Annotated in this window: 114 protein-coding genes and 1 pseudogene (1 of these 115 running past the window's edge); 55 read left to right on the forward strand and 60 right to left on the reverse strand. The window is 64.0% G+C overall.

Going from position 1 to position 112,457, the window contains the following annotated elements:
• The first annotated feature begins 561 nt into the window (after nt 1–561).
• From J2X38_RS20280 to J2X38_RS20365, 18 genes are all read left to right on the forward strand, one after another.
• The gene (locus J2X38_RS20280) at nt 562–1,749 is read left to right on the forward strand and encodes a hypothetical protein (protein ID WP_310256849.1); all 1,188 of its coding nucleotides are present in this window, start codon (nt 562–564) and stop codon (nt 1,747–1,749) included.
• A gap of 196 nt (nt 1,750–1,945) precedes the next feature.
• The gene (locus J2X38_RS20285) at nt 1,946–2,068 is read left to right on the forward strand and encodes a hypothetical protein (protein ID WP_310256852.1); all 123 of its coding nucleotides are present in this window, start codon (nt 1,946–1,948) and stop codon (nt 2,066–2,068) included.
• The gene (locus J2X38_RS20290) at nt 2,065–2,370 is read left to right on the forward strand and encodes a hypothetical protein (protein ID WP_310256855.1); all 306 of its coding nucleotides are present in this window, start codon (nt 2,065–2,067) and stop codon (nt 2,368–2,370) included. Before J2X38_RS20285 ends, J2X38_RS20290 begins: the two co-directional genes overlap by 4 nt.
• A complete protein-coding gene (locus J2X38_RS20295) occupies nt 2,367–2,738 on the forward strand; it encodes a hypothetical protein (protein ID WP_310256857.1) in 372 nt (123 codons plus the stop codon). Before J2X38_RS20290 ends, J2X38_RS20295 begins: the two co-directional genes overlap by 4 nt.
• Nucleotides 2,735–2,920, forward strand: a complete 186-nt coding sequence (locus J2X38_RS20300; RefSeq protein WP_310256860.1) for a hypothetical protein — start codon at nt 2,735–2,737, stop codon at nt 2,918–2,920. The genes J2X38_RS20295 and J2X38_RS20300 overlap by 4 nt, the downstream gene beginning before the upstream one ends.
• 11 nt (nt 2,921–2,931) lie before the next feature.
• Nucleotides 2,932–3,390 carry a hypothetical protein gene (locus tag J2X38_RS20305; protein ID WP_310256864.1) on the forward strand — a complete coding sequence of 153 codons (459 nt, stop codon included), beginning with the start codon at nt 2,932–2,934 and terminating at the stop codon, nt 3,388–3,390.
• 11 nt (nt 3,391–3,401) lie between these two features.
• Nucleotides 3,402–4,025: a hypothetical protein gene (locus J2X38_RS20310; RefSeq protein WP_310256867.1), complete on the forward strand. Its 624-nt coding sequence runs from the start codon at nt 3,402–3,404 to the stop codon at nt 4,023–4,025.
• Nucleotides 4,026–4,038: 13 nt separating this feature from the next.
• Entirely contained in the window at nt 4,039–4,680 is a 642-nt protein-coding gene (locus J2X38_RS20315) for a hypothetical protein (RefSeq protein WP_310256869.1), read from the forward strand.
• Between the two features lie 33 nt (nt 4,681–4,713).
• Nucleotides 4,714–4,989: a hypothetical protein gene (locus J2X38_RS20320; protein WP_310256870.1), complete on the forward strand. Its 276-nt coding sequence runs from the start codon at nt 4,714–4,716 to the stop codon at nt 4,987–4,989.
• A 27-nt stretch (nt 4,990–5,016) separates the two neighbouring features.
• On the forward strand, nt 5,017–5,328 hold the full coding sequence (locus J2X38_RS20325; RefSeq protein ID WP_310256872.1) for a hypothetical protein: 312 nt from the start codon (nt 5,017–5,019) through the stop codon (nt 5,326–5,328).
• Between the two features lie 44 nt (nt 5,329–5,372).
• Entirely contained in the window at nt 5,373–6,116 is a 744-nt protein-coding gene (locus J2X38_RS20330) for a hypothetical protein (protein WP_310256874.1), read from the forward strand.
• Nucleotides 6,110–6,442 carry a hypothetical protein gene (locus J2X38_RS20335; RefSeq protein WP_310256877.1) on the forward strand — a complete coding sequence of 111 codons (333 nt, stop codon included), beginning with the start codon at nt 6,110–6,112 and terminating at the stop codon, nt 6,440–6,442. Before J2X38_RS20330 ends, J2X38_RS20335 begins: the two co-directional genes overlap by 7 nt.
• Nucleotides 6,439–6,729, forward strand: a complete 291-nt coding sequence (locus J2X38_RS20340; RefSeq protein ID WP_310256880.1) for a hypothetical protein — start codon at nt 6,439–6,441, stop codon at nt 6,727–6,729. Before J2X38_RS20335 ends, J2X38_RS20340 begins: the two co-directional genes overlap by 4 nt.
• Complete coding sequence (locus J2X38_RS20345; RefSeq protein WP_310256882.1) at nt 6,726–7,271, forward strand: hypothetical protein; 546 nt, start codon at nt 6,726–6,728, stop codon at nt 7,269–7,271. The genes J2X38_RS20340 and J2X38_RS20345 overlap by 4 nt, the downstream gene beginning before the upstream one ends.
• Before the next feature lie 65 nt (nt 7,272–7,336).
• Nucleotides 7,337–7,588 (forward strand): DUF2312 domain-containing protein, encoded by a 252-nt coding sequence (locus tag J2X38_RS20350; RefSeq protein ID WP_310256885.1) that lies wholly within the window; start codon nt 7,337–7,339, stop codon nt 7,586–7,588.
• Between the two features lie 71 nt (nt 7,589–7,659).
• Entirely contained in the window at nt 7,660–7,809 is a 150-nt protein-coding gene (locus J2X38_RS20355) for a hypothetical protein (RefSeq protein WP_310256888.1), read from the forward strand.
• A gap of 127 nt (nt 7,810–7,936) precedes the next feature.
• Complete coding sequence (locus tag J2X38_RS20360; RefSeq protein WP_310256891.1) at nt 7,937–8,959, forward strand: site-specific DNA-methyltransferase; 1,023 nt, start codon at nt 7,937–7,939, stop codon at nt 8,957–8,959.
• Between the two features lie 89 nt (nt 8,960–9,048).
• Nucleotides 9,049–9,354, forward strand: a complete 306-nt coding sequence (locus J2X38_RS20365) for a hypothetical protein (RefSeq protein WP_310256894.1) — start codon at nt 9,049–9,051, stop codon at nt 9,352–9,354.
• A gap of 12 nt (nt 9,355–9,366) precedes the next feature.
• Here J2X38_RS20365 and J2X38_RS20370 read toward each other — a convergent pair whose 3' ends face one another.
• The 32 genes from J2X38_RS20370 to J2X38_RS22980 all read right to left on the reverse strand — a co-directional run bounded on the left by J2X38_RS20370 (nt 9,367) and on the right by J2X38_RS22980 (nt 37,839).
• Nucleotides 9,367–10,617 carry a hypothetical protein gene (locus J2X38_RS20370; protein ID WP_310256896.1) on the reverse strand — a complete coding sequence of 417 codons (1,251 nt, stop codon included), beginning with the start codon at nt 10,615–10,617 and terminating at the stop codon, nt 9,367–9,369.
• 9 nt (nt 10,618–10,626) lie between these two features.
• On the reverse strand, nt 10,627–10,839 hold the full coding sequence (locus tag J2X38_RS20375) for a hypothetical protein (RefSeq protein WP_310256898.1): 213 nt from the start codon (nt 10,837–10,839) through the stop codon (nt 10,627–10,629).
• On the reverse strand, nt 10,836–11,126 hold the full coding sequence (locus tag J2X38_RS20380) for a hypothetical protein (RefSeq protein ID WP_310256900.1): 291 nt from the start codon (nt 11,124–11,126) through the stop codon (nt 10,836–10,838). Before J2X38_RS20380 ends, J2X38_RS20375 begins: the two co-directional genes overlap by 4 nt.
• Complete coding sequence (locus J2X38_RS20385; RefSeq protein WP_310256902.1) at nt 11,123–11,542, reverse strand: hypothetical protein; 420 nt, start codon at nt 11,540–11,542, stop codon at nt 11,123–11,125. Before J2X38_RS20385 ends, J2X38_RS20380 begins: the two co-directional genes overlap by 4 nt.
• A 334-nt stretch (nt 11,543–11,876) precedes the next feature.
• Entirely contained in the window at nt 11,877–12,500 is a 624-nt protein-coding gene (locus J2X38_RS20390; RefSeq protein ID WP_310256903.1) for a glycosyl hydrolase 108 family protein, read from the reverse strand.
• Complete coding sequence (locus tag J2X38_RS20395) at nt 12,475–12,735, reverse strand: hypothetical protein (RefSeq protein ID WP_310256907.1); 261 nt, start codon at nt 12,733–12,735, stop codon at nt 12,475–12,477. Before J2X38_RS20395 ends, J2X38_RS20390 begins: the two co-directional genes overlap by 26 nt.
• A gap of 99 nt (nt 12,736–12,834) precedes the next feature.
• Entirely contained in the window at nt 12,835–13,470 is a 636-nt protein-coding gene (locus J2X38_RS20400) for a hypothetical protein (protein WP_310256911.1), read from the reverse strand.
• The gene (locus J2X38_RS20405) at nt 13,467–14,123 is read right to left on the reverse strand and encodes a DUF2793 domain-containing protein (protein ID WP_310256913.1); all 657 of its coding nucleotides are present in this window, start codon (nt 14,121–14,123) and stop codon (nt 13,467–13,469) included. The genes J2X38_RS20400 and J2X38_RS20405 overlap by 4 nt, the downstream gene beginning before the upstream one ends.
• 15 nt (nt 14,124–14,138) lie before the next feature.
• Nucleotides 14,139–16,391, reverse strand: coding sequence for a phage tail protein (locus tag J2X38_RS20410; RefSeq protein ID WP_310256915.1), 2,253 nt, complete (start codon nt 16,389–16,391; stop codon nt 14,139–14,141).
• Nucleotides 16,381–16,590, reverse strand: a complete 210-nt coding sequence (locus J2X38_RS20415; protein ID WP_310256918.1) for a hypothetical protein — start codon at nt 16,588–16,590, stop codon at nt 16,381–16,383. Before J2X38_RS20415 ends, J2X38_RS20410 begins: the two co-directional genes overlap by 11 nt.
• The gene (locus tag J2X38_RS20420) at nt 16,587–16,823 is read right to left on the reverse strand and encodes a hypothetical protein (RefSeq protein ID WP_310256921.1); all 237 of its coding nucleotides are present in this window, start codon (nt 16,821–16,823) and stop codon (nt 16,587–16,589) included. Before J2X38_RS20420 ends, J2X38_RS20415 begins: the two co-directional genes overlap by 4 nt.
• A gap of 10 nt (nt 16,824–16,833) precedes the next feature.
• Nucleotides 16,834–17,646, reverse strand: coding sequence for a phage BR0599 family protein (locus J2X38_RS20425; protein ID WP_310256924.1), 813 nt, complete (start codon nt 17,644–17,646; stop codon nt 16,834–16,836).
• Complete coding sequence (locus tag J2X38_RS20430) at nt 17,643–19,391, reverse strand: hypothetical protein (RefSeq protein WP_310256926.1); 1,749 nt, start codon at nt 19,389–19,391, stop codon at nt 17,643–17,645. Before J2X38_RS20430 ends, J2X38_RS20425 begins: the two co-directional genes overlap by 4 nt.
• The gene (locus tag J2X38_RS20435) at nt 19,391–22,957 is read right to left on the reverse strand and encodes a phage tail length tape measure family protein (protein ID WP_310256929.1); all 3,567 of its coding nucleotides are present in this window, start codon (nt 22,955–22,957) and stop codon (nt 19,391–19,393) included. The genes J2X38_RS20430 and J2X38_RS20435 overlap by 1 nt, the downstream gene beginning before the upstream one ends.
• Before the next feature lie 200 nt (nt 22,958–23,157).
• Nucleotides 23,158–23,628, reverse strand: coding sequence for a hypothetical protein (locus J2X38_RS20440; protein WP_310256932.1), 471 nt, complete (start codon nt 23,626–23,628; stop codon nt 23,158–23,160).
• Between the two features lie 19 nt (nt 23,629–23,647).
• Nucleotides 23,648–24,418, reverse strand: coding sequence for a hypothetical protein (locus tag J2X38_RS20445; protein WP_310256935.1), 771 nt, complete (start codon nt 24,416–24,418; stop codon nt 23,648–23,650).
• A gap of 45 nt (nt 24,419–24,463) precedes the next feature.
• Nucleotides 24,464–25,018, reverse strand: a complete 555-nt coding sequence (locus J2X38_RS20450) for a hypothetical protein (RefSeq protein ID WP_310256937.1) — start codon at nt 25,016–25,018, stop codon at nt 24,464–24,466.
• Nucleotide 25,019: 1 nt separating this feature from the next.
• Nucleotides 25,020–25,562: a hypothetical protein gene (locus tag J2X38_RS20455; RefSeq protein WP_310256940.1), complete on the reverse strand. Its 543-nt coding sequence runs from the start codon at nt 25,560–25,562 to the stop codon at nt 25,020–25,022.
• Nucleotides 25,563–25,627: 65 nt separating this feature from the next.
• On the reverse strand, nt 25,628–26,011 hold the full coding sequence (locus tag J2X38_RS20460) for a hypothetical protein (RefSeq protein WP_310256942.1): 384 nt from the start codon (nt 26,009–26,011) through the stop codon (nt 25,628–25,630).
• Nucleotides 26,012–26,518 carry a hypothetical protein gene (locus tag J2X38_RS20465; protein ID WP_310256944.1) on the reverse strand — a complete coding sequence of 169 codons (507 nt, stop codon included), beginning with the start codon at nt 26,516–26,518 and terminating at the stop codon, nt 26,012–26,014.
• 73 nt (nt 26,519–26,591) lie between these two features.
• Nucleotides 26,592–27,632: a major capsid protein gene (locus J2X38_RS20470; RefSeq protein ID WP_310256946.1), complete on the reverse strand. Its 1,041-nt coding sequence runs from the start codon at nt 27,630–27,632 to the stop codon at nt 26,592–26,594.
• Nucleotides 27,633–27,692: 60 nt separating this feature from the next.
• The gene (locus J2X38_RS20475; protein WP_310256949.1) at nt 27,693–28,091 is read right to left on the reverse strand and encodes a head decoration protein; all 399 of its coding nucleotides are present in this window, start codon (nt 28,089–28,091) and stop codon (nt 27,693–27,695) included.
• A 69-nt stretch (nt 28,092–28,160) separates the two neighbouring features.
• Nucleotides 28,161–29,501 (reverse strand): S49 family peptidase, encoded by a 1,341-nt coding sequence (locus J2X38_RS20480; protein WP_310256952.1) that lies wholly within the window; start codon nt 29,499–29,501, stop codon nt 28,161–28,163.
• Complete coding sequence (locus tag J2X38_RS20485; RefSeq protein ID WP_310256954.1) at nt 29,491–31,179, reverse strand: phage portal protein; 1,689 nt, start codon at nt 31,177–31,179, stop codon at nt 29,491–29,493. The genes J2X38_RS20480 and J2X38_RS20485 overlap by 11 nt, the downstream gene beginning before the upstream one ends.
• 8 nt (nt 31,180–31,187) lie before the next feature.
• Entirely contained in the window at nt 31,188–31,400 is a 213-nt protein-coding gene (gene gpW, locus J2X38_RS20490; protein ID WP_310256957.1) for a gpW family head-tail joining protein, read from the reverse strand.
• A gap of 287 nt (nt 31,401–31,687) precedes the next feature.
• Nucleotides 31,688–32,014, reverse strand: a complete 327-nt coding sequence (locus tag J2X38_RS20495) for a hypothetical protein (RefSeq protein WP_310256960.1) — start codon at nt 32,012–32,014, stop codon at nt 31,688–31,690.
• A 35-nt stretch (nt 32,015–32,049) separates the two neighbouring features.
• Nucleotides 32,050–34,083 (reverse strand): terminase gpA endonuclease subunit, encoded by a 2,034-nt coding sequence (locus J2X38_RS20500; RefSeq protein ID WP_310256963.1) that lies wholly within the window; start codon nt 34,081–34,083, stop codon nt 32,050–32,052.
• A gap of 83 nt (nt 34,084–34,166) precedes the next feature.
• Nucleotides 34,167–34,649, reverse strand: a complete 483-nt coding sequence (locus J2X38_RS20505) for a hypothetical protein (RefSeq protein ID WP_310256966.1) — start codon at nt 34,647–34,649, stop codon at nt 34,167–34,169.
• Nucleotides 34,633–35,355 carry a hypothetical protein gene (locus J2X38_RS20510; RefSeq protein ID WP_310256968.1) on the reverse strand — a complete coding sequence of 241 codons (723 nt, stop codon included), beginning with the start codon at nt 35,353–35,355 and terminating at the stop codon, nt 34,633–34,635. The genes J2X38_RS20505 and J2X38_RS20510 overlap by 17 nt, the downstream gene beginning before the upstream one ends.
• Entirely contained in the window at nt 35,352–36,056 is a 705-nt protein-coding gene (locus J2X38_RS20515) for a DUF2786 domain-containing protein (protein WP_310256971.1), read from the reverse strand. The genes J2X38_RS20510 and J2X38_RS20515 overlap by 4 nt, the downstream gene beginning before the upstream one ends.
• Entirely contained in the window at nt 36,053–37,522 is a 1,470-nt protein-coding gene (locus tag J2X38_RS20520) for a DNA cytosine methyltransferase (protein WP_405053481.1), read from the reverse strand. The genes J2X38_RS20515 and J2X38_RS20520 overlap by 4 nt, the downstream gene beginning before the upstream one ends.
• 62 nt (nt 37,523–37,584) lie before the next feature.
• Nucleotides 37,585–37,839, reverse strand: a complete 255-nt coding sequence (locus tag J2X38_RS22980; protein WP_405053477.1) for a helix-turn-helix transcriptional regulator — start codon at nt 37,837–37,839, stop codon at nt 37,585–37,587.
• Nucleotides 37,840–37,984: 145 nt separating this feature from the next.
• On the opposite strand from J2X38_RS22980, the gene aspS reads away from it, so the two are divergent.
• Nucleotides 37,985–39,766 carry an aspartate--tRNA ligase gene (gene aspS, locus J2X38_RS20525; protein ID WP_310256975.1) on the forward strand — a complete coding sequence of 594 codons (1,782 nt, stop codon included), beginning with the start codon at nt 37,985–37,987 and terminating at the stop codon, nt 39,764–39,766.
• Here the strand turns inward: aspS and J2X38_RS20530 are convergent.
• Entirely contained in the window at nt 39,763–40,995 is a 1,233-nt protein-coding gene (locus tag J2X38_RS20530; protein ID WP_310256978.1) for a phage integrase central domain-containing protein, read from the reverse strand. The two genes, aspS and J2X38_RS20530, sit on opposite strands and share 4 nt — an antisense overlap.
• 160 nt (nt 40,996–41,155) lie before the next feature.
• Between J2X38_RS20530 and J2X38_RS20535 the strand changes: the two genes are divergently transcribed.
• On the forward strand, nt 41,156–41,452 hold the full coding sequence (locus J2X38_RS20535; RefSeq protein WP_310256982.1) for a hypothetical protein: 297 nt from the start codon (nt 41,156–41,158) through the stop codon (nt 41,450–41,452).
• 15 nt (nt 41,453–41,467) lie between these two features.
• Here the strand turns inward: J2X38_RS20535 and J2X38_RS20540 are convergent, their stop codons facing one another.
• The gene (locus J2X38_RS20540; protein ID WP_310256985.1) at nt 41,468–41,815 is read right to left on the reverse strand and encodes a hypothetical protein; all 348 of its coding nucleotides are present in this window, start codon (nt 41,813–41,815) and stop codon (nt 41,468–41,470) included.
• A gap of 99 nt (nt 41,816–41,914) precedes the next feature.
• On the opposite strand from J2X38_RS20540, the gene J2X38_RS20545 reads away from it, so the two are divergent.
• From J2X38_RS20545 to prfH, 8 genes are all read left to right on the forward strand, one after another.
• The gene (locus J2X38_RS20545; RefSeq protein ID WP_310256987.1) at nt 41,915–42,139 is read left to right on the forward strand and encodes a helix-turn-helix transcriptional regulator; all 225 of its coding nucleotides are present in this window, start codon (nt 41,915–41,917) and stop codon (nt 42,137–42,139) included.
• Between the two features lie 129 nt (nt 42,140–42,268).
• Complete coding sequence (locus J2X38_RS20550) at nt 42,269–42,919, forward strand: RHS repeat-associated core domain-containing protein (protein WP_310256989.1); 651 nt, start codon at nt 42,269–42,271, stop codon at nt 42,917–42,919.
• The gene (locus J2X38_RS20555) at nt 42,916–43,350 is read left to right on the forward strand and encodes a DUF4265 domain-containing protein (protein WP_310256991.1); all 435 of its coding nucleotides are present in this window, start codon (nt 42,916–42,918) and stop codon (nt 43,348–43,350) included. The genes J2X38_RS20550 and J2X38_RS20555 overlap by 4 nt, the downstream gene beginning before the upstream one ends.
• Before the next feature lie 58 nt (nt 43,351–43,408).
• A complete protein-coding gene (locus J2X38_RS20560; protein WP_310256993.1) occupies nt 43,409–44,395 on the forward strand; it encodes a transglutaminase family protein in 987 nt (328 codons plus the stop codon).
• Between the two features lie 573 nt (nt 44,396–44,968).
• The gene (locus J2X38_RS20565; RefSeq protein WP_310256995.1) at nt 44,969–46,999 is read left to right on the forward strand and encodes an elongation factor G; all 2,031 of its coding nucleotides are present in this window, start codon (nt 44,969–44,971) and stop codon (nt 46,997–46,999) included.
• A 238-nt stretch (nt 47,000–47,237) separates the two neighbouring features.
• Entirely contained in the window at nt 47,238–47,801 is a 564-nt protein-coding gene (locus tag J2X38_RS20570) for a hypothetical protein (protein ID WP_310256997.1), read from the forward strand.
• Complete coding sequence (locus J2X38_RS20575; protein WP_310257000.1) at nt 47,798–48,904, forward strand: RNA ligase RtcB family protein; 1,107 nt, start codon at nt 47,798–47,800, stop codon at nt 48,902–48,904. The genes J2X38_RS20570 and J2X38_RS20575 overlap by 4 nt, the downstream gene beginning before the upstream one ends.
• Complete coding sequence (gene prfH, locus J2X38_RS20580) at nt 48,901–49,521, forward strand: peptide chain release factor H (protein ID WP_405053478.1); 621 nt, start codon at nt 48,901–48,903, stop codon at nt 49,519–49,521. The genes J2X38_RS20575 and prfH overlap by 4 nt, the downstream gene beginning before the upstream one ends.
• A 276-nt stretch (nt 49,522–49,797) precedes the next feature.
• On the opposite strand, the gene J2X38_RS20585 is transcribed toward prfH, so the two are convergent.
• The 5 genes from J2X38_RS20585 to J2X38_RS20605 all read right to left on the reverse strand — a co-directional run bounded on the left by J2X38_RS20585 (nt 49,798) and on the right by J2X38_RS20605 (nt 56,867).
• A complete protein-coding gene (locus J2X38_RS20585; protein WP_310257002.1) occupies nt 49,798–51,906 on the reverse strand; it encodes a phosphocholine-specific phospholipase C in 2,109 nt (702 codons plus the stop codon).
• 34 nt (nt 51,907–51,940) lie between these two features.
• Entirely contained in the window at nt 51,941–52,936 is a 996-nt protein-coding gene (gene phnE, locus J2X38_RS20590; protein WP_310257004.1) for a phosphonate ABC transporter, permease protein PhnE, read from the reverse strand.
• The gene (locus tag J2X38_RS20595; RefSeq protein WP_310257006.1) at nt 52,933–53,658 is read right to left on the reverse strand and encodes an ATP-binding cassette domain-containing protein; all 726 of its coding nucleotides are present in this window, start codon (nt 53,656–53,658) and stop codon (nt 52,933–52,935) included. The genes phnE and J2X38_RS20595 overlap by 4 nt, the downstream gene beginning before the upstream one ends.
• Entirely contained in the window at nt 53,655–54,602 is a 948-nt protein-coding gene (locus J2X38_RS20600; RefSeq protein WP_310257009.1) for a phosphate/phosphite/phosphonate ABC transporter substrate-binding protein, read from the reverse strand. Before J2X38_RS20600 ends, J2X38_RS20595 begins: the two co-directional genes overlap by 4 nt.
• An 87-nt stretch (nt 54,603–54,689) precedes the next feature.
• Nucleotides 54,690–56,867, reverse strand: a complete 2,178-nt coding sequence (locus tag J2X38_RS20605) for a TonB-dependent receptor plug domain-containing protein (RefSeq protein WP_310257011.1) — start codon at nt 56,865–56,867, stop codon at nt 54,690–54,692.
• Between the two features lie 251 nt (nt 56,868–57,118).
• Between J2X38_RS20605 and J2X38_RS20610 the strand changes: the two genes are divergently transcribed.
• The 9 genes from J2X38_RS20610 to J2X38_RS20650 all read left to right on the forward strand — a co-directional run bounded on the left by J2X38_RS20610 (nt 57,119) and on the right by J2X38_RS20650 (nt 68,023).
• Nucleotides 57,119–58,012: a MurR/RpiR family transcriptional regulator gene (locus J2X38_RS20610; RefSeq protein ID WP_310257014.1), complete on the forward strand. Its 894-nt coding sequence runs from the start codon at nt 57,119–57,121 to the stop codon at nt 58,010–58,012.
• 638 nt (nt 58,013–58,650) lie between these two features.
• On the forward strand, nt 58,651–61,089 hold the full coding sequence (locus J2X38_RS20615) for a TonB-dependent receptor (RefSeq protein WP_310257016.1): 2,439 nt from the start codon (nt 58,651–58,653) through the stop codon (nt 61,087–61,089).
• 111 nt (nt 61,090–61,200) lie between these two features.
• Nucleotides 61,201–62,154, forward strand: coding sequence for a TauD/TfdA family dioxygenase (locus tag J2X38_RS20620; protein ID WP_310257018.1), 954 nt, complete (start codon nt 61,201–61,203; stop codon nt 62,152–62,154).
• A 130-nt stretch (nt 62,155–62,284) separates the two neighbouring features.
• Nucleotides 62,285–63,958 carry an arylsulfatase gene (locus tag J2X38_RS20625; RefSeq protein WP_310257020.1) on the forward strand — a complete coding sequence of 558 codons (1,674 nt, stop codon included), beginning with the start codon at nt 62,285–62,287 and terminating at the stop codon, nt 63,956–63,958.
• Nucleotides 63,959–64,066: 108 nt separating this feature from the next.
• Complete coding sequence (locus J2X38_RS20630) at nt 64,067–64,960, forward strand: TauD/TfdA family dioxygenase (RefSeq protein WP_310257023.1); 894 nt, start codon at nt 64,067–64,069, stop codon at nt 64,958–64,960.
• Nucleotides 64,957–66,360 carry an FAD/NAD(P)-binding protein gene (locus J2X38_RS20635; protein WP_310257026.1) on the forward strand — a complete coding sequence of 468 codons (1,404 nt, stop codon included), beginning with the start codon at nt 64,957–64,959 and terminating at the stop codon, nt 66,358–66,360. The genes J2X38_RS20630 and J2X38_RS20635 overlap by 4 nt, the downstream gene beginning before the upstream one ends.
• A 202-nt stretch (nt 66,361–66,562) precedes the next feature.
• Entirely contained in the window at nt 66,563–67,171 is a 609-nt protein-coding gene (locus J2X38_RS20640) for a hypothetical protein (protein WP_310257030.1), read from the forward strand.
• Nucleotides 67,098–67,703, forward strand: a complete 606-nt coding sequence (locus tag J2X38_RS20645) for an RNA polymerase sigma factor (protein ID WP_310257033.1) — start codon at nt 67,098–67,100, stop codon at nt 67,701–67,703. The genes J2X38_RS20640 and J2X38_RS20645 overlap by 74 nt, the downstream gene beginning before the upstream one ends.
• Complete coding sequence (locus J2X38_RS20650; RefSeq protein WP_310257035.1) at nt 67,700–68,023, forward strand: hypothetical protein; 324 nt, start codon at nt 67,700–67,702, stop codon at nt 68,021–68,023. Before J2X38_RS20645 ends, J2X38_RS20650 begins: the two co-directional genes overlap by 4 nt.
• Before the next feature lie 11 nt (nt 68,024–68,034).
• Here the strand turns inward: J2X38_RS20650 and J2X38_RS20655 are convergent, their stop codons facing one another.
• The 3 genes from J2X38_RS20655 to J2X38_RS20665 all read right to left on the reverse strand — a co-directional run bounded on the left by J2X38_RS20655 (nt 68,035) and on the right by J2X38_RS20665 (nt 71,013).
• Nucleotides 68,035–68,760, reverse strand: a complete 726-nt coding sequence (locus J2X38_RS20655) for a hypothetical protein (RefSeq protein ID WP_310257038.1) — start codon at nt 68,758–68,760, stop codon at nt 68,035–68,037.
• An 8-nt stretch (nt 68,761–68,768) separates the two neighbouring features.
• Nucleotides 68,769–69,980, reverse strand: a complete 1,212-nt coding sequence (locus J2X38_RS20660) for a toxic anion resistance protein (RefSeq protein WP_310257040.1) — start codon at nt 69,978–69,980, stop codon at nt 68,769–68,771.
• Nucleotides 69,981–70,044: 64 nt separating this feature from the next.
• Complete coding sequence (locus J2X38_RS20665; RefSeq protein WP_310257043.1) at nt 70,045–71,013, reverse strand: bile acid:sodium symporter family protein; 969 nt, start codon at nt 71,011–71,013, stop codon at nt 70,045–70,047.
• A 176-nt stretch (nt 71,014–71,189) separates the two neighbouring features.
• On the opposite strand from J2X38_RS20665, the gene J2X38_RS20670 reads away from it, so the two are divergent.
• The 8 genes from J2X38_RS20670 (at nt 71,190) to J2X38_RS20705 (ending at nt 79,437) form a co-directional block, all read left to right on the forward strand.
• The gene (locus J2X38_RS20670; RefSeq protein WP_310257045.1) at nt 71,190–71,840 is read left to right on the forward strand and encodes a 5'-methylthioadenosine/S-adenosylhomocysteine nucleosidase; all 651 of its coding nucleotides are present in this window, start codon (nt 71,190–71,192) and stop codon (nt 71,838–71,840) included.
• Between the two features lie 75 nt (nt 71,841–71,915).
• Nucleotides 71,916–72,836: a lipopolysaccharide assembly protein LapB gene (locus tag J2X38_RS20675; RefSeq protein ID WP_058537679.1), complete on the forward strand. Its 921-nt coding sequence runs from the start codon at nt 71,916–71,918 to the stop codon at nt 72,834–72,836.
• 101 nt (nt 72,837–72,937) lie between these two features.
• The gene (locus J2X38_RS20680) at nt 72,938–73,723 is read left to right on the forward strand and encodes a hypothetical protein (RefSeq protein WP_310257048.1); all 786 of its coding nucleotides are present in this window, start codon (nt 72,938–72,940) and stop codon (nt 73,721–73,723) included.
• A gap of 104 nt (nt 73,724–73,827) precedes the next feature.
• A complete protein-coding gene (gene typA, locus J2X38_RS20685) occupies nt 73,828–75,660 on the forward strand; it encodes a translational GTPase TypA (protein ID WP_058537681.1) in 1,833 nt (610 codons plus the stop codon).
• A 97-nt stretch (nt 75,661–75,757) separates the two neighbouring features.
• Nucleotides 75,758–77,371 carry an NAD(P)/FAD-dependent oxidoreductase gene (locus tag J2X38_RS20690; RefSeq protein ID WP_310257054.1) on the forward strand — a complete coding sequence of 538 codons (1,614 nt, stop codon included), beginning with the start codon at nt 75,758–75,760 and terminating at the stop codon, nt 77,369–77,371.
• Nucleotides 77,368–77,922 carry a pseudouridine synthase gene (locus tag J2X38_RS20695; RefSeq protein WP_310257057.1) on the forward strand — a complete coding sequence of 185 codons (555 nt, stop codon included), beginning with the start codon at nt 77,368–77,370 and terminating at the stop codon, nt 77,920–77,922. The genes J2X38_RS20690 and J2X38_RS20695 overlap by 4 nt, the downstream gene beginning before the upstream one ends.
• A gap of 91 nt (nt 77,923–78,013) precedes the next feature.
• Nucleotides 78,014–78,808: a hypothetical protein gene (locus tag J2X38_RS20700; protein ID WP_310257059.1), complete on the forward strand. Its 795-nt coding sequence runs from the start codon at nt 78,014–78,016 to the stop codon at nt 78,806–78,808.
• Nucleotides 78,809–78,939: 131 nt separating this feature from the next.
• The gene (locus J2X38_RS20705; RefSeq protein ID WP_310257062.1) at nt 78,940–79,437 is read left to right on the forward strand and encodes a hypothetical protein; all 498 of its coding nucleotides are present in this window, start codon (nt 78,940–78,942) and stop codon (nt 79,435–79,437) included.
• 116 nt (nt 79,438–79,553) lie between these two features.
• Here the strand turns inward: J2X38_RS20705 and J2X38_RS20710 are convergent, their stop codons facing one another.
• The 3 genes from J2X38_RS20710 to J2X38_RS20720 form a co-directional block, all read right to left on the reverse strand.
• Nucleotides 79,554–82,229: a TonB-dependent receptor gene (locus J2X38_RS20710; protein ID WP_310257064.1), complete on the reverse strand. Its 2,676-nt coding sequence runs from the start codon at nt 82,227–82,229 to the stop codon at nt 79,554–79,556.
• Nucleotides 82,230–82,442: 213 nt separating this feature from the next.
• Nucleotides 82,443–84,950 carry a DNA ligase D gene (ligD, locus tag J2X38_RS20715; RefSeq protein WP_310257065.1) on the reverse strand — a complete coding sequence of 836 codons (2,508 nt, stop codon included), beginning with the start codon at nt 84,948–84,950 and terminating at the stop codon, nt 82,443–82,445.
• 1 nt (nt 84,951) lies between these two features.
• Nucleotides 84,952–85,827, reverse strand: a complete 876-nt coding sequence (locus J2X38_RS20720) for a Ku protein (protein WP_137889859.1) — start codon at nt 85,825–85,827, stop codon at nt 84,952–84,954.
• 124 nt (nt 85,828–85,951) lie between these two features.
• Between J2X38_RS20720 and J2X38_RS20725 the strand changes: the two genes are divergently transcribed.
• Nucleotides 85,952–87,694, forward strand: a complete 1,743-nt coding sequence (locus tag J2X38_RS20725) for a tetratricopeptide repeat protein (protein WP_310257071.1) — start codon at nt 85,952–85,954, stop codon at nt 87,692–87,694.
• Nucleotides 87,648–88,388: a hypothetical protein gene (locus J2X38_RS20730; RefSeq protein ID WP_310257074.1), complete on the forward strand. Its 741-nt coding sequence runs from the start codon at nt 87,648–87,650 to the stop codon at nt 88,386–88,388. The genes J2X38_RS20725 and J2X38_RS20730 overlap by 47 nt, the downstream gene beginning before the upstream one ends.
• Nucleotides 88,389–88,405: 17 nt before the next feature.
• Here the strand turns inward: J2X38_RS20730 and J2X38_RS20735 are convergent, their stop codons facing one another.
• From J2X38_RS20735 to J2X38_RS20745, 3 genes are read right to left on the reverse strand one after another with little or no spacing between them, the layout of a single operon-like run.
• Nucleotides 88,406–90,574, reverse strand: coding sequence for a TonB-dependent receptor (locus J2X38_RS20735; protein WP_310257077.1), 2,169 nt, complete (start codon nt 90,572–90,574; stop codon nt 88,406–88,408).
• Nucleotides 90,575–90,618: 44 nt separating this feature from the next.
• Nucleotides 90,619–90,798 (reverse strand): hypothetical protein, encoded by a 180-nt coding sequence (locus J2X38_RS20740; protein WP_310257079.1) that lies wholly within the window; start codon nt 90,796–90,798, stop codon nt 90,619–90,621.
• Nucleotides 90,795–91,961: a PepSY domain-containing protein gene (locus tag J2X38_RS20745; RefSeq protein ID WP_310257082.1), complete on the reverse strand. Its 1,167-nt coding sequence runs from the start codon at nt 91,959–91,961 to the stop codon at nt 90,795–90,797. The genes J2X38_RS20740 and J2X38_RS20745 overlap by 4 nt, the downstream gene beginning before the upstream one ends.
• A gap of 297 nt (nt 91,962–92,258) precedes the next feature.
• Here J2X38_RS20745 and J2X38_RS20750 point away from each other — a divergent pair, with 297 nt between their 5' ends.
• Entirely contained in the window at nt 92,259–92,729 is a 471-nt protein-coding gene (locus J2X38_RS20750; RefSeq protein ID WP_310257085.1) for a hemerythrin domain-containing protein, read from the forward strand.
• On the opposite strand, the gene J2X38_RS20755 is transcribed toward J2X38_RS20750, so the two are convergent.
• Both J2X38_RS20755 and J2X38_RS20760 read right to left on the reverse strand, forming a co-directional pair.
• Nucleotides 92,701–94,335, reverse strand: a complete 1,635-nt coding sequence (locus J2X38_RS20755) for a ShlB/FhaC/HecB family hemolysin secretion/activation protein (protein ID WP_310257088.1) — start codon at nt 94,333–94,335, stop codon at nt 92,701–92,703. The genes J2X38_RS20750 and J2X38_RS20755 overlap by 29 nt on opposite strands.
• An 11-nt stretch (nt 94,336–94,346) precedes the next feature.
• Nucleotides 94,347–95,285 (reverse strand): hypothetical protein, encoded by a 939-nt coding sequence (locus tag J2X38_RS20760; protein WP_310257091.1) that lies wholly within the window; start codon nt 95,283–95,285, stop codon nt 94,347–94,349.
• A gap of 408 nt (nt 95,286–95,693) precedes the next feature.
• On the opposite strand from J2X38_RS20760, the gene J2X38_RS20765 reads away from it, so the two are divergent.
• Together J2X38_RS20765 and J2X38_RS20770 are read left to right on the forward strand one after the other, a co-directional pair.
• A complete protein-coding gene (locus tag J2X38_RS20765; protein WP_310257094.1) occupies nt 95,694–98,027 on the forward strand; it encodes a TonB-dependent receptor domain-containing protein in 2,334 nt (777 codons plus the stop codon).
• An 81-nt stretch (nt 98,028–98,108) separates the two neighbouring features.
• Nucleotides 98,109–98,375: a DUF3297 family protein gene (locus tag J2X38_RS20770; RefSeq protein ID WP_310257095.1), complete on the forward strand. Its 267-nt coding sequence runs from the start codon at nt 98,109–98,111 to the stop codon at nt 98,373–98,375.
• Between the two features lie 89 nt (nt 98,376–98,464).
• Here the strand turns inward: J2X38_RS20770 and J2X38_RS20775 are convergent, their stop codons facing one another.
• The 3 genes from J2X38_RS20775 to J2X38_RS20785 form a co-directional block, all read right to left on the reverse strand.
• On the reverse strand, nt 98,465–99,007 hold the full coding sequence (locus tag J2X38_RS20775; RefSeq protein WP_310257097.1) for a CHAP domain-containing protein: 543 nt from the start codon (nt 99,005–99,007) through the stop codon (nt 98,465–98,467).
• A gap of 320 nt (nt 99,008–99,327) precedes the next feature.
• Nucleotides 99,328–101,682: a bifunctional diguanylate cyclase/phosphodiesterase gene (locus J2X38_RS20780; RefSeq protein ID WP_058537697.1), complete on the reverse strand. Its 2,355-nt coding sequence runs from the start codon at nt 101,680–101,682 to the stop codon at nt 99,328–99,330.
• Nucleotides 101,683–101,792: 110 nt separating this feature from the next.
• Nucleotides 101,793–103,544: a fatty acyl-AMP ligase gene (locus J2X38_RS20785; protein ID WP_310257101.1), complete on the reverse strand. Its 1,752-nt coding sequence runs from the start codon at nt 103,542–103,544 to the stop codon at nt 101,793–101,795.
• A 179-nt stretch (nt 103,545–103,723) separates the two neighbouring features.
• Here J2X38_RS20785 and J2X38_RS20790 point away from each other — a divergent pair, with 179 nt between their 5' ends.
• From J2X38_RS20790 to J2X38_RS20805, 4 genes and pseudogenes are all read left to right on the forward strand, one after another.
• Nucleotides 103,724–104,296, forward strand: a complete 573-nt coding sequence (locus J2X38_RS20790; protein ID WP_310257104.1) for a RecX family transcriptional regulator — start codon at nt 103,724–103,726, stop codon at nt 104,294–104,296.
• A 32-nt stretch (nt 104,297–104,328) separates the two neighbouring features.
• Nucleotides 104,329–104,790 (forward strand): DUF192 domain-containing protein, encoded by a 462-nt coding sequence (locus J2X38_RS20795; RefSeq protein WP_058537700.1) that lies wholly within the window; start codon nt 104,329–104,331, stop codon nt 104,788–104,790.
• Nucleotides 104,791–104,850: 60 nt separating this feature from the next.
• Nucleotides 104,851–105,237, forward strand: a complete 387-nt coding sequence (locus J2X38_RS20800; protein ID WP_037513557.1) for an NADH:ubiquinone oxidoreductase subunit NDUFA12 — start codon at nt 104,851–104,853, stop codon at nt 105,235–105,237.
• Between the two features lie 242 nt (nt 105,238–105,479).
• Nucleotides 105,480–105,650 (forward strand): annotated as a pseudogene (locus J2X38_RS20805) (DUF2155 domain-containing protein); the annotation flags it as partial.
• A gap of 35 nt (nt 105,651–105,685) precedes the next feature.
• Here the strand turns inward: J2X38_RS20805 and aat are convergent.
• Together aat and J2X38_RS20815 are read right to left on the reverse strand one after the other, a co-directional pair.
• Nucleotides 105,686–106,474: a leucyl/phenylalanyl-tRNA--protein transferase gene (aat, locus tag J2X38_RS20810; RefSeq protein WP_310257393.1), complete on the reverse strand. Its 789-nt coding sequence runs from the start codon at nt 106,472–106,474 to the stop codon at nt 105,686–105,688.
• On the reverse strand, nt 106,471–107,292 hold the full coding sequence (locus tag J2X38_RS20815) for a methyltransferase domain-containing protein (protein WP_310257110.1): 822 nt from the start codon (nt 107,290–107,292) through the stop codon (nt 106,471–106,473). The genes aat and J2X38_RS20815 overlap by 4 nt, the downstream gene beginning before the upstream one ends.
• Nucleotides 107,293–107,344: 52 nt before the next feature.
• On the opposite strand from J2X38_RS20815, the gene J2X38_RS20820 reads away from it, so the two are divergent.
• Nucleotides 107,345–107,533, forward strand: a complete 189-nt coding sequence (locus J2X38_RS20820; protein ID WP_248454961.1) for a hypothetical protein — start codon at nt 107,345–107,347, stop codon at nt 107,531–107,533.
• Between the two features lie 81 nt (nt 107,534–107,614).
• Here J2X38_RS20820 and J2X38_RS20825 read toward each other — a convergent pair whose 3' ends face one another.
• The 5 genes from J2X38_RS20825 to atpA form a co-directional block, all read right to left on the reverse strand.
• Nucleotides 107,615–109,105: a CpaF family protein gene (locus J2X38_RS20825; RefSeq protein WP_058537703.1), complete on the reverse strand. Its 1,491-nt coding sequence runs from the start codon at nt 109,103–109,105 to the stop codon at nt 107,615–107,617.
• 187 nt (nt 109,106–109,292) lie between these two features.
• Nucleotides 109,293–109,550 carry an ATP synthase F1 subunit epsilon gene (locus J2X38_RS20830; RefSeq protein ID WP_037513563.1) on the reverse strand — a complete coding sequence of 86 codons (258 nt, stop codon included), beginning with the start codon at nt 109,548–109,550 and terminating at the stop codon, nt 109,293–109,295.
• 125 nt (nt 109,551–109,675) lie between these two features.
• Complete coding sequence (gene atpD / locus J2X38_RS20835; protein ID WP_310257116.1) at nt 109,676–111,211, reverse strand: F0F1 ATP synthase subunit beta; 1,536 nt, start codon at nt 111,209–111,211, stop codon at nt 109,676–109,678.
• A gap of 57 nt (nt 111,212–111,268) precedes the next feature.
• A complete protein-coding gene (locus J2X38_RS20840) occupies nt 111,269–112,144 on the reverse strand; it encodes a F0F1 ATP synthase subunit gamma (RefSeq protein ID WP_310257118.1) in 876 nt (291 codons plus the stop codon).
• Nucleotides 112,145–112,195: 51 nt separating this feature from the next.
• On the reverse strand, nt 112,196–112,457 hold the final stretch of the coding sequence (atpA, locus tag J2X38_RS20845; protein ID WP_058537705.1) for a F0F1 ATP synthase subunit alpha. 1,268 nt of this gene lie beyond the right edge of the window; the window shows 262 of its 1,530 coding nt (coding positions 1,269–1,530); its start codon lies beyond the right edge, outside the window; its stop codon occupies nt 112,196–112,198.

Consider the following 112,457-nt stretch of genomic DNA (forward strand, 5'->3'; position numbering starts at 1 on the left):
AAGGCCATCTTCAACAAACCAGCATCATATTATCCGAAAAGGGGGTCCCTCTTCGACGCCGATCGGGGGTCCCTTTTGAACGCCGTTTGACATCCCACGATATGCGGACCCGCTGCGGGGCGGGGCTATCGGAGTAAACAAAACCGGTCATCTCAATTCCCTTTCCAGTTGGCGGCGCCGTTCGGGTGCCGTTTCAGTGATTCGCAAGCTAGCCCCCAATCGCTAACAAATCAATAAAAACTTGAGATGATGCGGGGCGCCAGCGTCGCCGAAAACCCGACCCCCTCCGATAAGGAATCCCGCGCGCTCGCGCGTGAGCACGCCCCCGTGCCTGGCCGCTGGCAGGCGCACCCATATACGCCCATGAGAGGGAGTAATCCCGGAGAAACGCTGCCCTGCCGGGGAAATGGACCGAGGAAAATAGCCCGAGGAAATCGACGGCGAATCCTATTCCGGGGAAATGGATACCGAAGAATTTTGGCGAGGAGTTCAAGTTTAAGTTGACATCATCGGAATCGGGCGGGCATACGGAGTGCAAGAAAAAGTTGAGGAGTGAGTCTCATGCGAGCAACGATTACGGTCTACGGGGAGCAGGGCAGCGGGAAGACCCGTTGGCTCGAACAATTGAAGCGGACGCTGCTCGCTACCGCACCGGCCGAAGCGGTCGAAGTCACCGTTCACGAGAGCAACAAGAGCGCGGGCGCGATGATTGCCCGGCAGTTCGACGAGTTCACGATCCCTGCCGCGGACGCTGACGGGACGGCCAGCCCCGCCGGGGATCGTGAAACCTGGTCGGTGTATTGGTCCCCGAACGGGAAATACCACGTCTACGCGGGCGCCACGCTAATTGCGCGCTTTGAACGGCAATCCGACGCCGAACTGTTCAAGAAGATGAAATGCACCACGTCCGGCCAGTGGCAGGCTCTCGGTGCCGTGCTGGATCGCAAGTCGTTCAACTTCAACGGCGAACGCCCCCTGTTCACGGGCGGCCCGCTCTCCGAAAATCGCAAGGGGGGCGGGGGTGAAATTGCAGAGGGGGCAGGGGCGATTCCGCCGGGTGTCTATTGGCACGAAGCCGCGGGAAATTTTATCAGTTGGTGGACCGACGCACCTCTGAAAGCGACTTTCTATCGCGCTTGGGCCTCCCGCAGAGCGGAGTTTCCGCAAAGCCGCCACGAAGCAGGGACGCGGACAATGTTCGCCAATAGCAGCTTCGGCAAGCTGTCGGCCGCCGAGGCGCCGGCCATCCACGACGCGGTCAACCACGGTGTCAGCGCGCGCTTCGCCGACCAGTACATTATGGCCAAGGTCGCTTGCGGATTGCGGCAGGTGGCGACCGACATCACGACCGAAACCCACTCCACCACCTGGCCGACCTATCGGAAGAATCACTATTTCGCATATGCCGACCGGGTGAACGGCTTCGCGGCCGAACTCGAAGCGGACAAGCCGACGATCGCCGAGTGGCCGACCCCGATGGTTCCTCGTGCTGAGCGCGACGCACTCATCGAAAAATATGCTGCCGTCTCCGACAAATACAGCGAAGCCGTCGATAGGATTCAGGAGTTGCTCTCCGCACACCAAGTGTATCGCCGCGACGCCGTCGAACTGCGGCAGGAACGCGACGAGGCCCGGCGCGAGCGGGATAGCCTGAAAGAGAGGTTCGCGAACGTCCGGGCCTTTCTCAACGGCTTCAAGGACCTTTCGGACGCTCTGCGGGACGCTGCCGACATCGCTCGGGCGTCGTAATGTCGGTCCGGCTCCCTAAGCAGGTGCAAGAGGCCCTCGATGCCACCGGCCGCCCCTATGCGGTCGAGCACGGGCGCCGACACCGCAAGATCAAAGTCGATGGCCGCCTCGTGGGGATCCTGCCGTTGAAGCCGTGCCACGCCGACAATGACCGGGCTTCGAAGAACATCGTCGCCCAAATCAGGAGGGCAGGGAAATGCTGAAAACGCTAGGCGAAATTTTCGTGACCGCGGGCGCGGTCTGCACGGGGATCGGTATCCTCTATTGCCTGATTTGGGTGGGGCAGTTCTTCCGCGCGATGATTTGGGGCGGACGATGAGCAGCACGAAGATTCCGCGCTCGGCTCACCACATGGTCCATGTCGAGGAAACCGCTGGCGGTCGCCCTCTCGGGAATATGGAACCCGGTCAGGTGTTCGTTCGTGAAGGCGCTCCGCACATGATGTTGTCGTTGGACAGCAGCACCCGCGCGGCCGTCGAGAAGCACCACAGCATCGGAAACGCCGTTTTCGTCGTCAACCTGCTCACGGGCTCGGCTTGGCCGGTCAGCGCAGGGGAGGTCGTCTACCCGGCCACCGAAACGAAGCTGCTGTTCAAGAGCAACAGGAAGAACGACCAATGACCACAACTACTGACGCCCACCGCGCCATCGCCCGCAAGATTTGGGACCAAGGGCACGACCTTATCCGTGGCGAGGCCATGGACGCCTCTTGGGTCGCGCAGCAGGCCCATATCGAAACCCTGGCAGGCCATATTGCCGAGCACGATCGCCGCGTGACCGAACTGCTCACCGCCAACAACCGCGAGGTCGAGAACCGGCGCGCGCTCGGTAGGGCAATCACCACCTTGGAGCGCGACGCCACCGCCGCCCTTGCTGCCCTCGATGATTACAACGCGACGAACGACACCTCACTCGGCGGGCCTCCGATGTTCCAACTTGGACGAAGCATTGCCGCAGCACGAGAATCGCTCGGGAGCATCGCGCGATGAGAATCACCCTCGAACTCGGCCGCGCGATGGCTCGGGCCGCCTGCCACTGGCAGTTGTTCCCTGCCTATTGGCAACACCGCTGGCTCTGGATCGACCTGCGGCTCGAACGCAGCAGCACGAGCGCGGGATTCGTCCTCATGCTCCTCGGGCTCGAATTTAGCGCGATGGTGCAGACAATCTAGGAGATACGACGATGTTCGCATTTGGTGACAAGGTTTGGCCCGGCATCGCGAAAGTGACCGAGGAGTTCGGCGAGGCGTTGCAGGTTATCGGGCGCATTGTGATGATGGGCGGCAAGACCGTCCATTGGTCGGGTGCCGACCTGCGCAACGATCTGATTGAGGAACTGGCCGACGCCAAAGCGTCCATCGAGTTTATCGAGATGAAGGTCTTCACGGAAGCGGAGCGCACCCGGTTCAATCTCCGCAAGGAAAGCAAAGTTCATCAATTCCTGACCTGGCACCGCGAACAAGCTGTGCCTGAGGAGACCAAAGCTGCCTCCCCGGTCATGCCGTGTCCTGTGGCGGTTGAGCAGGCTTACCGCCCGGCCGCTCAGCAGGAGCATTCCGCAGTCCTGCACGCTGCCGGCATCCCGTCGGACGGCTGCGGGGGCGAGCACAGCGACATCATGCGCGCCATCGGGCACGGCTGAGGGGGCGGACGATGAAGAAATCCAGACTCTACGCCGGACTGGCGCTCTCCGCGCCCCTGTTTGTCGGCTGTTGGGCGCTCGCGACATTCGTCCGCCGCCTGCCCGAGCCCGTCACGAAGTGGCTCCTTGCCGGCCACCGGGAACTAACCCGCTCGCGCGGCTCCGACGTGCGAATTCCCAAGGACTTGCGCACTCCGGCATATATGCGCCGCTGGTGGCGCTTCCGGCAGAAGTGGTTCGGGAGCATCTATTACCACATCATCCACCGCAGTGACGACGACCGCGCACTCCACGATCACCCCTTCTGGTCCTTCTCGATTGTGCTCGAAGGCGGGTATCACGAGCATATCATCCATGAGGGCGGACTTCACGAGCGCCGCTGGTGCCCACCTGGCTCGATGACTTTCCGGTGGACCGGCCGCAAAGCGCACCGGCTCGAACTCAAGCGCGTTCCGGTCTACCATCCACCCGCCGGGGCCACGATGGAACAAGAGGCTCGGACGATCTTCATCACCGGCCCGGCAGTGCGCCGATGGGGATTCCACGATCCGCACCGCGGGTGGGTCGAAGCCCGGAATTGGGAAGCCCACTGCGCAAAGCACGGAATCATGCCCGGAACATCACCTTTTTATTGAAGTGGAGAGGCAAATGCTGATTATCCCTGAAATCGAGACCGTCGTCATCTTGCCGCCCCGCACCGGGACGGGGAGCCTCTATCGGACGGTGCTCGCCGAATATCCGAAAGCCTTCATGCCTTACCGGCACATGGAAGCCGATGGCGTGCCGTTCGGATACGACCGCTGGCGGCGCGTCGGCGTGTTGCGGCACCCGGAATCCCGCATGTGGAGCCTCTACAACTATCTCAAGACCTTCGGCATCGAGCATGCCGTTCGGCCCGAATATGACGAGCACAACCGGATCCAGCGCGCGCAGGTCGAGGGCCGGACGTTCGAGGAATGGCTGGTGGACAACCAGGTGATCTTCACGTCACAGCACGACCAGACCGGGGGAGGCGGCTTCCATCCGCAATATGCCTGCAAGCACCCCTACGCCGAAAACCGAAAGTCGCAGTTTTACTATCTGCGGCCCGACCTCGGAACGGAAATCGTGCCCTACTCACCGGACGCCAGTGCGATCGGCGCGCGCCTCGGTCTCGAAGTGCCGCGATCAACGAACGTCGTTGCGCCCGGCGAGCCGCCGCTGCTCGGCCTCCTCGGCCGCGACCACATGACCAAATTCCATCGCTGGGACTTCGAAGCCTGCGATTCCCTGTCGATTCCGCTTGCCTAGAATATCAACTTAATATTGAACTTGGAGACTATCATGGCTGCTACCATCATTCCCGATTCCCCGATTTTGAGCCGCGTCGGCTTCCCCAAGCGCGCAGATGACAAGTTCATCATTGCCGAGCGCTACGCGGGCAACCCGTGGCCGGACGAAGGCCCCGAGGCAGACGCCATCGCCACGGCCCGCAAGGGCTACGAGGCCGGCGAGGTCGAACTGGCGCAGCGCCGCGAGGGGCGGATGGAATACCAGTACGCCATCCCGCGCAAGAAGCCCGGCACCAAGCGCCCCGGCTACTTCGAAACCAAGCAATAATCGACATCACCAGGAAGGGACGAACCAATGAGCAGTTTCACTCGCCGGATCCAGCGCAAAGTCATTCGCAGCGCGCCCGATTACGAACCCCGCCCGCAGCCGACGAAGGTCTTCGCCGACGGGTCTTATCGCACGCTCGGGCGCCGGGGCTGGACCTTCATCTCGGCTAAACGCCTCGCAGCACAACGCAAGATGGCGGCGATGCTCGACCATGTGCTCCCTGTTCGCATGCGGAAGCCTGCCAAGCTGTGGCGAAAGCCCGCGCCACCCGCCCCGAGCACTGTCACCCGCCAGCAAATTCGGTACGCGCGCCGCAAGGGTTGGCCTGTTCCGGCTTGACCTGAATATCACCTTTTTGTTGAACTTCGCAAAAGGACGGGGCGATGACACTGATTTACCACGGACGAACCGACCAGCTTTGCCCATGCTGCGGCGGCCCGAAGTCGGCGGCCGACTGCTCGGAATGTAACGGGACCGGCTATGAGCATGTCCATGCCGACGTGCTCGGATACGGACACGACCTCATCCAGGGGCTCGATTATCTGGCGGCCGAAATCCACAACGAGAACCGGGTCGCCGGATGGTGGACCGATCTGGCAACGGGCGCGGACCTGCTCGACACGCGCAACCGCGGCGAGATGCTCATGCTCGGCGTCACGGAACTCGACGAGGCCGAAGACGCACGCCGCGACGGTTTGAACGACGACAAGCTGCCCGACCGTCCCGGCTATCATGTCGAACTCGGCGACTGCGCCATTCGGCTGCTCGACCAGTTGGGCGCCGAGCAGCGTGCATCCTCGGACGAATACGCGCTCATCATTGCCCACAACGAACATCGTTCGGCCAGTGTCGCGCGCTCGTATCGGGAAATCACCAATGCCGGGCCGGGCGGCAACCTCATGTGGATCGTCGGTGCGCTCGCGAAGTCCCTCGATGAGGGATACCGCAAGGACAAGGTTCGGGTCGCGCGCTACTGGCTGACCGTCGCCCTGTTCCGCATCATCGCGCTCGCAGCCCACGAGGGCATCCCCCTCTTCGAAATCATCGAGGAGAAACGGGCGTACAACCGGAATCGGGCCGACCACAAAGTCGAAAACCGTCGGGCGGACGGAGGCAAGAAATGCTGAGCCGCCTTCCCGCGCGCTCGGTGCGCCCGATCCAGCATCCGCACGCTCCGGTGAACACGAACGGGCACGTCTACACGCAGGAGGAGTCGATTGACGCCATCTTGGCGCGCCCGCTCGCCTTCGTCGCCCTCAGCGCCGCAGGGCAGGGGACAATCACCAACAATTGCCCCGAGCAGACGTGGTTCACCGCCGACACCCGCATGCTCAGGATCCACGGGCTCCTCAAGCTCGTCGGGCGCCGCATTGATTGCGTCGATCGCCTGAGCATCACCGACGAGGGCCGTGCGGTTCTGGTGGCCCTGAAAGACCGGGTTTGTCTGGATTGAGGGACCTGACCCGGTTGCCGGAGTGGAGCGACTTCTTTCGCGCCGCTCTGCTCTGGAACCGCCTGCACTTCCGTTGGCACGAGGAGGGCCAATGGGTCGCACGCGCCTACGAAATCACCAACCTCCCCGTCGTCCTTTCCGAAGGGCGGGCGCCGGAGAAATTTGAGGCCCTGCGGCTCGCCGTCGAGCGCTGCGGTCGCGAGGTCAACCCGGCGGTGTGGGAGGCTTTCTACGCCTTCCGCTCCGCAGCCACCGGCACCGCCGGCAACATCGAGGACTTGCTATGACGAACACGCTCCAAAAGCCGCGCCTGCTCATTCTTGGCCATGCGCGCCACGGCAAGGACACCGTGGCCGAAATCCTTCGCGACAAGCACGGTTTCGACTTCCGATCGTCCAGCTTCTTCGTCGCCGAACAGGTCGTGCGGCCCGAACTGGCGCGCCGCGGTATCGTCTATGACAGCCTTGAAGATTGCTACGCCGATCGCGTCAACCATCGCGCAACCTGGCGGGACATCATCGCCGACTACAACGAGGCCGACCCGTCGCGCCTGTCGGCCGCGATCCTCGAAGTCGCCGATGTCTATGTCGGGATGCGGACCCATCGCGAGTTCGTCGCATCCTACCACCTCTTCGACGAGGTGGCGTGGGTGGACGCGAGCGGACGTGGCGTGCCGCCCGAGGGCTCTGACTCCATGGACATCGAATACAACCCGGCTCTCATGCTGCGGATCGACAACAACGGCGCGCTCGCCGACCTCGAAGCGGAGGTTGACCGCTTCGTCGGGGTGCTGGCGACCAACTATGTCGGCGTGCTTCCGCGCGATTAACAGTTCACTTTTAAATTGAGGTAATTGCCATGACTGGTATCGGTCACAACTCAGGAGACATCGGAATGGCGGAAGCATCTGACGAGGCACTGCGCCTCTTTATCGAGCGCGTTGAGCGCCTGGAAGAAGAGAAGAAGGGCATCGCGGACGACATTCGCGACACCTACAACGAGGCCAAATCGCAGGGCTACGACCCGAAGATTATGCGCCAGGTCGTCCGGCTCCGCAAACTTCCGGTCGCGGATCGCAAAGAGATGGAAGCCATTCTCGACACCTACATGGCGGCTCTCGGCATGTCGTTCGCGGCCGATCTGTGACAGCGCAGCGCCGACCGTGGACCGAAAACGACGAGACGGGTCCAGAGAACAGCAAGGAGCGCCGCGGTATTTTGTCGTTCATCGACGACCGGATCGCGGCGCTCCACCGCAAGGCCAAGCGCCCGCAATCCGGGGAAAATACCCGCTATGCGGCTCAGGTTTTGGAGGCGCTTCGCGGCGACCTGCGGCAGGAACTCGACCGCGAGGAGTCGACCACGTGAGAACTTTTGTTCCTCGTCTGTTCTCTTTTTGTTTTCCTACAAATGATTCCGTGCCTAGTAGGTATGGCTCAGTGATTCGGAAGGAGTCTGAGCCATGCAAATACTCGTGTCAGATGAGGGTCGGTGGATGACCATAACCCTCCACCACGGCTGCTCATATGAGGTGCTGCGCAGTTTGATCGCCCGCGGCGTCCGCGTGCATTCGGTTATCTGCGATCCGCCATATTTCCTCGAGTCCATCGCCCGGCGCTTCGGTAGCGCCACGGCCGCAGCCGCGCAGTTCGGCGATGATGGGGCATTTACTCGCGCCGGTATGCGCTTCACGGGCAAGACCTGGGACGCGGCCGACGAGCAGGGGCGGCGAATCAGCTTCGACCCCGAGTTCTGGCAGTTGATCTTCGAACTACTGCTGCCCGGTGGCTATGTCGCCGCGTTCGCGAGCCCGCGCACCGGCCATTGGCAGGCCGTGGCGATGGAACTGGCGGGCTTCACGATCCATCCGTTCAAGGGGTGGGCATACGATAGCGGCCTCCCCAAGCCCCACCCGGCCGACAAGGCATTCAAGCGCCTCGGCGGCACGCCCGAGGAAATCGTGCAGTGGGCGGGATGGTCCTACGGCGCGCAGGCCGAAAAGCCAGCGCTCGAACCGATCTACATTGGGCAGCGGCCGTTTGACTGCCGGAACGGGCCGGAGAACCTGCGCGCGCACGGCGTCGGCGCCATCAACATTGCCGCGTCCCGCGTGCCGACCGAAGACGGGAAGGGCTACCACCCGGCCAACCTGGTCCACGACGGCTCGGACCTCGTGCTCGCCGAACTCGGCGACTCGGCGAAGTTCTTCCATGCGTTCGAGCAAGACCCGTCGCTCATCGTCAACGCCAAGGCGTCACGTGACGATCGCGCTGGATCCGAGCATCCGTCGGTCAAGCCTGTCCGTCTGTTGCGTAACCTCGCGCGGATGTACACGCCGCCCGGTGGCACCGTGCTCGACCCCTTCGCCGGCAGCGGCACCACTGCGGAAGCCGCGCGCGCTGAGGGGTTCGACTGCATCCTGGTCGAGCGCGATCCCGAATATGTCAGCGACATTGTGCGCCGATTTGGGATCGTTTCGGAGTCGACCCAATTTGCGACGCTCGACGGCCTCATTTGATCGTCTGAACACGTCAACTTTTTATTGATGTTTCCCCCGGTGTCGTTACGACTCGCAATTCGAGGGAACGTTTGTTGAGGGAAGAATCTATGACAAATAAGGGAATTTTGAACCTGCCGTTCGTCCTGACGGTGGGAACGGTCGTAACCGACTATTGGGCGAGGCCCGCAGAAACGGGCGATTGGGCACAAGACAATTGGACCGGCCGCTCGTATGCGAACGCACTGGTTGCCGCATGCAACGACGGTCAACTCGGCATGGTGCTCAGCCACGTCGCGAGCGCTATCACCGAAAAGGGCCAATATGGCGGCATCGAAGTCGGCTTCTTCAACCGGCTCGGTGAAATCGCATCATTCGCGAGTGCGGGCGTCAGTGAGTTGCGTAAGGCGGCCTAAGCCGCTCCGTCGCTAGACGGTAAATGCCTCTTTCGTCGTGAGCCGCGAAGTGCCAGCCTCCAGGCCAAGCAAGCGGTCGCGAATTTCCTGAATTGGCAACATGCGCCGGCCGATTTCACCGTATTTTCGGCTGCGCAGAACCATCGAAATCGACTTGCGCGCGCGATAGCCAGCGTCGTGCGCCCATTTGTCGCTCGCCGCGAGATGGTTCCAGGATTCGAGTTGGACGCTCGGGTGCTCCTTGAACGACATTCCGTGGTGAATGTGCCCGATGTCGATATAGTGGAACTCAGTCTCGCCGAAGTCGCGCCGGAAGTCGGTAATCAGGACGCCCATGAGGTCCTTCGGGCGGCACTTGTCACTGTGATGGGTCATCACCAGCGTATTGCCCATGCGATAGCCGATGAACACGTTGCCGTTGTTCAGGACGTGGACCCGCCCGGTGTGCCCGTAAGCCACCTCAAGCAGTTCGGCCATCCAAATGTCGTTCGTGCGACTGTGGTTGCCCTGGTTGACGATGACATCGACGTGCCGGGCTTTTGCCAGTGCCATCTCGACGATTGCGCGCATAACGCGGCTGTACACCTTCACCATCTTCGGGAATCGCGTGTCGTAATCGAGCGCGTGGCCACTGGCCTCGGTCGTGCCGCTGAAATTCTCGTAATGGGTGAAGTCGCCGAGGTCGTTGATCACGAGGCGTTCGCACGCCGGCAGGCCCTCGATGAGCATCCCGATCGCGGTGAGCAATTCGCGCTCGGCAATCTTGAGGTCGAAGTTCTCGTTCACCTCGGCCGCATGGCAGAGCAGCCCGAGGTGGGCGTCGCCGATCTGAATCCAGGGGATGATGTCGGTGTCGTAATCGAGCGGCGCCGCGGGCACGTCCAGTTGCGGCGTTTCCTCAAGGAAGGCTGCGATGCCTTCCTTGATCGATTCGGCCCACAGTTGATCGTCGAGCCGCGTCTTGGTCCATTGAAGAACCTGCGTGCGCGCACCCGTGACCTTGTCGATGCGTTCGAGCGTCGAGTGGCCTTTGGCGATGAACGGCTCGGGGACCGGCGAATTGAGCCCGTGGACGGGGCTGTACCCGTGCGCTGCGGCCTTCACCTTGACGGACTGGATGGCCCGGCAGACGGCGGAATTGTTGATACCGAGGAAACGGGCGACCTCACGGGCGCTGCCCATCTGGTTGAGCAGGTCGATATATTCGCTCTGCCGCGGCGACGCCCACTGTTTGAGCGCCGGATCAACGTGATGATTTGCCATGGTTGTCCCTCAGTCTTGCTTATTTCGGCGAAGCTTGCGCCCGATCCAGGCGAGGATGCGCTGCACGGTGGCCGTCTCGTAGAGCCGGACCAGCGACCAGAGCAGTGACGCTCCGGCGGCCATCGACGGCAACCAATTGACGAGCGTGGCGAAGACGACGCCGAAAGACGCGGCATCCAGCCAGTGTCGGGTAGCGTCGGAGAGCGCCTCGCGCAGACTCATTGTGCGGCCTCCCGACATTTCGAGATGACCGGCTCGACCTCATCGGCGCGCGCGGCGCGGAGCAGGCGGCCCGCCCACAACAGCGCGTAACGGGCACTTGCGTCCGCAGCGGCGGCGAGGGCTTCATCGGTGTCCGGGTAAACCGGCGCGACCTTGAGGTTGTCCGGCACGCACGCGATCGGCCGCTCCACGATAACCTCCTGAATCCGAACCTCGGGCTCGGGTGCAGGGCCATGGGCGCAGGCGGCGAGCGCGAGCAGCGGAAGAATTGCGGCGGCGCGCTTCATTTGAGCGACTCCAGAAGCCGGGCGTCCACGTCGAGCACCTTTGCGCACGCGGTATCGCCGGAGGGTTGGGTGTTGAGGATGGCGGTCGCCTTGCGCTGCGCCTCGGCCGTTTTCACCTGCGCGTCGGCGACGCTGCGGGTCGCATCGGCGACGGCGGCAGCACCGCGCGCGGCGTTCGTGGCAATCGAGGCGTTCTGGCGGTCGATGCCCACAGAGAGAATCTGATTGTTCGCCTTGCAGGTTGTCAGCCGCGCGACGTACCCGGTCTTCGGGTCGTTGAGTTGCTTGTCGAACGTGCGAACGGTCGTACGCAGGTCGCGCGCGGTGAAGCCCTGCTTGATATTGCCGCCGACCGAAACGGTGAGCGCGACGGCCAGGCCGCCAGCAATCAGCTTATCTTGAAGTGTTCCGAGCATCTGGATCCTCAGTCGGGGTGCTGCGCGGACCAGCCGCGGACATGAGCAAATTCGTGACAAGCCCGGCGCGCGAAGTCCTCGCCGGCTTCGGCGAAGGGGCAGGGGTCAGGTAGAATCACAGTGCGAAGGGGGCGGGAGTGCTTGGCGCATGCCTGAATTTCCCATCCGGCCGGCGGTGTGACGCCGCAATGCGCCGACACGGCCCAAGCCGGGACGATCTGCACGACTGCTGTCCCGGCGCCCCGGAATCGTTCGGGCGGAAGTGCGTTCGACCAAATGCCCGCCATGGCGCTGCCGGAGCAGCCCAAGAGGACAAGGCCAAGCGCGAGCCGCTTCATGCTGCGCATTCCGTCCGCTCGACGTTCTCGACGCGGGTGCGGGTCCAGCCGACCATGAACGCCTCGAACTTGTTGTCGTTCGCGGCGAGGCGCATGTAGTGCCCTGCCTGCTTCGCATCGAGCAGCCGCAGCACGAGAACGCAGGAAAGTTCTGCGCCACGCTTGGCTTTCAACGAACGGAAAGCAGCGACGGTGCCGGGACCCACTTGGCCGTCCTCGGCGATGTCCGCGTAATCGCGACCGCCGTTGTTTAGGTGATTGAGGGTCTCCTGAAACCAACGCGCGGCACGGCCGGGACCCGCGTTTACACCGGAGTCGACCAGTTCGTGTCCGACGGCCGGCGAAAGATCGATGACAGGGACAAAGCCCGGCTTCTCGATGTACTGCTTGGTGTAAATGTCGCCTGCCTGCACCTTCGTCAGGTCGCGCATCGGGCCGTCGAAACCGTTCGCGCGGGCGACCTGCTTGGTGACACCATGGTTGGTTTCGCCGCCGGGGTCGCGCGGGTCGTTGACGTATCCGCCTTCGACGGAGAAAACGGCGGCCAGAATGAGGGCAATCGCGGTCGCGAGGCCCCCTTTCTTGACGGCGCCGTTATTCGGCTTCGGTTGATTTGTCATCGGTGTTTCCCGTCAGCTTGTCTTGAAGCAGGCGCGTGACCGTCGGCACTCCGAAGACCGCGACCCCGAGCCCGATCGCCGCCAGCAACCGGGCGTAGCCCGACGGCAGAAAGGCGATGATCCCGACAAGGAGGTCCTGATTGGAGGCGATGACCGTGGTGAGAGTTCCGGCGACGGCCGCAAGACGGACGCCCCAATCCTTCGACCAACGGGACAATTGCTCTTTGATGCGCATAGCCAATGTCCCTGCTCAGAAGATCACTATTAAGTTGAAGTTCTAGGCACGGCAACTTTCGGTGCAAGGATAATCAGCATACAAAATTGACCTTGCGCGTTAGCCCCAAGCCGTAAAACCGGAAGGGGGGGCAGAGCCGAACGGGACCTGGCCGAAGTTAACCGTCAACTGGTCGCCGGGATCTGCTTGCACCGAGGCCGAAGCAAAAATCGCGGGGGTGCCAGTCACCATCGCGGCGTTGAGAGCGAAGCCCTCGGTAGCAGTGGCGGGGTTTGCTGTACCCGAGCCGTTCCAGTTGCCGCCATTGCGCCGAAACCACACAAGACTGTTGTCTAGGTCGATGGCCATGGCGATGGTGTCGCCTTCCGACATTCCGCCGATCCCGGAAGCGGTCGCTCCTCCGTTGCGGAAAAGAGAGCCTTCGTTGATGAGACCTAGGCTGACATCCTGCGAACCCGAGTAACTTTCCAGATTCGCCGCTCCCGTCTGAAAACCGGCTCCGATGAACGACCCACTGAACTCATCGGGGGTCCACTCCCAATAGTACTTTCCAGATGTATGCGAAGTGACTGAACGGGCAGACCGCCATCCTATACCGCCGATTGCCTTGCGGGCGGTTCGGTCGCCATTAGAGAGAGCGATTTGTCCCGACTTGTCGGCAGGATTTAGTGCGTAGATAGTCGGCCCCGGCCCCGAACTGGCGAGGGCCTGCTGAGCGATGATGCCAACAATCATGCCGGCACCGTCTGTCCGATGAGATCGAACACGTCGGCCGCCGCGCGTTTCAACGTCACGGTCCCTCCTTGCGGAACAACCAGTGTTCCGCCCGCCGGAACATTAACCGTAACCCCGACATCGGGATCGAATGTTGCGTCTCCTGCTCCCACATTGCGAAAATGCCATTCGCCATTAGCAGGCAGCGCGGTTGTGGCGTTCAAATCGATCGAGATGGTCTTCGCCGCCGCAGCGGTGAGACGCACGAAGTGGTTGTCGTCGCCTGGTGCGACCGTGTAGTCAGCGACCTCAGTCTGCACGACGGAATTGCCGCCGCCGCTTCCACCCGTGACCAGTTCGTTCCAACTGGCGCCGCTGAACTTCTCATAGTACTCGCCCGCCTCGTTGTAGAGCAGCCAGCCCGAGAGCGGTGTCACATAGACCCACGCGCCGTCGTCCCGAATGGCAATCTGATTGGCGTGCGTGGCGTGCGTTTCGTTGAGAATATAGACATCGCCGTTCCCCGCGCCGCCGGGTTCGGCCGCCACTTTGTCAAGCGCGCGACCCTGCGCCAACACGCTCAAACGAAGCATGTTGAGGCTCATTTCGTCGTCCCAGCCGTCCTCGCCAAGCGCGAAGAAGGCAGTCAGCCCGAGATTGGGGAGGGTACGCATAACAGTCTCCGATGTTTAAGCGCCGCCCCAATTGAAGCCCCAGCCGTAGCCCCAGCCTCCTTTGAGGATGACGAGAAAAGAATAGTGTTGCCACGAGACATGGCCGTCGCGTTCGGTTTCGAGTTCGACGCGGACGACCGAGGGCGCGGAATCGGCGGCCTGCATGGCTGCGTCGTAAGTCCAGGTGTCCGTCGTCAGACCCGTCGTATTTCGAATGAGATTGTCATCGAGGTCATAGAGCCGAAGATTGTAGGTCGCCCCCGGCTCGGGGCCGATGGACGGTTCCCCGTGGCCGACGTGCGCGTCCTCCTGCATCACGCGATCCCGGTGCGCCCATGTGATGACGGGCTCTGCGTACTCTCCGATCAAACTGAAAATAGAGGTGCCGTCCACCTTCACATTTCCGGGCGGATAGGGGAGGACTTGGCGTCCGATGAGCGTGAGGCTTCGTTCGGTTGCTTCGCTTTCGTCGAGCACGGCCGAACTCGTCCGCGGAAGACATTTCGCCAGCACCGTTTCGCCGGTCACATAGGTTCGACCATCGGTGACGAGGTCGTCATCAATCGCCCAAACGCTCGACCCGGCCGCATGAGCAGAGGGAATGGTATCGCTGCAACCGCGGACGATTGTCGCATCGCCGGTCGCGGGATCATATGAGGTTAGCCAAACTTCCTCGTCGCCGATGCGGAACATTTGATCGACGCTTTCTGCGTCGAGTTCATACGGCTGTTGGAGAACGATCGCGGTGTCGAGCGGGCCGATGTCTGCGGAAAGCGCGCCGAAGCCTGTATAGGGCTGGTTGAGGCGAATGCTGTAATTGGGTTCTCCGTCGGCCTTGGTGGCGAGGTTGTAGAGGTAAGAGCCACCTGACGACGTTGCCACCATGCCGACCGAGGCGTCAGTCTCGGTCGCGGTCGAAAGGTCTCCCGGCCCGACCGCCCGGTACAGGTCGCGATAGCCCAACTCCAACAGCGCATCGTCGGGCGCGGGCACCGGCTGTTGGGCGGGAGGCGTCCAGTCGGAGTCCGCCGAGCCGGTGAAGGTGGTCGAGGGGAGGGCGAACACGTCCTCTGCGACGCGCGCAGTAATCGCGCCGCGCTGCTCACCAACTTCGCCAAGTCGAACGACCATGTTTTCGATGTTGTGCCGGGGCGAGGAAATGCGAATGACGGATCCGGGCGCAAGTTGCCAGGCGCGCCGGTCAAGGCGCAGGCGGAACCGTTTGAGTCCGCCGCTGAGCGTGCGAAGTTCCTGTTGGGCACGGCGGAGCAGGAGGCTTCGGGTTGGGATGCCCTTCCACTCCATCGGGCGTGAAATCGGGCCGCCCTGCGAATGCCAGCCGGCAATGTTATTTGCCCGGACCTGAATGTCGCCGCGCGTAACCGGACTGAATCCGGTAGCGACGATTTCGTTGACCGCTTCGGCGGAAGCACTGTCGTCCTCTTCGATCGCCAAAAGACCGGTATCCGGCGTGAACAGCGGAATCGTCGCGGGGTCATAGTCATTGCGCAGGAGGCGAATGACCTGCTTACCGGTCGTGCGGTCCTCGTAAATCAGACAGCCAATGTGATCGACCACGACCTGAATGAAGGCGTCAACATCCTCCTGGCGATACCAAGGGAGGCAGAGCCCGAAGCCTTCCGAGCAGAGCAAATTTGCTGCGTAAACGAAGCTGTTCTCGTCGAGGGCGTCGGCATCCTCGCCTTTCCCCCAATCGGGATCGGTGAAGCACTGATAAATGATATGCGCCGGGTTCATTGCGTGGATGGCGCCGTTTTCGAGATAGACGACCGCCTTCTCAGGATACCACGGGTCGTCGTTGTGCCACCCCGCGCGATGACGACGAACCCGGAATTTCCAATCTTTCAGATAGGGGTTCATCGACGTAACGAGCCCGTCGTACACGAAGGACACAAACCCTCGGAACTCGGAGACGAGGCCCCCAAGCGCGCTCTTCACGTTCGGGATCGTGACCGAGCCGACGGGCTTTGAGGATCCGGTGAACACGGTGACGGCCGGCGGAAGAACCTGCGTGGCGCCGCCTTGCAAGAGCCGAAAAGCGCCCTGAATGCCGCCCTCTTTCTCCTCGCCGCCGAACAAATTCGGGGAATTGATAGCGTGCGGCGTGGCGTCGGACGCTGAGCCCGACCAAGCCGTCTTGTCGGCGACCTGAATTTCGACAAGCTCGTCGATCGGCCCACGTCCGAATCCCGCAACGAACGTGAACAGATAGTGGAATCCGACGGTCTGTTTGCCTTTACCGCCCATCGTTGGTCTCCTCGGCCCGCGCCTGTTCGATCGCACGCGCGGCGAGCGGGTCGCCCCATTGACCGAGAACCGTGGCCGGAATGCCGTTCGTCACGAAGTCCGACCAATCGAGGCCGTGCGCGGCGAACCATCGCCGGGCGCCGGGCATGCACAATTGCGCCGACCGCATGTGGCGCGAGAAGACGCGAAGGTCGGTCACTTCTTTCCGCCCTTTTTGATCTTCTTCGTCCGCATATTGCCCCACCACAGAACCTGCCACCCGGCGGTCCAGCAATCACCGAAGAAGACGGCCTGTTCGGTGCCTTCCTCGATTTGCGGGAAATCGAACTCCTCAAGGGAGGCGGGTTTGATGCGCTGGCGAGGAGACAGGAGCGCCGTGATCGCGAAGCTCGCGAACATGAGCGCAAAACTGACGAGAAATGGCAATGGCAACGGGAGCCCCCTAGAAAATGTTCTGCCCGAAAGGCGACTCGCCCGGCTGCTGCGTGATCCCTCCAAAGTTCACTAAATTATTGAACTTTGAATTGCAAGTTGTCGGTAGCCGGTCGCATCCGGGATACATCGCGACTGCCTGCCCGACCACGAGGCCGTCGGTGCGACCGAACATAAGAAAGGTGGTCGTTGAGGTGCCGCGCTCGATGGCGCGCATTTCGAGCGTGCCGAGCCCGTCGGCATCCCACTCGATGATACCGCCGTCGAACCATCCTAGGCTCGCGTGCGGTGCCGCTTCAACGGTGAAGCTGTTGCCGGTGATGCTCCCGATGATTGCGGGTTCTGCGAACAGCGCCCGAACGAGGCGACACTGGCCGTCATAGAGAATATGGGGGCATGTCCGCGACCAGGTGAGGCGGAGACCACCGCGACGCTGCTTACCGCTCGAACAGATGAGAGACGCTTCTGCACCTCCGTTCGGGCGTTTCACATTGTCGATCTTTCCGGTGAAAATCACCTTCGTTTCGGGGTCGTCGATGTGTTTCCGCAGCGCGGTCACGCGCACTTTTTCACTCGGAGGCGTGCCGCGGAACAAGCCGACCACGGGGAGATTGGCGGCGCAGTTGATCTTGAACTCGCCCGGCGAGGCGGCACCACTGGTAATTCCGTCATCGGAAATGGGGACCGGCTGATATTCTTGTGTCCCGAGCATAAGGGGACGATCCGCGGACGTGTAGAACCACTCCGAATTGCCCCAACGGAACTCATAGAAATAGACCGGGCGACCGCCGTAATTGCTGATTTCAAAGTTGTCGAAACTCATGCCGGGGCCTCTCCGTCGATCTGCATGAACTGGCCGTTGTATGGTTGGCTGACGGTGATCGGGTATGCCGGGTCATCATTCGCGACGACGACGGCTCCGATGTTGGCAATTTGGGTGCCACCTTCGGAGTTTGCGGCCAGGGTGACGGTCGCACCCCCGTTGATCGGAATATCGACCTCATAGTCGATCGCCGTCACATATTCGCCGCCGTCCCCATTGTTCAGATAATAACTGGCGGGCGGGTCGCTGACGTGGAGCACATAGACGTTATGGGCACCGGGAGCATGGCCGGTGGCATTCTTGATAACCCGCCCGCTCGAACCGTGCGGAGTGCCCCCGGAATAGGCGGAGGTTTCAACCACGGCCCGCACCCGCAGATTGAGCGTGTAACTGACGCCCTCGATTCCGCCGGCCCCATAAGTCTGCGGCGCGGGATCGGCGCATGCGCAAACCGAACCTCCCGACAAGCAGGGAAGTTGCCAAGACAATCCTGCAAATCCAGGGTTCCCGCACTGGATGCTGTTTTTGGTAGCTTCGGGAATCGGTTGGGCGGCCGTCGTAGCCGAACGGCGATTGGCGAATGCCGTGAAAGCGAGCGTCGATCGGGCGACGCCCTCGGTATCCCCAAGGTGCTCGATTTCGACGGAATCACCCGCCAGTCGGCATGCCTCGATGAAACTGAGCCGAGTGTCGATTGGGAGGGGCGCCGTGGTCGGTGCGGCCAGCGTCAGGCGCTCACGGGCGTTGGCAATCGTCGCCGCGCTGTCAATCAGCACAATCTGGCCGTTCGGCATATGCAAGCGATTCCGCCCATCGGCCGGGCCGCCGACATAGGCGAAGCCCACTTGCTGCACGTCGATCTGCGTCACGCCGGCTGCTTTGGGGACCGCAACGTTGAGGTCATCCCCGCCCGTCGGCACCCAAATTGGTTGCTGCTGGCCACGAAGGCGATAGAGCAATTGGCGGAACTCGAACTGTTCTTGCGCGCCTTGAAGCACGAATGCGTGGCGCTGCTGGCGGAACGCGCGGCCCGCGTCGTCGATGACGTATTTGAGCCCCGTTTCGGAGTCGAACTCTTCGCTGAGCCACGAAAGGTCGAAATCGATCGGTTCGGACCATTCGGATTTCGCGGTGAGGACAGGAATCCCGCCGCTCAAGGTCGCCCAATCTCCTTCCGCCGAGAGGTCGTTGCCTTGGATAATTTCGAAGCGAGCGCGGAGTTCGGCGACGCGGCTCGTCAAGAGCCTGCCGTTCGGGGTCTCGAAACGCCCGCGCCGCAGCGGATGAATTGTCATGCCGGCCGCCCAACCGGCGACGAGCGGCGTCGTGAGGTCAATACCGTTGTCGTCCACCGCTTCGATGCGCACGGCTTCCCCGGAGAAACAATCGGGGCCAACGAGATAGGCCATCCCCCCGGCCGAAAACTCGTGATAGGCCGTGGAGAAGTCGAGGCGCGTTGCACCAAGGGCGGCGTTGACGGCCAGTTTCGCCGCGTCGAAGAACAGTGGCATCATCCACTCGTTGCGCCCGAGACGATGCAAGGCGAGGTCGGCGAAGGTGCGCTCATTCTCGAAGGGGTTGAAGCGCGCTTCGACGAGACGCCGTGGCGCCATCCTATATGCAATGCGCTGCTCGGCCCCCGTGCCCGACGAGAGCACGTCGGTCCGCCATTCGAGCGTTTCGAGAACGGGATCGGCCCAATTCGGGCGAATGCCCCAAACCGGAAGTTCGTAATCCTCCGCCATTAGTTGTTCCCGAGTTCTTGATTGATCGTCGCGCGCTCGGTGCGGATATGGGTCAGCACCATTTCCCGCCCGGCGGCTCCGGCCAATGCCTTCGCGATCTGTTCTTCGCCGATCGCGAGGACTTGCGAGAGACCTCGGCCCCCGCCCTTGCCACTGTTGCGGCGATGGCGGCCGTCGGCCTGTGTCAGCACCTCTTCGCCCCGTTGCAGGATGGCGGGAACCTCGTCGGGCTTGAGCCCGGCAATGCCGCCGCGGTGGTAACGGGCAGCGTTGGCGAACACCGCCGACGCCACGGTGCGCCCGCGCCCACCACTGGCAACCACGCCGCCGCCGTGGAAAAGGCCGCCGAGGAGACCGGACAGGAAACCGCCCCCTCCACCCGCACCGCCCGCAGTACCCCCGGAGATGGCGTTGAAGATCGCCTGTTGTGCGATCATCCGCCCGATTTGGAGGAGAAAGTCGGCAGCAAATCCGAGGAACGCCTTGCCGAGGGAACTGAGTGCGTTTTCGCCATTGGCTAGAGCCTGAGCCCACGACTCCAACGCGGTCGCGCCACCGTTCGCGAGGTCCTGATTCAGGGCGGCCCCGGTCTTGAGAAATTGAGTGCGAAGGCGCTCGGAAGCCGAGATGGTGTTTTCGAGACCGAGGATGATATTATCGACCGCCTCGGGCGTGAGGCCCATGAGCGCCAAATCATCCGGGTTGCCCCGGAGATTCCGCCAGAATTCAATAGCGCGACCGGCACCCTGCGTGAGGCGGTCGTTGACGATAACCAACTGCTCGGCAAGCTGACCTGCGCGGCCCCCTTCGCCTTGAAGCTGTGCGAACTCGATTTGCTCTTGGAGCAAGCCCTGCATCGCGCGGAGGTCGTCGAGCCCGGCCTGTGCGCGCTTGGAAGCTGCGTCCAGCACGTCGCGACGATTGCTGAGCGCCTGGTTGTTGAGCGCGGCGACGATGTTATCGACCTCCTCGCGCGTTTTGCCGAGGGTCGCGAGTTTCGTCGGGTCGCCAGCGATGGCCTGCCAGAAGGCGATGCTGTCCTTCGTCGCCTGTTCGATCTGAACATTCACGCCGAGCACGGCGGTTTGCAGATTCTTGTATGTGTCGCTGCCGGGCGAGGCGAACTCGATGGCGGCCAGCAACTCGCGGCGGCGGCCCATGAGGTCGTTGATCTTCTTCTCGTGTGCCTGCTGTTCGGCTTGGGCGAGCGCTTTGGCGTTCTTCGCATCGAACTCGAGTCCGACGGTGCGCTCAATTTCGGCGCGCTGTGCGGCCGACACGTCGAGTTTCCGCTTGCCGTCCTTCGTGGCCTTGTTCTCGACGGCGCGAACGGCATCGGCAATGGCCTGCCGGCGCTGTTCGAGAATGAGCGCCTGCCCGGTGAGCACGTTGGTCCGCTGCGTCTGCTCGGCCTGAATCTCACGCTCTTTGTTGGCGCGTTCGATTTCGCGGTTGAGGTCGGCCTGATATTCAGCGTCGCTCTTGCCGCCACTGCGACCCTTCTTCGGCTTTTTCTTTTTAGCCTCGTCGTACAGACGATCGCTTTCGAGTTTTTGGGCTCGCGCGCTATTGGCATCATAGGGATCGGCGCTCGCGGAACCGCCCACGGCCCGCATCGCAAGGTTCATGCCTTGGTTGACGACCGAGTTCGATCCGACGGCGTTACGGCCAACGGCATTCAGGCCGGCGGCCTCATGGGTCAGGCCGCGGATGCGCCCGAGCAGATAGGTTGCACCGATCGCAACCTCGTCAATTTCGCGGCGCAAGTTTTGCAGGAACGACGTGTCGGAAATCCAATCGCGGAAGTCCGCCCATGCGAGCGTCATCTGCCGTGTCATGCGATCCCACGACGTGCGGGTTTCCTCGGCGCCCTGTTCGGCCTTCTCGTAGAAACGCTGGAACGCGAGCGCCCGCGCATCGCTGGCCTCGCCGCTGTCGAACATCGCACGAATCTGCTCGCGCTCGCTCAGCGTGAGGAAATTCATCTTGTCGTCGAAATCGGCAATCGCCTCGTATCCGCCCGTGAAGGCTTTGGCGACCGCCTCCGCGGAGTCTGTCAGTTCCTTCCCGGTGATGTCTGAAAGGTTCTGCGCTGATCGACCCATCTCGTCGAGCAGTTCGGGGTTCACCGCCTCCGAGAGGAAGGTCTTGACCGCGGCGGTGGCATCTTCGAGGCTGGCGCCATACTGGTCGAGGGCATCGACGTTTTCGACGAGCGCGTCGGTGCTATAGCGAGCCTTGTCGGCGGATAGTGCGAGGTTGGCCGCAAAGTCGCGCTGCATTGCGGCGACCTCGTTGAGGCGACCCATGCCGATGATCACGGGCGCGAGAGCTACACCGACCAGGGTGAGGCCGCGCCAGTATTTCAGGATGACATCGAGCACTTGCGGGAAGAGTTGGAGAATCTGCCCGCCCTGCTGCGCGAACACCTGGCCAAGGGGGGCGCCGGATCCAAGCTGCGTGATAACGTCGTTGACCTGATAGAGCAGGTTCTGCGTTTCATAGGGCCGGAGCCCCAGCTTGTTCTTGATTTCGTTCGGCGCGTTGCGGTTGCCGTTCGCTCCGCCCTGCGCGGACTGGACGCGCTGCATCTGCGTTTCGAGGCGCTGCAATTCCGCGATGTAGTCGCGGATGGAAATAACACCGGCCTGATACAGGGTCTTGGCCTCGGCCATTTCCTTATTGATGCGGTCCTGCTCGACGGCGGCGGGACGCGCGCGGGCGCGCAAGCGGTCGGCTGCGGCAGCAAGTTCGTCACTCGCCTGCGCGGCGGCGCGCTGCGACCGGGCCTGTTCCTCGAAGACCTCCGCCGAACGTCGCGCATCACCGGAGCCGATGTCCCGGACGCCCAATTGCGAATTGATGCTGCTCTGCGCGTTGCGCGCGGCGACTTCCTGCTTGGCGGCGGCAATCTGATCGCGAACGGCTTCCTGCTGCGCGCGGGCAACTTCGCGGATCGCGGCAACACGCTCGCGCAGGGCAGCTTCCGCGTCGCGGGAGGCGACGGCGGACTCGAGCGCTTCGCGCTTCCCGGCATCGCCGAGGTCCCCGATGGACAACTTGGCCGCAATCGCGGTGGACTCGAGTCCGCGAAGGGCATTGCCCGCCGCCTCGACATCGCCGCGCTGTGCGGAAATCGTTGTGTTGAGACGGCCGGCTTCGGACACGAGGCCGCGATAGGATTGCTGTGCGCCCGCAAGCCGTCCGACCAGTTCGGCGGACCCGTCGCTCTGCATGGCGATGCGGGTGTTGACGATCGCCTGCTCGGCCGAGGCAATCTCGCGGGTCAGCGACGCATAGCGTGCTTCGTTCTCTGCGAGGCTCCGCTGCTGCGCGGAAAAGGAAGCGGACGCCGTGCCGACGGACTGGTCGATCTTTGCGACCGCAGCATCGACGGCCTTGAACGCACCGGAGAGCTTTTCGAGCGTGTTGCTCGTGCGCTCGCCGGAACTCGAAACGTCATCCTGCACGCCCGAGAGCGTGCGAAGCGCCGAGGAAATGGAGTCGATGGCACGATCGGCCTCGGAGCGCGCCCGGATAACAAGTTGGACATCACGCTTCGACATCGACTCTTATTTCCCCAACAGCGCTGAGACCATTTTTCGAAAGATGCCGCCGCCCTCCTTTGGAGAGACCACCGAAACGGCGGCAGCGCGGAACAGGGTGGCTTCGCTAGCCATGCGGTCGTTGACCCGCTTCACGACGAATGCCGTCTCCTGCCAAACCAACCAGAGCGGGTAGTCCCAAGCGTTGGGATGTCCTGCGTCTAGGAGGAGGGAGCACTGCTCGCGGAGGTCTTCGACCCATCCGGCGAGAGTGATTCCTGTTGCGCCATCGTCGCGTTGAGGCTCCCGGCCAGGCGCTCGACCAGAGCCGCCAGATTTCCCAAGCCACCGACCGACGAAACGGTGAGCGCCCCGACCTTTTCGATGGCGTCAAGCTGCGCGCCGAAATCGAGCGTGCGGGCCGTGGTAATCGTGGCTTCGTCGCACTCGTCGCCGTCGGCGGCGCGCGCAATCACTTCGGCCGCGATGTCCGGGAAGGTGGCGATGATGTCGATGATGATGCCGGCCGGATCCTTGCCCGATTTGTAGGCATCGAAAATCGACTGCAAGCCGCCGCGGTGTGCGACATAGATGGCGAGAATGTCGGAGGCCGTGAGCGGGCCGACGGTGAAATCACCGCCGGCCGTCTTCACAGTTTCCCGTTTGACCACAACGTCTTTGAGGCTACCCATTTGTCCCGAGCCCCTTTGGTTACGGCGTGTACGGCTGGCCGTTCGCGTAGATCATCTCGCGATTGGGCAGCTTGAGGATTTCGACGTTCCAGGTGAGCGACATCCAATCGTCGCCCTTGAGGGGAAGGTCGCCGTTGGGCGAAATCTTCACCCACGCCATGCGATAGTCGATGTCCTCGCCCTCGGCGTTGTACGCATCGAAGCGGATCGCGCCCTCGATGATGTCGCTGCCCGAGATGGCGCGATCGTACGTGGTCGCAGCGACGGCATAATCGAGCACGAGATCGGCGGCTTCGATGATGACCGTCGAACCGTCGAGGATCGTGATAACGCCGCGAACCGCATCGAGTTCGTAGTCAACGCCGGCAACGGCCGGGGTTGCACCGACGGTTGCGGTCGTGATCGTGACATTCCGCACACCCATGGGCTGAGCGTCGCTTTCGCCAAGCTGATACGAGTGACCCTGCTTCACGTCCGTCAGCGTTTCGTCCACGCTGGCAACGGCGGCCTGAGTGATCGTCGCTGACGAGCCGAGGAACCACAGCGCAATATTGGGGAGGCTGATATTGGTGCAGGCAAAGGTGCTCGCCATTTCGGTTTGCAGGTCGGCCGACTTGGTCTTGGTCTTCTTGCCGCGTTCCATACTGAAATAGGGCAGGCTTTCGCTCTGCACATTCAGGTTGAACTCGGACGTGTCGCCGAAATACCGGTAACCGGCAGGGGTCTTGGTTCCCGGCTTGAACAGGGAGAAGTGGACCTCACCCCGGCCGAGCGTTTGGTTCTGCTCCATACATTGCTCCTGTGAAAGACATATCACCTTTAAGTTGAACTTACATCAAGCGAAAGGGAAAAGTGGGTCCTCAATCGTCTTGAGCGTGACACCCAGCCAGAAGTAAGCCTTGGCCGAGATTTCGTCGGGCGGCCGGACGATTCCGGCGCCGAAGCTGAGTTCTTCGATGCGGTTCTTCTCGCGCCGTCCGCCGAAGCCAAGCGGATCGGGCAGCTTCCCGCTTTCGTCCTTACGCTCTCGCTCCATGGCGAGGCGGCGGCGAACGTCGGCCAGAAGCGCATAGGCCGGGTCGGTCGGGTTGGCCTTGTCATCCTGCACGTCGCCCTGCACGATGAGGCGCCAGTTGAACGGTGTGGTGCGAGCCAACGCGGGCTGCGCGGCGACCGCTTCCGCGTCCTCCGGCGGTTCGAGCACGGCGACCATCGGACACGGATCGCTAGCTCCGAAGAAACCACGGCCGCGGTAGACGCGCTTCATCGGCTGACCGTCGGGCGCATTGAACTCGCTGAGGTCGGTAATATACCCGTTTCCTGGCGTAATCTCTTCGAGCGCTGCGGTGAGCGCGGTCAGGACGCGCGTGCGGAATGGGATGTCTGCCATCTCAATTCATCCTGTCGATTAGGCGGAGAAATTCGGCTTCGAGGTCGTCGCCAATGTCGGGCGCGAGTTCGTCCGCGACGAAGCGGAAAATCTGATCGACGCTCGGGCCGTACAAAAGGTAGAGGTTGCCCGTGACCGGGACCATGCGATGCTTGTTCTCGACGTGCTCGCCGGGCTTGAGACGGATCGCGAGGCCGAGGTTGGACTTGGTCTCGATGTTCGCGCGGCCGGCGCGCAACCGCATTAGAAATGCTCGGCCCATTCGCTGCGTCGATCCGGGATTGACCTGGACACGAACGCCGCCACGGCCAACCGCGCCGCTGGCAAACCGGGCAAGCGAGGTCGGGCGGAAACGCCCGCTGATACGGGATTCGAGATTCCCGTCTGTGGCCTGTTGCGTGATGCTGAGGCGGCCAGCGGCGTCGGACAAATAGCCCGCAGTGAAATTAACCTGTTCGCGAATCTTGCGCGACGCGGCTGTGCGCGTCTTCTTCGTCGTCGTGTTGATGGCCATGCGGGCGTACCGCTGGATGGCGGCGGGCATTTCTTCGAGTGATGCGATCGTGTCGGAGATGCCCTCGACGGCAACGATATAGGGGCGCGTCACCACTACACCTCTTCGGGCAACGGCAAGCCTTCGGCCTCCGCGGCGGAAAGCGGCGTGACATATGCGGTGCGGGTTTCGTCGTTCGGCGGATCGGTCCGCTCGACGCGATAGGCTTCACCGGGCGCCACCGAGAAGATCGAACCGTATCGGGCGTCTTCCAGGCGGTCGCGGAAAAAGATGATCTTCGGGGTGACTTCGGCCACCTCGGCATAGCCTTTGACGCGCGATCCCATGTCGCCCGTTCCGACGAAACGCGAATGGTCGCGCACGTCCACGGGCACCGGCTCAGCACCTTCAAAGGCGATATAAAGCGCCGGGACCTTCATATGGTCGTGAAGGTCCCGGCGTCCTTTGCGCAGGATTTTTCGGAAACTGCGCAGGGGCATTTACAGAGTTTCTTCCGCGTTGGCCTTGGAAGCGCCTTTACCGGGCTTCTTGGCAGCAGCTTCGGCGGCTTCGGCAGCGGCGGCTTCGGCGGCAGCTTCGGCGGCAGCAGCTTCGGCAGCGGCGGCTTCGGCAGCGGCGGCTTCAGCAGCGGCGGCTTCGGCAGCGGCGGCTTCGGCGGCAGCAGCTTCGGCAGCGGCGGCTTCGGCAGCGGCGGCTTCGGCAGCGGCGGCTTCGGCGGCAGCAGCTTCGGCAGCGGCGGCTTCAGCAGCGGCGGCTTCGGCAGCGGCGGCTTCGGCGGCAGCAGCTTCGGCGGCGAAATCATCCTCGGCCGCCTGTTCGGCTGCAAGGGCGGCGAAATCATCCTTCGGCAGACGAACCGCGGCTTCCGGCAGGTCTGCGCGCTCGTCGTCGGTCAGCGTGATCGGTTCGTTGGGTTCGGTGATTTTCAGCTTGCCGTCGATGCGGCGCTCGATGCGATGCACCGCAATATACGTGGTCTTGCTCATTCTACTGTCCCTTCGTTGGTTTCGGGGAAAAACCTCCGGGGGCACGAAGCCCCCGGAAGGAGATTGGCCGCCGTCAGGCGAGCACGCGGGCCTTGACAGTCGCGTTCGGATTGACCGGGACCATGAGGGGAGCGGACTGCGTCATCACCCATTCGCCGGCCGGATCGTCCTGCATGAAGTGCCGCGGGAACTTCTCGAACGACTGATACTGCGCGTGCGGATCCTGGATCGCGCCGAAGCAGCGGTAGCCGTCGATACCCGGACCGGTGAGGACGACATCCTTCGGATCGAGGAAGGGCGTCACGACGCCATCGACTTCGTAATAATCCGAATAGACATAGACCGCGAGGTCGGGGCCGAGATTGCCGACATATTCGATTTCCGAATTGGCGGCGAGGCCGGTGCGGAGCGTGGCGTCGGTGCCGCGAGTGTTGAGGTCGAGCAGAGCCTTGACCTCATCGCTCTTGCGCATCACGTCCCAAGCGTCGGTGCCGACGGTGAGGCGGTTGGTGCGCCCACCGAACTCGGCACGACGCGCGAGCGTCCGCCACGATTCCACGTTCTCGACGATCGTGGCCGTGCCGGCATCCCAATAGGTGCCTGCGCCGAGTGCGATCGTCTGGTTGGCATTGCGGCGGAAGTCCACCTCACGTTCGGGCATGAGGTCGTCGCCGATCGTCACCTTGGCGTGGATGATGGCCTGCGCCGCCAGCCATTCGAACGTGCGGTCGATCGACTCGTTATGCTGGACCGCGATGTCCGCAAGGATCGCCTGGCGGCGCTGTTCGGGCGACATCGGCGTCCGGCTGAGCATTTCGCCCGGCTTGCGCTTCATCACGCGGTCGGGCGTCACTGCGTCCTTCGGCTTGAGATAGGCAGGCTTGACGCGCGAGATGACCGACTTGCGGCTGTAGATCGGCTTGCCCTGCGAGAGCGGGGTGACGAACGGAGCAAGGCGACGGCCAGCGTGCGGAATCTTCTCGAAGTCGATCGATTCTTCGTCCGAATTGATCTGGTTCGTGAACATGGACAGCCAGTAGAACTCCGGCGCATCCTCTTCGGCCATGACACCGAGCAGTGCCGTGGTGTCGTAGAACTGAGGGGTGATCGGCATGGATCGGTTTTCCTCTTCGTATTTTTGGGTGGGTGCGAGGGGGAGGGCTGAGCGCTAGGCTCAGCCGACCTTCTGCAAGACGATGTTGGTGGGGGTCGGCGCGCCCTCGAACGCTGCGATCTTCTTCGCATCGGTGTCGAACGAGGCGTGCCAGTTCAGAGCATCGAGATTGAAGTTGCCGCCCCGGATGAGGCCGACCTTCTGCACGTCGCCGTTCGCCAGAATCGGCGCCGACGTGATGCCAATTGCGAGCGGCAAGGCGTCCTGTTCCGCGAGGGCAAGATTGCCCGCAGTCACGCCGACCACCGAGAAGGCGGGGAGCGCCACCGAGCCGTCGCCCTGATAACCGGGAACGGCCAGGAACTCGGGAGTGTGGCCCGCGAGGAGTTCGACGTACGAGAACTCCTGAGTATCGACGCCGGACGGAACGCCCTCGCCGCCGTAAGGAATATTAGGCATAATTTGACCTCTTCACCTTAAAGTTGAACTTATTGACGCAATTCGGGCGTCAGTTTCGGATGCGCCTTCTTAGGCGGCGGGCTTGCGCCCGAAGCCGGTGGCCGCGCGGCGAGCGCCAAGGAGAGCAGTCGCACCGGCCTTGCCGGCAGTCGCGCCTTCCTCGTCGTCATCCTCGCCTTCGCCGTCGTCGTTGGCGGTGAGGTTCGGATTGTCCTTATTCATCGCCGCGTCGAAGCGGCTGGCACCTGCGCCCGCGCCGTTGTTGGCACCAGCATCGTCCGCCTTCGTTTCCTCGGGCAGACCGGCGAGGAAGGCTTTGGCCTGCTCGACGCTCATGTCGGTTGCCATAGCAACCTGTTCGGCAGCGGCCGGGCGAGCCTTGGCTTCGTCGAGACCCTTGATCGCGGTGATGCGTTCACGTTCCGACTTGGCGCCTTCGGTACGACCGGCTGCGGTGCCTTCGGTGCGCGCGGCGGCCAGGGCGGTCTCGCTCGCCGCCGAGTTGTCCTGTTCTGTGGACATCGTTTCATTCTCCGTTTCTGTGGACAATTCGGCCTCGAAAGAGGCCACGGCTTCGTCGAGCGGGCCGACGGCATCCGCCAATCCGTTCGACATGGCTTCGGTAGCGGTGAAGGTGAGGGCTTCGGTTTCCCGAACGTCCGACTCCTCGATGCTCCGGTGGCGTGCCACGGTGGACACGAACACTCCGTACAGTTCGTCAATGCGAACCTGAATCCGTTCCCGCACCGCCTCGGGCAACGCCTCGTAGGAGTTGCCATCGACCTTGTGCTTGCCGGCGAAGATGAAGGTGATCTTCGCGCCGATCTGCTCCATGCGCTTGCTGAGGTCGAGGTGCGAGGTGACGACGCCGATGGAGCCGACACCGCCCGTGCGGGAAACCGTGATCTTGCTGGCCGCGCTGGCGAGAGCGTAGGCGGCCGAATATGCGGACTCGTGGGCAAACGCCTCGATGGGCTTCTTGTCGCGCGCGTCGAAAATCTTCTCGGCGCACTCGAAGCAGCCAGCCACTTCGCCGCCGGGCGAGTCGACGAGCAGCGCGATCCGGCGGACGTTGCCGTCTTCGAGACCGCGAGCGAGCGCACGGGAGATATATTCGTAGCCGGTCGCCCAATCACCGAACGAGTAGGGGAAGCTGTGAAGCAGGATGCCCTTGATCGGAATGAACAGCGTGCCGTTGACGACCTTGTAAGGCCGATAGTGGGCCATCCAGTGCCCGGCCTCGGGCCAGAACCCATCGTCCGACTGCGCGGCTGCGGCAATCTTGTCCGCGTGCTGCACGAGAAAGCTGTGAGCTTCGCCTGCGCACGACTCGAAATGGGCCTGTTGCAGCGGGCTCACGAGCGCGGCGGAGGCCGCAGCGAAGCGGGCGAGGATAGCGTTACTGGTCATCGCGGGCTTCCTTGGCTTCCTGGTCCTCATTGGCCGCCGCCTCGACGGCACCCATCATCGCGTCGGCACCCGAGAAATCGAGGTCGAGGGTTTCGGCCAGTTTTTTCTCACGGGAGAGTTGGCGGAAGACCTTGCGATAATCGCGGCCGAAGCGGGCAATTTCGATTTCGCGCGTCGAGAGGCCCGAGTTCACGCGGGCAATGGCGGCCTGCGTTTCCTTGAGTTCGTCAACCTGACCGCGCGAGGCACCGATCCATTCGCAGGCGGTGTACGCCTCCGACATGAGCGGATCGTAGAAGTTCGGCACGCGCGGGCGCTTGAGCGCCTCGATCATGTTCTTGTTGACGGCTTCCTCGAACCACAGCCGGAAGACGCCACTGCCGAAGCGGTCGGCAATGATCTTCTTCTTGGTGGACATATACAGGCCGGTCTCGGCCAGTCCGGCCTTGATCGACGAGTAATTGGTCTTCGAGTAATCGCGCGACAACTGTTCGAGGCTGACGCCCGAGCCTGCCGCCATGTAGCGGAGAATCGAGGTCTCGAACTCTGTGCCGAGGAGACCGCCCTTGCCGACGGGAAGCAAATTCAGCTTCGATCCCGGCGGGAGGTGGGGAATCTTCACCCCATCGAGTTGGGCATATTTCGACTTGCCGACATATTTGGCGACGGTCGAAAGATACGAGGTCATATAATTCGAAATGGCCCCGGTCATGGCCTCTTCGTCGCCGACGTTCCCGCCGCCGAGCATGTTGAAAACCACGTCCGTCGGCAGGTCGCTTTCGATCGCCGCCGCGTAGGACGAGTTCACGATCATGTTTTGCAGCGCCAGCTTGCGCATTGCCTTGCCCTGATAGGCTTCGGCCAGCATTGACGTGATCTGCGCGATGCCGCGAGTCTGGTCCGGGCGCACCTGCTCGAAGATATGGAGCATCTGCTTGCGGCCCCACGGCTTCGCGGCCTCGACATATTTGAACTTGTGAGCGTCGGGATCGCGGAAATCGTAGGGGTGCGCCTGACGGACATAATAGCCCATCGGACGGCCACGGCGATTGCGTCGAACACCGCCGCGCACCGACCGGTCCCAAGAATGTTCGGGCGGGGTGCTCAGGCGTTCGAGGTCGAGCATGAGCAATGCCGTTTTGAACGGACGATCGATTTCATCGCGGAGATATTCGACGCTCGCCAGAGCCTCGCCGCCCATGAAGTTGATGCCCACAGCAAGGCGCACCATCTCGGAGAAGGTATTGCGCCGCGTCGCGTCCACCCAACATTCGCCGCTTTCGGCCCACAGGGTGAACTTCTCTTCGACCTCTTCCTGGAACTCCTGTTCCCAAACATCATCTTCCGCGCCCCAAAGGATGCGCGTCGAAGGTTTGCAATTAAGGAGGAAGAGGGAGCCGACGATATGGTCGCGGTGCAGGTTTGCACTGTTCGCGACATAGGCGTCATTGCGGAGCGTGTCGCGCACGCGCGCATCGGCCATCGCCTTCGCCGGCAAAATCTCTTGGTCCGCAGACATGAGGGGCGGCGCCCACAATGCCATCGAACGGTCGAAGCGGTCGGCCGCGTCGAATGCGCCCCCGGCGACCGCAAGCGTGGAACCGGCCCCGCCCGCCGGGACGGGAGCGGACGGGGACGCGGCCTGCCCGGCACCGCCGAGAAGGTCGTCGATGTTCATGGCGCCGCTCATCCGACGAACCGCATCGGGCCGCTGCCCGAGCAGGGGAGCCCAAATGTCGGGTCCATCGTGCGGATATAGGCGAGCAAGCGGGAAGCGGCCGCAGCCTGATAACGGATGCTTTCGCCCGATTGATCGCGCACCTCGACCACGCTCTCACCGAGCATGAGCCGGTGATAAGCATCCTTGGCCTGTGCGAGGAGTTCTGCGGTGGTCGCCATCTCGTCGAGCACTACAGGCGAGCAACTCAACTTCAATAAAATAGTGAGGATCAATTTTAAGTTGAGATATTTGTGCGACTCGGTTACAGGGGGTTTGTCGCGGAGGCCACTAAGCTAGGGCCGGTATCTTGAACGGCTGGTGCTATGATCCGACAAGACCGGGGAGCATCTAGTTGGCAGATAGTGGCGGGTGTGTCGGTTCGATCCCGTCGCGCGCCTCCGCAATGGGTGGCGGCAAGGCGCGTGTTGCATCCTCGGGTGCAGAGGACGGCGTGCCGTCACCCTTTTCAGTTTATGCTAGAAATCCGGCAGTCCGGCGCGACACCGAACGACGCCGCTCGACCGCTCTTCCCGTTGGCGCGAAAAACCAATCCGACCTCGATGCTGTTGTCACCGTCATTGAAAATGGCGCTGGTGTGTTCATAGTCCGACGGCTCACCGAGCAGCTTGCGGTTCGCGGCATCGGCCGCAGCCAGGGCGTCGGCGCGCGCCGCGCACGTTCGAACCTCCGTCGCGCCTGCATTCCGTTCCTGCCCCACGAGATACACGATCCCGAAGAATGCGGCCGGCACGAGAAGCAGGGTCCAGAACAGATATTTGGCGATACGATCCATGCGGCGACTATGCCGCGGGAAAGTTACCACCTCCTTTACGCCAGCAGCGCGCCGAGGTCGTCGAGGCTCTTTTTGGTCGTCGATCGCGTGAACATCGGTTGCGCTTCCGCATCGAACACGAGGTCGTTCATGTCCCACTCTTCCGCCCATCGGGGAGGCTTCGACCAGTCGATGCGGTCGAGCGAAATACGCGGATCCCGGCAAAGGCCCATGCAGTAATAGAGCAAATCCCACGCTTCGTTGCGCTTGCCGCTCGGCGCTTCCCAGCCTTTGTCCGTCCGAATTTCGGCCGTAAGCTGCATGTAGAGCCAGTTGATGTCTTCCTGTTTCCCCTTCTCGTCGTACCAGATGGGGAAGTTGACCATGCCGCCCGCCGCCTCGGTGCGTCCGAGCATGCCGCTGACCTGGTCCTTGAGAGTGTTCGAATTGAGGAAGACCACGGGCACGTCGCCGCGCGCGCCGCTATGACGATCCTTGCGGCTGGAATCAGGATATTCCCGCCGGTAGGTCGGCGTGCTCGGCTTCGCTTCACCCTTCACAAGCTGGAACCGAAGTTGATGCTGGCGCCCTTGTTCATCGTCGCGCAGTGCGCGCCAGAACTGGTATGCCTTCGTCGTCACACCGGCCTTACCGCCGGAATCGCAACCGATGAGTTTGATCTGCATCCGCCGCCCGCTGCCGTCGCCGAGCGGATAGGTCTTCTCGATGACCTCATCGACGAGCGTCCACCAATCTTCGAGATAGGCGGCCGGGTCGATCGACATCCGTTCCCCGTCCTCGTCGAGGCGGCGGGCGGACTTCCGAATCTTGAACATATCGACGAGCCAAACGTCGTTGTCCTCGCCGATCCCGTGGACCTGCACGACGAACGAACGCGCCTGCACGTCCACGGTCGCAATTAGGAAGCGCACGCCCGCTGGCACCACGGGGTCCTTGCGCGTCCCGCCCCAATGCTGCGCGCGGTTCGAAAGTTCTTCGGGGAGACGGCCGGCTTCCAATGCCTTCGGAGTATATGCCTCCCCTTGGTCCACGTTGACGGTGGTCCGCAGCGCCTCTTCGTCCGCGTTCTTTTCCCACGCTGCATTGGCGTCGAGATATTTTACGACGAGTTCCGGCCAGGTGGTGAAGCTGGCTGCGGGACCCTTCATCCAGAAGGAGCCGATTTCGCTGCGGCGGATTGTCATGCCGTTGCGGGGCACCATAGACCCGTCAGGGAGCCAGATTGCACCGTCCTTTACCCATCGCCCACCGAGGTTGAGTTCGGGTTGCATGTCGGGCTTCATCGGGAAACCGTCGTGCGGGCAGACCATGACAACCTGTTCGGCCGCCTCCATGTGATCGTTCGACGCCGGGAAGCTGAGCAGTCCGAACGACGGCTCGAAGGTCTCGCGGCACTGTGGGCAACGCCAATGCCAGCGGCGCCGATCGCCGCGATTGTATAGGTCGAGAATGCCGGTACTCGGCGGAGCCTCGTGCGGAGAGGTCGCGACCCATTTCGTGCTCGTCACGTCGCGGCCGGGCGACGATTCCGCAACGCACATGGCGCGGCGCTTGAACGTCTGCCCGCGCTTCCGCGTAAGGTCGAAGGCGTTACCCTCGCCGCCGATGGAATCGGGAATGCGGTCGTAGTCCATGATGAACTGCCGCGGGATCGTCTTGCCGGAAAGTTCGGTGATCGAAGGCCATTTGATGAGAAGCCGCATGCCCGAGAGGAACGATTTGTCGTGAACGTTGTCGTTCTGGCGGCCGGGCGTCAGGCGTTTCTTCAACTCCGGGGAATTGCGAACGGCTTTGTCGAGGTCGGCCTGCGACCAGTCGCGCGCGGTCGATTGCGTCATGTGGACCGCGAGAATATCAGCCGGGTCGCAAATGGCCGTATGACAAAGCCAGTTGATGAGCATGGCAGATTTGCCGGTACGCGCCGGGCCGACGAACACGATCGCCTTGAGCGCGAGGCTGGTCATTTCGTCCATGGGCTCGACGAGGTACGGCGCCTTTTCGAGCGAGAAAGGGCCGACGTAGGAACCCGGATTGTTGACAATATGATACTTGGCGGCGGCTTCGGACACGCTCAGCCGTTCCGGGGGACGAACGCCCTCGGCCGACGCGGCGACGATATGCTGCAATGATGGGAACGACGCTTCGGGTAGCTTCACAGCAGGCCCTCAAGCGTCGCGGTCCGAATCCCAATTAGGTCCGCAATGTCCTGTTCAAACTTCGCGACCGTGCCGAGGAGGTCGGATAGGTCGGGCACGGGTAGAAGGTTGATCGTGATTCCGACTTCTTCGGGACGCGAATATTCGGACATCAACCCTTTCGCTGCGTCTTTCACGATCGTCGGGAAGTCGCCGACCAGGTAGCTTGCAGTTCCGCTCGCCAGCGCGTCCCGGTCGATCAAATACTTGTGGTGGTGCTCGACAACATCCCATTGCCGGTCGAGTTCGACGCACAGCCAGTCCCAACCGCCATCCGTCAAGAACGGGTCGCCCAATTCCTCATAGGCGTACGCCGCCATGAGGAAGTACGGCACCAGCATGTTCGGGCGGCCGGGTTCCGCGCGCTCGGGGTCATCGTCATGCCGTCCTTCGACGAGCCGGCGAACGATCGCATCATACGATTCAGGACGAAAGCGCATCGGAAATCACCTCCAGGGCAAATTCGGTTTCAGGGGTGTCGCCGGGCGCTAGGGGGTCTTCCCCGTCGCGGAGGCTGAGGGTTTCGCCGCGGGCGGGTGCGCTGACGAGCGCCTCATAAAGGCTCGACCGTAGCGCATGGGCCATCTGTTCGATCTTCTCGACGTGCTCGTCTGAGATGCCTTTGAGGTCGCGAATGTCTTCGACCCACATGTCGATACGGTCCTTGAAGGTCATGTTCACGCCGCCGAGCAGGGTGAGCACGTCCGACGTGTGCCAAACTTCGCCGGCATCACGCAGAAAGCGCAGCCGCTCGCGTTGGGCTTGCCAAAAAACCTTGTTCACCTCGGGCGGCAACTTGGCGTGGTGCAGCGTTTTGATGAACTCGTCGGCCGTCATCCGTGGCGGCAGAAGAAAGGAGCACGCCGTCTTGAAATCATAGACCGGGCGATTGCCGCCGGCATGACCAAGCTTCGGGCAGCGCACGAGGCGCTTCCGCACGGTCGCCGGGTCCATGTCGAAAACTTCGGCGAGGAAGTTCTGCGACACGGGGCGCTTGAGCACACCTTGGTCAACGAAGGTTCCGCCGCGCCCCGCCGCCTTGATTGCCGTTTCCTTCGCCAAGGCTTCGGCGGCGCGCAGGCGGCGCTCTTCACGATTGGTCGGCTCGGGCGGTGCGCCCAAGAGGTCGTCGATGCTATCGCTCATTGGTGGGCGAGCCTCCCGGCCACGGTGTCACCGCCGCGCAAGCCACGGTTGAGCGCAACGGCATCGGCGGCCACAAGACCGTTCAAATAGTCGGGTAGGAAGTCACGCGAGGCGCGCGCCGATCGCTCGTTGAGATTGATCCCCTCGTTTGCCATTTCAGCGTCGATGAGTTGGTTCTTGAGGACGACAAGGCCGGTGCCCGTGGGCTCGACCGGCTTGAGGTCGCGGATGCGCTGGCGCAAACGGTCTGCCATGCCGTCGAGATAGGGAAGGATGCGACGGCGGCGCGCAGTCTCGCGCAGCAGTCGATGCTCGCGTTCGAGCGCGTCCTGGCGCGAGAGCATGGCGTAGCGGCAAATTTCGAGCAGGTAGGTCGCAATCTCGACCTCGTGCTCGAATCCGAAGAAGGTGACGGACGGCCGGCAACCGGGGCGCGCCGACCAATAACGGACCCCGATCATGTGGGCGATGCCGTCGGCGACTTTCCAAAGCCGTTCGCCCACGGGGTCGTCGAACACCGTCTCCGACCTCGCAAAGCCACTCTCGCGGACCTCGCACTCGTCGAGCGTCATGTTGTATTTCGCCAGCATCGAAGCGACCATCGCTGCGGCTGCGGCGGCCTCTTCCTCGGTGCATCCGTTAGCGACGGTTTTTTCCCGCAGCGCACGGATGCGCGCGGCGATTTTGGCCTTATCGGTCACAGCAGGTCCTCGATTAGATGGAGGCCGCTTCCCGCAGCATGAAAAGCAGCAATCTCGTCGGCTTCGTGTTCGAGGTACGCCGCAATGACGTGCGCCTGCTGTTCGGAGACGATCGCGTTCCCGGCGCCTTCGAGCATCTTCCCTCGGGACTTACCTGCGAAGGGGCCGCCAGAATCCATTCGAAAGGCAGACCCATCAACCAGAGGGAATGTGCCGGATTCAACTGGCCGCCACTTTCCATCCCGGCAGAAGAGCCAATCAGCATTTGCCCATCCGCTGTTAACCGGGCCGGGCCTTCCGGGTTGAACGCCAGCATCGCAAAGTCGTTGAGGTTCGAGCCATGACGGGTCTCTCCCATCGCTCTCTTGGCCTGCCCGCCCCCGCTCGCGTCGCTCGTCGTCGTCGTCGGCCAAGCCGACAAGTTGAATTTCGCTTCCTCGCTCGGCGCCACCGGGCCGCCGACCAAGGCAACCGTCCTCCGGCTCGAGTCCGTGTTCCCCGCCGCGTTGTTCCCGTTCTGCGCTGGCGTCCCGGCCATTGGGGTTGACCAACTGGACAGATGAACCGCCGATCCTAGCGGGAGCGCTGGACCGCGATGAACTCCCGTCGATTCCGAGAGCCGTTGCTTCCGCGCCATCACGGTTTCCGGTTGCTGGTCCGGTTCGGTCGCGCACGCCGTCGGCCAACTCGACAACTTCGCCAAACCGGGCAGTTTGAGAATTTGCGTGTCTCCGCTCTTGCAGTAGTCGCTCCCCTTCGCATCGTTCGCCAAGGGGGCGTTCCAATGTGCCATCTGCGCCTGACGGGGAAGCTGGTCCACGCGCGAACGCCCGTCCTCCCGCGTCGTCGCCATGCCCGCCGAGTCTTTCCAGTCCCGAGCAGCGGCAGTCACCCAACTCGACAACTGTGCTGCTGCTGTGTCCTGCGGCCCACCCTTGCGGGCAATCTCGCGATCCGCACCCTCGGCTGTCCTGACGTTCTTCTCGCCATCCGCAGCGCGCGGCGTAGGATGCCCACGCAATTCGGGCGTCTCGGAAGACGAGGCTGAGGCGCTGGCGGATGTGCGGAGCACCGACGCCCGCAGCGCACAAATCGAACGCCCCGCCGGAGTAATCCTCGGCTTCCATGTCAGCTTGAACAAGGTCGAGCCAACCGAGGCCGTCCTTCGACGCAACTTGCTCTCCAAAGAAGTTAGGAGGGCGTTGGACTCGGATGAGATGGTGGAGGTGGGGGAACAGGTGCCGCTCGTCAGCAACCCCCCCGCCTCTGCCTGCCGCGCTGAAAGGTTGGCAAGGAGGGCTCGCGGTCCAGACAGGACGGTCGTCCGGCCATCCTGCCATGCGGAGGGCGTAGGACCAAACACCGATGCCTGCGAAGAAATGGCATTGGGTGTATCCGGCGAGTTCGCTGGGGAGGATGTCACGAATGTCCCTTTCGTCCACGTCGCCGTCCGCGATCATGCCCATGGCGATGAGATTGCGGAGCCACTGCGCAGCGTGCGGATTGATTTCGTTGTAATAGGCGCGGGTCACAGGAGGTCCCCAAGACCACCTCCGCCTCCGGCTGTTGCAAGCGCGGGAAGACCGAACTCGCCGCGCTTCCAGGCCCGAACCTCATCCTCGAACCAGACCTTCGCCCGAGCGCTGCGGGGAGAGTGGTTGGAGGGAAACGTCCCCGTAGACATGAGCCGATAGATCGTCGCCCGAGACAGGCCGGTTTCGACGATGACGCGCGGGAGGCGCCACCACTCACTATCGACAGGGGAACGAGTCTGAGATTGCATGAGACCTGCATAGCGCAGGCCGGAAAGAGTTCAAGTTAAAATTGATATTCGGATTTTCGGCTCGCGGTCGGATGCCGTTGAACCTTGACAAATGGCAATCGGGACTGCCTTAGGCACCCCTTTCCGAAAGCCGAAAGACCAAACAATGCATGCCTATCGTACCCATACCTGCGGACAGCTTCGGGCCGAGCATGTCGGCCAGGTCGTCCGCGTCTCAGGTTGGGTGCATCGCAAGCGCGACCATGGCGGGCTCCTCTTCGTCGATCTGCGCGACCATTATGGCCTGACGCAGATCGTTGCCGATAGCAGCGATACAGCATTCGCAACGCTCGACGGCCTTCGGGTGGAAAGTGTCGTGACCATCACGGGCGATGTTGTCGCTCGCTCGGCCGAAACGACCAATGCCAACCTGCCGACCGGGGCTATCGAAGTCCGTGCGCGCGAAGTTTCGATCCAGTCGGCCGCGATCGAATTGCCGATGCCGGTGGCTGGCGAGCAGGAATATCCCGAGGATATTCGCTTGAAATATCGCTTCCTCGACCTCCGCCGCGAGCGTCTGCACGCCAATATTTTGCTGCGCTCGAACGTGATCGCGAGCCTGCGCCGCCGAATGGTCGAGCAAGGCTTCACCGAATATCAGACGCCCATCTTGACCGCCTCATCACCCGAAGGCGCGCGCGACTATCTGGTCCCGAGCCGCGTGCATCCCGGCAAATTCTATGCGCTCCCGCAGGCGCCGCAAATGTTCAAGCAACTGTTGATGGTTGCAGGCTTCGACCGCTATTTCCAAATTGCGCCCTGCTTCCGCGATGAGGACGCGCGCGCCGACCGCTCGCCGGGCGAGTTCTATCAGTTGGACTTCGAAATGAGCTTCGTCACGCAGGATGACGTGTTCAATGCGATCGAACCCGTGCTCGCGGGCGTGTTCGAAGAGTTCGCGAACGGTAAGTCGGTCACGCCCGCCGGCTCGTTCCCGCGCATCCCGTACCGCGAGTCGATGCTCAAGTACGGCAACGACAAACCCGACTTGCGCAATCCGCTAATCATCACCGATGTCTCGTCTCACTTCGTGGGCTCGGGCTTTGGGCGCTTCGCGGACATCGTCGCAGCAGGGGATGTCGTGCGCGCGATTCCTGCGCCTGCCACGGCCGAGAAGAGCCGCAAATTCTTCGACGACATGAACAGTTGGGCGCAGGGTGAAGGCTTCGCGGGACTCGGCTATGCGACGCGCAAGGGCGGCGAATGGGGTGGCCCAATTGCCAAGAACCACGGCACCGACAAGATGGACGCGCTCGCGGCCGAACTCGGCATCGGTCCCGACGACGGCCTCTTCTTCGCCGCGGGCAAAGAAGCGACCGCGGCGAAACTCGCGGGCCTCGCACGCACCCGCGTCGCCGAACAACTTGGTCTGATCGACCCAAGCAAGTTCGAAATGTGCTGGATCGTCGATTTCCCGATGTTCGAGGCCGACGAGGACACCGGGAAGATCGACTTTAGCCACAACCCGTTCTCGATGCCGCAGGGCGAACTTGAGGCGCTTGAAACTCAGGACCCGCTCGACATCCTCGCTTGGCAATATGACATCGTCTGCAATGGCGTCGAACTGTCATCTGGCGCTATTCGCAACCACCGGCCTGACATCATGTACAAGGCATTCGAAATCGCGGGCTACAGCCAGGGTGAGGTCGATGCCAACTTCTCGGGAATGATTAATGCGTTCAAGTTCGGCGCCCCGCCGCACGGCGGTTCGGCTCCCGGCGTCGATCGCATCGTCATGCTTCTCGCCGATGAACCGAACATCCGCGAGGTCGTCGTCTTCCCGATGAACCAGAAAGCCGAAGACCTAATGATGGGCGCGCCGGCACCGGTCAGCGACAAGCAACTCAAGGAACTCAGCATCCGATTGGTGGACGGACCAAAGGATTAAAGGAGCAAACCAACGCGCTCTTGGTCGTCGAGATAGTCCGCCCACCATTGCATCATGTCCCGCCGAGGGACGATGTACTTGGCCGCGTTATAGGCGCCTCGCACGTCGCTCTGCCCGTCGTGCGCAAGCTGCATCTCAATCCAGTCCGAATCGAACCGCCGCTTGCCGTCGGCGCTCACCTGCTCGTTGAGGAGGGTTGAGGCGACACCGCGAAAACCGTGAACCGTCGCTTCGCCCCGATAGCCGAGGTCGTACAGGGCGTATAGCATGCAGTTCTCGCTAATCGGCTTCGCGGCGTTGAGCACTTGCGGAAATTGCCACTTGCTGCCGTTCTTGATCCTCAACGCGTCAATCTCGTCGAGGAGCGCGACAGCTTGCCGCGAAAGAGGAACGACGTGCTCGCGATCCATCTTCATCCGGTCGGCCGAAATGCGCCAAAGGGGTTCGGCGGTATCTCGCCCTTCAATCTCGCCGGGCACGAAGAAGCGCGTTTCGTTGGTCCGTACCCACGTCAGCATTGTCCAGCGCAGGGCGAGTTTGGTCACAGGATCGTGGCCGGATGCCGCCAGCCTTCCGAAGAACTCAGGGAGCCGGGCGGCCGGCAGTTTGGCGAAGTGCTTCACCTTCTTTTTCGGCTTCATCGCATCGAGCGCGTCGGGCACCAAGTCGGCCTTCGCCTTTCCCGCTGCCTTGGCGTAACGCATGATGCGCGAGACAAAGCCTAAGGTCTTGCGGCCGATTTCGATCGTGTCGCGCTTTTCGAACCGCCGGATGAGCGTCAAAATGTCGTCGTTGGTCAGGTCGGCCATGGGAGTCGAGCCGAGAACGGGATAGGCGTCTAGCAGAAGTCGATTGTGGATCCAGCTAGCATGCCTCGGCTTCCACAGCCCCTTGTTTTTCTCGAACCACTCCTCCGCGATTTCCTTGAAGGTATCGGCGCGGGTCTGCTGGACAACCTGCCTTTCCACCTTCGCCTCGCGGGCAGGATCGCGCCCGGAGCGAACAGCCGCCTTGACTTCCTCGCGCCATGACCGGGCTAGGGCGAGCGACATCGGCTGCGGATAGCGACCGCCACTGGCCGTCTTCTGCTTCCCGCCGAACCGGTAACTCATCTTCCAGGTGCGAACCCCGGTCGGACTGATTTCGAGGTGCAGCCCGCCGCCGTCCGAAAGCTTGCGCCGCCCGGACGACGGCTTTGCAGCTTTGATGCTGAGGTCAGTTAGCGCCATTCTTCAAATCTCACCTTATAATTGATATACCCAACACTTACCCAACAAAATTGTCAAGTAGGGGTGAGTTGGTGTGAGACAGGGTGAGACACTAAGACCCGCACAAATGCGTGGTATATCGTTGTCGATAAGCGGCTATGATCCGCTCTGAGACGACCGCGTGGATTTTCGCGGGGCATCCAGATTTCCGGTATTTTGGCGCAAACGCACAAAGAGCGCCAGTGGGCTCTTTGTGCGTTTGCGCCAAAATACCGCAGAATTGGCTTTCCAGTCGGAATTTGGAACGGAGAGTCTTCGGCAGGCTTATCGGCGCATCCACTCCTACGTTGAGCGCGAAATGCTTTTGGCCATGGCGTGGAAAAATGCGCTAGTCGGCCGGGGAAAGAAAACGGAATGGCGAAGCGCGGCCGATTTTATCGAGCGTATTTGTATTCATGGGGTGCTCAATTCCGACTGAGCGTAGCGTTCCCGCCTAGCGATAAATGCACTCAACCTGACCCAGCGACCGCTTAGCGATGACGCATTCGGTCGGCGTCATAACCGGGTAGAGATATGCGCTGTAGCGCTGCTCTTCCGCTGGAGCCGCCTTTGCATTGTCAATATAGCGGGCGCAAACGGCCTTGTGACCGTCACGGACCGCAAGGCGCAAGCCTTCCTCGCACTTGTCGCGCGTAATGCTAGCCACTGCGATCACTTGCGACTTTGGCGTGACAAGCATCAAATCCCACGGTCCGCTTTCCTTCGGCGGGGCGGCGAAGACCGGGACTGTCGCTACTGCAATTGCAGCGAGCGGAGTAAGCATGAAACGAATCTTGGTCACGGCTGCATCTCCTTTGTCAGGTAGCAAATAGCGCCCAAAGGTTAACAGAGGGATTCTTACTCCGTGGACTGATACTCCCCTCTGCCGCGACGAGAGGGCGTGGACCCGTATCTCGACATCCTAGGCAAACGCATCCGAGCCCGCCGCAGCGAGCTTGGTCTGTCACAGGAAGGGCTTGCCCATGAAGCGGGGCTAGATCGCAGTTATGTCGGCCGGATCGAACGCGGCGAACACAATCTCACTTTCATTGCTCTCGTTAGGCTTTGCCGGGCGATGAAGTGTGATGTCGCTGCGCTAACCCATGATGTGCCTCTTTTGAGATAGTCGAGAGCAGTCATTGCGCACTAAGCGCGTTTTTTAGAAACGTGGGCGTGGGATGGATTGTTGAAAATTGCCTGTAGATTTCAGAAAAATCTAAGATAAATTGTCCGCGTTATTGTCGGGGGCATTATCATGAGGGCAATTTTTTCGGTGTTGGCGCTGGCTTTGGCTCTCGCCATATCCGGCACAGGGCAGGCCAGATTCCTGCAAGTCGATCCAGTTGGATACGACGATCAGGTCAACCTCTACACATATGTGGAGAACGACCCCCTCAATCGGGTTGATCCCGATGGCAAACAATCCGACACTGTCATGGATAGGCGCAATCAAGCTTTTCTTCAGGCAGTAAATGAGTGTGAAGGCGGTTGCCTACAAACTTACGGTGCAGCGATCGCTGTAGCTGGTACTGCTGTGGCGGTCGTTATAGATGTTTTGAACGGTCCGCAGCCAGACATTGGACCGGTCGCGGTATCGCAAGTTTCGCGCGTACTGCCTAAAGGGGCTGCCGGCGGCGCTCGCGCGGGGAAACCTTTCACGGCGGCTGGAAAGAAGCAAATCGATCAACGCAACGCTCAAGCGAATGGAGGTGTGAATCGTTGTGAGAATTGCAAACGCGAAACGCCGCCTGCTCAGCAAAGTCAGAGCGGAGTAAAGCCACCTACCAATCAAAGAGAACGAGATCACATCGTTCCGCGCTCGAAGGGCGGAGACGGAACTCCAGAAAACGGGCAGGTTTTTTGCCGTGGGTGCAATCAAGAAAAACGTGACAGGATGCCTGAATGAGCCGCAATCATGTTAAGATTAGATTTCCTCTAGAACAAGATGAATCGGGTTATCCGCCAGAATCTTCCGAAACTATGTGGGCCGTCCCTTTGGATAATGGTCTATATATTATCGACAACATACCATTCTATGCGAAACTTATAAGCGACGGGGATATTGTTTCTGCAATTAACCTTGATGGAGACCTAACATTTGACAAAGTTTTAGAATTGTCCCGAAACTGCACCATCCGAATTGTTATGCTTGACGATTCGGATGGATCGGAAGTGCGCATACTTCTCGAAGAAATTGGATGTAAAGTTGAGGGGTCTGGAACATTTGGGTTCTTTTCTGTAAGCTTTGATAAAGACCTATATCAGAGAGTTATTGATTTAATAAGCAGACTTGGTGAAGACGAGATTATAGACTATGAAGAGTCCTCACTAAGGTGATTGGAATATTTATCGTTTTTTTAGGATTTGAATTTAAGTGACTTTAGTCAGGAGATTTTTGGCCTTTTTCTTGCTGCTTGCATCTTGCTTTGCTCCAAATGTGTGCGCCGTCGTCCCCAGAGCGCAGGCCACGCCACCAGTATCTGAAAACGCTCTCACCCCTGCCGAATCCGTCCGGGGCGTGCTTTCTGTTCCCGACACGTCACTCGACTATATGACTGCCAAGTTAGCGTTCGACCGCATCATTCGGCCTTCAATTGATGAGACTGCGATCAGGGCACAGATCGATGCTCTAGCCGCACAAGCGCGAGCTATTGCTGGGCCGAGCGCAAGCGACGTGGACAAGCTCAAGGCTGTCCGGCAGGTGCTTTATGATTCCGGAACATGGAACGGCAATCGGCCATTCTCTTACGACCACGAAGACCCGCTAGGGCTGAATGTCTATAATAAGCTCTTGCCGACCTACCTAGGCTCGCGACGGGGCAATTGTGTTTCGATGCCCGTTTTGCACATTATCTTGGCCGAAAAGCTGGGTCTTAATGTCCATCTCTCGACCGCGCCGTTGCATATGTTCGTGCGCTACACCAATCCTCAAAATCAGCATGACCTGAGCATCGAGCCGACGAGCGGCGGCTATCCGACCCGCGATGTCTGGTATCGCGAAAACCTGCCGATGAGCGATATGGCGGTAGAACAGGGTCTTTATCTCAAGACGCTGACAAAGCGTGAATCCATTGCGCACATGGCGACAACCGTCATGGAGTATCTGATGGTGAAAGGCCGATACCAAGAAGCCATCACAGTCGGGTACGCGATTTTGGATCGTTATCCTCGCGATGGCTACACGATGGTGAAAATGGGAACCGCTGCCGGAGAGATCATGCAACGGGATTTCGTTCAGAAGTACCCGAGGGGTTCTCAATGGCCGCTGGGTGAAGCAGCCAAGTTTCAGCACTGGCAGGAATTGAACGAACTGACATTCCGTAAGGCCACGCGATTGGGATGGGAACAGCCAAGCGAGATAAGGACGAACAAAGCGCCGTGATCTACGCGCTTCTAGGCGCTTTGTGCGTTTGCGCCGAAATACCGCAGATTTCTAGCTATCATATTGTTTTCACTAGAGAATTTTGGAGTGGTAGCACTCTTCCCCATATCCTCCACCAAAATTTGCCGGTGACGTTGGGTCAGCAGCGGCTGTGGGTATGAATTTCGAGCCTTTCCGGAATTGTGAAGCGAAATTCCTTTGGCGCGAGATCCTCAGGCGGTGCCTCACCCTTTCTACGTAGTGGCGACGTGCCATTGACCGCTTTGCACCTCAACCTGGCCATTCGAACGCCGGGTCGGCGACCCCAAAAGCGGTCCTTCATGTTTGCGGCGCCATCGGCGCAGGCCGGAGCGTCCACTGCCTGGGGCAGCCAACCCGTTGACGCCCGTCCGTCGATTTAGCGCTGAAGCTGCCATAGCAGAGGCCGTGTGGATCCCGTTTTTGGGGGCAACGCAAAGACCGGGGCATTTGGATCTCTAATTGATCTTGTGTTCGGGCGCGTTGAGGTCGATCCTCGCAATTCCAGCGGGCCATTTTCCGGCGAGGAAAATAGGCAGGCAGGAGGAGAGCGACATGGATGGGACTATCCACGGCACCAGAGCCATCGCGATCGTCGGACCCGCCGGCACAGGCAAGACGAGCCTCGCCGAGGCCATGCTGTTCGCGGCGGGAGCCAGCGCCCGGCTGGGCGCGGTCGACGGCGGCAGCAGCGTCGGCGACGCCAGCCCGGAAGCGCGCGCGCGATGTGGCTCGACCGAACTGAACCTGATGCGCTTCGAATGGATGAAGGAAGGCTATGCGCTGATCGACGCGCCCGGCTCGGTGGGCTTCGCGGCGGACGCGGAGATGGCGCTGGCGGTGGCCGACCTGGCGCTGGTGGTGATCGATCCCGATCCGGCGCGTGCGCCGCTGGTCGAACCGACATTGCGACGCCTGGAAGCGCTCCGCCTCCCGCACGCACTGTTCGTCAACAAGATCGATCAGGCGCGTGGCAGCATCGAGGATCTGCTTGCAGCGCTCCAGCCGCTGAGTGCGACGGCGCTTGTGGCACGGCAAATCCCGATCCGGGCCGGCGAGCGCGTAGCTGGCTTTGTCGATCTCGCGCTGGAGCGCGCCTATCATTATCAGCCGGGCCGCCGCTCGGAACGGGTGCCGTTGGCCGCCCATCTCCGGAGCGATGAGACCGATGCGCGCTTCCACATGCTCGAACAGCTGGCAGATCATGACGATATACTGCTCGAGCAATTGCTGAACGACGAGAAGCCAAGCTTCGACACAATCTTTGGCGATCTCGCCCGTGAGACTGCGGCGGGGCAGATCGTACCGATCCTGTTTGGCTCGGCGCTCAACGGGTTCGGCATCCGCCGCCTCCTCAAGATGCTGCGCCATGATACACCCCCCGCCGCGCTGACGGCGGATCGGCTTGCTATCGACGGTGCCGCGGCGCAGGTGTTCAAGGTCACGCATGGCAGCGCGGTGGGCCGGCTGGCGCTCGCGCGTGTCTTCGGTGCGCCGCTTGCCGAGGGGGCCGAACTGTTGGGCGCCGATGGGAACCCGATGCGTATCGGATCCTTGTTTGCACTGCAGGGAGCGGCGACCACGAAGATCGCTCGCGCCGAACCGGGCGACATCGTCGGCATCGCCAAGGTGGATGTCGTCCAGGCGGGCGACCGGCTCGGCGCAGCCGGTCGCCCGCATGCTGTCGTGGACGCGGTGCAGCGGCCGGCAAGCAATTATGCGCTGGCCATCGCGGTCACCGACCATAAGGACGAGGTGCGGTTGTCGACAGCGCTCAATCGACTGGTCGAGGAGGACCCCGGACTGCGCTGGAAGCTCGACGAGGCGACGCAGGAGACGCTGCTCCACGGGCTCAATGACGAGCATCTGGCCGTCGTCCAGGCACGGCTGAAACGGCGTTACGGCGTTGCCATATCGGTGCGTCCGCCCGCGATCGCCTACAAGGAAACGATCCGCAAGACCGTGACAAAGCATGGCCGACACAAGAAGCAATCCGGCGGGCACGGCCAGTTCGGCGACGTCATCATCGAACTCCGTCCGCGCGGGCGTGGCGACGGCTTTCAGTTCGAGGACCGGATCACCGGGGGCGCGATCCCTCGGCAATGGATTCCGGCGGTCGAGCAGGGCGTGCGCGATGCGATGGTGCGCGGACCATTCGGCTTTCCGGTCGTCGATGTCGCGGTTGCGCTGGTCGATGGCTCCTTTCACAGCGTCGACAGCTCGGAACTGGCCTTTCGCACCGCCGGCCGGATCGCCATGGCAGAAGCCCTGGCGGCGGCCACGCCCTATCTGCTCGAGCCGCTCGCGCACGTGACGATCCGGGCGCCGGGCAGCGCCGTTTCACGGATCACCTCCGCGGCGACCAGCCGACGCGGCCAGGTGCTGGGAATAACGCCGCTCGAAGGCTGGTCTCGCTGGGACGTGATCGAGTTGCTGCTGCCCGAGGCTGAACTTCCGGGACTAGAGCCCGAACTGCGATCACTGAGCCAGGGCATGGCGCATTACGAGGCGCGCTTCGACCATCTCGCGGAACTCAGCGAGAAGCTCGCCAGCGCGCTGATCCGCCGCACGCCCGAGCCCGCCTGACCCGAAATGGCCGGGCCCGGCGCCACAAGCGCGTCGCCATCTTGCAGTCATCTGCGAAATAGCGTAGCGGGCCCGTCGTCGATCCCGGCGTGTTTCTGAAACTGGAAAGGAGAAAATCATGCGAGCAGCATCCGTCCGCAACGCAACAATTTTCGAATTCCAGACTATTCAGGAACAAATTGCATGGGCAATTTCCTTTCGGGCGAGCCTGCTCGCCTGACCCGGTCGCGCGGTCCGGGTGCCGCTGACCACTTCATATTCCATTTCCAGACCACCCGTTTCCGACGGGCCTTCCTCTATTCCGGGGAGACTCTTCATGCGGTCTGACATGTTCAAAATCATCGTCGAGCGGCCGCGCTGGGGCGCGAGCCATGCGCCGCCCGTCAAACTGAAAAGGAGCCGCGATCCGGACCGCAAATTTATCGGCCTGAAACGGCACGCAAAATGCGAAGCCGCCTATACCAAGTCGCTCAACGAGAATCTGCAACCGCTCGTCCGCTTCTTGCGAAGCAAGCGCGGATGCCGCTGGGACGATGTGTTCAGCGAGATTTGCGTGCAACTCGACACCGGCAGCACGGTGAAGATGCACGTCAGGCTCCATCTGGAGGACATTGTCGCAGCCCGGATTTCCGTCGGCCGGCAGGGCGAATGGATGTTCGAGGGCGAAGTGCTGGGTCGGCCCCACCGCTGGTCCCGCCGCCGCGCGTTCTTCGTCGATCCGCGCGACGGCATCCTCAAGGACTGGTCGGAATTGCCACAGGATATCGCGCCTCGCGATGATGGGAAGGGAGGTGCCGCATGACCGGGGCATCGATCACGATCATTTCGTCGGACATCGGCCGGATGGATCCGCTCGCGCTCGATCAGCTTGCACAGACGGCGCGACTGGAAGGCATCGACCGGGTCGTCGGGTTGCCGGATCTGCATGCCGGGCGCGGGATCGCCGTCGGTGCGGCCTTCTGGTCGCCCGACATGGTTTTCCCGCATCTGGTCGGCAGCGACATCGGCTGCGGGATGGGGCTGTGGGAGACCTATCTGCCGGTCCGCAAGTTCAAGCTCGATGCGGCCGAACGGAAACTCCGGGGGCTGGATGAGCCGTGGGACGGCGATGCGGATGCTGCGCTGTCCGGAGCCGGTCTCGCGCCCGGGCTTGGTGATGCCGCGCTGGGTACGATCGGCGGCGGCAATCATTTTGCCGAGTTCCAGCGCATCGAACAGGTCATCGACGAGGACCTGTTCGAGGGGCTTGGATTTCGCGCCGACGCCCTCTGGCTCATGGTGCACAGCGGCTCGCGCGGGCTCGGCCAGGCGATACTGGATGCATGGACGCGGCGCGACGGCAGCGCCGCGGCCGAGGCGGCGAGCGAGGCCGGAGCAGCCTATCTCGCGGCGCACGATCATGCGGTCGCATGGGCCGTGCTTAACCGCGACGTCATTGCGCGACGCTTCAGCGAAAAGCTCGGACTGACGGCCGAGCGCAAGCTCGACGTCTGCCACAACAGCGTGACGGCGCACGAAGGCGGCTGGCTCCATCGCAAAGGGGCCGCGCCCGCCGACAAGGGGCTGGTGGTGATTCCCGGGTCGCGCGGCGATTTCAGCTATCTGGTTGAACCGGTCGTCGATCGGGGCGGCGAGGCTTTATATTCGCTCGCCCACGGTGCCGGCCGGAAGTGGAGCCGCAACGATGCCCATGGCAGGCTCTCGAAGCGATTCCGGCCGGCCGAGCTGGAAAGAACCGCGCTTGGCGGGCGCGTGATTTGCGAAGACCGCCGGCTGATCTTCGAGGAAGCACCGCAAGCCTATAAGGATATCGGCGTTGTCATTCGCGATCTTGAGGAGGCGGGGCTGATCCGGGTCATCGCAAGCCTGCGCCCGCTGCTGAGCTATAAAACGAGGCGGACATGACCGAAATCATCATGCATCTGTCGTCGGGTCAGGGGCCGGAGGAGTGCCGCTGGGTCGTCGGCCAGCTGGCGCGCGTCTTTTTCAAGGAAGCCGCTGTTGCGGGGCTTGGCACTGAATTGCTCGAATCGGCAGCGGGCAACCCGGCGTCGCTCCTCCTGCGCGTTACCGGCGCCGGGGCCGAGCAATTCGCCAGGCAGAGAGCGGGGACCATCCTGTGGGTCGGCGCCAGTCCATTCCGGCCCAATCACAAGCGGCGTAACTGGTTTGTCGGTGCGGCATTGGTTCCCCCGATCGATGAAATCGCCGAACTCAGGCCGGAAGATATCGTCTATCAGGCGATGCGCGCATCGGGGCCCGGTGGGCAGCACGTGAACAAAACGGACAGCGCGGTTCGGGCGACACATCTTCCGACGGGCTTGATCACGACGGCGCAAGATCAGCGGTCGCAACATGCCAACCGCAAGCTCGCCCGCATAAAGCTTGCCCTGATGTTGATCGAGCGCCGGGACGATGGGGCGCGGAATGCGCGCAAAGAAGAGTGGGACCGCAACAGGCGGCTCGAACGGGGAAATCCGGTCAAGACATACTTGGGTCCGGGCTTCCAGCTCAAGCGATGATGAGGAGGTGGGAGTGGCCGTTCTGAACCATATTCTGGATACAAGCGGTCCTCTCGTCGCGGGCGATTTGCCGGGGCCACGCTGGTTGTCGCAGATGATGTGACGGCGGGCAGACATCCCTTTCCAAACCGGCGCATTGACGAGATAGCTCTGGTCGAAGCCGGGCCCGCGCACGCCGACCTTTGCAGGGCATCCAGAGCTTTCCTTAAATCGCTGAAGTCGAAGCGTCCGCAGAGTGCCGGGCGGCCCGATCGCGCGCCCGGCACCGGTATCCTCCTAAGCCAATGTCAGCGGATCGCTGATGCCGTGCGCGCCGCGTTCGATGCGGCCCGCGAGACGTGCTTCCATGCCCGGCAGCGCGACGGTGACGTCGTACCAGTCATGATCCTTCGGGGTCGGCCACGCCTCGACCGCCTTGCCGCGGCTCGCGATCGTCACCGTCTTGCCGGCCGCGGGGGCATAGGCGTCGCGGAAGATCTTTGCTTCCTGCGCATCGCTGCCTTCATTGGTGAGGGTGAGAGCGAGGGCGCGCTGTTTGACGTTGTAGCGCGCGGTCATTGTGGGTGCGCGCGCGGCGTCGGCGAGCGTGCCGCGGAAGGCGCGGTGGAAGCCGTTGGGGCCGAGAACCCAGAGGTCGAACGCCCCGTCGGTCCCGACGCTCCAGCGATCGTCGATTCGTTTGCCCGCCTCGACCGTATAGCGGCGCGGGATGCTGTCGAGGTTGTGCTTGTCATAGACGTGAAATACCGCGCCCGCCGCACCCTCGTTGATGAAATCGAGCACAACCGCTTGGCCGCCGGCGTCGATTCGCGCGTCGACGTGGAGCACATAGGGCAGCGCGCGCGAGCGGCGGATGCCCTTTTCCTGGAACAGGTCCTGCGGCACGCGCGGCGGCAGCGCCTTCGGCCGCTGGAGGTGCGCACCGAGAATCGTGGCCGATCCGCTGACATCGGGCAGCGCGGGGAAGGCCGCGTCGGCGCCCTTCGAGAAGTCGAAGCACGAGGTCAGGTCGCCGCACACCGAGCGGTGCCAGGGGCTGATCGCGGGGATGGTAACGCCGAAGCGTTGTTCGAGGAACTGACCCACCGAGGTGTGGTCGAATATCTCGCTGCTGACCCAGCCGCCCTTGCTCCACGGCGAGACGACATACATCGGCACGCGCGGGCCGAGGCCAAACGGCCGCGTCGTTCCCGAGATGCTGTCGTCGCGCGACAGATATTTATCCTCATGATCGTCGAAATAATGACCGGGCAGCGCGAGCGTCGCCTTGCCCGCGAGCGTGCCGTCGGCATTGTACGACGGCGGCGCGGCGGGCGGGAAATGGTCGAACAACCCGTCATTCTCGTCGAAGGTCTGGAAGAAGACGGTGCCCGCCCATGTGTCGGGATTGGCGGTCAGCGCGTCGAGCACCGATGCGGTAAATTCGGCGCCCTCGATCGGGGTCGAGGCCGAGGGATGTTCGGACCATTGCTTGGGCGGCAGCACCCACGACACCGCGGGGAGCGTCCCGTTCTTTGCGTCCTCGGCGAGCTTTTCGAGCGAATGATGCGACATGCCGCGTTCGTAGATGGGCGAGCCGGGCTTGGCGTCGCGAAAGCCCTTGAAGGCAAGGCCGCCGTGCATCGCCCCGGTCCAATTGTCGTTGGGGTCCTGATAGATGCGCCAGTCGACCCCGGCGGCTTCGAGTACCTCGGGAATCGTCGCCCATTCGAGCGCGTTTCCGGCGTAGGTATAGCCGGGTTCGGGCAGTGCACCCTTGATCCAGCAGCGGAGGTTATTGGGTTCGGACTTGTCGTCGCGGCAGTTGGTGCCCGTCGCGGCGACCTCGGGGTCGAAATTGGACCCCGACCAGAAGACGATGCGGTTGGGATCGGTGCCGGTGGTGATCGAGCAATGATAGGCGTCGCAGATCGTGAACGCCTCGGCGAGCGCGAACTGGAAGGGGATGTCCTCGCGCTTGTAATAGCCCATCGAATAGTCGGTCTTGAACTTGGGCCACAGGCCGAACTTGCCCTGATTCCACGCCGCCTGCGCGTCGGAGAAGCTGTGCGGGGTGCCCGGCACTTTCAGGCCGTTGGTGCGCGCGGTGTCGAGGTGGAAGGGTGGCAGGTCGCGCGCGCCGTTACTCTGGAACCAGACATTCTTGTCGCCCGCGAGCGGGATCGGATGGCGGTCGCCGAAACCGCGAACCCCCTTCATCGTCCCGAAATAATGGTCGAACGAGCGATTCTCCTGCATCAGGATGACGATGTGGCGCACATCCTTGATCGTGCCCGTGGTCCGCTTCGCCGGGATAGCGAGCGCGCGGCCGATGCTCGCGTGAAAGGCGGCGGCGGAGCCTGCAACGCCTGCGGCCTTCAGGAAATCGCGTCTCGAATTGCTCATCCAAACTACTCCGGGTTCAAGGGGAAATGGGGTGTCATCGCCACGCCTGCCGCGCGCGCGAGGCGACGAGGTCGAGCGTCAGGATGACAAGGAAAATGGCGATCAGGATCGTGCCGACATGGCCATATTCATAGAGGTCGAAGCGGCCCTTGAGTTCCTGCCCGATGCCGCCCGCGCCGACGAGGCCGATCACCGACCCCATGCGGACATTGCGGTCGAAGGTGTAGAGCGTGCAGGCGATATGCTGCGGCAGCACTTGCGGCACGATCGCGCTGCCCCAGATGGTCAGGCGCCCGGCGCCCATCGCCGTTAGTGCCTGCTGCGGGCGCGGATCGGCATCCTCGATATCGTCGGCGTAAAATTTGCCGAGGAACCCGGCCGAATGCAGCCCGAGCGCGAGCACCCCGGCGATCGGCCCGAAGCCGAAGGCGATGACGAGGAACAGTGCTGCGATCAGCTCGGGGATCGCGCGAAGGAAGGCCGAGGCGGCGCGCGAGCCTGTTCGCAACGCGGGGTGCGGCGTGACGTTGCGCGCGCCGAGCAGCGCGAGCGGCATCCCGATCAGTACTGCGATCACGCTACCCCATAATGCGATCTCGAGCGTCTCGAGCATCTTGGCCGCGACATGGAAGGCATAGCCGAACGGTTCGACCAGCCACGCGGTTCGCACCATACGCTCTTCGCGGCGCAGCGTTTCGGGATTGAGTTCGGTGACGCGCGTTTCGATGGTTTCGACGCGCGCGAAGGGCGGCAGGCGATCGGGGTCGAACCCCTCGATGCGGCTGACCTCGCGCCGCGACGACAATTGGATCGGCACCAATTGCGCCAGCGTCGAGCCGAGCCCGTCGGCGACCTGCGACCGGTCGGCCAGGCCCGCCTCTGCCAGCACCGCCTCGCCGCTGAGCGCGAGCATCCGGCCGATCTCGACGCGCTGCCCGGTGTACCAGAGGGTCAGCAGCGCGGCGGCGAGCAACGCGACGGCGCGCGCGTTGAGCAGCGACGGGAAGCGCCAGGGCACGGCCGGGCTCACCGTGCCACCGCCCGGATTCGCGGCAGGGTCCGCTCGCCGTCGAGCATCGCGGGCGGGCCGTCGAAGACCACGCGCCCGGCATCGAGCATGATGATGCGATCGGCGAAGCGGCGCGCGAGTTCGGGCTGGTGCAGGCTGCAGAGCAAGGTCGCGCCGAGGCTGCGCGCTTCGTTGCGGAGCAGCGCGAGTGTGGCCTCGCCCGTCGCCGGGTCGAGGCTGGCAATCGGTTCGTCGGCGAGAATGATCGCGGGACGATGGAGCAGCGCGCGCGCAACCGCGACGCGCTGTTGCTGCCCGCCCGACAGGCTGTCGGCGCGGCGCGTAAGCTGGGCTTCGTCGAGTCCGAGGCCGGCGAGCAAGTGTGCGGCGCGCATGCGGTCGGCGGGCGGGTAAAGGCCGGCGAGCGACCGCGCGATGTCGATATCGGCGACCGCCATGACGTTGCGCGCGACGCTGGCGCGGCCGCTCAGCGCGAAATCCTGCGGGATCAGGCCGATGCGGCGGCGCTGCGCGCGGCTGGCGGGCGCGCCGTCGTAGAGGATGCGCCCGTCGCTTGGCGCGACCAGTCCGGCGATCGCGCGGAGCAGCGTCGATTTTCCTGCGCCCGACGCGCCCAGTACGGCGCAGAACTGGCCGGCGGGAATGAAGAGCGTGGCGTCCGCGAGCGCGTCGGCGCCGCCCGCATGACGGACGCACAGATCGGCGATGCCGATGTCGATCATCGCGCCGCCCTTTCGGCGGCCTTGCGCAGCATTTCGTCCTTCAGCGCCGGGGTGACCTGCGCCATCTTGCGCGCAGCGGGGTCGAAGTGATCGGCGGGAAGATGCCCGACATAGCCGTCGACGCGCGCGCCGCCATAGCCGCGGATCATTTCGGGCGTGACGCCGGGGGTGCGATCGATCCTTTCGAAAGCGCCGCGCAGACGGGCCCGCAGCGCTGGATCGAGGCGCGTATTCGCGATCAGCGGCGGATAGGGGATCGGCTCGCTGCGCGCGACCACGCGAAGGTCGCGCGCGCCGGGGACATTGGCGCGCACCGCCTTGTCATAGCTGTCGAACGAGAGCGCGGCGGCGTCGACCTCGCCGTTGATCAGCGCGGCGAGGCTGTTCGCATGCGTGCCGGTCATGCGTACCGCCGACAGGTCGCGGACAGGGTCGATTCCGGCATCGAGGAACATCGCGACGGGAAAGATGAAGGCCGAGGTCGAGTTGATGTCGCCGAACGCGACGCGCCGGCCGCGGAGGTCGGCGATCGACCGGACGGGCGAGTCGGCGCGGACGAACAGCCCCGAATAATGGACCGAACGGCCCGACTTGACCGCGACGGCGAGCAGTTCGGCGCAGTCGCGCTTTTGCGCCTGCAGATAGGTGACCGATCCGACAAAGGCGATATCGGCGGCATTGTTGCACATCGCCTCAACGACCCCGCCATAGGATTGCGCGACCTTGAGGTCGAAGCTGAGGCCGGTGCTGCGCGCGACCGCGTCGAAGATCGGGCGATAGTCGGCAAGCGTGCCGCTCTCGGTCCCGCCGTCGGCGGGGATCAGCAGCACGCGGAGCGGCGGCTGGGCCGAACGCGGTGACGCTGATCGCGGCGACAGGGTCAGCCAGGCCGTGCCGGCGACGCATAGCGCCGCCAGCACGCCCGCAATCATCCACCGCCGCATACACAATCTCCGTCGACCCGAAAAACGAGCGGCGATTACGACGGGGCTGTGACAGCGGCATGAACCGGGCTCTCCGAACCGGCTCGATCAGAATATCGTCGAGAAGGAGACATAGACCGCGCGCGGCTTGCCCTCGAACTCATAGCCATAGAAATATTCGGGGCTATTGAGCGCAATCTCGCCGCGGATGAACGCCGAGCTGTAGCGCATGTTGCCGTAGCCGTAGCGTTCGGCATATTCCTTGTCGAAGATGTTGACGACGCGCAGCTGGATCTGGTGCTGGCGCTCGTCCCCCAGACGGTATCCGATCGATCCGTTGAGCAGGAAATAATTGCCGAAATTGTGGCGCAGCGAATTGTTGACGCCGCCCGTCGCATATTCGGGACCCTGATAGCGCGGGAACAGCGTGACCGAGAAGCGGTCGTCGGGGCTGGTCCAGCGGACGTTGCCGCCGATCATATATTCGGGGGTCTCGTTGATCTGCAGCTTGCTGCCGTCGAGGCGCGCCTTCTGCTTGGTGTAGTTGACGTTGAACGAAAAGCCCTTGCCGACGCGGACGTCGAGCTCGGCCGTGAGGCCGCGGATCTCGGTGATGCGGTCGTTGTTAAAATAGGTGTTGGGGGTGAGCCCCGACGTCGTCTGGATGCGGTTGGTGACATCGGTGCGGAACGCGCCGACCTCGGCATTCACCTCAACATTGCCGAAGCTCTGCGAAAAGCCGATGCCGCCGTTATAGGTTTCGGTTTCCTCGGTCTTGAGGTCGGGGTTGCCGACCAGAGTCGGGCTCTGGGCGAACAGTTCGTTGGTGCGCGGCAGGCTGTACGACGTGCCGCCGTTGCCGCGGATATAGAAAGCGCCGATCGGCTGGCGGAAACCGAATTTCCAGATCGTGCGCGACCCGAAGCTGTCGGCGAAGTCGGTGCGTAGCGCGAGCGACAATTTGGTGTCGGGGCTGAACGGGATCACCGGGCGGAAATCGGCATAGACGCCGGTGATCGTGTTCGCCTTGTTCGAGATCGGGAAGACGGGGTCGGAGTCATTCTTGTACGACACGACCTGCACGCCCGCGACGACTTCGACGATGTTGGGGAGCGACAGCGTGTTGCGGACGTTGAGCCCCATTTCGCGGAAACCGCCGACCTTCGAATCCTTGCCGAAGCCCTTGTTCGGGAAGGGGATCGACTTGCCCGTCGCATCGCCGAAACGGATCAGCTTGCCCGTCGTCGGATCGGCACAGCCCGCGGGGGTCTTGCAGATTTCGGCGAAGGTCTCGGTGTTGTTGAGCCGCGGGTTGCTCCAGTAGCCCGCGATTTCGGTGTAGAAATTGTCCGACCAGCGGCGGTCGAGCGAGAAATCGACGATCGGATAGCGGACGCGGTTGGGCGAAAAGGTTTCGGCGTCGGGGAAGGGGTCGTGGAATTCGATCTGCGTATATTGGCCGTTCACGCGGAACTCGCTCTTGTCGTCGACCTTCCACAGATATTTGACGCCGATGTTGCTGCGGTTGAGCGGATAGTCCTGGATGCCGCCCGCCTTGGCGACATTGTCGACATAGGATTCGGGGGCGAAGATGCGCGGGCCGTCGGTCTGGATGCTGCCGCCATAGACCATCAGGCTGTGGCGCCCCTCGGGATCGATCGGGAAACGCGCGTTGCCCCAGATTTCGCGCGTGTTGAACGCGCCGTACTGCGCGCCAAGCTCGAACTTGCTGGTGCCGTCGGGGCGCTTGGTGACGAGGCTGATCACGCCGATGCCGCCGTTGCTGCCGAAAAAGAGGCTGTTGCCGCCGCGGAACACCTCGGCGCGCTCGATCATGTGCGGGTCGATCGTCGTCGAGCCCCAGATATCCTCGAGCGCGGGGCCGCGATCGTAGAGCGGTACGCCGTCGAGCACGACGAGCGTGTCGCGGTCGCTGCCGCCGTCGAGGCGGATCGTATATTCGCCCTCGTCGGGCGAATAGCCGATGTTCGCGCCCTTGATCAGGAACTGCGCGATTTCGGCGAAGTTGGTCGCGCCCGTTGCGGCGATTTCTTCGGAGGTCACGATCTGCACGGCGTTGCCATATTCGACCGCCGCGGCGGCGAGCGGCGTCGCCTCGACCGCCGCGGTGCCGTTGACGATGATCTCGTCGCCCGCGTCCGAACCGGCGTCGGCGCTGTCGGCGGTCGCCTCATCGACGGCGGCGAAGGCGACCGACGGCAGCGCGCTCGCCGACAGCATCAGGCCAAAAACCATGGCCGCACGAAATTTGGTAGCCTTGTGCACAATCATGCCCCTTTTGAAGAATCGCGATCACATTCGGTGGGGCAGGGATGGCCGTGTTCACGACTCGATGCTGCGCCGCACCAATGTGCGAGGCATCCGCTAGGGGCGGCGTGTGACAGTTGAATGAAATTTGCTCAATTTTAGATTTATATAAAAATGAGCAAATTGCACTTTCGGAATGTTGCGATCTCGGCTAACCTTCTCTGTCCCGCGGGGGCGGACATTCGGATTCTGACGGAGAATTGCGTAAGATGAATGACACGGGCGGGGCGTCGAAAGCGGCGGGGGACGATCGGGCGCCGATCGAAAATGCGCTCGAACGAATGAGAATGGCTCATGGCACTATGGCGCGGGGTGCGCGGCGCATCGCCGACCATATCCTGGCGCAGCCCGAAGAGATCGTCCGCATGTCGATCACCGAACTCGCCGAAGCCGTCGGGGTGAGCGAGGGCAGCGTCGTCAATTTCTGCCGCGGCATCGGCCTGTCGGGGTTCCAGCATCTGAAGCTCAGCCTCGCGCGCGAAGTGGTCCAGCCGGTGCAGTTCATCCACGAGGATGTCGGTCGCGACGACGATATGGACACGATCTGCCGCAAGGTGTTTCATTCGGGAATCCAGGCGCTGCGCGACTCGCTCTCGGTGCTCGATCCGCAGGCGCTGACGCGCGCGGTGGGTGCGATCCGGACCGCGAAGCGCGTCGAAATCTATGGCATCGGCTCGTCGGCGCCGATCGCCGAGGACACGCATTACCGGATGCTGCGTATCGGGCTCGACGCGCGCGTGGTCACCGACAGCCATATCCAGGCGATCAGCGCCTCACGCTGCGATCCCGACGTCGCGGTGCTGACGATTTCGCACAGCGGCGCGACGCATGAGACGGTGGCGGCGACACGGCTGGCGAAGGAAGCCGGGGCGCGGACGATCGTCATCACCAACTTCGCGCGCTCGCCGATCCAGGCCTATGCCGATGTCGTGCTCTTCACCATGGCGCGCGAAACGCGCTTTCGCACCGAGGCGATGACGAGCCGGATCGCCCAGCTTTGCGTCGTCGATGCGCTGATCGCGGCGCTCGCGCTCGGCGATTATGATCATTCGATCGACACGCTGCGCCAGACTTTCGAGGTGCTCTCGATCAAGCGCTTCTGACCGGCGGGCGCGATCTCCTCACGGAATTTATCATCGGCGGATAAGCCTCGGCTTGTCCGCCGATAGATTTTCTTCGTCGGAAAAAGCGGCCTCCGGCGTTGACGAATCTAAAATCAATCGATTAAGTTGACATTGTCATTCGGGACTGGTCGAGACGAATGACGGGCTCTCCCCCTCGACCCGCGGCTTTTGACCGGGAAGCAGCTTGCTCCGCGTTACCAACGGCTAAAGCGCGTGATGCTCGGGCGACATCGCCAGGCATTGCGTTCCCCCAGAAGGGGTATTGCGATGCGTATGTGTAGTAGCATCAACTAGATCATCGCCGCGCGTTAGTGCGGGGTAGCGGACCGACCGCGCCCTTCGCGCCCAGCGGCCTTCCATCATCTCCAGCCGCGCCTCCTCACGCGAGACGTTTGCGGCTTGACGTCCGGCACCCGAGCGCCGGCGCGGGGAAAAATCATGCCTTTGCTGACCCAATCCGACCTGTCGGATCTGGCTCGCTATCCTGCGTCCCTGCGCAGCGCCGCCCGGGCGCTGTGGGGGGCGGAGCTGGCGGCGTCCCGATCCGACACGGCGCATCGCGCCACCATCCATCACATCAAAAAGGGGGCGGGATCACCGCCCGGGGACCCAATATAATGAACCGTTTCTCTCCCGATCATCGTTTGAAGTTTCTGCTCGGTGCGGCGCTGTTGATGCCTGCCGCACCGGCCTTTGCCGCCGAAACCGAAACAACCTCTGCCGACGGCGCCGAAGTCGACGGAGAAGCCGCCGGCGCTGCGGTGGCGGCCGCGTCTGCCGCCTCGTACGACGGCGCCGAGATCATCGTGTCGGCGCGCCGCCGCGACGAAAGCGCGCAGGATGTGCCGATCGCATTGTCGGTCGTCGGCGCGTCGCAGCTCGAGGCGACGGGCAACTACTCGTTGACGCAGATCCAGCAGATCGTCCCGAGCCTGCAAGTGTTCAGCTTCAACCCGCGCAACACCAATATCAACATCCGCGGGCTCGGCAGCAATGTTGCGCTGACCAACGACGGGCTCGAGAATGGCGTCGGCTTCTATGTTGACAATGTCTATTATGGGCGCGTCGGCCAGTCGCAGTTCGACCTGGTCGATTTGCAGCAGATCGAGGTGCTGCGCGGGCCGCAGGGGACTTTGTTCGGCAAGAACACCACATCGGGCGCGATCAACATCAGCTCGCGCAAGCCGAGCTTCGACCCCGAATTTTCGGGCGAGGCGAGCGTCGGCGATTACGGCTATTACCAGCTGCGCGGGTCGGCATCGGGGGCACTGATCGATGATCTGCTCGCGGTCCGCGTCAGCGGCTCGGTGACCGAGCGGCGCGGCTTCCTTTATAACGACACCCAGAATGAGCGCGCGCAGGATTATTCGAACTGGAGCGTGCGCGGGCAGTTGCTGTTCACGCCCACCGCCGACCTCGAAGTCCGCATCATCGGCGACTTTGCGCGGCAGAAGCAGAACCACGTCCTCAACGTCTTCGCCGATTATTTCGGCACCTATGAAAATGGCGCGGCGATCCCGAATAGCTTTGCCGAGCGTGCGGCGCGCTTCCCGGGGTACAGCTTCCCGACGATCGACCCCTTCGCGCGGCGCGGCGAGGCGAACAGCCATTATCAGTCGAACATGGACGGCTATGGCGTGTCGGGGCAGGTCGACTGGAACATCGGCGCGGCCAAGCTGACCTCGATCACCGCCTATCGCTGGTGGGACTGGAATCCCGCGAACGACGGCGATTCGACCTCGCTCCCCGTCATCGTCAAGGCGCAGCAGGCGAACCGCCAGCGCCAGTTCAGCCAGGAGATAAGGCTCGCGTCGGATACCGAAGGCCCGATCGACTATGTCGTCGGCGCCTATTATTTCTGGCAGGTCATCCGCGGCAAGGGCGCGAGCGCCTACGGCCCCGCCGCCGCGCTGTGGAACCGCCCCGCGACCTCGCCGATCCCGCTCGCCGCATGGGAAGCCGCACTCAACGGCTTCGAGGCGAACTCGACCTCGGACCCCCGCACCAAAAGCTATGCTTTGTTCGGCCAGCTCGACTGGAAATTCACCGACCGGCTGACGCTCACCGCGGGGCTTCGTTACACGCACGAAAAGAAGAGCGGTTCGTTCACGCAGATCCATGTCGCGGGAACCGATCTCGCGACCCTCCCGGCCGGATTGGCGGCGCAGGCGGCGGCGCTCCGTGCGCAATTTAACCCCGTCACCAGCTATTCGACGGGCTTCACCGACAATAGCGTGTCGGGGCTCGCGACGCTGTCGTGGCAGTTCAGCGATGACGCGCTGGCCTATGCGACCTATTCGCGCGGCAACAAGTCGGGCGGCCTCAACCTCACCAACCTGCCCGCCGGGATCGATCCCGATGTCGCGCCCGAAAAGGTCGACAGCTACGAACTCGGGATCAAGTCCGAGTGGTTCGACAAGGCGGTGACACTCAACGTCGCGGGTTATTGGACCGAAATCAGCGATTATCAGACCGCGATCACCGAGCAGGTGCCGAACACGGTCAACGTCCGCCAATATATCGCGAATATTCCGGGGGTCCGCTCGCGCGGGGTCGAAGGCGACCTGAGCTTCGCGCCGAGCGAACGCGCCAGCTTCTATGCGTCGGTCGCTTACGCCGACACGACGTACAGCGATTACCGCACCGCGCCGCAGGCGCCCGAGCGGCTCAATCAGGGGGGCATCCAGGACCTGACGGGCGAGCAGCTGCCGGGCGTTCCCAAGTTCACCTATACGCTCGGCGGCGACGTGTCGGCGCCGCTCGGCAATCTCGGCGGGCGCGACCTGTCGCTATACGGCCACGCCGATTATTCGCACCGCTCGACCTTCAACACCTCGTCGAGTGACAGCCGTTATGCCGATGTTCCGGCCTATGGCATCGCCAATGCCCGCATCGGCATCCGCACCGACGACGGATTGTTCGACCTGTCGATCTGGGCGCGCAACCTGTTCGACAAGGATTATTTCCAGACCTTGTCGGCGCAGAACACCGGCATCGTCACCTCGCTGATCGGCGAACCGCGCACAATCGGCGCGACGCTGCGGACGAAGCTGTGATGGCCGCGCCCGCTCCCTTTGCGCGTCAGCCACGCGCCCACCCCATTCGACGACCGCCCGCAGAGGCTCTTGCCGGATACCCCCGCCGTCCAACCCCCAAAGGAGACTGACATGGCGGACCTTCACAACAGCTATGCCAATGCGCGCGACAAGAATATCCCGCTCGAAATCACACCGGTGACCGGCACGATCGGCGCCATTGTCCACGGTGTCGAGCTGTCGGGCGATCTGCCCGCGCCGGTGGTGCAGGCCATCCAGGCCGCGCTCGTGCGGCACAAGGTACTCTTCTTCCGCGACCAGCAGCATCTGACCGATCAGGAGCATGAGGATTTCGCGGCGCTGCTCGGCGATCCGGTCGCGCATCCGACGGTGCCGGTTGCCGAAGGCTCGCGCTACCTGCTCGAACTCGACAGCAAGGAAGGCTATGCGGCGTCGAGCTGGCACACCGACGTGACCTTTGTCGACGCCTATCCCAAGGCATCGATCCTGCGCGCGCTGACGATCCCCGAAGCGGGCGGCGACACGCAATGGGCGAATGGCGAAACCGCCTATGAGGGCCTGCCCGAAGTGCTGCGCCAGCTCGTGGGCAATCTGTGGGCGACGCACACCAACCTCTATGACTATGCGTCGATCCTGCAATCGGCGCCCGACGGCGAAAGCGCGGCGAAGCGGATCAAGGAGCATCGCAATGTCTTCGCCTCGACGGTGTACGAAACCGAGCATCCGGTCGTGCGCGTCCATCCGGTCAGCGGCCAGCGCAGCCTGTTGCTCGGCCATTTCGTCAAGCAGTTCGTCGGGCTGAACGCGGCCGACAGCGCGCGGCTGTTCCAGACGCTGCAGGACCATATCACCAAGCCCGAAAATGTCGTGCGCTGGCGCTGGCGCGAGGGCGACGTGGCGATCTGGGATAATCAGTCGACGCAGCACCGCGCGACCGCCGACTTCGGCCTGCAGCGCCGGACGCTCCGTCGCGCGACGATTTCGGGCGAGGTTCCGGTCGCGATCGACGGGCGCCGCAGCCGCACCGTCCGCAAGGAAAAGGCGGTAGAATACGAACCGGCGTAACGAAATGGCGAAATCGGCCGGCGCCTGTGGTTCTCCTCTCCCTTCCTGTGACTGCGCCGGCCCTGTCTGCGGCGCGCCCCGGTTCCATTCGCCCGGGCGCGCCGACCTTTTACCTTCGAAAGACCACCCGATGACCCATGGTTCGCGTTTCGCCAGTCTGCTTTTTGCCGCGCTGATCGGTGCTGCCGCGACCGTCGGGTCTGCGCAGGCGAAGGAGCGGCGGCCAAACCTGCTCGTCATCGTCGCCGACGATCTCGGATATTCGGACCTTGGCGCGTTCGGGGGCGAGATCCGCACGCCGAACCTCGACAAGCTCGCGCTGAACGGCATCCGGCTCGCGGGCTTCCACACCGCGCCGACCTGTTCACCGACGCGCTCGATGCTGCTGTCGGGGACAGACAATCATCGCGCCGGGCTCGGCACGATGGCCGAAATGATCCGCCCGAACCAGCAGGGCAAGCCGGGCTATGAAGGCTATTTGCGCGCCGACGTTGCGACGCTCGCCGAGCGGCTTGGCGCGAGCGGCTATCGCACTTTGCTGTCGGGCAAATGGCATCTTGGCCTGACCCCCGAACAGGACCCGCACGCGCGCGGGTTCGAGCGCAGCTTTGCGCTGCTGCAGGGTGGGCACAATCATTATGGCACCGATATTAAACCGGAAGTCAGTCCTGGCACGCGCGGGATCGCGACCTATCGCGAAGATGGCAAGGTCGTTACGCGCTTGCCCACCGATTTCTATTCGAGCGACTATTTCGCGACGCGGCTGATCGATTTTCTCGGCGAGCGCCCGGCGAAGGGGAAAGCCGGGCGGCCCTTCTTTGGCTATCTGGCGTTCACCGCGCCGCATTGGCCACTGCAAGCCCCGGCGGAGGACATTGCGCGCTACAAGGGGCGCTATGACGAAGGCTTCGACGTGCTGCGCGAACGCCGCATTGCACGGCAGCGCGAGCTGGGTATCCTCGCGCCCGACGTTACAGCCCACACCCCGCGAAACCGCGATGGCAGCTGGGATTCGCTGACCGCCGATCAGCAGCGTCTCGCCGCGCGCAACATGGAAATCTATGCCGCGATGGTCGATCGGCTCGACCAGAATGTCGGCCGCGTGATCGAAACGCTGCGCGCCTCGGGCGAGCTCGACAACACCGTGATCGTCTTCCTCGCCGACAATGGCGCCGAGGCGCTCGATGTCGAGACCACCGGCGCGCAGATGCTCGCCGCGCCGCTAAAGGGCGCCGACAATGGCTTCGCCAATCGCGGCACGGCGTCGTCGTACCTGACCTATGGTGCGGGCTGGGCGCAGGCGGCGACCGCGCCGTCGTGGCTGACCAAGGGCTATCAAAGCGAGGGCGGCACGCGCGCGGTCGCCTTCATCAGCGGCGCGGGTATCGTGGCGCGCAAGGGCGCCGAAACGCAATATCTGTCGGTCGCCGATATCGCACCGACCTTGCTCGACCTCGCGGGCGCTGATGCGAAGGCGACGCAGATCGCGGGGCGCAAGGTCGTGCCGATCACCGGCCGGTCGTGGGCCGCGTGGCTGAAAAACGCCGACGCGCGCGTCTATGGCGATGACGACGGCGTGGGGGCCGAGCTGTTCGGATCGCGCGCCTATCGCCGCGGGGACTGGAAGCTCACCGATATCGGTGACGGCATCTGGCGCCTGTTCGACATCGCGCGCGATCCCGGCGAGACGCGCGACCTGTCGCTCGCCGAGCCCGACCGTAAGGCCGAGCTGGCGGCGGCGTGGGATCGTTATGCGCAGGATGTCGGCGTGATTCTGCCCGACGCCATCCCTTATCGGCCGTAGGTCGCGCATATCATGCGCTTCGGCGCGTTATGACTTGTCAATCATATAAGTTGAGTTACTTTCGCTGTTCTGGGAATATTCCGAATCGAACGAGCGAAAGGACCGCATATGGCCACGCAGCTGAACACCCCCGACCTGTTCGAGACCGCGCGATCGCTCGGCGTTTCGATCTCGCCGTCGACCCCGGCGATCGGGGCGGAGATCGGCGGGCTCGATCTCGACCGACCGCTCTCTTCCGAGGAGGCCGATTTACTGCGCGCCGCGTGGCTGCGCTTCAAGGTCGTGTTCTTCCGCGATCAGGACATCAGCCACGAAAGCCATGTCCGGCTGGGCGAGCTGTTCGGCGATCTCGAAGGCCATCCGGTGATCCCGTCGGTCGAGGGCTATCCCGAAATCCTCAAGATCGAAGGCGTCGAGGGCGTCCAGCTCACCGCCGAGACGCTGGCGCCGTTCCAGGCGTATAACAAATGGCACACCGATGTGACCTTCCGCGAGCGGCCGTCGATCGCATCGATCCTGCGCGCGCGGCATCTGCCCCCGCTCGGCGGCGACACGATGTGGGCCGACACCGTCGCGGCCTATGCCGGGCTGCCGCAACCGGTGAAGGACCGCATCGAGGGGCTCGAGGCCGAGCATGACATTGTGCGCAGCTTCGGCGGCCGCGTGACCGAGGAGAAGCGCGCACAGCTCGCGCGCGATTTCCCGCCGGTGCGCCATCCGGTCGTGCGCTCGCACCCCGAAACTGGCGAGAAGATCCTCTACGTCAACTACACCTTCACCAGCCGCATCGTCGGGGTGAGCGAGGAAGAGAGCGACAGCCTGCTCCGCCTGCTGTTCGACCGGATCAAGGTGCCCGAATATCAGGTGCGCTTCCGCTGGACCCCGAACGCGATCGGCATCTGGGACAATCGCTCGACGCAGCATTATGCGGTAGGCGATTACTGGCCCGAGTATCGCGCGCTCGAACGCGTGACGGTGTCGGGCGACGTGGTAACCCGATGAGGATGATCGAAGCGCAGCTTCATTCGCCGCGCCCGCGTTTTCGCACCGCGACGCGCGTCGCGATCGTCGGTGCGGGTTTCTCGGGGACCTTGCTCGCGATCAACCTGCTCGAACAGCCCGATGTCGAGGTGCTGCTGATCGAGCGCGACCGGCATCGGATGGGTGCGGGGGTTGCGTATAGCAGCACCGAAACCTCGCACCTGCTCAACGTCCGCGCGGGCAATATGAGTGCCTTTGCCGACCGGCCCGACCATTTTTGCGACTGGCTAAGCGCGCGCGGGCTCGGCTGCGAGGCGGCATTCGTCACGCGCGCCACCTATGGCCGCTATTTGCGCGAGACGCTGCGCGCGGCGATGGAGAAATATGGGCGGCGGCTGAAGCTTGTCGACGACGAGGTGCTCGATATCGAGGAGAAGCGCGGGCAGGTGACGCTCGGGCTCGTCAACGGCGGGCTGATCGAGGCCGACCGCGCGGTGCTCGCGATCGGCAATCTGCCGCCGCACGACCCGCCGGCGATCGAGGGCGCGCACCTGCCGTCGCATCGCTATATCGGCGATCCGTGGGCGAGTGCGTTCGAGGACGGGCTCGACAAGCAGGCGCCGGTGCTCGTCGTCGGCACCGGGCTGACCGCGGTCGACGTGATCCTGCGGCTCGTCGCGCAAGGCTTCGAAGGACCGATCACCGCGCTCTCGCGCCGCGGCCTGCGCCCGCATCGCCATATCGACGGCCTGCCCCGTCCGAAGCCCGTGCTTGCCAAGCCCGCACCCGACCTGTCCGAACTGGTGCGCTGGGCGCGCGACGAGGCGAAGGAGCGTGACTGGCGGCTGGTCGTCGATTCGATCCGCCCGATCACGCAGATGATGTGGTCGGCCGCCGATGCCGAAAAGCGCGCGCGCTTTCTGCGCCACCTGCGCCCCTTCTGGGACGTCCATCGCCACCGGCTCGCGCCCGAGGTTGCCGACCGGATCGATGCGCTTGTCGCGTCGGGGCAGCTTCATTTTCGCGCCGGAAAGATCGCAAATGTCGCGGTCGAACCCGATGCGCTCGCCGTGTCCTGGTTGCCGCGCGGCGAAGCGGAACTCACGACGACGCACGCCGCGCGGATGATCAACTGCACCGGGCCGCAGGGCGACTTGCTGCGCTCGTCGGACCCGCTGGTGAAACGCCTGCTCGGTGCGCGACGTATCCGCCCCGATGCGCTCCGCCTCGGGCTCGATATCGACCGCGACGGGCATATCGTCGATGCGTCGGGCCGTTCGTCGGAGCATATCCTCGCGATCGGCCCGATGACGCGCGGCGACCTGTGGGAAGTCGTCGCGGTCCCCGATATCCGGGGCCAGGTGAGCGCGCTCGCGCGCCGCCTCGTCAACGCGCACTGGACGGGCGGCGAGGGGCTTTAGGCTCCTCACCCCCAAAAAAACTCTCCCCTTGCATCCATTGGCGCGCGTCGTGCCGTCCAGTCCATGATCGGCCCCCGCGTCAGTCCGGGCGGCGGCGTCGCGCGGTGGTCGATATGTGCTCCCCGGTGCAGATCATCTCCGCCTTGCCGGAGGCCGCCGCCTGTGGTTTCACCATGTCGACGCGGCATGAAGGAGAGTGATAATGGGTTTTCTGATTGCCGCAGCGGCCGCTGCCGCCACGGTTTCCGCCCCGGCCGCGGTGCCCCCCGCCGTCACGACGATCACGGTGCCGGCCGGGGAATCGCTCAGCGCAGAAGATGTCGCCGCCTATATCAGCCCGCGGGAAGTGGCCTCCTATGTGCCGGCGCCCGCGCCGACCACCGAGCTGGTCGCGGTCAGCGACGGTTTCTTCAGCTTGCTCGAAAATATCACGATGGTCGCGCTGTTCGTCGTCGGCTTTTTCCTGCTCGCACGGCTGCTTCACGCCTGGATGTTGCATCGCTCGATCCGCCGCGCGCTCGAGGCCAAGTCGGATGCGGTGAGTCCGCTGATCGACAAGCTTAACAAGCCGTATGAGCATCTCGGCGGACAGGGCGACAAGGAAACGGCCAGTGGAGGCGACGACCGCAATGCGCTGGTGCTGCTTGCAATTGGCCTCGCGATGGCGGGCTTCGGGCTGATCCAGGGGAATGAGCAGCTGATCCGCGTTTCGGCGGGCGCGGCGCTCTTCCCGGCCTTTGTCGGTATCGCGCTGCTCGTTCGCCGCCGCCTCGCGCGCGCCGCGGCTGCCGAGGAGCGCGCCGCTGCGTGATGAGGCAAGCGCCAAAGAAGATTGGGCCCTCAACCAGCGTGTCGCCGGGGGAGATCGCGCCGCTTTCCAGCTCCTCGTGCTCCGGCACGAAGGGCGGTTGCGCGCTTTCCTGTCGCGTGCCGCCGGGTGCGACGCCGACGATCTGGCGCAGGAAGCTTTCGTACGTGCGTGGCAGCGCGCGGGCGAATATCGGGGGCAGGGGAGTTATGCGGCGTGGGTCATGGGGATCGGCTGGCGGCTGTTCCTCGACCAGCGGCGCACCGCGCGGCGGCGCGAGGGACTGGCAGCGGGGGAGGAGGCTGCGGCATCGATCGATCCGCGCCCGGCAAGTGACGCCGCGATCGACGCCGACCGCTTGCTCGGCGCCTTGTCGCCGCAGGAGCGCGCCGCGCTCACCTTATGCTTCGGCCATGGCTGGTCGCATGGCGAGGCGGCCGCGATCATGGGCTTGCCATTGGGCACGCTCAAATCGCTCGTCTTGCGCGGGCGGGCAAAGGCGCAGAAGATGATCGGCGAAGGAGCGGACGCATGACGGCGCCTGACGATCGGGACATCGATGCGATGCTGGCCGCGATGCTGGCGCCGCCCGCGCGGCCGGGCGATCGCGGCTTTGCGGCCGGAGTCGAGCGCGCGATCGATGCGCAGGCGGCCTATGCGCGCGCGCGGTCGCGCTTCTGGCGCAGCTTCGCGTTCGAGGCGCTCGCTGTCGGCGCGCTGCTCGCGGCGCTGTGGCTGCTGTCATCGGCGCCCTTGCTCGCGCCGCTCGCCGGGGCGGGGCATTGGGGGCTTGCGCCGCCGCTGCTGCTTATCCTGCTGCTCTGGTTCGGGACGCAGCGCTGGCGGCAAGCCTAGCGCGTCCGACTTTAGCTGGCGGGCACATCCTCGCCATCGATGCCCTGATATTTGAGCTGGAGATAGCGTTCGCGCGTCGCGAGCTTGTCGAGTTCGCCCGCCGCGAGGCTGCGCGCGGCGTTGCCGATCTCGCTTTCGAGCATCTTCAGCCCGCCGACGAGCGTTTCGTCGGGGGTGCGGCCGGCGTGCGCTTCGGTGCGCAGCCCCGCGGGGATGCGCTGATAGCCCGCGACGAGTTCGGGCAGATCCTCGCCGACGAGCTTGCGGATGTTCGCCGCAGCGGGGCTCGATACGTCGAGCGTCTGTAGCTGCGGCGCGAGCAGGTCGAGCTGGACGCCGATGCCGTCGACGAGCTGGCGCGCGGGGGCGGGGAGCGCGGGGCGCTGTGCCTCGAGCCAGATTTCGGTGCGGCCGGCGAGCTGTTTCAAGTCGGCCTTGGGCAGATCGGCCTGGCGTGGTTCGGGGAAGGGCGAGCGGCCGAACAGCACCGCGACCCCGATGAGCAGGATGAACAGCGCGAGCAGCCCGGTGAAACCGAGCGGCTGGATGAGCGCGCCAAAGACGGCGGCGCCGATCAGTACGATCCCGCCTGCGATCAACACGCGGCCGAGCTTTTTATAGAGATGCTGGCGGCGCAGCGCGACGCTCTTGGTGCCGATCGGGCGGCGGCGCTCGCGCGACCGTTCGATCGCGGAGGCGGCCGTAACCCGAATCTTGTCGACTTCGCTCATTGTCATGATGTGCCTTAGCCTTCGAGCGACGCGAGCGGGCTGTCGGCACCGCCGACGCTCGCCTGCGCCTGGCTCGCACCCTCGGCGCGCGCGATATAGCCTTTCGACTTCGCGACCTCGCCCTCCAGCGTCGTCACCGTCGTCTTCATGCTGTCGAGCGCCTTCAGCTTGAAGGTGTCGATCGCGTCCATCGTGTCATAGATATTCTGGAACGCGCGCTGGAGCGTTTCCATCGGGATCGTGCTCGACGCTGCCTGCTCGTGGATGCGCGCAGTGTTGTCCTTCAGCATCTTCGACGTGCCGTCGATGATGTTCGCGGTCGTGGTGTTGAGCGCGGTGATCTGTTCGAGCACCAGCTTCTGGTTCGTCATCGCCTGTGCGACGGTGATCGCGGTTTTCAGTGCGCCGACGGTAGTGGTCGAGGCGCGGTCGACGCCCTTCACCAGTTCGACATTATTCTTTTTGACGAGATCGAGCGCGAGATAGCCCTGCACCGTCACCGCCATCTGGGTGAGCAGGTCCTGCGTGCGCTGGCGTGCATAGAAGAGTGCGTTCTCGCGCAGCACCTTCGCTTTGGCGGGGTCGATGCCGTCGAGCTCGGTCGCCTTCGCCTCGAGCTTGGCATCGAGCGTGCCCGCGATGTGGACCATCTGCTCAAGCTTGCCCATCGCTTCCCACAGCTTACGGCGCTCGACGTCGATGGCGGCATTGTCCATCAACAGTTCGTCTTTGCCGTTCGACAGCGCGGTGAGCACGCCCGAGATATGCGTCTGCGCGCTGCGGTACTGCGCAAAATAATTGCCCACCTTGTTGCCGAGAATCTTGTCGAAAAAGCCGCGCTTCGAAAGCAGCTTGCCGTTCGCCGACGGGTCGAGCCGTTCGACGGTGTTGCGCAGCTCGATCAGGTTCATCCCGATATCTGTGTCGCGGTCCATCGCCTTGATCGGGCGGTCGAGGAAACGGTTCGACTGGTTTGCCGCCTCGAGCATTTCCTTGCGGCCCATGTTGGTGATCTGGTCGACCTTCTGCCCGAACGCGGGCGAGTTGACGTCCTGCGCGACGAGGTCGTCGATAAAGCCGTCGACGCGTTCCTCGAGCTTCGATTTCTGTTCGGTCGACAGCGGGACGAGGCCGGCGGCCTTTTCGGGGGAAACTGCGGGCACGGGATCGGGCGGGGTCAGCTTCAACTCGTCGGTCGCGGTTGCCGTCGCGGTCAGTTCGCTCATTCGTCTTCCTTCCAGCCACCCAATAGAAAATCTGGCCAATGCCTATATGGCATGCGCATCTGTGTTATTCAAGCACCACACCCTGCCGCGACCGCAGCACCGGCGCGATCCATGCGGACAGGATCAGTTGCGCCATATGATAGACGAGGATCGGAACGAGCACCATGCCGGCGATGGCGGGCGGGAAAAGCGTCGCAGCGAGCGGCGCGCCGACCGCGATGCTCTTTTGCGCCCCCGAAAAGAGCAGGGTGATGCGGTCGGGCCGTGCAAGCTTCAGCAGCCCGCCGAGTGCCCACGCGCCGCCGAACGAGAGCGCGAGCAGCGCCGCGACCGCGGCGAACACGATGGCGATCTCGCGCCCGTCGAGCAGACTCCAGATCCCCGCGACGACCGCGGCCGAGAAAGCGACATAGACCGCGATCGCGATCGCGGTGCGGTCCATGAAGGTCGCGAGGCCGCGATGCGCGAGGACCCACGGTCGCAGCCAGCGCTGGACAAGCTGTCCCGCGACGAAGGGGATTAGCAGGATCGACACGATACGGAGCACCGCCTCGCCATGGATATCGCCTTCGGCTCCGGCGAGCAGTGCGAAAAGCAGGGGTGAGAGCGCGACCCCGCTGAGGTTGAGCAGCGCCGCCGCGACGACACTCGCCGCGACATTGCCGCCGGCAAGGCTGCTCGCCGCGGTCGCCGACTGGACGGTCGAGGGCAGGATGCCGAGGAAGAGGAAACCGAGCGCGAGCGTCGCGGGGAGCAGCAACGCGGTCGCCGCCTGCGCGGCGAGGCCGAGCAGCGCCATGAAACCGAAACAGAAAGCGAGCGCGCTCCCCTGCAGTTTCCAGTTACGGATGCCGTGCAGAACTTCGTCGCGCGGCAGGCGTACGCCGTTGAGGAAGAAGAGGAAGACGATCGCCGCGGTCGACAGCCCTCCCGCGATCGGCACCGCCGCGCCGCGCACCGGCAGCAGGCTCGCGAGCAGGATCGTCGCGAACAGCACGGGGACGAAGCGATCGGGGAAGATGCGGGCCAGCATTGGTTTGAGCGATGGCGGGATGAGAAATGAATGGCAAGCTTGAGATGATTTCGTCGCCCCTGCGAAGGCAGGGCCGCTATCGGTGTTGAGCAAGGCTGCCAGCGGCCCCTGCCTTCGCAGGGGCGACGGTTAACATTCGAACTAGCCATGGTCCGCCGCCCGGCTACATACGTGCCATGGCCCATATCCTGATCCTCGCCGCGCTGCCCGAAGAGGCCGACGCGCTGTTTCTCGGCACCGGCGACCGCGCTGACGGGCTGTTTGCCGAACGGCGGCTCGTGGTCGGTGGCCGCAGCCTCACCATCGCGACCTGCGGACTCGGCAAGGTCAATGCCGCGTTGTGCGCGGGCATGCTTGGCGGCGATGCCGACCTGCTGTTGATGACGGGCACCTGCGGTTCGCTGGACGCGGCGCCGGGCGCTTACTGGATCGCCGAGGCGTTGCAGCATGATTATGGTGCCAATCAGCCCGGCCTTTTTCGCCGCTACCGCGCGGGCGAATGGCCGATCGGCGAGGCGGGCGAGGCACATTTTTCGGCGATGCCCGACCCTGGGCTCCGTCTGCCGCACGCGCGCATTGCGAGCGGCGACAGTTTCGTCGCGTGTCCCGATGCCGCCGCCGATCTTGCAAACCTCGGCGCGACACTCGTCGATATGAAGGTTGGCGCGGTGGCGCAGGTCGCGGCGCGGCTGGGCAAGCCGTGGGCGGCGATCAAGGCGGTCACCGACGAAGCGAACGGCGACAGTGCGGGCGATTTCCACGCCAATCTCGTGCGCGCCGCGCGTGTCGCCGGGCAGGAGGTCGAGCGGCTGATCACGATGATCTGACCGTCGCTTCCTCGTTCCGCGCGGGCCGCATTTGTGATAGGCTGGCGCCCGTATCGACCGCGGGAGAGACTCGTGATGCGCTATCGATCTTCACTATCCATCGCTGCAGCTTGCGCGATCTTCGTCGCGCCGCTCGCTTTCGCGGCGGGCGGCGGCGGAGGGGGCGGCAGCGCGCCGCCGAGCCAGAGCAGCTACGACCCGACGGTCGATTACAAGAAAGGCGCCGACGCCTTCGCCTCGGGAAAATATGACGAGGCGGCGAAAGCATTCAAAAAGGTCGTGTCGGCGGTGCCGAAGAACCCCCAGGCCAATTATCTGCTCGGTGCGAGCTATATGGCGCAGGGCGATTTCTCGCGCGCGGTGAAGCCGCTCGAAGCCGCGGTGCGCTATAACGAGAAGATGGTCGAGGCGCGCCGCGACCTCGGCATCACGCAGGCGAAGCTCGGCAAGGCGGAAAAGGCAGCTGAGCAGGCCGCGGCGCTGAAGGCGATGCAGGAAGGCTGCGGCGGCACCTGCGCCGATGCCGCGAAGCTCGCCGATGCGGTTGCTAAACTCGATGCGGCGGTGGCCGCGGGTCCGCAGGCGCAAAATGCGGTCGAGCCCGAGGTTCGGCTCGCCGCGGCCGAAACGCTCGATGCGACCTATGTTGCCGCCGTCGGGTTGATCAACGAGCATCGCTACGAAGCCGCGATCGCCAAGCTCGACGCGGCGTTGTGGGCGGCGGGGCCGCATCCCGATGTGCTCACTTATCTCGGCTTCGCGAACCGCAAGCTGAAACGCTATGACGCGGCCGAGGCCTATTATCGGGAGGCGCTTGCCATCGCGCCGGCGCATCGCGGCGCGCTCGAATATTATGGCGAGTTGAAGCTCGAACGCGGCGACGTGGCGGGCGCCAGGGCACATCTGGCAAAGCTCGAGGCGATCTGCGGTTTCGGCTGTCACGAAGTCGACGAACTCAAACGCTGGATCGCGGAGGGCCGCTCATCGGCAAGCTGATCGCGCTCGCGGCGCTGCTCCTTGGCGTCGCGGCGACGCGGAATGCGCCGCCGGCTTTCGAACAACTGCGCTGGACCGCGCCGGGGTCCGAACGGGCGCTTTTGTCGGAGCAGCCCGCGAGTTGCCTTGCCAGCGACACGCCGCTCGTCCGCAGCGGCCGAGCGCTGTTCGGGGCGCCGACTTTGCTCGGCGGACAGGCGGCGAAGGCGGGGCTAAGCTGCGCGAGTTGCCATATCAACGGCCGCGACAATCCGCATTTCCTGCTCGCAGGCGTGTCGGCGGCGCCGGGGACGGCCGACGTCACGAACAGCTTTTTCAGCGCCGCGCGCGGTAATGGTCGCTTCGACCCCGTTGCGATTCCCGATCTCGCGATGCCGGGAAAGGTCGCGCGCGATCCCGATACGCGCGCGCTCGAAGCCTTTGTCCGCAACCTGATCGTCGAGGAGTTCGGCGGGCAGGAGCCGACCCCCGCGATGCTCGACGCGCTCGCTACCTATGTTCGCGCGGTGCGCCCTTGCCCGGTCGAGGAGCGGATTGGGCGGCGTCTCGGCGATCAGCTTTCGGCCATCGACGACGGCGTCGCGGGCGCAGAGCTGATGCTCGATCGCGCCGACCCGCAAGGCGCGCGGCTGGCAATCGCGTCGATGCGCCATCAACTTGGACTGATCGCCGAACGCTATTCCGGATCGGGACTGGCACGCGAGCGCGAAGGGTTGCTCGCCGAATCGCGCGCGTTGCAGGCGATCGGCGATGGCGACGTCGCGCGGATCGGGCCGGCGCTCGGGCGCTGGAAGGGCGAATTCGACACGGGGCTCGCAAAACGGCTGCGCCGCGCCGAGGGGCGCTCGCTGTACGACGCGAACCGTCTGGCGAAATCGCTGCGCTAGCTCGCGCCATCGGCAATCATGTTGCGCCGCAGCACCCATTCTGTTAGGGGCGCGGCGTTTCGCGGCGCTCCGGGCGCTGCCCCCTTCCAATAAGGCCCTTCCGCATGTCTTTGCGCAATATCGCCATCATCGCGCACGTCGATCATGGCAAGACCACCCTCGTCGACCAGCTGTTCCGCCAGTCGGGCACGTTCCGCGACAACCAGCGCGTCGAAGAGCGCGCGATGGATTCGAACGATCTGGAAAAGGAACGCGGGATCACGATCCTTGCGAAGTGCACCTCGGTCGAGTGGGGCGAAGGCGCCGACCTGACGCGCATCAACATCGTCGACACCCCGGGCCACGCCGATTTCGGCGGTGAGGTCGAGCGTATCCTCAGCATGGTCGACGGCGTCATCCTGCTCGTCGATGCGGCCGAAGGCCCGATGCCGCAGACCAAGTTCGTGACCGGCAAGGCGCTCGCGCTGGGCCTCAAGCCGATCGTCGTCGTCAACAAGATCGACCGCAGCGACGCGCGCGCCGCCGAAGTGCTCGACGAAGTGTTCGAACTGTTCCTGACGCTCGAGGCCAATGACGAACAGCTCGACTTCCCGATCCTTTACGCCTCGGGCCGCGGCGGCTTCGCGTCGGACAGCCCCGAAGCGCGCGAAGGCACGCTCGAGCCGCTGTTCAAGACGATCGTCAGCCATGTGCCCGAACCCGGCCTGCCCGAAGACGGTCCCTTCACCTTCCTCGCGACGCTGCTCGACCGCGACAATTTCATCGGCCGCATCCTGACCGGTCGCGTCCAGTCGGGCACGATCAAGGTCAACCAGCCGATCCACGCGATCGACATGGATGGCAAGGTCATCGAGACCGGCCGCGCGTCGAAGCTGCTCGCGTTCCGCGGGCTCGAGCGCGTTCCCGTCGAGGAAGCGCGCGCGGGCGACATCGTCGCGATCGCGGGTCTCGCGCAGGCGACCGTCGCGAACACCATCGCCGACACCAGCGTCAGCGAGCCGATCGCCGCGCAGCCGATCGATCCGCCGACGCTGTCGATGCGCTTTGCCGTGAACGATTCGCCGATGGCGGGCCGTGAAGGCAGCAAGGTGACGAGCCGCATGATCCGCGACCGCCTGTTCCGCGAAGCCGAAACCAACGTCGCGATCCGCATCACCGAAAGCGCCGACAAGGACAGCTTCGAAGTCGCGGGCCGCGGCGAGCTTCAGCTCGGCGTGCTCATCGAAACGATGCGCCGTGAAGGCTTCGAACTCGGCATCAGCCGCCCGCGCGTGCTTTATGGCGAGGACGAGGCCGGCAAGCGCACCGAACCGTATGAAACCGTCGTCATCGACGTCGACGACGAACATTCGGGCACGGTCGTCGAGAAGATGCAGGTCCGCAAGGCCGACCTCACCGACATGCGTCCGTCGGGTGGCGGCAAGACGCGCATCACCTTCTCGGGTCCGTCGCGCGGCCTGATCGGCTATCATGGCGAATTCCTGTCCGACACGCGCGGCACCGGAATTATGAACCGCCTGTTCGAGAAATATGGCCCGTACAAGGGCACGATCGAAGGCCGCAAGAATGGCGTCCTGATCTCGAACGGCAATGGCGAAGCCGTCGCCTACGCCCTTGGCCCGCTCGAAGAGCGCGGCATCCTCTTCGTCTCGCCCGGCGAGGCGCTGTATGAGGGCATGATCATCGGCGAGAATGCGAAGCCCGACGATCTTGAGGTCAACCCGATGAAGTCGAAGCAGCTCACGAACTTCCGTTCGACGGGCAAGGACGACGCGATCCGCCTGACCCCGCCGAAGCGCATGACGCTCGAACAGGCGATCGCTTATATCGACGACGACGAGATGGTCGAAGTGACCCCCAAGAATATCCGCATCCGCAAAACGCTGCTCGACCCGCACGAGCGCAAGAAAGCGTCGCGCAAGAAGGAAGCGGCGTAAGGATGAGGGGGGCGGCCAGCGATGGCCGCCCCTTTTCTTTTCGAACCCCGTTTCGATTGGCGTTCCCCCGGGCCGGGTTGCGCATTACAGGCGGGCGATGCTTCGCCTGACCGAACTGACCTTGCCGCTGCACCATGCGCCGGAGGATTTGCCCGCTGCGATCTGCAAGCGGCTGCGCATCGGTCCGCGCGAACTGGTGCGCCACGTCGTCGCGCGCCGCGCGCACGACGCGCGCGACAAGACGAACATCAAGCTGATCTATTCGGTCGACGTCAATGTGAAGGACGAGGGCGCGGTGCTCGCGCGCTTTCGCAAGGACCGCAATGTCCAGCAGACCCCGAACACCGCCTATAAATTCATCACGCAGGCGCCGAAGGGCGTCAAACGGCCGGTCGTCGTCGGTGCGGGGCCGTGCGGGCTGTTCGTCGGGCTGATCCTCGCGCAGATGGGGTTCCGCCCGATCATCCTCGACCGCGGCAAGGTCGTCCGCGAGCGCACCAAGGACACATGGGATTTGTGGCGACGCGGCGTGCTCCACCCCGAATCGAACGTCCAGTTCGGCGAGGGCGGCGCGGGCACTTTCTCGGACGGCAAGCTCTACAGCCGGATCAAGGATCCGCGGCACCTCGACCGCAAGGTGCTGACCGAGTTCGTCAAGGCGGGCGCGCCGCCCGAAATCCTGACCGAGGCGCACCCGCATATCGGCACCTTCCGGCTGGTGACGATGGTCGAAAGCCTGCGCGAGACGATCGAGGGGCTGGGCGGCGAATATCGCTGGCAGCACAAGGTCGACGGGCTCGACATCGCCACCGACGGCGCGGGCGAGCGCCGCGTCCAGGGGCTGCACCTGGCGGGTGGCGATTATATCGAGGCCGACCGCGTCGTCCTCGCCGTCGGCCACAGCGCGCGAGATACCTTCGCGATGCTGCACGCGGCGGGGGTGCATGTCGAGGCGAAGCCCTTTTCGATCGGCGTCCGCATCGAGCATCCGCAATCGTGGATCGACACCTCGCGTTTTGGTGCCGATGCGGGCAACCCGATCCTCGGCGCCGCCGAATATCATATCTCGCACCACTGCAGGAACGGGCGCACCGTCTACAGTTTCTGCATGTGCCCCGGCGGCACCGTCGTCGCCGCGACGTCCGAGGAAGGCCGCGTCGCGACCAACGGCATGAGCCAATATTCGCGCAACGAGCGCAACTCCAATTCGGGGTTCGTCGTCGCGATCGACCCTGCGCGCGACTATCCCGGCGATCCGCTCGCCGGCCTCGCCTTCCAGCGCCACTGGGAATCGCTCGCCTTTGTCGCGGGCGGATCGAACTATAAAGCGCCCGCGCAGCGCGTCGGTGATTTCCTCGCGGGGCGCCCGTCGACCGCGCTCGGCAGCGTCGTGCCATCGTACCGCCCCGGCGTCACGCCGACCGACCTTGCGGCGTGCCTGCCCGACTTTGCGGTCGAGGCGATGCGCGAGGCGATCCCGGTGTTCGGGCGCCAGATCGCGGGATACGACCATCCCGACGTGGTGATGACGGGGGTCGAGACGCGCACCTCGTCGCCCGTGCGCTTTACCCGCGGCGACGATTTTCAGAGCCTGAACACCGCCGGGCTGTTCCCCGCGGGCGAGGGTGCGGGCTATGCCGGGGGCATATTGTCGGCGGCGGTCGACGGGATCAAGGTTGCCGAGGCGGTGGCGCGGAGCCTGATGCCATGACGCTGATCCTGTTCAACAAGCCGTGGGGTGTGCTGTCGCAATTCACCGACAAGGGCATGACGGCGAGCGCCGATGGCCCGCGCGCGACGCTGTCCGATTATATCGACGTCCCCGGCGTCTATCCCGCGGGGCGGCTCGACCGCGATAGTGAAGGGCTGCTGATCCTCACCGACGACGGCGCGCTGCAGGCGCGCATTGCGTCGCCGAAGCACAAGACGCCCAAAACCTATCTGGCGCAGGTCGAGGGCGAGCCCGACGCGGCGAGCCTCGACCGGCTGCGAAGCGGGGTCACCCTCAACGACGGCCCGACGCGCCCCGCGACCGTCCGCCGCATCGACCCGCCCATGCTGTGGGACCGCGACCCGCCCGTGCGCTACCGCAAGAGCGTCCCCGACAGCTGGATCGAACTGACGATAACCGAAGGCCGCAACCGCCAGGTCCGCCGCATGACCGCCGCGGTCGGCTATCCGACGCTGCGGCTGGTGCGCTGGCGAATCGGGGGATGGGAGCTTGGCGAACTGGCGCCGGGGGAATGGCGCGAGGCCGGGTGAAAGGTCCGCGCGCAATTTCGTCATCGAACGGCGCTACACTTGTCAAAGGCCCGGTGCCCCACTATCCGTCGCGAACCTGGCCCCAGGCATCTTGACCAGCCGACGCCGCCACCAAAGATTGCTTCAGCTGAGCCCTGTTCCAGCCACTCCCTATGTCGAACAGCTCAGCATCGGGGCGGGGCGCCGCACGCTTGCCATAAGCCTGGCGGTTCTGATCCCCGCGCTCCTGCTGCTCCTGCTCCTCTCCTTTGGCTTTGAAACGGAGCCTGACTATCGGGAGGCGCGCGTCAGCGTGGTCAGCCTCGAGGCCAGCCAGATTTCGGAGGAAGCGCCCGAACCGAGCAGCGCGAAGCGCGAGCAGGCCGAAGAGCCGCCCGTGCCGCCGCAGCCGGCAACCGAGGACCCGCAGCCCCCGCGCGCCGTGGAACCGAAGGTTCCGCCGATCATAACGAAGCCGGCCGAACAGCCGCCCGCGCCGGCGCTTCCGCCGACGCCCGTTCGTCCGCCGAGCGGGAAGGTCTATGGGCCGCCCAACACCGGCGGCGGCTCCTCCGCCTCGCGCGATACGGAACGCGTGGGAACGGCTCCCAATGGCGAGCCGCTCTATGCGGCGGCCTGGTATCGCGAGCCGAGAGACGACGAACTGCGCGGCTATTTGTCGACCGCCAGCGGGCCTGGCTGGGGACTGATCGCTTGCCGCACCGCGCCTGATTATCGCGTCGAGGATTGCGTCGGGCTCGACGAATATCCGAACGGATCGCAGATCAATCGCGCCGTGCTCGCCGCCGCGTGGGCGTTCCAGGTGCGGCCCCCGCGGCTTGGTGGGCGCCCGCTGGTAGGCGCCTGGGTCCGGATCAGGATCGATTATGGGACCAGGCGGCGCTAAGGTCAGGCGAAGCCGTCGACGGCAATCCGTGGCATGACTGCGGCCGGTTCGACAGGGCGGCGCGGCGCGCTTCGTGGCCATTCTTCGGCCGTATTTCAGGGCGAGGATCGGGTTTCAGGGAGGGGCATCCAATGACCATGAGATCCATCGCCGCATCGCTCGCGCTGCTATCCTGCTGCGCGTCGCCGCTACACGCCCAGACGATCGGGGACAGCACACATCTGAACGGCGCCGGCCCGGTCGCGACGGGGGGCTTCGTCGGCGCGCGCCTGCGCATCCCGCTCGGCGGAACGAAAAGCGACGAGGTAAGGACGCTTCGCGTGGGCCTGACCGTGGCGCCGATGCAGCGGAGTGAGGGGGCGGGGCTGAAAGGGCCCGCGTGGCGCATCGGCGAGGGGCTCGAATTCGGCTTCTCGGGCGATGAGCGATCGCCGCAAATCTCGCTCGCCGGGCAGCGGCTGACGCCGGCGCGCTATGCGCCCGGCCGGTCGACGCCAGCGAAGGGGCGCAGCAACATGTCCGACGCGGGGACCGTGGCGGTCGTCGTGGGCGGTCTCGCCCTCCTCGCGGGGGTCGGGCTGCTCGTCGCCCTCGATGCGTCGGACGACCCCGACCGCTGCTGCGAATAGCCGCAGCGGCCGGACTGGGGAGGCGTCTCGGCCTGAAGCGGCAGTGCAAGGATGCTCTGCTTCGCGACAAAGCCTCATATCCTTCCCCCATCGAGGGGGAAGGATAGCGGGTCCGGTCAGAACTTCAGGCGCGCCCCGACATAGAATTGGCGGCCATTGTCATAGATCGCGCGCGGGCGGTCGCGGGTGCCCGAATATTGCTCGATCTTCTCGTTGGTCAGGTTGATCGCATCGGCGGTGAGCGCGATATTATCGGTGATGTTGACGCTGACCGAGGCGTCGAGCGACGACAGGGCCGCCTGATTGAGCGGCGCCGAGCGGTCGATATCGATGAAGAATTTCGACCGATAGTTGTACGAGAGCCGCGCGCTGATCAGATCATTCTCATAATAGCCCGTCAGGTTGAGCGAATGCTTGGAATTGCCCGGGATCGGGTCGCCATTGTTCGCCTTGGCGTCGGAGTAGGTGTAGTTCGCCACCATCCCGAAGCCGCCCCAGATCGGGCGCGACACCTGGAATTCAAAGCCCTGGTTGCGTCCGCCGTCGCCGTTGCTGCGACGGTTGATCTGATAGGGGCAGTTGAACAGGTTCGGATTGGCGCCGCCCGCCGCGACGCAGCCCGCGGGCTGCGATCCCGGCACGAAGACGCTCGGCAGGATTTCGGTCGAGGTCGTGTTGACGATGTACGACTGGATGTCCTTGTAGAAGGCGGCGAGCGCGACGATCGTCTCGCGGTCGGGATACCATTCGATCGACAGGTCATATTGGTTGGCGCGGTACGGATCGAGGTTCGGATCGCCGCCGCGGCCGGTCAGCAAGGTGCCATTGAGGTCGACGCCCGGGGTGATGTCGACGAAGTCGGGCCGCGTCACCGTCTTGCCCGCGGCGAAGCGCAGGATGACCTGGTCCGACAGGTCGACCGAGAGGTTCGCGCTCGGCAGAATGTCGGTGTACGAGCGTTTCGCCCGCGACGGGGTGAAGCCGCCGAACGGGTTGGTGAACTGCGGGTTCGCGCCGCCGATGATGAAGCCGTCCGAGGTCTGCTTGGTTTCGATCACGCGCACGCCGACATTGCCGCGCCAGCCGTCGCCGCCGAATTTGGCGAGGCCGTAGCCGCCATAGGCTTTCTCGTTGATCGAGTAAGTGTTGCCGGGAACGAGGAAGCGGTCGGTACCGGGTGCGGTCTGCGACCCATAGATCGCGCGCAGCTTGGCGGGATCGACGCGCCAGTAATCCTTGAGCGTGCCGGGCGCCGCGATATTGTCGAGGAAGTCGCCGGGCATCCCGCTGCCGGTCGCGAAATCGGCCGAGGTGCAGGGGACGCCGCCGCAGCGCAGGCCGGGGGTGAACACGCCGCCGTTGGTCGCGAAGCGTTCGGCGACGCGGTCGTGGTCGGTATATTTGACCCCGAATTTGAGCGCGGTCATCGGGCCCCATTCGACCTGCTTTTCGACGTCGAGGTAGAAATATTTCTCCTCATCGTCGTTCGTCACCGACTGCATGCGCGCGAAGTCGGGGCGGATGCCCGCCGGGTTGAGCGGATTGGGGTTCGAGAAGCTGACTTCGGGCCGGCCGCTGCGCAGGTCGTAGCTGAAGGCGCCGGGGCCCGCGAATTCGATGAAATTCTCGTTGCTCGTGTCGCCGTTCGCCTTGGTCCAGCCGGCCTTGAAATGCACCGACAGGCTGTCGGCGGGGCGCCAGGTCAGGTCGAAATCGGCCGACACGGTCTTGGCGACCGCCGCCCGGTCGATCGCGTCATAGACGACCCCGAAGCCCTGCGTGCCGCCGGCGCGCGACGCGACATTGCCCGCGACCGCGACGCCGTCCTGCACCACCGCATTGCTGATCGTGCCGCCGCCGCCGAGTGCCTGTTCGCCCCATGCGATATAATTCTGGTTGAAATTGTCGGCGTTGAAGCGCGAATAGAGGCCGGTGATGTTGACTTCGAGTTCGTCCGACGGCCGGAACTGGATGCCGATATTGGCGCCGTAGCGTTCGCGGTCCTGTTCGAACATCGTCGAGCCGATCAGCGTGGGGACCAGCGCGCTCTGCCCGCCGCCGACGGGGAAGGAGCGGTAGCCGAAGATTTCGAGCCCGTCGCGGCGTGTGCGGCGCTTCTGGTAGATGGCACCGACGAGGACGCCGAAGGTTTCGGCTTCATTCTTCCAGCTGACGAGGCCCGAAAGCTGCGGGTCGAACTTGCCCGACAGGTCCGAATAGACGCCCTGCACCGAGGCCGAGAGGGTGAGCGGGTCGAGGTCGAGCGGGTTGCGCGTGATGACGTTGATCGTGCCGCCGACCCCGCCTTCCTCGACGTCGGCCTGCGGGCTCTTGTACACTTCGAGGCGGCCGATGATCTCGGCGGGCAGGGTCAGATAGTTGAAGCTGCGCGTCGAGGCGACCTGATCGAGGATGAACCAGTCGGCGGTCGCGACGCTATGGCCGTTGAGCAGGGTCTTGGTGAGGTTCGGCGCGGTGCCGCGCAGCGAGACGCGCTCGCCTTCGCCGAACTCGCGGTTGACGACGATGCCAGGAACGCGCTGGAGCGCCTCGGCGACATTCTTGTCGGGGAATTTGCCGACATCCTCGGCGGTGACGACATCGGCGATAACCGACAGGTCGCGCTTCGCGTCGATCGCTTCGCGGAGCGATCCGCGGATGCCGGTGACGACGATTTCACTTTCCGCTGCGTCGGCGGCGGCCGGGGCAGGGGCTTGGGCGTGGGCCGCGCTAGCGGCAAAAAGCAGCGTACCAATGCTGGCCGAAGCGAGCAGATATCTTGCATTGGTCATGTTCAGTCTCCCTCTTTTTGATCTTAGATCAAGTTTTGCTCTAATTTTGAGGGAAATTTATACATACCAATCTATCCGTCAAGCTGAATTTGACGCAATTTATGCGCCATACACGCGAAGTGTGCGGAATTTTGGTACTTTATTGGTATTGTTCTGACAGTGTTTAGTGCCCTAACTAAATTCCGGTGCGCGAGTCGCGCTTGGCCTGATGGGCTAGAAATCCGGAAGCACCTGGTTCGCAAACCCCCAACCTTTGAGTTCGGGGCTCGCGGCGCGTTCGAGCAGGTCTTCACCATCCTTGATCGTCCAATGCCCCGCTTTTTCGACATCGGCGAGCGCATCCCAGCCGATCGGCACCGCGACGGGACCCTGTTCGCGCGCGCGCGCCGAATAGGGCATGATCGCGGTGCTGCCGCGCTGGTTGCGGAGGTAATCGATGAAAATCTTGCCCTTGCGCTTCGCCTTGCTCATCGTCGCGACGAAGCGGTCGGGTTCGGCGAGGCTCAGCGCCTCGGCAAAGCGTTTCGAGAAATCCTTGTGCGCGTCCCAGCTGTGCCCCGGATCGAGCGGCACGACGACATGCACCCCCTTGCCGCCCGAGAGCATCGCGAAGCTGACCAACCCGATGTCGGCGAGCTGGCGGCGGATGTCGGCGGCGGCTTTCTTGACGTCGGCGAAATCGAGCCCTTCGTCGGGGTCGAGATCGAAGACCATGCGGTCGGGCTTTTCGAGCGCATCGACATGGCTGTCCCAGCCGTGGAACTCGATCGTCCCCATCTGGACGCAGGCGAGGATGCCGTTGGCGTCTTCGACATAAAGATAATCCTCGTGCCCGCCGTCCTTCTCGCGGATCGGGACGTGCAGCACATGCTCGCCGAACGAACCCGAATCATGTTTCTGGAAAAAGCATTTCTTGCCGCGCCCCTGCGGGCAGCGGACGAGGCTGATCGGGCGGCGCGCGGCGTGTGGGAGCATGACCGGCGCGATCGCGGCATAATAATCGGCAAGGTCACCCTTGGTCGCCTTCGCCTCGGGAAAGATCACGCGGTCGCGGCTGCTGATCTTCACGTCGTTTTGCGGAGCGGGTGCGGGTTGCTTCTTTTCGGGTGTCACGTCCTTTGCCTCCTTGTCGCTGCGCAGGCCGAGAAAGCTTGCGTGGCGCACCGATCCGCTTGCGGTAAATTCGGCGAAGGCGATTTCGGCGACGAGTTCGGGTTTGAGCCAATGGACCTTGCGCGCCGATGCGGCGTCGACTTCGAGCGGCGCGGTCTTGCGTTCGCGGCTCGCGAACTTCTTCGCGAGGTCAGCCATCGTGCCGGTGTCGAAGCCGGTACCGACATTGCCCTTATAGACGAGCCTGTCCCCGTCGCGCTGGGCAAGAAGGAGCGAAGCGAAGGGCCGCGCCTTGGTCGACGAGGGGTTCCAGCCGACGAGGATGAATTCCTGCCGCCGCGTGCATTTGACCTTTACCCAATTCTTCGACCGGCGGCCCGAGTAAGCGGCGTCGGCGCGCTTCGAGATGATACCTTCCTGCCCCGCACCGCACATCGCGGCGTAGAGCTTTTCGCCCGCGCCGATGACATGGTCGGCGACGGCGACCGGCGGGGCGGCGTGGCGGAGAAGCGCTTCGAGCCGTTCCTTGCGTTCGAGGTTGCCGAGCTTCGCGAGCGATTTGCCGCCTTCTTCGAGCAGGTCGAAGGCGAAAAAGAGCAGCTCGGTTTTCTCGTCCTGCGCGCCGTGGCCGCGTTTGAGCACCGCCTGCAGCGACGAGAAATCGGGATTGCCATCCTTGTCATAAGCGACGATCTCGCCGTCGATCAGGCACGGCGGGAGATCGAGCGCGGCGAGATGGCGGACGAGAGGGGCGAATTTGTCGGTCCAGTCGAGGCCGTTTCGCGTGTAGACACGCACGTCCGATCCCGCGGCGGCGATTTCGGCGCGATAGCCGTCATATTTGATCTCGTGGAACCAGCCGTTGCCGCCGGGGACGGCGTCGACGAGCGTCGCGAGCTGGAGCGGGCGGAATTTGGGCGGTTTGCCCTTTGCCGCGGGCTTCGCGACCTTTTTGTTGTGCGCGGCGGCCGCCTGCATCTTCTTCGTGAAGGCCGCGCCCTTGGCGCCCTTCAGCGATTGTTCGCCGCCGGTGTCGCCTGCGATCTCGGCCATCGTGCGGCCGGTGAGGATGCTCGTGAGCTGGCGGCCGACGAGGTCGTCGGTGCCGCCGGCATAAGCATCGTTTACCTTGCGGAGCAGCCAGTTCTCGCGCTTTTCGCCGGGGCGCGGCTTCATGCGGACGAGCAGCCATTCGCCTTTCATCCGTTCACCGTCGAGGGTGAAGTGGAGATGGCCTTTCTCGATATCCTTCGCGCTCTTGCCTTCGATCGGCGCCCAGGTGCCGCGGTCCCACAGCATCACGCTGCCGCCGCCATATTCGCCCTTGGGGATCGCCCCCTCGAACTCGGCATAGCTCATCGGATGATCTTCGGTGCGTACCGCGAGCCGCTTGTCGGCGGGGTCGGCGCTTGGGCCCTTGGTCACCGCCCAGCTTTTGAGCACGCCGTCGACTTCGAGGCGGAAGTCATAGTGGAGGCGCGTCGCGTCGTGCTTCTGGACGATGAAGCGGTTGCCCTTACCAGGGGCGACCTTGCCCGCGGGCTCGGGGGTCAGCGCGAAATCGCGCTTGGCGTTATATTGCGCGAGCGGATCGGCGCGCTTCGCCATGTCAGGCGCGCTTGCGCGCCGGTGCCTTCTTCGCCGGTGCCTTCTTCGCGGGAGTCTTGTTCTCCTCGGCGGCGGGCGCTTTCTTCTTGCCGTCGACCGAGGCTTTCAGCGCCGCCATCAGGTCGATGACGTTCGAGCCGCGCGAAACCTCGGCGGGCTCCTCGACATCCTCGAGCACGCGCTTGCCCTTGGCCTTCGCCTTTTTGGCGATCACGCGCTTGAGCGCGTCGACATAGTGATTGTGATAGTCGCTCGCGTCGAACTTGCCGCTCTTCTTGCCGATCAATGTTTCGGCGAGGTCGAGCAGGTCGGCGTCGGGTTTCGCATTGCCGACATCGCGGAAATAATTCGCCGCCTTGTTCACCTCGTCGGCGTAGCGCAGCACTTCGAGCACCAGCCCGCGCCCGCACGGGCGCAGCGCGACAAGCTGTTCCTGCCCGCGCAGCGCGAGCTGGCCGAGCCCGACCTTCTTCGTGCGCTTCAGCGCCTCGCGCAGCACGATATAAGCTTCTTCGGCAAGCTCGTCGGCGGGCACGACATAATAGGGCTTGGTGTAATAGAGGACGTCGATCGCATCGGTGTCGACGAACTGGACGAGCTCCAGGGTTCGCTTGCTCTCGAGCTTGACCGCCTCGATCTCCTCCTCGTCGAGCAGGACATAATTGCCCTTCGACAGCTCGAAGCCCTTGACGATATCGTCATGGTCGATCGCCCCGATGCCGGGGACGATCTTTTCATATTTGACCGGCTTGCCGCTCGGTTCGTGGATCTGGCGAAAGGTGACTGCGGCGCCCGATTTGGTCGCCGAATAGATTTCGACCGGGATCGACACCAGCGCGAGCCGGATCTGCCCCTTCCAGTAAGCGCGTGCGGCCATAATATCATCCTTTTGCGGCTCCCAAGTCACAATGATCGGGGCGGCGCGCGGTTCCCGGGCGGCACTTCATCGGACCCAACTTGATTTTATTGCACCATTATTGTCTCATGGAAGCGGTGGGGCAATGGATCTAATCTCTATCTTTGCAGGGCAAAAGCTCGTCGAATGCTGCATTTACGGTATTCTTGGAAATCGAGTCGATGCCGGTACAAAATGGCTTGCAACGGCGGGCTTCAACCGGCTGTCCGGCGAGGCATCGAGCGAGAGCCCTGTCGTGCTACAGTCTATGCACAAGGCGTTCGTCCTGTCGATCGCGGCAATGGAGAAGGCGTGCGATTCGGTCGGCGGCGATCCGGCGAGCAATATAGCTCGGCGCGCGTTGCGCGATTTTGCGCGATCGAAGGATTTGCGAACCTTCGATCGTGCGGCCCACCAGTTGCGAAGCGATCTGCTCGAGGAACAGGTGCGCACTATCTATGGCCAGCAGGCGAAAACGCCCAAGGCGGCGGCAACCGACCGGGCAATCGCACTGGTCGAAGCCGGGATGCGAACGGCGCTGAGTGAGCCGCTGCGACAGGTATTCCATGAGGGTCATGGGCGCTATCCCGGCTGGGCCGACCAGTTCGAGATGTTTTTTGCTGCAGAGGTCGGGCGCAATCAGGCGCTGGCCAACATTCTCGCGCTCGACCGCGAGAATGAGGCGGTTGCCCGGCTGGAAGAGTTACGCGTGCTTGGCACACGGCATGCGCATGACCTGGCCGATCTGAAGGTCGATATCGAAAGTGGCTTCGACCGGTTCGACCAGCGGTTCGATGAAATCAAGGAAGCGATCCTGTCGCTCGAAGCGACGCAGCAGGCCGAAACCATCTTTCCGGAGGCGGCGCTCGACGTACTGGAAACGGCCGCAAGCGATGGCGATCTGACCGACCGGCAGAAGCAGCGGATTGTGGAACTCTACGGAAAATATCTGGCACGCACGACCACGATCGCCGCCCCGATCGTCGAAGCAAGCATCCGCAATCTGGCGGAATCGGCGGACGATCAGCTCCTCGCCATGGCGCTGCGCGACATGGCGGGTGAGGATCGGGCCAAGGCCGTCGCCGAACGCGAAGAGCAGCTCGAAGGAGATGTTGCGCGAACGGCGGGGCAGTTTCGTGAGCTTGCATCGGTTGCCGCGCTCGATTCAATCGCGAATGCGGTCCGGCTTTACCGGCGTGCCGCCGATCTCGATCCGGGCGATGTATGGACGTGGATAAACCTGGCGCGCCTTCAGGAAGCGGCGGGAAATCTGGTAGAGGCGCGCCGCGCTGCAGAGGCGGCGCGCCAATATGCCGAAGACGCGCGCGATCAGATGGCGGCTCATGGCGAGTTGGGGGATATATGTATTGCTGAGGGTGCTTTGACGTCCGCAAAAGAGCATTTTCATGCGGCCATGCAAGTGGCGGATGCGGCTGTGACTGCCGATCCCGAGAATGAATGGAAAATGCGCGATCTTTCGATCGCGCAAGACAGGCTGGGTGACATTGAGAGGATAACAGGCGACTTGGGCGCAGCCCGAGAGCGCTTTATGGCAGGCCTTGCCATTTGCGAGGCACTGGTCATTCGTGAACCTGGAAATGCGGAATGGCAGCGTGATCTGTCAGTCAGTCACAATAAGCTTGGCGATCTTGAAAGCACCGTGGGGAATCTTGCCGCGGCGCGCGCGCGCTATGAGTCGAGCCTGGCGATTTGCGAAGATCTGGTTTTGCGCGAGCCAGGAAATGCGGAGTGGCAGCGTGACCTGTCAGTCAGTCAGTCACAACAAACTCGGCAATATCGAGATGCTGACTGGCAAGCTCGATGCTGCCCGGGAACGTTACGTCGCTAGCTTAGCCATTCGCGAGGGTCTGGCGTCACGCGAGCCGGGAAATGCGAAGTGGCAGCGCGATCTGTCGGTTAGCCACGCCAAGCTCGGCGATATGGAAGTTGAAGGGGGCGATCCCGATGCAGCACGTGCACGCTACTCGGCAAGCTTCGCCATTTTCGAAGCCCTTGCGCTGCGCGAACCCGGACATGCGGAATGGCAGCGTGATCTGTCGGTCAGTCACAGCAAGCTTGGCGATCTTGAAAAAAAGGCTGGAAATCTTACTGCGGCGCAGGTGCGCTATGCCTCGAGTTTGGCCATTCGCGAGGGTCTGGCGTTACGCGAGCCGGGAAATGCGGAATGGCAGCACGACCTGTCGATCGGCCACAACAAGCTTGGCGATCTTGAGAAAATGGTGGGCAATCTTGCTGCCGCGCGAGCATGCTATGTGGCGAGCTTGGCCGTTTCAGAAGCTCTCGCGCTGCGCGAGCCGGCAAATGCGGGATGGCAACGTAGTCTGTCGATCAAACATGAGCGACTTGGCGATCTGGCCGAGGCCATGGGCGATTTTCCCGAAGCTGTCGCGCGGTACCGCGCGTCGCTTCCGATCGCGCAGGCGCTAGCTGATCGCTGGCCTGACCGTCCTCAATTTGCCGATGACCTGGCGATCACGCAGCGGAGGCTGGCCGAACTGGAAGACCAGCTCCCCTCCCGCTAGCGGGAGGGGAAGACCGTTCAGAATTCGATCGAGGCCGATGCCTTGAAGGTGCGCGGGCCGCCCTGGAGCAGCCGCGAGCCGAAAGCGCTGAACGCGTTATAGGCTGTGGCCCAATAGCGCTTGTCCGCGACATTATCGACGTTGAAGCGCAGCGTCAGCGGGGTGTCGCCGACCAGCGCGACATAGCGCGCGCCAAGGTCGAAGCGCGTCCAGCTATCGAGTTCGAGCGTGTTGGCCGAGTCCACGGCCTGCTTGCCGGTGTAGACGACGCGGCCGACGAGCGTCAGCGCGGGCAGGAAGGGAAGATCCCATTCGACATTCGCGTTGGCGAGCACTTCGGGCACGCCGACCGCGTCCTTGCCTTCGTTCACGCCGCCCTCGGTCCGGCGCAGCTTGGCGTCGTTGAAGGTCAGGCCCGAGATGATGCGGAGGCCGTCGACCGGCTCGCCGTCGAGCGTGATCTCGACACCGCGGTTCCGCTGGGTGCCGTAATTGCCATAGACCAGCGTGTCGGGGTCGACGAAGCTGTTGGGCTTGTCGATCTGGAACAGCGCGAGACCCGCGTTGAAGCGGCCGAAGTTGAGCTTGCCGCCGACTTCATATTGCGTCGACTTGACCGGCGGCAGCACCGCGCCGCGGTTGACGACGGGGATGGCGTTGCCGTTGCCGTCATCGATCGTGAGCGGCGCGACGGAGCCTGCCACCAGACCCTCGATGCGGTTGCCGTAGAGCGAAAGCCCGGGGGCCGGCTTGACGACGAGGCCGAGAACCGGGGTCGCCGCCGATTCCTTGTAGCCGCCCGTGCGGGCGCCGTCGGTATAGGAATAGGAGGTCGTCTTGATCTCCTGCAGGCGCAGGCCGCCGGTGATCAGGATGCGGTCGTCGAGCAACCCGAGCGTGTCCGAGAAGAAGACGCTCGCCACGCGGTTTCGGCCGATCGGGAACACATTGTCGAGGTCGCCGCCGACGAAACCGCCCGGCGTCGGCGCGGGCACGATGACCGGGTCATAGAGATTGGCGGGATAGGCGGCCCCAAAGTCGAAGGCGTTGCGGTTGACCTGCCAGCTCACCGCGGCGCCGGCGTTGATCTCGTGGCTCATGCCGCCGCCTTCGAGCTTGATGCGGATGCCGGCGGTCGCCGATTCATTATTGTCTTCGCGCGGCACGTACGAGCCGCTGCCCGTCGCGGCGCCGGTGACCGGATCGTTGAGAGTGATGCCCGCGGTGGTCTGATCCTCGCGCCCGTCGCGCGCGCCGACCTTGGCATAGAGCATCGCGGCGTCGGACAGGTCATATTCGAGGCTGAAGGTGCCGAAATAATCCTTGGTCAGGATCTGGCTCCACGGCTGCGAATAATTGGTGTCGGCGTGCGGAACGCGCGGGATCACCCCGCCGATGCCGACCTGGCCGCGCCAGTATGTCTGGTTCAGCCGCTGGTAGTTGAGGTTCAATGCAGCGCGCAGCGGGCCATTGTTGTAATCGAGCGTGGCGCCGAGGACGTAGCTCGAGTGGAATTCGTCATCGATCGCGATGTCGCCGCGGCGCGCCGATCCGTTGATGCGCAGCCCCCACTCGCCGTTCGCGCCGAAGCGGCGCGCGACGTCGACGGCGCCCGAGAGGTGCGCGGCAGAGGTATAGCCGAGCGTCGCGCGGATCACGTCGCGCTCGGCCTTTTTGGGGAGCAGGTTGACGCTGCCGCCGATGCCGCTGCCACCCGGGGCGGCGCCGTTGAGGAAGGCGCTGGCGCCGTTGATGACCTGCACCGAGGAGACGAGTTCGGGCGCGACGATCTGGCGCGGGGTGATACCATAGAGGCCGTCGAAGCCGACGTCGTCGGACGACAGGTCGAAGCCGCGGATGACGAAGACTTCGCCCGCGATGCCGAAGCCGAGCGCGGTGCGGACGGTGGGATCATTCTCCAGCACTTCGCCGAGCGAATCGGGCTGCTGGTTGAGGATCAGCGCTTCGTTATAGCTGCGGATGTTGAACGGAATGTCCTCGGCCGCCTTGGTGCCGAAGACGCCGACATTGCCGCCGCTGGTGACCTTGGTCTGGTTGTTGCGCTGCGCGGTGACGAGGATCTCGTCGGCGCCGGCATCATCCTGCGCCATCGCGGGCGTCGCAATGGCGATCACGGCGGCGGCGGCGGTCAGCTCCAGCGCGGTGCGGAAGGTCGATCTGGTCATGTTTATTCCCCTACGTGCGCGGCCCTGTCCCGCGCGGAAATTGGTCAGGTTTGGCGGGCGCGCATGGCCCAGCCGACGGCAAATACGGGTATGGCGAGCGCGGCCCACGACATCGCATCGCGCCATCCGTCGCCGGTCAGCGCGACGACGAGCCCGACGATGCTGACGGTCGCGAGCAGCAGCGGGACGGCGAAGATCGCGCGGAGGCCTTGGCTCTTCTTCATTCGGCGGGCTGCAATGTGCCGCCGCTCTCGACCTCGCGGACGAGCGCGTCGGTTCCGAAGCGGCGCTTGCCGAGCCAGAGATAGAGGCCCGATCCGAGTATGATCATCGTGAAGACGGTCAGGACCGCCCAGAGCAATTTGAGCGGCAGCGCGCCATAGTCGCCGAAATGCAGCGGCTGCGACAGCGCGAGCGCCTTGGCGTACCAGGGCATCGGGCGCGCGTCGGTGAAGTCGCCCGTCTCGGCATCGATCAGCGCCGCGGTGAGCAGGCGTTCGGTGAGCGGCGTGTCGCCCTGGAAAAAGACGGCATAATGATGCTTGCTGCTGAACGCGCCGCCCGGGAAGGCGATGAACTGCGGATTGTTGCCGGGAATCTCCTTGCGCGCCGCGGCCATCGCCTTGTCGATCGAGCCATAATTTTCGGGGGGCACCGCGCCCTTGCCGGCGTAGGTCTTCGTCATCTCGGCCAGCTCGGTCCGCTGCCAATATTCGAAGATCGGGGTGGCGAGCGCGTTGATCACCCCGGTCGCGCCGACGACGGTCATCCACGCGAGCGCGACGATGCCGAGCAGATTGTGATAGTCGAGCCATTTGACGCGGCGGCTGCGCGAGGTGCGCAAGGTGCCGAAGTCGAGCTTTTTCATGAAGGGCGCGTAGAGGACGACGCCCGAGACGATCGCGATCACGAAGAGCAGCCCCATCAGCCCGAGGAAGAGCATGCCGGGCAGCCCGAGGAACATGTCGGTGTGAAGCTGGAGCAGGAAATGCATCACGCCGCTTTCGTCGACGGTCGCGGTGGCCGCGCCGGTCGAGCGGTCGAGGATCTGGATCGTCATGTCCTCCGCCGGGGAATCGGCGCGCGGTGCGGTGGTGATCGTCATCGACGGCTGCTCGTTATCGAACGCCATGAAGACGGGCACCTCGCCCGGCCGCGCGGCGAGCGCCTTTGCGAGCATTTCGTCGAGCGGTTTGAGGCCGGGGGCCTCGCCCGACGACCCGACGCCGGGCATGCCATAGTTCGGCATGTCCTCGGTCAGCGCGTCGATTTCATCGTGAAAGATCAGCGGCAGCCCGGTGACGCACAGCATCAGCAAAAAGCCGGTGCAGACGATGCTCGTCCATTTGTGGATCAGGAACCATGTCCGGATGGTCGATCGTTGCATGACAGGGGCTGCTGCTATTGCGAAGGAAAATCAATAGCGCCCTATGGCCTGACCCCGCAATTGACAACCGCCTTTGCGGCTGGAACCCCATCGTTCGGGCCGGCTATACCATAGATCGGGCCAGCCGATGACGGCCGTTGGTCGCCCCGGGGCCGGGGAGATGTACGAAGAGGCTGCATTGTGGTGCGAACCCTTCGCGCGTTTCGAACCCATCAAATATCAATTTGCTTTCGGATTGCGGTGCCCTCAAGATGACGCCCGAGGGACCCGCTCGTATCGCTTGGAGCAGCTATGCCTTTGAGCCACGAAATAGAGCGACTGCGCGCCGAGCATACGGCGCTGATCGCGCTGGCGCGGATCGTGACCGAACTGACCAATACTCCCGGCCCGCCGCAGCTGACCGAGCTGGCGGCAGCGCGCGGACGGCTTCGCGAGATGCTGGTGCGCCACCTGAAATGCGAGGACTGGATCCTCTATCCGCGCCTGCGGGCGACCGGCGACCCCGACCTGATGCGCATCACGAACGAATTCGAATTGGAAATGGGCGATCTGGCGGCAGAATATGTCGCCTATGACGACAAATGGGACCCCAAAAGGGTCGAGGCCAAATGGGCGGAATTCGGCCGAGAGACGGCAGCGATCTTCGACGTGCTGGCGATGCGGGTCGAACGCGAGGAACGCGAGCTCTATCCGCTTGCCGACAAGCTTTATGTCGCGGCCGCGGCGCTCGGCCCGGCGATCACGGACGAAGCGACAATTTCCAGCTGAGCGCGACGCGCCAGTCCTGATCATAGCCGGGCACCGGCTGGTTCCAGGCATCGGCGAGTTCGAGGCCGATCGTCGCATTTTCCGAATAGGAAAGACGCACGCCGCCGCCCCAGCTGCCGAGCCGGAAATTGGTTCTGGGGATCGCGGTGCGCGCGAGCAGGGTGACGTCGGCATAATCGACGAAGCTGTAGATTTCGCTCTTCGCCAGCTTGCCGCCGCGCAGCGGGCGCAGCGCGAGTTCGCCGAAGGTGGCATAGCCGCGGTCGCCATTGACCAGCCCGTCGTCGAACGCGCGGCCGAAAGTCGCGCCGCCGACGCTGAAGCGCTGCGCCGCGGGCAGGCGGTCGCGCGTCCAGCGCCCCGTTGCGGCGGCGCGGACGACGAGCGCTTTGCCGATCGCCTGATTCGCCTCGATGCTGGCGTCGGCATAGAGGAAGCCGGCCTCGCCGACGCCGGGATCGACGCGCGCGCCCGCGAAATCGAGACCCTTGGCACCGCCGAGGCGCGCGCCGACGACGGTGCGCTCTTCGCTGAGGCGAAAGGCGAGGCTGCCGCTCGCCGTCCAGGTCTTCTCGGCGGCGATCGTCGAGCCGAACAGCGCGTTTTTCGAATCGAGATAGTCGATCCGTGCCGCGGCGACCAAATTGCGGCGCGTCGCGCGGATCAGCGGATGGGTAACCCCCAGCCCCGCGCTCCACGCCTCGCCGTCGATCGCGAGCCCCTTGGGGCGCGTGCGGAGCGCCGCGGCCGATAGTTCGGCGCGCGTACCGCCGGCGCCGATCGGGGTCGAATGGCTCGCTGCCATATAGAGCAAGGATTTGAGATTGACCGCCGCGGCGCCGGTGAGCCGCGTTTCGTCGCCGCTGCGCAGCAGGCTGGTGCCGCGTGCGTTCGCCTCGACGATGCCGTCGTTCACGAACTGGCTGGTGCGCGTCGTGAAGCCGAGGCCAATCGTCGGTTTCTTCGCGTCGATTGCGAGGTCGAGCGCGACCGCGCCCTGCTCGCCGCCGAGCGCGAGCGACGGGGTGACGGTAAGGCCCGGAATGTCGGCGATATTGCCGAGCGCGCGCTCGAAGCGCGCGCGCGGCAGCGGGCGCTGGCCGGTGAGGTTCCGGGCCATCCTGCCGACGAGCGGCGCGGGGCCGCTCTCGCGCTCGCCGCTCAGCGTCACCGAGCCGATATAGCCCTCGGCCGAGGCGACGGTGACGACGCCGCCCGACAGATCCTGCTCGGGGATGACGAGCGTGAAGAGCGCGACACTCGAGCGATTATAGGCGCGCGTCATCGCCGCGGCGAGCTTCGCGAGATTGTCCGCCGATGCGCGCTTGCCGACGAAGAGCTGCGCGGCGCGGCCGACATTCGCTGGCACCCCCGCACCAAGGAAGCGAATTTCGCGGATGGTGATGTCGGGCCGCGCGCCGAGTTCGACCTTGCCGAGCGTGAGCGGTTTGGCCTCGGGATCGGGAAGCGGGTCGCGGCTGCGGTCGGGCGCGAGGGGCGGGCGGCCGTCGAGCGGCGTCGCCGCGGGCTGGGCCGCGAGCGCCGCGGCGGGGAGGAGCCAGGCTCCCGCCACCGCCGCGGCGCAGGCGTTGCGCAATGGGCGCATAGGGTGCGGCTTCAGTTGCCGCGCTTCGGTTTCAGACCGCCGAGGACGCCCCCGACGGTACCGGTGACCCCGGTGACGAGGCCGGTGACGGGATCGACCGCCGTGCCGCCGTCCGTCGCGCCGCCGCCCACTTGTCCGAGCGCGCCGGTCGCCGTGGCGACGACGTTGCTGACCAGCGTGACGGGCGATCCGACGGGGCTGCCGCCGGGCGTGCTGCCCGTCAGGCCGCCGGTGGCGCCGCCGAGCAGATTGCCGCCGGTTCCGGGCTGGAGCGTGACGAGCTGGCCGCCCGAACCGACGCCGACGGTCAGCAGGCTGCCGTTCTGCTGGCCGGGCGAGAGGATGCTCGCGCCGATCAGCGGCGAGGCGGTGGGGCTGCCGATCGCGGTGGCCTTGCCGATCGTCGCGGTGATCAGCTGGCCGGGGGCGGCGGCGAGGCCGTCGACCAGATATTGCTGGCCATTGCCGGTCTGGACGAGCGCGACCCCGGTGCTTTTGACGACGCCGACGACGGTGCCGACGAGGTTGCTGTTGCCCGGTACCTTGCCGTCGACCGCGCTGGCGAGCAGCAGTCCCTTGTCGGCGATGACATTGACGAGCCCGCCCGTCTTGACGAGCACGCCGCCGATCACCGGATTGGTGCTGGCGGGATCGCCGGTGTTGGCGAGCAGGCCCGTACCCGCGACGCCGCCGGGGCCGACGAGACCGCCAACCGCGAGCGCCCCCGCGCTGCCAAGGCCGAGGCCGCTACCCGCCGGGCCCGCGGGACCGGTCGCGCCGGTTGCCCCGGCCGGACCGGGCGCGCCCGCCGGGCCGACGGTGCCGGTTGCCCCGCCGCTGCCGACGCTGCCGACGCGGTAACTGCCCGACGATTCGCAGGCCGCGAGCGCGAAGCACGCCGGGATGAGAATGAGATGGGCCGGGCGGAGTTCAAGACGGAAGAAAGGCATGAGATATCCCCTTCGTACATGATCTGGTCCCTGGACCCCATATTCCCAAACGAACTCCAAAGTTCCCTTTGTTGTTGAAATTAATTGTTATTAACCGAACATATAAACTAGTAAATTAGGAAATACTGCGCGTTTCCTTGCAACGAGTGGCAAGGTGTTAACTAGAATTTTTCTGTAGTTCGTTCTTCAAGCTAACTTGGCGTCGTCAATATCTGATCCATCTAGGCACATGATTTTCGCAAATTGATTTATGTAAAAAGTTCCCGTCGCAAGGTCGGCGCGATTGCCGCTTATCCTTCTTCTTTCCGTCATCGCGTTGTCACGCCTTCGCCGCAGCGCAGCAATATCGCCCGCCTATGCCCCCGCGACCCCGGCGCCATTTCGCGACCGGGAAAAGGGGATCCATCGATGACCACTCAGTTCAGGAGCCGCCTGCGCGCCGGGGCCGCCTCGATCGCTGCGCTCGCCGTGCTGGCCGCGACGCCGGCCTTTGCCGAAGACGCCGCGGCCGAAGCGGCCGATAGCGCCGATGTCGAAGAGATCGTCGTGCTCGGGCAGGGGCAGGCGCGTCAGGTGCAGGAACTGGGCGCCGCCGACATCGCGCTCGAAGTGTCGGGGATCAGCCCGCTCAAGGCCATCGACAAGCTGCCCGGGGTCAATTTCCAGGCCGCCGACCCGTTCGGCGCCTATGAATGGTCGGCACGCATCTCGATCCGCGGTTTCAGCCAGAACCAGCTCGGCTTCACGCTCGACGGCGTCCCGCTCGGCGACATGAATTACGGCAACCACAACGGCCTGCACATCAGCCGCGCGATCATCAGCGAGAATGTCGGCCGCGTCGAAGTCGCGCAGGGCGCGGGCTCGCTCGCGGCGGCGTCGACGAGCAACCTTGGCGGCACGATCGAATTTTTCTCGCGCGAACCGGCCGAAGAACTCGGCGTCGACGTGTCGGGCACCTATGGCAGCGACGAGACCAAGCGTATCTTCGCGCGCATCGACAGCGGCGAGATCGCGCCCGGTGGCCCGCGCCTGTCGCTGAGCTATGCTTGGGCTGATGCCGACAAGTGGAAGGGCAATGGCGTCCAGCGCCAGGACCAGGTCAATGCGCGCATCGTCCAGCCCGTCGGCGAGGGCCAGTTCTTCGGCTTCGTCAACTATTCGAACCGCCGCGAGAACGACTATCAGGACCTCTCCGCCGACATGATCGGCCGCCTCGGTTATCAGTGGGACAATTTTGCCAAGGATTGGGACACGGCGGTCCAGGTCGCCAAAATCTATCAGAATCAGGTCGCGCGCGCGGCCTATAACGCCGGCGTCGCCAATGGCAGCCTGCCGCTCGGAACGCCCTATGTCGCGCCCTATGCCGGGGCCGGCGAGGCATTCCCGGCGCCGGTCGCGACGGTTGACGACGCCTATTATGACGCTTCAGGACTGCGCAAGGACTGGCTGGCCGGCGTCGGCGTCGAGGCGCCGCTCGGCGAATACTGGACGCTGAAGGCGATGGGCTATTACCATGGCAACAAGGGCCGCGGGCTGTGGTTCACGCCCTATGTCACGACCCCCGGCGGCGCGCCGATGACGATCCGCACCACCGAATATGACATCGAACGCTATGGCATCGTTACCTCCAGCCTGTTCGAGGTCGGCGCCAACAAGTTCGAAATCGGCATGTGGTACGAGGACAACGCCTTCAATCAGGCGCGGCGTTTCTATGGCCTTGCCAATACGACCGGCGCGCCGAGCCGCGGCAGCCTGAAATTCCCGAAGGACCCGCTCGCGACGCAGTGGGAGTTCGATTTCAACACCCAGACGCTGCAATATCATGTCCAGGACACGCTCGACCTCGGCAGCTTCCAGATCAATGCGGGCTGGAAGGGGCTGCGCGTCACCAACCTTGCGACGCCGATCGTGCGCGGCGGGCTCGCGTCGGGGAAGACCGAGGCGAAGGACTGGTTCCTGCCGCAGGCGGGGCTGCTCTATCGCCTCAACGACGATAACGAGCTGTTCGCGAGCTACACCGAAAATATCCGCGCCTTCGAATCGTCGGCGACCGGCGGTCCCTTCGCCACGACGCAGGCGGGTTTCGACGCGCTCGACCTCAAACCCGAAACCTCGACCACCTACGAACTCGGTTTCCGCACCAAATCGCCCCGCTTTCAGGGCGTGATCGCGGGCTATTATGTCGACTTCAAGGATCGCATCATCGCGTTCGCCAACGGGTCGGGCATTCAGGGTAATCCGGCGATCCTGAGCAACGTCGGCGACGTCCGTTCGTGGGGCGTCGAGGCGGCGGGCACGTTCCGCGTCACCCCCGAACTCTCGCTCTTCGCTTCCTATGCGTATAACGACTCCGAATATCAGGACGATGTCGTCAATGCGGCGGGCGGGGTGGTCGCGGCGACCGCGGGCAAGACGGTGGTCAATTCGCCGAGGCATCTCGCCAAGGGCGAAATCACCTGGGACAATGGCGATTTCTTCGCGCGCGTCGGCGCCAACTACACGTCGAAGCGCTATTATTCCTACGAGAATGACGCCGAAGTCGGCGGGTTCGTGATCGTCGACGCCAGCATCGGCTATCGCCTCAACGACCGCATCTCGATCCAGGCCAATGCGACGAACCTGTTCGACAAGGAATATGTGTCGACGATCGGCACCAACGGCTTCGCCAACCGCGGTGATAGTCAGACCTTGCTGACGGGCGCGCCGCAGCAGTTCTTTGTGACGTTGAAGGCCGGGTTCTAGACCCGACGTCGCTTCTCAACGATTGACGATGATGGCGCGGTCCAGCTAGGGCCGCGCCATCATTTTTTGGGAAATATAGTCATGACCGATACGCCCCCCGACCGCATGTCGACCAATCCGCGCTCGCCCCATTTCGACATGGAAGTGCTGCAGCGCGGCATCGGAATCCGCTTCAAGGGCAAGGAGCGCACCGACGTTGAGGAATATTCGATCTCCGAAGGCTGGATCCGTGTCGCTGCGGGCAAGTCGAAGGACCGCTTTGGCCAGGCGATGACGATCAAGCTGTCGGGCGAGGTCGAAGCCTGGTTCGAAGACACCGCCGCCAGCGGCGAAGGCGACGAAGCCTAAACACGCAGCGTTACAGCGCATAAAGAAAAGCCCCGGAGCGATCCGGGGCTTTCTTTGTGCGCGATGCGCTTGCCGAATGTCGTTCGGGCTTACTGGCCGAGCGAGGCGGCGACGAATTCGAGGCCGTTGCCGGGTTTCCAGTCGTTCTGGGCCCAGACGGGCGCCTTGAAGCTGGGAGCCTTGTTCGGTGCGCCCGCTTCGCCGTTGGCGTAGATGAAGCCCTGCACCGGATTGGCGCGCAGGCCGAGGTCGCCGATCGGCGCGTACCACACGCGAACCATGCTCCAGTCGCCATCCGAGCTGACGTCGACAACGCGGACGTTGCGTTCGATCTGGCCGCGGCGGCCGTTGATCGGCGACCAGTTGGCATGGTCGATCAGGATTTCACGGTCGCTGACGATCTTCTTGACGACGGCAACATGGCCGAGCGGCATGCCGCCGGTGCCGGCGAAGGCCATCACGGCGCCCTGGCGGGGCTCTTCGCCGCGCTGATAGGTGCCGGCGGCCTGCGCCCACCAGGTCTTGGCGTTGCCGCGGATTTCGACGCCCGATTCGGCGCGGGCAAAGGGGACGCACTGCAGATAGTCGCGTGCCGCGGCGGGCGCGCTGACGAGCAGGCCGGTGATCATCATCACAGACGCCATGGCGGCTGCCAGGTAACGACGAATGAACATGGAAAGCGACCCCCCGATGGCTTGTCTTCAAGCGTTGGAGCGTCTTTGCCACGGTGCGCGCGGACCACCACCCGTCTAGCGACGAGTCGCGCCATCGCTGCGGTGGATGGGGGAACCTTTTGTTAAGCTGTTCAATTCGTCGTGCGGGCATTTCGGTTTATCGACCAAATCGAATCCGTCGTCCCCGCGTAGGCGGGGGCCGTCATCGGCCTTGATCCGATGTTGCGGTCTAAAACTACATCGGCCCCCGCCTGCGCGGGGGCGACGATTTGGGTTTGTCAGGCGGCGACGGTCGCCACATCGTCGGGGGCGCGGAACAGCGTCAGCACGTCGCTCGCGGGCATCGGGCGCCCGTAATAATAGCCTTGGATATTGCTGCAGCCGAAGCCGCGGAGCGTTTCGACCTCGAGCTCGGTTTCTGCTCCCTCGGCGGTCGTCGACATGCCGAGGCTATCGGCGAGCGCGACGACGGCGCGGATGATCGCGATCGATTCGATGCTGCCCTTCGCCGCCCCGACGACGAAGCTGCGGTCGACCTTGATCGTCGAGAATTGCGTCTTGCGCAGGTAACCGAGCGACGAATAACCGGTACCGAAATCGTCGAGCGACAGGCGGATGCCGAGCCCGATGAGCTGGTCGAGCAGCTGCGCCGCGCCGCCGCCGTCGCGCAGGAAGACGCTTTCGGTGACTTCGATTTCGAGCCGCTGCGGCGAAAGCCCGCTTTGCGCGAGCGCCGAGACGACGACCGAGGCGAAGCTCGGGTCGGTGAGCTGGTCGGCCGAGACGTTGACCGCGACCTTCAGGTTCGACGGCCATTTCATCGCTTCGCGGCACGCGGTGCGCAGCACCCATTCGCCGATCGGCGAGATCAGCCGCGCATCCTCGGCGAGCGGGATGAAGCGGCCCGGCGACACATTGCCGAGCTTCTGGTTGTGCCAGCGGATCAGCGCCTCGAAGCCGTTCAATGTGCCGTCGGCGGCGGTCACTACCGGCTGGTAATAAAGCTCGAATTCGCCGCGTTCGAGCGCGCCGCGCAACTCCTGCTCCATCACGCGCCGTTCCTCGGCCTGCGCGTGCAACGATGCGACATAGGCGGCGACGACATTGCCGCCCTTGTCCTTGGACTTGTAGAGCGCAAGGTCGGCGTTGCGGGTCAGCGTTTCGACCGTCGCGCCATCGGTCGGCCCGATCGCGAAGCCGACGCTGGCGCCGACGAACAGCTGGTGATTGTCGACCACATAGGGACGGCTGATCGTCGTGATGATCCGCTGCGCGAGATCCTCGGCGCTGTCGGCCGAGGCGACATTGTGGAGCACGACGGCGAATTCGTCGCCGCCGAGCCGGCCGCAGGTCATCCCGCGCTCCATCAGGCCCTTCAGCCGTGCCGCGACCTGCGCGAGCAATTTGTCGCCGACGGGGTGGCCCAGCGTATCGTTGACCGCCTTGAACCGGTCGAGGTCGATCATCAGCAGCGCGCAGCGCGACTTGGCCTCGAGCGCATGCGCCAGCGCGCGCGCCAGGTCTTCGTTGAGGCTCAGGCGATTGGGCAGGCCGGTCAGATTGTCGAAGCGCGCCATCTTGGCGATCTGTTCGGCGGTCGCGCGCTTTTCGGTGACGTCCGATCCGACGCCGCGGAAGCCGAGGAACTTGCCGGCTTCGTCGAGGCGCGGCGACGCGGACAATTCCCACCAGCGCGGCATGCCGCCGATCGTGACCGGCACGATCAGATTCGAAAAGCTCTCGCGCCGTTTCATCCGTTCGGCCATGTCGTGGAGGCTTTTGGGGAACAGGCCGGTTTCCCAGGCATCGCCCGAAAGCGCCTGCAACAGTGGGATGTTCTCGAGCGTCTCCGCGGTGCCGCCGAGCGCATAGGCGAGGCGCGGCGAGACATGAACGAGGCGGCGGCTGTTGTCGGTCTGCCACAGCCAGTCGGCCGAGGTTTCCTCGAATTCGCGCAGCAGCAAACTCACCGTTTCGGTCTTTTCGTGCAGCGTCTCTTCGGCGCGGCGAAAGCGGATATGGCTTTGCGCAAAACGGACGCAGAAGGCGCAAAGGAGCAGCCCGGCGGCGATCGCCACGCCGGCCAGCTGGGGGGCGCCGGCGCGCACCAGCGCGGCGGCCGCCGACAGGGTGACGGGCCCGATAAACAGCACGCAGGCCAGCGGGACGCTGTGCGCGACGATCGAGAGCGTGACCATCATCAGCACCGCGATCGTCCACATCGAAAGGACATGGTCGAGCGCCGGCGTCAGCCCCTGCAACCAGAAGGGCGACCCCCAAAGAACCGCCGAATAGAGCGCGTGCCGCACGCACAGCCGATATTCGGCCACCCCAGACAGCTTGGGGTCGCCGAGCGGGAGGTTGCGGAATTTGCTGTACGACCAGAGGCCGAAGACCAACGCGCCGCCCAGCCAGCCGGCGGCGACCGGCAACGGCACGCTGAGGATCATGGTGAAAGCCGCAACGAGCGCCATGCCCATGCCCATCACGAGGCGCAGCGATCCGCGGCCGCGAAGCGGCGCAAGCTGGAGCTGGCGGAGGTTGCCGATGTCCTGATCGCGCGGCCCCAGCCCCAAAAGGGTCCGCGCAGGAATGACTTCGGCAGCAATCGGATCGGTCAGCAGGCTTTTCACGCCCGCAGGTTTAGCGCGCGGGTATTACCCGAAGGTAACCAAGCGCGCGCCAAAGCACGGTTTTCTGTCCCTTGTCGGGACAGGAAAAACGTGGCCGTTCAGCGGGTTGATCAGGCCGCCATCGCGAAAGGCTGGATTTCCCCGGCCAGATATTGCGCGCGCGCCTTCGAGCGGCTGAGCTTGCCCGAACTCGTGCGCGGCAGCGTGCGCGGCGGGATCAGTTCGATCAGGCAGTTCATGCCCGTGATCGCGCGGACGCGATCGCGAATCGTCTCGCGCAGCGCGAGGCGCTCAGCCTCGTCGCTGGTGCGGCACTGGACGAGCACCGCGGGGGTTTCCTCGCCGCCGGGCGCGGTGATCGCAAAGGCGGCGATGTCGCCCGATTTGAAGCCCGGCAATTGTTCGACCGCCCACTCGATATCCTGCGGCCAGTGATTCTTGCCGTTGATGATGATCATGTCCTTGGCGCGGCCGACAATATAGATGTAACCGTCTGACAAATAACCCATATCGCCGGTGTCGAGCCAGCCGTCCTTCATGCAGGCGGCGGTCGATTCGGGATCGCGGAAATAGCCGGTCATCAGCGACGGGCCGGTGCACCACACTTTGCCGACGGTCTGGTCGGGCAGCGGGTTCCCCGCTTCGTCGCGGACCTCGATCACCATGTCGCGCGCGGCGCGGCCGCAGTTGACGATCGCGCGGTAACGCGTCGGCCGGCCCGAATCATTCGCGGCGCCCGACAGCTCGGTTTCCTCGACCAGTTCGACGACGATGCCTTCGCCCGGCGGCATGATGCTGACCGCGAGCGTCGCTTCGGCAAGGCCGTAGCTCGGCAGGAAGGCACTCGCCTTGAAACCCGCGTCGGCAAAGGCATCGACGAAGCTTTGCATCACGTCGGGCCGGATCATGTCGGCGCCATTGCCCGCGACGCGCCAGCGCGATAGGTCGAAGCGGTCGGCGACGTGCGTCTGGCTCGACACGCGGCGCGCGCAGATGTCGTAACCGAAGGTCGGCGAATAGCTGAGCGTCGTGCCTTCGTTGCGGCTGATCAGATCGAGCCAGGCGAGCGGGCGGCGGGCGAAATCCTCGGTCTTGAGATAATCGACCGAGACCTGGTTCGCGACGGGCGAGAGCAGGCAGCCGACGAGGCCCATGTCGTGATACCAGGGCAGCCACGAGATACAGCGGTCGCTGTCGCGCACTTCCATGCCGTGGCTGTGCGCGGCGAGGTTGTTGAGCAACGCGGCATGGGTGACGGCGACGCCGTGCGGGAAGCGCGTCGAGCCGCTGCTGTATTGCAGATAGCAGGTCTCGTCCGACTTCTGCTCGGGAAGCGCGGCCACCGGTGCCGGACTCTGTTCGAACGCGCTCCAGTCGACGGGCTTCACGCCTTCTTTCTCGGCGGCTTCGACCGCCATCGCGGCGATTTCGGGCGGGAAGAAGAGCATCGTGGGATCGCAGCTGGAAAGCTGCACGACGAGCTGGCCGACATAGCTGTCGCGCCCGCCGAAGCTGGTCGGCAGTGGCAGCGGCACCGGCCAGGCGCCGGCGTAGATCGTGCCGAAGAACAGCGCGGCGAATTCGGGGCCGGTTTCGGCGATCAGCGCGATTCGGTCGCCGGGCTTCACCCCCGCGGCGATCAGCCGATAGGCGGCCCGAAGCGCGTCGGCCTTGAGCTCGCTGTACGGATAGGGGCGCACGAGCTTTCCGCGCGGATCGTGGAAATTGAGCCCGCGCGTACCGTTCGCGGCATAATCGAGCGCCTCGCCGATGGTGGCGAAGTCCGAAAAGCGGCGCGGTTGCGCACAGAGCGTCGGGGTCGACGTCAGCGCGTCGGCCTGCGTTTCGATGATCTGAGTCATAGGGGGTGCGACATCCCGTGAAACGGGCCGCGCGGCAACAAGCATGTCATCTTTTGAAGCCATAGTACCGTGCGCGAGCCCTGTGTTGTTAGAACAATCGCCCATTTCCGGGCGTTATGGCCCGATATGGCGGTGTTGATCGTTCTCAATCAGGCCCGACTGTGGCACAAACATGGCATATGCCCAAGCATCGCGCTCACTCCGACCGATCGAAAAGGCCGCTTGGCGCCGCGAAGCTTGACGAACTGGCGCTCGCCTATGTCGCGCGATTCGCGACGAGCCGGGCAAAACTGACACGCTATTTGTCGCGAAAAGTCCGCGAATCCGAATGGATAGACAATGTCGACGCCATGACGGCGTGCGAGGCGGTGGCCGACCGGATGGAGCGTTTGCACTATCTCGACGACCGGCAATATGCCGTAATGCGTGCGGGCGCGATGACGCGGCGCGGGCTCGGCGTGCGGCGGGTCAAGGCGCAGCTGTACGTCGACGGAATCGCGGAGGAAGACAGCGGCGAGGCGATCGAGACGGCGGAGGGCGCCGCGGTGGCCGCGGCGGTCGGATTCGCGCGGCGCCGGCGGTTCGGGCCCTTTGCCGTACGCGCGAGCGACGATCCGAAGCAGCGCGAACGGCAAATCGCCGCCTTTTTGCGCGCGGGGCACAGCATGACGATCGCGCGCCGCATCCTCGCCGTTCCCCCGGGGGACGAGGCGGCGCTGGCGGTGCTGGACGATGAAGCGATGCTCGATTAGGTCCGGCGACATCACGGGATAAGGATTTGCCGATGCGCGCCATTTTTACCGCCCTTGCCCTGTCGCTCGCGCTGCCGATGGCGGCGTGCAGTAGCGATGCAAGCGAGGAAGCGAGCGTTGCGACGATCCCGGTGACGATCGCCGCGGCGGGCAAGGCACATGTCTTCAACGTCGAGGTTGCGCGCACCGACGAGGAACAGGATCGCGGGCTGATGTTCCGCACCAGCCTGCCCGAGGGCGGCGGCATGATCTTCCCGTTCAAGAAGCCGCGAATCGGCAGCTTCTGGATGAAGAACACGCTGATTCCGCTCGATATGATCTTCATCCGCGCCGACGGCAGCATCGATCGCATCGCCGAAAATACGATCCCCGAATCGCTCGAACCGGTGGTCAGCGGCGGCGAGGTTTCGGCGGTGCTCGAACTCGCGGGCGGTACGGCGGCGAAGCTTGGCATCGACGAGACCGCCAAGATCACGTGGAAAGATGGAAAATAGCGCCCGTCCGCGTGGTTTGCGGCTTGCAGACCGCGCCGCCTTGCCTGTAAACGCCACGCCATGAGCATCTTGGGCAAGATTTTCACCTGGTGGGACGGTGCGACCGTCGGCACGTTGCTGAACAGCTGGAGCACCGGCACGAAGGTGGGCGAGGACAGCCTCGGCAACCGCTATTTCCGTGCGAAAAAGGGCGGCCGCCGCTGGGTGCTGTACAATGGATCGAACGACGCGAGCCGCGTGCCGCCCGAATGGCACGGCTGGCTGCACGGCACCTTCGACGAGCTGCCGACCGATGCCCTTCCCGCGCCGCGCGCATGGGAGAAGGAAGCGACCCCGAACCTGACCGGCAGCACGGGCGCCTATCGCCCCGCCGGCGCGCTCGAACGCGGCGGCCAGCGCGCCGCCGCGACGGGCGATTATGAGGCCTGGCGGCCCGGCGCCGAGTGAGCGCTGCGGTGCCCAGGCTGACCGCGACCGCCGGGCTGGCCATGCTCGCCGCGCTGTCGCTCGGCGCCTGCGACCGGAACCCGGCGACCAAGGCGGGCGGCAGCGACAAGGCGCCGCAGATCGCGAAATCCGAACGCGTGCCGCAGGAAGTCGGCGGCATCGAAGGCGCAACCCCGATGGCGGACCGCGTCGCCGTCGTCGGCCTGCTCAACAAGCGTAACGGGCTCGTCCGCGAGCTCGAAATGAAGCCCGGCGAAACGGCGCGCGTCGGCCGCGCGATCGTCCGGCTGCGCGCATGCGAGATGACCGCGCCGTGGGAGGATCCGCCCGAGACGGGCGCCTTCGTCCAGCTGACGGTGCAGGATCAGCGCGACGACAAATGGTATCGCGTCTTTTCGGGCTGGATTTTCCGCGAGCGGCCTGACCGCAACGTCATCCAGCACCCGATCTATGACGTCTTCGTCAAAAGCTGCGCAATGACATATCCGGGCGGCGAACCCGTCGCGCGTTCGGCACCGAAATCGGGCGCCGCCGCGGGGCCCAAGGCATCGAGGGCGCCCCAGTCGCCCGCGACGAACGGCGGCGAGGGGACGGCAACGCTCGTCGCGCCGCCGGTCGTTCCGGCTCCGGCGCCCAAGGCCGTCCCGTCGCCCCCCGCCAACACCGAATAGAGCCGCGCAAGATAGTCGGCCTGGCGGATTTCGATCGCGCCGAGGCTGGCGAGGTGCGGGGTGATGAATTGGCAATCGAGCAATTTCCAGCCGCCGGCGCGTAGCCGCGCGACGAGGTGCGCCAGCGCGACCTTCGACGCGTCGCGCGCGCGGCTGACCATCGATTCGCCGAAGAAAGCGCGGCCGAGCGTCACGCCGTAGAGCCCGCCCGCAAGCTCGCCGTCCAACCAGCATTCGACGCTGTGCGCATGGCCGAGCTGGAACAGGCGGTCGTAGCTCGCCCGGATCACCGGATTGATCCACGTCGTCGGCCGGTCGTCGGCGGGCGCGGCGCAGAGCGCGACCATGTCGGCAAAGGCGGTATCGGTCGTGACGCGAAAGCGGTCCGACACGATGATTTTTTTCAGGCTGTGCGAGAGGTGAAATCCCTCCAGCGGCAGGATCGCGCGCAGCCGCGGTTCGACCCAATGGACCGACGGGTCGTCCGCCCCGTCGGCCATCGGAAAAATGCCCTGCGCATAGGCGCTCAAAAGCAGCGCCGGGTCTATGGACTCGAAATGCTTCAGGACGCGGGCTTCACGAATTTCAGCGTCATGCGATCCGATTCGCCGATCGCGACATATTTTGCGCGGTCGGTCTCGCCCTCGGTCAGGTTCGGGGGCAGCGTCCAGACGCCCTTGGGATAATCCTTGCTATCCTTGGGATTGGCGTTGATCTCGCTCTCGCCCGCCAGCTTGAAGCCCGCGGCTTCGGCAAAGGCGACGATCGAACTCTTCTTCATATAGCCCGACTTTTCCTCCTTCGCGCTGTCGTCATTTTCGTTGAGGCGGTGCTCGACGACGCCGAGCGTGCCGCCGGGTTTGAGCATCGCGAAAATCTGCCTGAACGCGTTCGCGGTGTTGTCGGTGCCGTCGAAGCGCCAGTTGTGGACGTTGCGGAAGGTCAGCACGACGTCGGCGCTGCCGTCGGGCACCTTCGGGTTCGTGCCCGCATGGGGGAATTCGGCGAGCTTTACCGCGCCATAGACCTCGGCATTCTCGGTCTGCTTGGTTTTCACGCGATTGAGGCCGCGTTCCCACGGCGCCGCGACATACAGCGTACCGCCGCCCGATTTGGTCAGCGGGGCGAGGATTTCGGTATACCAGCCGCCGCCGGGCCACAGCTCGACTACGGTGTCGCCGGGCTTGACGCCAAAGAAGGCGAGCGTTTCGGCGGGGTGGCGATATTTGTCGCGCGGCGTGTTCGTCGCGGTGCGCGTGGGCGCGGCGACGGCGGCGGCGATCGCGTCCTGTGCCTTGTGCGCGGCGTGGGCGTCATGCTGCATCGCGGTCGCGGGAACGGCGATCAGGGCGGCGGCACTTGCAAGCAATAATAGGGAACGCATATGGGGCACCTCTCTCCAGGGGAAGGCCCTGTTTGCGAAGGGATGCGCGGCAATGCAAGTGTCCATGCTGTCAGTGGGGATCGGCGCCGCGATCTTGTTCGGCGTGGCCGAGGTCGCGAGCTGGCGCCGCAACAACCGCCGCGACGTCGAACAGGTCGGTTTCATGCCCTGGCGCGGGATCGCGCTGGCGTCGGCCGCCGTCGCTTTATTCGCGACGGCGTTCTGGCTGGCCGGAAAATAACGTCGCCCCCGCGAAGGCGGGGGCCGCTGGAGTGTAGCGCAAGATCGATAGCGGCCCCCGCCTCAACGGGGGCGACGAATATTACAGGCACGCCTCGAGATAGGGCTGGTCGAAGCCGTATTGGCGGGCTTTTTCGAGCGTATAGGGGCGCAGGCCCATCGCGCGATATTCGCCGACGATCTTGCCGTCCTTGTCCTCGTCGAGATATTCGAACTTGAAGAGTTCCTGCGTGACGATGACGTCGCCTTCCATGCCGATCACCTCGGTGACGTTGGTGACGCGGCGCGAGCCGTCGCGCAGGCGCTTGATCTGGACGATCAGGTCGACCGAGTCGGCGATCTGCTTCGAGATCGCTTCCTTCGGGATCTTGATGTCGCCCATCAGCACCATATTCTCCATACGGCCGAGGCATTCGCGCGGGCTGTTGCTGTGGAGCGTACACATCGACCCGTCGTGACCCGTGTTCATCGCGGCGAGGAGGTCGAAGCATTCTGCGCCGCGGACTTCGCCCATGATGATGCGGTCGGGACGCATACGCAGCGCGTTCTTGACGAGGTCACCCATGTGGATCGCGCCATTGCCCTCGAGGTTCGCGGGGCGCGTTTCGAGCGGCAGCCAGTGCGGCTGTTGCAGGCGAAGTTCGGCGGCGTCCTCGATGGTCAGCACGCGTTCGCCGGGGTCGATCATCTTCGACAAAGCATTGAGCATCGTCGTCTTGCCCGAACCCGTACCGCCCGAGATAACGATGTTGAAGCGGCTCGCGCCCGCGATCTTCAGCGCGGTGCACATCTTCTGGCTCATCGCGCCCCATTGGCAGAGCATGTCGAGCGTGATCGGCTTGGCCGAGAATTTACGAATCGAGATCGCTGTACCGCGCAAGGAGAGCGGCGGGACGATGACGTTGACGCGGCTGCCGTCCTTGAGTCGGGCGTCGGCGAGCGGTGTGGTCTGGTCGACGCGGCGGCCGACGAGATTGCAGATGCGCTGCGCGATCTGGAACAGATGCTGTTCGTCGCGGAACTGGATCGGCGCGATGACCAGCTGGCCCTTGCGTTCGATATAGGTCTGGTACGGGCCGTTGACCATGATGTCCGAAATGTCGGGGTCGGCGAGCAATTCTTCGAGCGGGCCGAAGCCGAGCAGTTCGTCGACGAGCACCTTTTCGAGCGCGAACTGTTCGCGGCGGTTCAGGGTGATGCGGAGCTCAGCGAGCACTTCGAGGATGATCGGGCGGAATTCCTCGGTCAGCTCATCCTTGTTGAGCGTCGCCGCCGCCTCGGGATCGACGCGTTCGAGCAGGCGCGGCAGCACCTGTTCCTTGATCTTGTGGACGCTCGCTTCAAAGCCTTGCGCCTTTTCGGGCTCCATCGCCTCGGCGGTCGAGCGCTGGTTCAGCCGCTCCATCGCCTCTTCTTCGGGCGTCAGGTTCGACGGCATCTGCGGGATGTCGACCGGGGTGTCGATCGCGGGGAACTGGGTTCCGCCCGGCACGCCGGGACCAGTCTGCATCGGCTTGGCCACGCCAAAGGCGGGGCGGCCAGCGGTTCCGGGTCGGCGTCCGAATGCACTCATCGGTTTTTCCTGCTTCCATATCATCGGGAGCTTCGCTGCCAGCGCAGACGAACCCCCATCCGACACGGTGAATAAACCGGAAACTTTGACATTGTCCTAATGCGGCGGGGACAAGCGACGCGGGCATAAAAAAAGCCCGCATCCGTGACGGATGCGGGCTTTTGATCGCCGTGGACGGCGGAAGCGATCAGCTTGCGATATGCTCGGCCAGAACGGTGAGGCCCGCTTCGTTAACCTCGGCAAAGCCGCCTTCGACCTCGATCACCTCGGGCGCGGCGCCCGCGGTCGCATAGATGGTCAGCGGGCCGTTGCGCAGCGTCGCCATGAACGGCGCGTGGCCTTCGAGCACCGAGAAATCGCCCTCGGTCCCCGGCACGGTGACCATATGGACGTCGGCGGTCCGCTCGAGGCGGGCGGGGGTGACGAGTTCGAACTTCAGAGCCATGTCTTCAAATCTCCCCCCTCCCGCTTGCGGGAGGGGTCGGGGGAGGGTCTGTTTCGTAGCAGGTGAAGGTCTGTCCCCCGACAGGCCCTCCCCTAACCCCTCCCGCAAGCGGGAGGGGAACCGAATTACGCGTCTTCGGCGAGCTTCGCGGCCTTGGCGACCGCTTCGTCGATGCCGCCGACCATGTAGAAGGCCGCTTCGGGCAGATGGTCATATTCGCCGTCGACCACCGCCTTGAACGACTTCACCGTGTCTTCGATCGCCACGAACTTGCCGGGGATGTTGGTGAAGACTTCGGCGACGTGGAACGGCTGCGACAGGAAGCGCTGGATCTTGCGCGCGCGGGCGACGACCAGCTTATCTTCTTCCGAAAGCTCGTCCATGCCGAGAATCGCGATGATGTCCTGAAGCGACTTGTACTTCTGCAGCGTTTCCTGAACGCGGCGGGCGGTTTCATAATGCTCCTGGCCGACGATCGCGGCGGTCAGCACGCGGCTGGTCGAATCGAGCGGATCGACCGCCGGATAGATGCCGAGTTCCGAAATCGCGCGGTTGAGCGTCGTCGTCGCGTCCAGGTGGGCGAACGAGGTTGCCGGGGCAGGGTCGGTAAGGTCATCTGCGGGAACGTAGATGGCCTGCACCGAGGTGATCGAGCCCTTGTTCGTCGACGTGATGCGTTCCTGCAGCGCGCCCATGTCGGTCGACAGCGTCGGCTGGTAGCCCACGGCCGACGGAATACGGCCGAGCAGTGCCGACACTTCCGAACCCGCCTGCGTGAAGCGGAAGATGTTGTCGACGAAGAAGAGCACGTCCTGGCCTTCCTGGTCGCGGAAATATTCGGCGATCGTCAGGCCCGAGAGCGCGACGCGGGCACGGGCGCCCGGGGGTTCGTTCATCTGGCCGAACACCAGCGCAACCTTCGAGCCCTCGGGGGTCGGATTGCCGTCCTTGTCCTTGGCGATAACGCCGGCGTCGAGGAATTCGTGATACAGATCGTTGCCTTCGCGGGTGCGTTCACCGACGCCCGCGAACACCGACGTACCACCATGGCCCTTGGCGATGTTGTTGATCAGTTCCTGGATGAGCACCGTCTTGCCGACGCCCGCGCCGCCGAACAGGCCGATCTTGCCGCCCTTTGCGTAAGGCGCGATCAGGTCGATGACCTTGATGCCGGTGACGAGGATGCTGCTTTCGGTCGACTGGTCGACGAATTCGGGAGCCTTGGCGTGGATCGGCGCGCGGCTGACGGCGTTCACCGGGCCCTGTTCGTCGATCGGCTCGCCGATGACGTTGAGGATGCGGCCGAGCGTCTGCGGGCCGACGGGGACCGAGATCTGCGCGCCGGTGTCGGTGACGGGCTGGCCGCGGGTCAGGCCGTCGGTCGCGTCCATCGCGATGGTGCGGACGGTGTTCTCGCCGAGGTGCTGCGCGACTTCGAGGACAAGGCGGTTGCCGTTGTTGTCGGTTTCGAGCGCGTTCAGAATCGCGGGGAGCTGGCCGGTGAACTGGACGTCGACGACGGCGCCGATGACCTGTGCGATGCGGCCCGTGGCGGTTCCGGTGCTCGCGGCCTTGGGGGCGGCGGCCTTCTTCGGCGCAGCAGCCTTGGGCGCGGCGGCCTTCTTGGCGGGTGCCTTCTTTTCAGCGGGTGCGGTAGCCATGGTCTTCTTCCTTGGGTTGATCGATTAGAGCGCTTCGGCGCCCAGTTCTTCGCGGAGCTACAGCGCTTCCGCGCCAGCAATAATTTCGATGAGTTCGGTCGTGATCGCCGCCTGACGCGTGCGGTTGTAGATGATGGTCAGCTTGTTGATCAGGTCGCCCGCGTTGCGCGTCGCATTGTCCATCGCGGTCATCGACGCACCCTGTTCGGACGCGGCGTTTTCAAGGATGCCCTTGAAGATCTGGATCGTGATGTTGCGCGGCAGCAGGTCGGCGAGGATCGCTTCCTCGTCGGGCTCATATTCGACCGCGGCGCCGCTCGACGCCGGAACGTCGGCCGGAGCGGGAACGGGGATCAGCTGCTGGCCGGTCGCTTCCTGGAGGAGCGCGGAACGGAACTTCGAATAGAAGAGATGCGCGACGTCGAACACGCCGGCTTCGTACATCTCCATGACCTTCGCCGAGACTTCGTGCGCCTGGTCGAAGCCGATGTCGCGGATGCCGGTCGTCTCATACAGCTCGGTGATCTGCCCTGCGAACAGGCGTCCGATGACCGGACGGCCCTTGCGGCCGATCAGGTAGAAAAGGACTTTCTTGCCCTGCGCCTGCAGTTCGAGCGCCTTGTCGCGCGCCGCCTTGACGATGTTCGAGTTGAACGCGCCGGCGAGGCCGCGGTCGCTGTTGAGCACGACGAGCAGGTGCGTGTCGCTCTTGCCCGTACCCGCGAGCAGCTTCGGCGCGCTGTCCGACCCGCCGACCTTCGACGCCAGACTGGCGACGACGCCTTCGAGGCGCTCGGCGTAAGGACGCGCGGCTTCGGCAGCCGCCTGCGCCTTGCGCAGCTTGGCCGCCGCGACCATTTTCTTGGCCTTGGTGATCTTCTGGGTCGATTTGACCGAGTTGATCCGCCCTTTGAGTTCTTTCAGGTTTGCCATGAAGGCCCCTATATTTCGTCATCCCGGCCGGGGCCGGGACGACGTAAACCTTTAAGCGAAAATCTTGGCGAACGCTTCGAGCGCGGCAACCAGGCCCTTCTTGGCGTCGTCGCCAAGATCCTTGGTGTCGCGGATCGTCTTGAGCACGCCGGCGTGGTCGCTGCGCAGATAGGCGATCATCGCCTGTTCGTAACGCGAGACGTCGGTGGTCGCGACATTGTCGAGATAGCCGTTGGTGCCGGCAAAGATCGAAGCGGTCTGCTCTTCGAACGGCATCGGCTGGAACTGCGGCTGCTTCAAGAGCTGCGTCAGG

It is taken from the genome of Sphingopyxis sp. BE235 (genome assembly GCF_031457175.1).
In the GTDB taxonomy this organism is placed as follows: Bacteria; Pseudomonadota; Alphaproteobacteria; order Sphingomonadales; family Sphingomonadaceae; genus Sphingopyxis.

Excerpts from the sequence above, each read along its gene's own strand:
- J2X38_RS20280 (WP_310256849.1), top strand. The coding sequence starts at position 562 with ATGCGAGCAACGATTACGGTCTACGGGGAGCAGGGCAGCGGGAAGACC.
- J2X38_RS20285 (WP_310256852.1), top strand. The coding sequence starts at position 1,946 with ATGCTGAAAACGCTAGGCGAAATTTTCGTGACCGCGGGCGCGGTCTGC.
- J2X38_RS20290 (WP_310256855.1), top strand. The coding sequence starts at position 2,065 with ATGAGCAGCACGAAGATTCCGCGCTCGGCTCACCACATGGTCCATGTC.
- J2X38_RS20295 (WP_310256857.1), top strand. The coding sequence starts at position 2,367 with ATGACCACAACTACTGACGCCCACCGCGCCATCGCCCGCAAGATTTGG.
- J2X38_RS20300 (WP_310256860.1), top strand. The coding sequence starts at position 2,735 with ATGAGAATCACCCTCGAACTCGGCCGCGCGATGGCTCGGGCCGCCTGC.
- J2X38_RS20305 (WP_310256864.1), top strand. The coding sequence starts at position 2,932 with ATGTTCGCATTTGGTGACAAGGTTTGGCCCGGCATCGCGAAAGTGACC.
- J2X38_RS20310 (WP_310256867.1), top strand. The coding sequence starts at position 3,402 with ATGAAGAAATCCAGACTCTACGCCGGACTGGCGCTCTCCGCGCCCCTG.
- J2X38_RS20315 (WP_310256869.1), top strand. The coding sequence starts at position 4,039 with ATGCTGATTATCCCTGAAATCGAGACCGTCGTCATCTTGCCGCCCCGC.
- J2X38_RS20320 (WP_310256870.1), top strand. The coding sequence starts at position 4,714 with ATGGCTGCTACCATCATTCCCGATTCCCCGATTTTGAGCCGCGTCGGC.
- J2X38_RS20325 (WP_310256872.1), top strand. The coding sequence starts at position 5,017 with ATGAGCAGTTTCACTCGCCGGATCCAGCGCAAAGTCATTCGCAGCGCG.
- J2X38_RS20330 (WP_310256874.1), top strand. The coding sequence starts at position 5,373 with ATGACACTGATTTACCACGGACGAACCGACCAGCTTTGCCCATGCTGC.
- J2X38_RS20335 (WP_310256877.1), top strand. The coding sequence starts at position 6,110 with ATGCTGAGCCGCCTTCCCGCGCGCTCGGTGCGCCCGATCCAGCATCCG.
- J2X38_RS20345 (WP_310256882.1), top strand. The coding sequence starts at position 6,726 with ATGACGAACACGCTCCAAAAGCCGCGCCTGCTCATTCTTGGCCATGCG.
- J2X38_RS20350 (WP_310256885.1), top strand. The coding sequence starts at position 7,337 with ATGGCGGAAGCATCTGACGAGGCACTGCGCCTCTTTATCGAGCGCGTT.
- J2X38_RS20360 (WP_310256891.1), top strand. The coding sequence starts at position 7,937 with ATGACCATAACCCTCCACCACGGCTGCTCATATGAGGTGCTGCGCAGT.
- J2X38_RS20365 (WP_310256894.1), top strand. The coding sequence starts at position 9,049 with ATGACAAATAAGGGAATTTTGAACCTGCCGTTCGTCCTGACGGTGGGA.
- J2X38_RS20370 (WP_310256896.1), bottom strand. The coding sequence starts at position 10,617 with ATGGCAAATCATCACGTTGATCCGGCGCTCAAACAGTGGGCGTCGCCG.
- J2X38_RS20375 (WP_310256898.1), bottom strand. The coding sequence starts at position 10,839 with ATGAGTCTGCGCGAGGCGCTCTCCGACGCTACCCGACACTGGCTGGAT.
- J2X38_RS20380 (WP_310256900.1), bottom strand. The coding sequence starts at position 11,126 with ATGAAGCGCGCCGCCGCAATTCTTCCGCTGCTCGCGCTCGCCGCCTGC.
- J2X38_RS20385 (WP_310256902.1), bottom strand. The coding sequence starts at position 11,542 with ATGCTCGGAACACTTCAAGATAAGCTGATTGCTGGCGGCCTGGCCGTC.
- J2X38_RS20390 (WP_310256903.1), bottom strand. The coding sequence starts at position 12,500 with ATGACAAATCAACCGAAGCCGAATAACGGCGCCGTCAAGAAAGGGGGC.
- J2X38_RS20395 (WP_310256907.1), bottom strand. The coding sequence starts at position 12,735 with ATGCGCATCAAAGAGCAATTGTCCCGTTGGTCGAAGGATTGGGGCGTC.
- J2X38_RS20400 (WP_310256911.1), bottom strand. The coding sequence starts at position 13,470 with ATGATTGTTGGCATCATCGCTCAGCAGGCCCTCGCCAGTTCGGGGCCG.
- J2X38_RS20405 (WP_310256913.1), bottom strand. The coding sequence starts at position 14,123 with ATGCGTACCCTCCCCAATCTCGGGCTGACTGCCTTCTTCGCGCTTGGC.
- J2X38_RS20410 (WP_310256915.1), bottom strand. The coding sequence starts at position 16,391 with ATGGGCGGTAAAGGCAAACAGACCGTCGGATTCCACTATCTGTTCACG.
- J2X38_RS20425 (WP_310256924.1), bottom strand. The coding sequence starts at position 17,646 with ATGAGTTTCGACAACTTTGAAATCAGCAATTACGGCGGTCGCCCGGTC.
- J2X38_RS20430 (WP_310256926.1), bottom strand. The coding sequence starts at position 19,391 with ATGGCGGAGGATTACGAACTTCCGGTTTGGGGCATTCGCCCGAATTGG.
- J2X38_RS20435 (WP_310256929.1), bottom strand. The coding sequence starts at position 22,957 with ATGTCGAAGCGTGATGTCCAACTTGTTATCCGGGCGCGCTCCGAGGCC.
- J2X38_RS20440 (WP_310256932.1), bottom strand. The coding sequence starts at position 23,628 with ATGGGTAGCCTCAAAGACGTTGTGGTCAAACGGGAAACTGTGAAGACG.
- J2X38_RS20445 (WP_310256935.1), bottom strand. The coding sequence starts at position 24,418 with ATGGAGCAGAACCAAACGCTCGGCCGGGGTGAGGTCCACTTCTCCCTG.
- J2X38_RS20450 (WP_310256937.1), bottom strand. The coding sequence starts at position 25,018 with ATGGCAGACATCCCATTCCGCACGCGCGTCCTGACCGCGCTCACCGCA.
- J2X38_RS20455 (WP_310256940.1), bottom strand. The coding sequence starts at position 25,562 with ATGCCCGCCGCCATCCAGCGGTACGCCCGCATGGCCATCAACACGACG.
- J2X38_RS20460 (WP_310256942.1), bottom strand. The coding sequence starts at position 26,011 with ATGCCCCTGCGCAGTTTCCGAAAAATCCTGCGCAAAGGACGCCGGGAC.
- J2X38_RS20465 (WP_310256944.1), bottom strand. The coding sequence starts at position 26,518 with ATGAGCAAGACCACGTATATTGCGGTGCATCGCATCGAGCGCCGCATC.
- J2X38_RS20470 (WP_310256946.1), bottom strand. The coding sequence starts at position 27,632 with ATGCCGATCACCCCTCAGTTCTACGACACCACGGCACTGCTCGGTGTC.
- J2X38_RS20475 (WP_310256949.1), bottom strand. The coding sequence starts at position 28,091 with ATGCCTAATATTCCTTACGGCGGCGAGGGCGTTCCGTCCGGCGTCGAT.
- J2X38_RS20480 (WP_310256952.1), bottom strand. The coding sequence starts at position 29,501 with ATGACCAGTAACGCTATCCTCGCCCGCTTCGCTGCGGCCTCCGCCGCG.
- J2X38_RS20485 (WP_310256954.1), bottom strand. The coding sequence starts at position 31,179 with ATGAACATCGACGACCTTCTCGGCGGTGCCGGGCAGGCCGCGTCCCCG.
- gpW (WP_310256957.1), bottom strand. The coding sequence starts at position 31,400 with ATGGCGACCACCGCAGAACTCCTCGCACAGGCCAAGGATGCTTATCAC.
- J2X38_RS20495 (WP_310256960.1), bottom strand. The coding sequence starts at position 32,014 with ATGGATCGTATCGCCAAATATCTGTTCTGGACCCTGCTTCTCGTGCCG.
- J2X38_RS20505 (WP_310256966.1), bottom strand. The coding sequence starts at position 34,649 with ATGCGCTTTCGTCCTGAATCGTATGATGCGATCGTTCGCCGGCTCGTC.
- J2X38_RS20510 (WP_310256968.1), bottom strand. The coding sequence starts at position 35,355 with ATGAGCGATAGCATCGACGACCTCTTGGGCGCACCGCCCGAGCCGACC.
- J2X38_RS20520 (WP_405053481.1), bottom strand. The coding sequence starts at position 37,522 with ATGGGCATGATCGCGGACGGCGACGTGGACGAAAGGGACATTCGTGAC.
- J2X38_RS22980 (WP_405053477.1), bottom strand. The coding sequence starts at position 37,839 with ATGCAATCTCAGACTCGTTCCCCTGTCGATAGTGAGTGGTGGCGCCTC.
- aspS (WP_310256975.1), top strand. The coding sequence starts at position 37,985 with ATGCATGCCTATCGTACCCATACCTGCGGACAGCTTCGGGCCGAGCAT.
- J2X38_RS20530 (WP_310256978.1), bottom strand. The coding sequence starts at position 40,995 with ATGGCGCTAACTGACCTCAGCATCAAAGCTGCAAAGCCGTCGTCCGGG.
- J2X38_RS20550 (WP_310256989.1), top strand. The coding sequence starts at position 42,269 with ATGAGGGCAATTTTTTCGGTGTTGGCGCTGGCTTTGGCTCTCGCCATA.
- J2X38_RS20555 (WP_310256991.1), top strand. The coding sequence starts at position 42,916 with ATGAGCCGCAATCATGTTAAGATTAGATTTCCTCTAGAACAAGATGAA.
- J2X38_RS20565 (WP_310256995.1), top strand. The coding sequence starts at position 44,969 with ATGGATGGGACTATCCACGGCACCAGAGCCATCGCGATCGTCGGACCC.
- J2X38_RS20575 (WP_310257000.1), top strand. The coding sequence starts at position 47,798 with ATGACCGGGGCATCGATCACGATCATTTCGTCGGACATCGGCCGGATG.
- prfH (WP_405053478.1), top strand. The coding sequence starts at position 48,901 with ATGACCGAAATCATCATGCATCTGTCGTCGGGTCAGGGGCCGGAGGAG.
- J2X38_RS20585 (WP_310257002.1), bottom strand. The coding sequence starts at position 51,906 with ATGAGCAATTCGAGACGCGATTTCCTGAAGGCCGCAGGCGTTGCAGGC.
- J2X38_RS20595 (WP_310257006.1), bottom strand. The coding sequence starts at position 53,658 with ATGATCGACATCGGCATCGCCGATCTGTGCGTCCGTCATGCGGGCGGC.
- J2X38_RS20600 (WP_310257009.1), bottom strand. The coding sequence starts at position 54,602 with ATGCGGCGGTGGATGATTGCGGGCGTGCTGGCGGCGCTATGCGTCGCC.
- J2X38_RS20610 (WP_310257014.1), top strand. The coding sequence starts at position 57,119 with ATGAATGACACGGGCGGGGCGTCGAAAGCGGCGGGGGACGATCGGGCG.
- J2X38_RS20615 (WP_310257016.1), top strand. The coding sequence starts at position 58,651 with ATGAACCGTTTCTCTCCCGATCATCGTTTGAAGTTTCTGCTCGGTGCG.
- J2X38_RS20620 (WP_310257018.1), top strand. The coding sequence starts at position 61,201 with ATGGCGGACCTTCACAACAGCTATGCCAATGCGCGCGACAAGAATATC.
- J2X38_RS20625 (WP_310257020.1), top strand. The coding sequence starts at position 62,285 with ATGACCCATGGTTCGCGTTTCGCCAGTCTGCTTTTTGCCGCGCTGATC.
- J2X38_RS20630 (WP_310257023.1), top strand. The coding sequence starts at position 64,067 with ATGGCCACGCAGCTGAACACCCCCGACCTGTTCGAGACCGCGCGATCG.
- J2X38_RS20635 (WP_310257026.1), top strand. The coding sequence starts at position 64,957 with ATGAGGATGATCGAAGCGCAGCTTCATTCGCCGCGCCCGCGTTTTCGC.
- J2X38_RS20640 (WP_310257030.1), top strand. The coding sequence starts at position 66,563 with ATGGGTTTTCTGATTGCCGCAGCGGCCGCTGCCGCCACGGTTTCCGCC.
- J2X38_RS20650 (WP_310257035.1), top strand. The coding sequence starts at position 67,700 with ATGACGGCGCCTGACGATCGGGACATCGATGCGATGCTGGCCGCGATG.
- J2X38_RS20655 (WP_310257038.1), bottom strand. The coding sequence starts at position 68,760 with ATGACAATGAGCGAAGTCGACAAGATTCGGGTTACGGCCGCCTCCGCG.
- J2X38_RS20660 (WP_310257040.1), bottom strand. The coding sequence starts at position 69,980 with ATGAGCGAACTGACCGCGACGGCAACCGCGACCGACGAGTTGAAGCTG.
- J2X38_RS20665 (WP_310257043.1), bottom strand. The coding sequence starts at position 71,013 with ATGCTGGCCCGCATCTTCCCCGATCGCTTCGTCCCCGTGCTGTTCGCG.
- J2X38_RS20670 (WP_310257045.1), top strand. The coding sequence starts at position 71,190 with ATGGCCCATATCCTGATCCTCGCCGCGCTGCCCGAAGAGGCCGACGCG.
- J2X38_RS20675 (WP_058537679.1), top strand. The coding sequence starts at position 71,916 with ATGCGCTATCGATCTTCACTATCCATCGCTGCAGCTTGCGCGATCTTC.
- typA (WP_058537681.1), top strand. The coding sequence starts at position 73,828 with ATGTCTTTGCGCAATATCGCCATCATCGCGCACGTCGATCATGGCAAG.
- J2X38_RS20690 (WP_310257054.1), top strand. The coding sequence starts at position 75,758 with ATGCTTCGCCTGACCGAACTGACCTTGCCGCTGCACCATGCGCCGGAG.
- J2X38_RS20695 (WP_310257057.1), top strand. The coding sequence starts at position 77,368 with ATGACGCTGATCCTGTTCAACAAGCCGTGGGGTGTGCTGTCGCAATTC.
- J2X38_RS20705 (WP_310257062.1), top strand. The coding sequence starts at position 78,940 with ATGACCATGAGATCCATCGCCGCATCGCTCGCGCTGCTATCCTGCTGC.
- J2X38_RS20710 (WP_310257064.1), bottom strand. The coding sequence starts at position 82,229 with ATGACCAATGCAAGATATCTGCTCGCTTCGGCCAGCATTGGTACGCTG.
- ligD (WP_310257065.1), bottom strand. The coding sequence starts at position 84,950 with ATGGCGAAGCGCGCCGATCCGCTCGCGCAATATAACGCCAAGCGCGAT.
- J2X38_RS20720 (WP_137889859.1), bottom strand. The coding sequence starts at position 85,827 with ATGGCCGCACGCGCTTACTGGAAGGGGCAGATCCGGCTCGCGCTGGTG.
- J2X38_RS20725 (WP_310257071.1), top strand. The coding sequence starts at position 85,952 with ATGGATCTAATCTCTATCTTTGCAGGGCAAAAGCTCGTCGAATGCTGC.
- J2X38_RS20730 (WP_310257074.1), top strand. The coding sequence starts at position 87,648 with ATGCTGACTGGCAAGCTCGATGCTGCCCGGGAACGTTACGTCGCTAGC.
- J2X38_RS20735 (WP_310257077.1), bottom strand. The coding sequence starts at position 90,574 with ATGACCAGATCGACCTTCCGCACCGCGCTGGAGCTGACCGCCGCCGCC.
- J2X38_RS20740 (WP_310257079.1), bottom strand. The coding sequence starts at position 90,798 with ATGAAGAAGAGCCAAGGCCTCCGCGCGATCTTCGCCGTCCCGCTGCTG.
- J2X38_RS20745 (WP_310257082.1), bottom strand. The coding sequence starts at position 91,961 with ATGCAACGATCGACCATCCGGACATGGTTCCTGATCCACAAATGGACG.
- J2X38_RS20755 (WP_310257088.1), bottom strand. The coding sequence starts at position 94,335 with ATGCGCCCATTGCGCAACGCCTGCGCCGCGGCGGTGGCGGGAGCCTGG.
- J2X38_RS20760 (WP_310257091.1), bottom strand. The coding sequence starts at position 95,285 with ATGCCTTTCTTCCGTCTTGAACTCCGCCCGGCCCATCTCATTCTCATC.
- J2X38_RS20765 (WP_310257094.1), top strand. The coding sequence starts at position 95,694 with ATGACCACTCAGTTCAGGAGCCGCCTGCGCGCCGGGGCCGCCTCGATC.
- J2X38_RS20770 (WP_310257095.1), top strand. The coding sequence starts at position 98,109 with ATGACCGATACGCCCCCCGACCGCATGTCGACCAATCCGCGCTCGCCC.
- J2X38_RS20775 (WP_310257097.1), bottom strand. The coding sequence starts at position 99,007 with ATGATGATCACCGGCCTGCTCGTCAGCGCGCCCGCCGCGGCACGCGAC.
- J2X38_RS20785 (WP_310257101.1), bottom strand. The coding sequence starts at position 103,544 with ATGACTCAGATCATCGAAACGCAGGCCGACGCGCTGACGTCGACCCCG.
- J2X38_RS20790 (WP_310257104.1), top strand. The coding sequence starts at position 103,724 with ATGCCCAAGCATCGCGCTCACTCCGACCGATCGAAAAGGCCGCTTGGC.
- J2X38_RS20795 (WP_058537700.1), top strand. The coding sequence starts at position 104,329 with ATGCGCGCCATTTTTACCGCCCTTGCCCTGTCGCTCGCGCTGCCGATG.
- J2X38_RS20800 (WP_037513557.1), top strand. The coding sequence starts at position 104,851 with ATGAGCATCTTGGGCAAGATTTTCACCTGGTGGGACGGTGCGACCGTC.
- J2X38_RS20815 (WP_310257110.1), bottom strand. The coding sequence starts at position 107,292 with ATGCGTTCCCTATTATTGCTTGCAAGTGCCGCCGCCCTGATCGCCGTT.
- J2X38_RS20820 (WP_248454961.1), top strand. The coding sequence starts at position 107,345 with ATGCAAGTGTCCATGCTGTCAGTGGGGATCGGCGCCGCGATCTTGTTC.
- J2X38_RS20825 (WP_058537703.1), bottom strand. The coding sequence starts at position 109,105 with ATGAGTGCATTCGGACGCCGACCCGGAACCGCTGGCCGCCCCGCCTTT.
- J2X38_RS20830 (WP_037513563.1), bottom strand. The coding sequence starts at position 109,550 with ATGGCTCTGAAGTTCGAACTCGTCACCCCCGCCCGCCTCGAGCGGACC.
- atpD (WP_310257116.1), bottom strand. The coding sequence starts at position 111,211 with ATGGCTACCGCACCCGCTGAAAAGAAGGCACCCGCCAAGAAGGCCGCC.
- J2X38_RS20840 (WP_310257118.1), bottom strand. The coding sequence starts at position 112,144 with ATGGCAAACCTGAAAGAACTCAAAGGGCGGATCAACTCGGTCAAATCG.